This is a genomic window from Hohaiivirga grylli (assembly GCF_039655745.1).
Classification (GTDB): domain Bacteria; phylum Pseudomonadota; class Alphaproteobacteria; order Rhizobiales; family Beijerinckiaceae; genus Hohaiivirga; species Hohaiivirga grylli.
On the sequence record NZ_JBBYXI010000002.1, the window covers coordinates 459,091 to 574,433 of the forward strand.

Below are 115,343 nucleotides of genomic sequence, written 5' to 3' on the forward strand. Positions count from 1 at the left end.
CCGCAGAATTTTTTGAAGTTATCCCATCTGTCATACCAGCTATAAAGGATAATGCGATTACGCATGCCAAAATTGAGCTTGGTAAAAAACTGTTTTTTGAGCCACGTTTGTCAAAGAGTGGTTTTATCTCCTGTAACAGCTGCCATAACGTTGGCATGGGCGGTGGTGATAATCTGGAGACTTCTGTCGGGCATGGTTGGCAGACTGGCCCTCGTAATGCACCGACGGTTTTAAATGCGGTCTTCAATACAGCTCAGTTCTGGGATGGCCGTGCGGCTGATCTGAAAGAACAGGCAAAGGGCCCGATACAGGCTGGCGTTGAAATGGCCAGTACACCAGAGCGCGTTATTGCTACCCTGAAAAGCATGCCGCGTTATGTTGAAGATTTTAAAGTTGCCTTCCCGGGGGAAGAGGATCCTGTAACCTTTGATAATGTTGCCAAGGCAATTGAGGCCTTTGAAGCCACACTGGTGACACCTGCTGCCCGGTTTGACCAGTTCCTTGAAGGCAATGATAAAATTCTGACTACTGAAGAAAAACAAGGTCTTTCCCTGTTTATGGAAAAGGGATGTACGACCTGCCATAACGGGGTGAACTTTGGTGGTAATGGGTACTTCCCATTCGGTATGGTTGAGAAGCCTGATGCCAGTATTCTTCCAGAGAATGATCCAGGCCGTTACACTGTGACGAAGACAGAAGATGAAAAATATGTCTTCCGTGCATCTCCTTTGCGTAACGTTGCTCTGACAGCACCATACTTCCACAGTGGTAAGGTTTGGGAACTTGAAAGTGCCGTTCGTGTTATGGGTACGGCTCAGCTTGGTGTAACCCTTGAAGATAATGAGGTTAAGGCTATTACGGCATTCCTCAAGACTTTGACAGGTGAGCAGCCACGCATTGAATACCCGATCCTTCCAATCAGTACGGCAACAACACCAAAGCCGGAGCTGATGATTCCACCACCTCCGGCTCCTGAAAAGGCACCGGCTAAGAAGTAATTTCGTAAAGTCCAGAATATATTGGCCGCCCTTGTTAAGGGGCGGCCTTTATCATTTTGCAAATAAAGACATAAAGCTATCCGGGACAAAGTGCATTTTATCTGTTTGATGATTTGACATTTGAGCAGCGATAAAAGAGTAAACTCAGACGGTAAAACATGTTATCTGCCGTATCTTGAGTGAAGCATACGCAGCTGGCCTGCGCAGAGTAAGACACGAATGGCAAATCTAACTCCATTTTCTCATATTGGTGATGCTGGCGATCAGGGCTGGGTTGAGCGCTTCCTGTCATGGGTTGAGCGTGGGCATGGCTATGCCTGTGCCGCTTTGGTTGCCTTGTGTCTTATGTGCTTTCTGCCTGGTTTCTCTTCTCTGCAACCCATGGATCGTGACGAGCCGCGTTTTGCACAAGCGACGAAGCAGATGCTTGAGACCGGTGATCTTGTCGATATCCGTTTTCAGGATGAGGCACGCCACAAGAAACCAGTTGGTATTTACTGGATACAGGCATCTGTTGTTGCAGCTGCAGAGGCACTTGGTGTCCCTGAAGCCAAAACGACAATAGCACTCTATCGCCTTCCTTCGTTATTGGGGGCGATAGGTGGTGTACTGTTGAGCTATTGGGCTGCACTCGCTTTCTTAAGCAGGCGCGGAGCTTTTCTGGCGGCCTCCCTTGTTGCGGCTAGTATTATTCTGATGGTTGAATCAAAGCTGGCGAAGACTGATGCAACGCTGCTTGCCTGTTCCATGGCTGTTATGGGAGGCTTGGCAAGAGCCTATCTCGGGCAGGGAAGTGTTAAACTGCCTGTTCGAACCTGTGTTGTTTTCTGGCTCGGCATGGCGATTGGTATTCTTGTGAAGGGGCCAATGGTCGTGATGTTTGCAGGCCTTACATCCGTCTGCCTGATTTTTAAGGATCGCTCGGCATATTGGTTGCGCAGTCTCCGCTTCGGATGGGGGCTTCTGGCAACACTCATTATTGTTCTGCCCTGGTTTATCGCTATAGCCATCAAAAGCCACGGAGAGTTCTTTCAGGCTTCTGTTGGTCAGGATATGCTGGCTAAAGTTGCCAAAGGGCAGGAGGTTCATGGCGCTCCTCCCGGATTTTACATTATTGCTTTCTTTGCAACATTCTGGCCGGGTGCAATACTGGCGGCCATTGCCGTGCCTTTTGCGTGGACGAACAGACATATTCGTGAAGTTGCCTTCTGTCTGGCCTGGATTGTGCCCTCATGGATTATTTTTGAGGCTGTTCCAACCAAGCTGCCGCACTATGTTATGCCGCTGTATCCGGCTATTGCCATTGTTGTGATGCTTGCAGTCAGTGATAAGTTTATTGGCCCGAACAGGCCATTGGCGAGACTCGCTTCGTGGGTTGTCCCGCTTATTCCTCTGGTTCTGGCCGTAGGGCTTCTTTTTGCATCAATATCTTTCGATAAGACGATTGCCTATAGCGGTTTTGCGGTGACGTTATTTGCCGCCGCTATGGCTTTTGTGTCTCGAAACATCTTTGTTCAGGGGCGGGTTGTCGGGAGTATTCTGACATCACTTCTTGCATCTGTTCTTGTTGCTGTTGGTGTCTTTGGGTTTTTCCAGCATGACCTGCAGTCTCTCAAGATTTCGCCGCGACTGGCGGAGGCTGCAAAAGAGGCAAAATGTCCTACGCCTGTTATCGGTACACTCGGTTATCGTGAGCCTAGTCTGGTATTCCTCACGGGGACAGATCTGAATATGCTTGATGGTGCTCAGGATGCCGCAGACTTTATGAAGAAGGGTGGTTGTCGCGTTGTTTTCGTTGATAATCGCTACAATGAAGCCTTTCGTATGCTCACGGAAGAGCAGGGTATCAAGTTACGGAGACAGGTTCTTGTCTCCGGTTTCAACATCAATGGTGGGAAGAGAATAGATATATTCGTTTACGAAACCGCATATAACGAATAAGCAGATAATCTCCTCAGTAAGTTGCCGAGAATGAAAGCTACAAAAAAAGCTCCCAAAGGGACACCACGCGTCAGTGTTGTTGTTCCTGTAAAAAACGAAGAAGGTAATATTCGTACGCTTGTCGATGAAATCGTTCAGGCAGCAACGGATATTGGGCCATTTGAAGTTATCTATGTTGATGATGGCTCAACCGATACAACACCTTCTATTCTAACAGAGCTGAGTGAAAGCTATCCTTGGTTTCACTGGGTTAAACATAAAGAGAGTTGCGGGCAAAGTGCAGCTGTCCGGACAGGTGTGAGGCATGCAACAGCTCCTGTTGTAGTTACAATGGATGGGGACGGGCAGAATAACCCGGCTTATATCCCTGAAATGCTCTCTGTTCTTGAAGCTGGTGGAGATGCGATGGCCCTTGTTGCCGGGCAGCGTACCGGTCGTAAAGATGGTAAGTTCAAGAGCTTCCAGTCAAAAATTGCCAATCGTGTGCGTGGTGCCATCTTGAGAGATGGAACGCGTGACACAGGTTGTGGTCTGAAGATGTTCAAGCGCGATGTCTACCTCGCTTTGCCATATTTCGATGCTTTGCACCGTTTCATGCCTGCTCTCGTGAAGAGAGAAGGTTTTGGTATTGGTTATGTCGATGTTGTTGATAGAACGCGTTATACGGGTGTTTCCAATTACGGTCTATTTGACAGGCTCTGGGTTAGCATAATGGATCTGGCTGGTGTCTGGTGGCTTATTCGCCGCCGTCGTCGTGTGCCACAGGTCCAGAAAATGGATTGATGGTGTAATTTATGATCGCCAGTATTTTCAGTGATCTTGGTGGCTATCTGCATGCCGTGTTTATCGAGAATCTCGATATCGCAGTTATGATCGGCCTCATCGGTCAGGCTCTGTTTACCGCACGTTTTCTGGTGCAGTGGCTTGCCAGTGAGCGGGCAGGGAAAAGCGTTATCCCGATATCCTTCTGGTTCCTGTCTATTGGCGGTGGGCTGCTGCTTCTGGCTTATGCGCTGTACAAGAAAGACCCGGTCTTTATTCTCGGGCAATCATTAGGGACGTTTATCTACCTGCGAAACCTGATGTTCGTATTCAGGGAAAAGAAACAGAACAGCTAAATAAAAAAGCCCCGGAAATCCGGGGCTTTGTTTTATCTGCTGTGTTGCGCAAACCGCTTAAGACCAGCATCCAGATCACTCTTCAGATCATCAAGGCTTTCAAGACCCACCTGTATACGAAGCATTGGGCCTTCTGCCTGCCATGTCGTTGCCGTGCGATAGCTGCTGCAATCAAACGGAATGACCAGACTTTCAAAGCCACCCCATGAATAGCCCATGCCAAAGAGTTCGAGATTGTCGAGCATGGCAGCGACCCCTGATATAGGGCCGGGTTGTAGCTCTATGGCAAAGAGACCGGAAGATCCTTTAAAGTCTCTTTTCCAGATTGCATGACCGGGGTCGGATTCAAGGCCGGGATGAATAACACGGGCAACTTCAGGGCGCTTTTCAAGCCAGCGTGCCAGCTCCAATGCGCGTGCTCCTTGCTCTTTCAGGCGCAAAGGCATTGTTCTTAGCCCGCGCAGACCAAGGAAGACATCTTCCGGGCCGGCACAAAGAGCCATGGAATCCCATGTGTCGTGTAGGTCTTTCCAGCTACGTTCATTGGCTGAGACCATTCCCAGAAGGAGGTCAGATGCGCCGGAGAGGTATTTGGTGCCAGCCTCAATTGCAATATCGACACCATTGTCATGGGGTGGGAAGAACAGAGGGGTTGCCCAGGTGTTGTCCATCAGAACGGTTGCGCCATGGCGGTGAGCAATTTCTGCAATTGCCGGGATATCCTGCACTTCAAAGGTCTGGGAACCCGGAGCTTCCGTAAAGACCGCTGTTGTATTGGGCTTGAAAAGCTTTTCAATATCCTTACCGATCAATGGGTCATAATAGGTTGTTTCTACACCGAAACGCTTCAGGAACCCGTCACAATAATGACGTGTCGGACGATAGACCGAATCGGTAACCAAGAGATGATCACCGGCTTTGAGACAGGACATCAGAGCAACCGCAATAGCTGCAAGCCCGGATGGAACAAGAACAGTTCCTGCGGCATTACTCAGTTCAGTCCATGCAGATGTCAGGGAGTCAATGGTTGGTGTGCCATGTGTTCCATAGGTATATTTGGCTTTGCCATGAACCAGATCATCCATGGTTTTATAGAGTACCGTTGAGCCACGATAAATTGGCGTGTTTACGAAGCCATATTGATTGGAGGGCTCTCTGCCCGCATAGACGAGGCGGGTGCTGATATCAAACCGGGATTTATCTGACTGTGACATAATATAACCTTATAAGCTGCAATGCCGCTTATGATACGCGGCATTAAACTTGCATCGGGGTATAAATCCCGCAATGATATAGGGAATGCAACTTATTCCTGTTTAACAGGGAAAGAAAAGATCAAATGGCAGTTTTCATGCGCAAAATGACACTTGTTCTCATGTCGCTGGCTTTGTTGTCCGCTTGGGGAATACAAGAGGGTATTGCTGCCGAAGCCAAAGCATCAAATGTTCTTTCCCGTATTAAGAGAAATGGCTTCGTATCCTGTGGTGTGACCGGACAGTTACAAGGTTTCATGCAGAAGGGAAGTGATGGGGAATGGCGGGGCTTTGATATTGATTTCTGTCGTGCTGTTGCTGCTGCCATTTTTAATGACAGTACGAAAATCAAAATCAGGGAAATTGAAACGGGAGCTCGTGAGGCGGCATTAGAGAAGCGATTGATTGATATCTTGCTTGCCCGTATTTCTGCTTCCCTCTCCCGAGAAATGAAAGATGGAATGAATGTTGCAGCCATCACTTACTACGATGGGCAGGGCATTCTTGTTTCAAAAAAACTGGAAATTTCTTCTGCCAGCGAATTAGCCGATAAAACCATTTGCGTTCAAAAGGCGACCGTTAAAGCCGAGAATGTGACAGAGTTTTTTAAAAATCGGAAAATCTTCATCAAAACCATTGGTTTCTCATCAGGTAAAGAAACCTTTGAAGGCTATGGACGTGGTGAATGTGATGCCGTTTCTGCTGATATGGCAACATTATACTCATGGCGTGTGATGTCGCCGCATCCAGAGGAATATACCTTTTTACCTGATATTATATCCAAGGAGCCAATAGGGCCCGTTGTTCTTTCCAAGGACCGGGAATGGGGTAGGCTGCTTTACTGGGTTCACATGGCGATGCTTGATGCCGAAGAGCTTAACATCAATCAACGGAATGTTGATGACGAAAAAAACTCACCGGATGCTGCTGTGCAAAGATTACTTGGTGTTGAAGGTCATATTGGTCAGGATTTGGGCCTGACTTCAACATGGGCACACAGCGTGATCAAGCATGTTGGCAATTATGCTGAAGTCTTTGAAAGAAATCTTGGAGCAGACACACCGCTCAAGATTAAACGAGGTCAAAACTCCCTTTGGTCAGAGGGAGGGCTGCAATACGGCCTCCCTCTGCGGTAAGATTTATTTTGTTGCAGGCTCTATCGGGAGCTCGCTTCTGGAGCCCCATTCTGTCCATGAGCCATCATAGAGAGCTCGTGGCTCATGCTGGATTGTCTCCAGGGCCAGAGACACAATCGCTGCTGTAACGCCTGAACCGCAGGATGTGATGATAGGCGAATCCAAATTGATAGCAGCCTGATTGGCAAGTGTTTTGATTTCAGCCGGACTTTTAAGTTTGTTGAGTTTGCCATCCACTGTCAGCGCTGTTGCAGGGAGATTCTTTGAGCCGGGAATATGTCCGGAGCGTAAGCCCGGACGAGGTTCGGCCGCTTCTCCACGGAAGCGCTCTGGACTGCGGGCATCGACAATTTGCGCAATATTCTGGCTTATTGCCTGCTGAACCATATCGACGTCTGCAACACGGGTTTTACGGAAACGTGGCACGAATGTTTTGGGCTGACGCTGCGGGGCCTCGCCTTTCTCAAGGGGAAATCCTGCTTCTTTCCAGGCCGGTAATCCACCTTCAAGAATATAGACTGTGATGGCTCCAAATATTTGAAACATCCAGCGAACCCGTGGAGCGGCGAATAAACCGAGGCCGTCATAAACAACAATGGTGGAAACTTCACTGATTCCCAGCTGCCCCGCATAAGTTGCAAAATCTTCTGGTGATGGGAGCATGTGGGGAAGAGAGGAGCTTTTATCTTTTATGTCATCAATATCGACGCGAACAGCGCCAGGAATATGCCCTTCCAGATATTCTGCATTAGCATCACGTTCCATTGCCGGAAGGTACCAGGAGCCATCAACAACAACGAGTGAGGGATCATTCAGGCGTTGATGGAGCCATTGAGCAGAAACAAATGGGAAAGTCATAATTGCCTCTCAGTCCTTAATAACAGAGGCATCTTATTCATAACACGGTGTGATTGCCAGACAGATTCTTATTCATTTGGATCGCCGTACCAAAAGGCTCTTCATCCAGCTGTGACCACTGACAAGGATAATGCCGAAGAGCACAAGAACGGCGCCAATCAGGAAGTTTGTTTCCGTTTTTTCATTGAGGATGACAATTCCCAACACAACACCAAGCATTGGTGTCATGAATGACAGGACGCCAAGTCGGGATGCGAGGTAGGTTCGCAAGAGCCAGAACCATGCGAGAAAGCTTGCAAAGGAAACAATAATCGACTGATAAAGCAGGCTGGTCCAGACAATAGCCGTCATAGTGACATGATGCTGATCGGTTACGATCGCGCCAGCTAACAGAATGACAAAGCCGCTGATCAGCTGATAAAGCAGGGTTTGAGATGCAGGTATGGTCGCCAAACGCGTGCAGCGCACGACAATTGTTGTTGCTCCCCATGCCGCACCAGCCATAAGCCCAAGAATATCACCCAGAAGAATATTGGGAGCAGAAGCGGTTGCATTTTCTCCCTTGCCAGAGAAGGCAATGACAATACCGGCAAAGGCAATGAGCAGACCAATCCACTGTATTGGAAACAGGCGTTCTTCCGGAATCAGAATATGAAGGCCAATCGCAACAAAGGCAGGCGCCGTATATAAAAGAACAACCATATGTGAGGCATTGGTATAGCGCAGGCCTTCACCAACCAGAAAAAACTCAAGTGCGAAAAGGGCACCTGCAAAAAGACCCGCCAGCCACGGGCTTCCCTTAAAAGAGATTTTCTCTTTCGTAAAAAGCATAAACAGAACGACTAGGATTGCCGAGCAGCCCGAGCGTACTGCAATCTGCAGGGTGGGGGCCATATCTGGTGCTGCTGCTTTAATGAGAATTTGCTGAAGGCTCCATACTGCACAAAGCAGTAACATGAGGCCTGTTGCTTTTCCGTCGAGAGGCTTTCTTTCACCCACGTTGAATACTCTTTATGCTAAATGCCTACGTAATGTGGGAGCCATAATACCGGTGCCAATTAATAGATAGGATGAGGGCATCAATATTTTAGGTTGTCCGCTATTATTTTGAACGATTGTCCAAATACGGTTCTTTGTCCATGTACAAACGAAAAAGCCCCTGATTTTCATCAGGGGCTTTGTGAGTCCAGTTAGGACAATTGCTTATCAGCAAAGAAACTGGCTCCGCGAGTAGGACTCGAACCTACGACCGAGCGGTTAACAGCCGCTTGCTCTACCAACTGAGCTATCGCGGATCGTGTGACAGCGTATATCGGGGCTTCGTGAGATATGCAAGAGGGGGAAAACAAAAAAGTTTGGAAACTGACAGTTGCTCTCTGGATAAAGGCTTGCTATGAGCATGCACCGCACTTGTTGCGCAAGATGAGGCCTCGTGGCGGAGTGGCTACGCAGAGGACTGCAAATCCTTGTACGGGGGTTCGATTCCCTCCGAGGCCTCCAATTTTCCTAAAAATATTTTTAAGTACAACACCGTATCAGTTATACGGTGAATGAGATGTTTTAGTTTTTTAAAGGCCGGATATGGCTTACGACCAGATACTTTTCCTTCACAAGCTTGCAATTTATGGCTGGTTGCCGGCGATGACAGCTATTTTTGTCGTTATGGCTATTAAGGTTCTTAAAAAGCTTGTTGCCAGGAAGTCGATAAAAGAAGCGACAATATATACGCCGGGTATTCGTCATAGGATTGCCTTCCTGACCCTGATTTATATGCTTCCGGCAATTATAATTTATGTGGTTTTGCTGATTCCGGCTTTTTATATCAACCATCAGGCTAAGCAGTACGATTATTGCCTGCAGGTTGTTCGTGTAAATAAACTGAAGACGACGGATAGTCGAATATTACAGCAAAGGTGTTCCTCCTTTGACCTGAATGAGCTTATCCGCAATGCGGAAAATCCAGATTTCTCCACGGATGAATGAGGAAAAAAACGACTAAATGACATCTTTTAGGGTGCTTGCTTTTAGATATTTCGAGAACTATAAGATGTCGAGTTTCTAAGGCTGTAAGCCTTTAAAAGTATCTTTTATGGTGTTGCATTCCATCCAGATGTGAACGGTACTGATACCGTCCGAAAGGCAAACTCATGGTTGATTTCGAGCAAGCCCGCCTCAACATGATTAACAGCCAGATTCGCCCATGCGATGTGAAAGATCCTCTCGTTCTGCAGGCTATCCTTGGTGTCCCGCGTGAGCTTTATGTTGCTCCGGGTAAAGAGGCTTATGCCTATATTGATCAGAACGTACTGTTATCTGACGGTGCTGATAAGCGTTTCATGCTTCAGCCTATGGTTATCAGCCGTATGATTCAGGCTCTTGAAGTTGCCCCTGGGGATAAAGTTCTCGATGTCGCCTGTGGATATGGTTATTCCAGTGCGGTGATGGCGGGAATTGGCGCAGAGGTTGTAGCTCTCGAGGCCGATGAGGCTCTTGCTGAAGGTGCCCGTGAAAAACTCTCTTCGCATAAAAATGTTTCTGTTGTGACAGGAGATCTGGTCACTGGCGGTGCAAAATACGGCCCTTATGATGCCATCCTTGTTAACGGTGCAGTTGCCGAACTTCCTGAAGAACTCTTGAAGCAGCTCAAAGATGGTGGGCGTCTTGTTGCCATCCAGTCTGAAGGTGCCGTCTCTCGTGTTGTTTTACATACGCGCTCAGGTGATGCGTTCGGCAGGCTGGAAATAATTGATGCTTCTGCACCTATTTTGCAGGCTTTCCACAAGGATTCTGCTTTTGTCTTTTGACAAGAGTGGGGTGTAACCTTTTTGCTCCAGTACTCGTTTTTTGTTAATACGGGTCGGGTTTCTGTATTGAGATCGCATCTTGGATGTTTATCATCTTGGGTGGAATCCGATTCTCGTAATTTTGGGTCTAAGGCTTTGCTATCTTCGTTTCGTATGATGAGCATTGATTTACAGGTAGGTTAGCGTGAGAAAACAAGCAGATAAAAAATGGCGTTTACTCCTGGTTGGAGCAGTCAGTGCTGCCGCTTTCCTTGCCGGATATGGAATTTCTGGGGCTGAAACCATTAATGGGGCGCTGGTTAAGGCCTATCAGTCAAATCCAGATCTGAACGCCCAGCGTGCCGGTTTGCGCGCAACGGATGAAAACGTTGCCCGAGCCAAAGCAGGTTATCGCCCAAGCATTAATGCGACAGCATCCGTTGGCCGTTCATTCACAAATTATAAGAGACCTGGTCTCGATTCCTCGACTGATACTTATTTGTCAGGCCGAAGCATTGGTCTTGAGATTGACCAGACAATTTTTGATGGCTTTAAAACCTATAACTCAGTCAAGCAGGCTGAGTCACAGGTTCTGAGCACACGCGAGTCTCTTCGTAATGAAGAGCAGACAACATTGTTCAATGCTGCTCAGGCATATATGAACGTTCTGCGTGATACAGCCATCCTGAACCTCAATCGCAATAACGTTGAAGTTCTGCAGGAACAGCTCCGCCAGACGACAGACCGTTTCAATGTCGGTGAAGTTACACGTACAGACGTCGCGCAGGCAGAGGCCAGTCTGGCTGGTGCCCGTTCGCAGGTCAGTGCTGCTGAAGCAAACCTGTCTTCGAGCCTTGCCACTTACCGTCAGGTTATCGGTGAAGAACCAAGAAAACTGGCACCGGGACGTCCGCTTGATAAGCTTCTTCCAAAGAGATCAGATGCGGCTCTGAATATCGCTCTGCAGGAGCATCCAGCTATTGTTGCTGCTATGCATGCTGTTGATGCTTCCGAGCTTCAGGTTAAAGTTGCAGAAGCAGATTTCCTCCCGACACTTGGTGTTTCGGGAACTGTTCGTGACTACCGTAGCAACACTTATGTTGGTGATAAGGGGCTTAATGCTTCGATCGTTGCTCAGCTGAAGGTTCCGATCTATCAGGGTGGCGCAACATCCGCTTCGACGCGTCAGGCTAAGGAAACTGTTGGTCAGATTCGTCTGCAGGCAGATTCTATCCGCGATCAGGTTCGTGCTGCTGTAATTTCAGCATGGGGCCAGCTTGAAGCTGCCAAGGCACAGATCACCGCGTATCAGGCTCAGGTGAATGCAAACGAAGTTGCTCTGAACGGTGTCCGTGAAGAAGCGCGTGTTGGTCAGCGTACTACGCTTGATGTGCTGAACGCCCAGCAGACACTTCTGAATTCCCGCGTTCTGCTGATCACCGCTCAGCGTGACAGAATTGTTGCTTCATACGCTGTTGTTCAGGCTATGGGCCGTTTGACTGCACGTTATCTGGCCCTTGACGTTGCCCATTATGATCCATCGGTCCACTACGACCAGATCAAGGATTCATGGGGTGGCATCATGACGCCGGATGGCAAATAAAAGTAATTAGCTAAAAGCCCGGAACTGAAAAGTCCGGGTTTTTTGTTTGAAAACTAGGCGTGTACAGTAAGGCCTAAATCATGAAAGCCTGTTGCGTAATCAGGCGTTAATAGAATAATAACTATACGCCTCATTGTTTATGGGGCTATGTTTTGTGATGTCCCATCGGATAGCAGTAGTTTCAATGGCGAATAGCGCAGCAAGTAAAAAAACGGAAGAACAGTCGATGGAGGAGATACTCAACTCCATCCGTAAGATCATTGCTGATGATCAGAAGGCAATGTCGTCAACCGTTGAGCGTATAGAGAAGCCAGTTGTAAAGACAGAGACGGTTGTTCCGGTTGAAACATCAATCGAAGATGATATTCAGGCCCTTCGTGCTGCCCTTAATGCCATTAAGGGTGAGGTTGAGGGAATGCAGAGCGAGGCTGCTGAAGAGTTTATTGATTATACTGCTGATGAGTCTGCAGATAGTCACGTTATCTCTGAAGACGAGGGGCTTGTTTCAGAGCAGGTTGAGCAATCTGTGCGTCAGTCATTCTTCGAGCTTACAGAAACAGTACAGCAGTTTGATGTTGAAGCTGCTGCCCAGGACATGCTTCGGCCAATGCTGAAAGAGTGGCTTGATAATAATCTGTCAGGTCTGGTTGAGCGTCTCGTGCGAGAAGAAATTGAACGGCTATCTGGCCGTAAGTGATAAAATCTCGTTTTTATTGCTCATTTCAGCTTCCATCGCTGACAATCACTTGCTCAGACAGTGATGTTGGCTTATCCGTAAAAATACATTCTTACATCTGCGCTACAGGCGCTAACATTCGGTTTGATTATGGAAAAGACATTTGATCCAGCTGCTGTTGAAGCACGCATTGCCACCCGTTGGGACGAAGCAGAGGCTTTTAAAGCTGGGCGTAAGGATCGCGAGAATGCGCAGCCTTACTCTATTGTTATTCCACCTCCGAATGTGACTGGCTCACTGCATATGGGCCATGCCCTGAATGATACATTACAGGATATCTTATGCCGCTTTGAACGCATGCGCGGTAAGGATGTTCTTTGGCAGCCGGGCACTGACCATGCCGGTATTGCAACCCAGATGGTTGTTGAACGCCAGCTTGCCGCAGATAATATCCATCGTCGTGATCTGGGCCGTGAAGAATTCATCAAGCGCGTCTGGCAGTGGAAAGAAGAATCCGGCGGAACTATTATCAATCAGCTGAAACGCCTTGGCGCATCCTGTGACTGGTCCCGTGAACGCTTTACCATGGACGAGGGACTTTCGCGCGCCGTTCGTAAGGTCTTTGTTGATCTGCATAAACAGGGGCTGATCTATCGCGACAAGCGTCTGGTCAATTGGGATCCTAAATTCCAGACTGCTATTTCTGATCTTGAAGTCGAACAGATCGAGGTTAAAGGCAACCTCTGGCATATCCGCTATGAAATTGAAGGAATGCCGGGCCGTAGCGTCACTGTTGCAACAACCCGTCCGGAAACAATGCTGGGTGATACGGCTGTTGCTGTTCACCCAGATGATGAACGTTATGCGGATATTGTTGGCAAATTTGCGATTGTCCCATTGATTGGCCGTCGTATTCCAATTGTTGCTGACAGTTATTCTGATCCGGAAAAGGGTACAGGTGCGGTTAAGATCACTCCTGCTCATGACTTCAATGACTTTGAGGTTGGAAAGCGTCACAATCTGCCATTGATCAATATTTTCGATGTCTATGCCAATCTGGCACTGAACGATAATGAAGATTTCCTTGCTGGCCTGCAGGGCAGTGATCTCAATGCCATCCTGGCATTAAATGGTCAGGAGCGATTTGCTGCCCGTAAGCAGATTGTTGCCATGCTGGAAGAGCGTGAGATTCTGGTTGAGGTTGAGGCCCATACCCACGTTGTTCCGCACGGTGACCGTTCCGGTGTTGTTATTGAGCCATATCTGACAGACCAATGGTATCTGAATGTGAAGCCTTTGGCAGAACGTGCATTAGCTGCTGTTCGAAATGGCCAGATGAAGTTTATTCCTGAGAACTGGGAAAAAACATATTTCCAGTGGCTCGAAAACATTGAGCCATGGTGCATTTCGCGTCAGCTCTGGTGGGGACACCAGATTCCGGCATGGTATGACGAAGAAGGTAATGTCTTCGTTGAGGCCGATGAAGAAGCAGCCCTTGCTGCTGCGCGTAATCATCATGGTAAGGACGTTGCTCTGGTCCGTGATGAGGATGTTCTTGATACATGGTTCTCATCCGGTCTGTGGCCTTTCTCAACGCTGGGCTGGCCGGATGTAACGCCTGAGCTGAAACGGTTCTATCCTACAACAACGCTAGTAACCGGTTTCGATATTATCTTCTTCTGGGTTGCCCGTATGATGATGATGGGGCTGCATTTCATGGATGAAGTTCCGTTCCATACGGTTTACATCCACGCTCTTGTTCGTGATGAGAAGGGCGCTAAAATGTCGAAGTCGAAAGGCAACGTCATTGACCCGCTGTCCGTCATTGAAAAATATGGTGCTGATGCACTGCGCTTTACACTGTCGGCAATGGCGGCACAGGGCCGTGACATTAAACTGGCAATGTCGCGTGTTGAAGGTTACCGCAACTTTGCAACCAAGCTTTGGAACGCAGCCCGTTTTGCCGAAATGAATGGCTGTAAGCGGACTGAAGGTTTTGACCCGTCAACGGTCAAAGATGTTCTGAATAAATGGGCTATCAGTGAATGTGCCAATGCATGTTCGGATATTACGCAGGCTATTGAAGCTTACCGCTTTAATGATGCAGCGGGTGCTGCTTATAAGTTCGTCTGGAACGTATTCTGCGATTGGTACCTTGAGCTGGCAAAGCCTGTCTTCCAGGGTGAAGATGAAGTTGCAAAAGCTGAAACACGGGCTTCTGTTGCCTTTGTTCTCGATGAAATCTGCAAGCTGCTTCACCCATTTATGCCATTCATCACAGAAGAACTCTGGGCCATTAAAGGTGAAGAAGGGCCTGCTCGTGAAAGTGTGCTGGCGTTGGCTAAATGGCCGCAGCTGAATGCTCTGAAAGATGCTGCTGCCGAGGCTGAGATTGGCTGGGTTGTAGATCTAGTCTCTGAGATTCGGTCAGCCCGTGCTGAAACCAATGTTCCTGCCGGAGCACAGATTCCGCTTGTTCTTGTGAATGCAAGTGATGAGGTCCGTGTAAATGCAGAGAAATGGGGCGATATGATCCGTCGTCTTGCCCGTTTGTCTGATATCGGGTTTGCGGAGGCTGCTCCAAAGAGCTCAGTACAGCTACTTGTTCGTGGGCAGATTGCAGCACTTCCATTGGAAGGTGTTGTTGATATTGCGGCAGAACAGGCACGTCTCGCTAAGGAAATTGCCAAGCTGAATAGCGATATCGCCAAGATTGATGCCAAGCTGAGCAATAAGGACTTTTTGGCCAGAGCCCCTGAAGAGGTCGTTGAAGAGCAGCGCGAGCGCCGTGATGATGCAGCCTCCCGGAAGGTAAAAATGCAGGATGCTCTGTCACGTCTGGGTTAATCGGGACGTGATAGAGGTCTGCATTTGATGTGGATGATGAGGGTTGTATGTCACTTCATTTGATCAAGCTGTGTGTTGGCGTTGAATCCATACAGGATTTACGTGACTACATCGGTGCGAATGAAAGTCTCTATAAAAGTCGTGGAATGATCTACGAGCAAACGCATACGACCCGGATGTTTCCTAAGAAGGTTGATGAGCTGCTGGATGGCGGCTCCATGTACTGGGTTATCAAAGGGCAGCTGTGTTGTCGGCAGAAGCTCTTAAATCTCAAGCAGTTTACTGATTCTGAGGGCATTAATCGGTGCCGAATTTTCCTGGATCATGAGGTTATTGCTGTTGAGCCAAGGCCTTATAGACCATTTCAGGGATGGCGTTATCTTGATCCTAAAGATGCCCCTCGAGATATTGGCGAAGGGGCAAAGGGCATTGAGGAAATGCCAGAATCACTGCGCCGCGAGCTGTCCAGTCTCGGGTTATTATAAGAAAAAGCAATTAGTACAAAATGCCAATATGGCACGCTGGAACTGCTGAATCTCCGTTTGCATTTACATGTATATACAGACGGGGAGGCTTCCATGTTTATTGCTTCTGAAGGTTGGTGCTGCCGCTATGAAGTTCTGGCTCTTCGGGATGGATATCTCGTCCAGATGAGGGATGTCTCCACGGGAGAGCTTGAGGAAGATTACTCAACCCTGTTTCGGACTTTGCCAGTGGCTGTTGCCTATGCCGTCATGTCTGCCGCTTATGAACGTTTCGCTGAAATGGATTCGGAGGATGAAGAATTCTTCGAGCTTGAGGCAGAAATGGAGATGAGTGAGCAGAGCTTCCTTGAGCTCAGCAGCCGTCTCTGTGATGTCGGGATTCACCAGAGAGAAGGTGGGGAGGCCTCAGAAGATGAGGATAATGCGGAAGATAATATTCCGGTTCTATGCACTTACCACTGAAGTCCGATTGACCAGCAATGCTGTTTCCTTGATTAATCGGCGATTATCGCGCACAGGTATGAAATCTTGCATATCTAACCTGTGCTGGTCGGTCTGTTATGGGAAATCTGATATTCGTTGCCGCCATACTTGGTGCTTTATGGTGGGCCTCTAAAAGTGACAATAAAGTTCTGCGATATCTGTCATCCAAATATGGCAGCAGTATCCTTGGTATCTTATTGATTGCTGCTGCCGGTGTTCTTTTTGTTAAAGGGCAATGGTTTGTTGCAATTGTGTGTGTTGCTGCAGGGCTTTACTTCTTTGGCTGGCGGCTTCCCATTTTACAAAGATACCTCGGCCTTTCGGCTTCAGGCGATGTTTCTCGGTTTTCCTCGGAGCTGGTCACCCTTGAGCTTGATAATAAAACGGGCCGACTCGATGGATATATCAAGTCAGGAAGCCATAAGGGTAAAAGGTTGAGCCAACTAACAGAAAGCGTCATTCAGGGGATTCTGAATGACGCTGTTGGTCAGAGGGATATCAATAGCGCAGGGCTGTTAAAGGCGTATCTGGACAGCCGATCGGCCACGGGGCGTAAAAACACTCAGGGAGACAGCAACGCGGGGGCGGGAGGCAACAGCAGCACCCATACGGGCACGATAACGGAAAAGGAAGCCTACGATATCCTGGGGCTTAAGCCGGGGGCGAGTATCGACGAGATCAAAACTGCGTACCGGACGCTTCTGAAGAAGCTGCATCCCGATCATGGAGGGTCGACCTATTTGTCGGCCCGGATCAATGAAGCCAAGGATGTTTTGCTGAACCGTCATCGCTAATACTCCACGCGCGAATTCTGGTAAATTAAATGGCCTGGTCAGTTGATTGCAGAAGATGAACTTATCTTCTGCAACCGTAAGTCATCAGCCACGTGACGCGAAGCAGGCGAAACCATTCTGCTTCAATGTCTTACATGCATTTTGTGCGTCAGCCTGCTCGGTAAAGCCTGAGAAACGGGCACGATAGAGAATAGAACCGGAGGCATTGACCTTTTCAGTGAAAGGTGAAGCCTTTGCGAGGGCTTTACCGGTCTTTGTCTTGGCTTTGCTCAGCAGGTCCTTAGCCTTATCTTCGCTGTCAGATGCACCAAGCTGAATAACCCAGCCAGAAACCTTTACACGTGCTTCGGCCTTGGAGGCTGATCCACCGTTCTGGGCTAACATCTTTGTCAGCTCTGACTGCTGCTCAGGGGCTGGTGCGGCATAAGCATTAGCTGTTGCTGGAACGGCAGACTGGGCACCGGTCTTCCAGCGCATATTTGGCTTTGTTGAAGCCGTTGGAATGTCGGCAGATGTAGAGGCAGAGGCGACAACGGCTCGAACCTGCTTGTTTGCACGTGGTGCCGTGTTTGTTGCAACTATGCGCGGACGTGCTGGTGGAAGCGATGTTGACGCTGTTGTATCAACTGCATCTTCCTGAACGCTTGTCAGGTCAGCACTGGCAACTGTTGTTTTACGACGTGTTGTTGCAGCTTCTGCAACAACCGGTGTCTGACGAGCTCCGGCATAAGCGCGGCTGATACCGTTTGTAACCAGTGAGGCCATGATATTGTCGCGGGATGCAGAAGATTTGCCACCAAGTACAACAGCAACAACGTGCCGATCCGAGGTCTTGGCATTGGTCATCAGATTGAAGCCAGAAGCGCGAGTATAGCCTGTTTTAATACCGTCAACGCCATCAATGCGACCAAGAAGACGATTATGGTTGCCAATGACCTGATTGCCATACTCAAAGCTGCGGGTTTGGAAGTAACCGTAATAGCGTGGGAAACGATCCTGAATGGCACGGGCCAGAACTGTCAGGTCGCGAGCTGTGGTAATCTGACCTGGGTTCGGTAGGCCGGAAGCATTGCGGTATGTTGTACGGGACATGCCGAGTGCACGGGCCTTCTTTGTCATCATGTTTGCAAAGGCTGACTCTGAACCACCAAGGTTCTCAGCAATCACAACTGCAACGTCGTTAGCTGAACGGGTTACCAGTGCCTTGATGGAATCTTCGACACTAATCGTCTGGCCTGCTTTGACGCCGAGCTTGGAAGGGGGCTGTTTTGCTGCATTGGCAGAGACACGCAGGCGTGAGCTGAGGCTTAGGCTGCCACGATCAAGCTGCTCAAACAGCAGATACAATGTCATTACCTTGGTAATGGAGGCCGGATGACGCAATGCATCAGGATTGGTTGCATGGAGGATTTTACCAGTTTTAACATCCACAACCATATCAGCATAAGGAGGATTGTAACCTCCAGCCGATTTCGCTGCAGCTGAGCGGCGTTTGGCATCTGCTGGAGAAACCGCAATGCATAATGCCAGAACACCGCCGATGATTCCCGTCATAATCTGGCGTTTATTTCGTACGCAACCTTGAAACATAATATCGAGCCTTTTAAAGCTTCCCACAACAAGCAATCTGGCAACGAATAAGCTGTTGCCATAAAAGCACATATGTTCACAGTAGATGGTTGAGGTTACGGGTTCGTTAACAGAGGTGGTTAATTTGCTTGTTTCTGATCTGTTAAAGTCATATTTTATAAGGACTGCGTAAATTTTCTCCGAGCAGTAGTGGTAAGAATAAATATTTAAGAACGCAGGAATGCTTTAGGGGCAGGCTCTCACTAAGCGGGTGCAATGCGAGGCCTTAAGGTTATGTCGGGAGTACGTTGGGTGTTATGAGCAGGGGAATGAAACCGGAAGAACTTTCAGGTAGCCATTATCTCTCATCAGGTGATGAGGGAGGTGATGGTCATGACAATACTTCTCTCATGACAAAGATAAGGCCCAAATTGAAAAGACCAAGTCTTTACCGGGTTCTACTATTGAATGATGACTATACCCCGATGGAATTCGTTCAGTATATTCTGGAGCGTTTTTTTAACAAAAGCCCTGAAGATGCAACGCGAATAATGCTTACGGTTCATCACACTGGCGTGGGTGAGTGCGGTATCTATACATATGAGATTGCCGAGACGAAAGTGACGCAGGTGATGGACTTTTCACGTAAGAATAATCACCCCCTACAATGTGTTATGGAGAAGACCTGATGAGAGAGCCTTATCAGGTGGCTTTTCCCGCCCTAGATTATTTTGTGAAAGAGTAATCTAATAGCCTCCGAAGGGTTGTTCTGCTCCTTCAGCTATTGTCACCTCATACAGGGATAAAGTTCATGCCGAGTTTCTCACGCAGCCTAGAAAAAGCGCTCCATCGCGCTCTGGCCATTGCCGGGCAGCGGCGGCACGAGTATGCCACGTTGGAGCATCTGTTATTGTCTTTGATCGATGATACGGACGCAGCAGCTGTTATGCGCGCCTGTAATGTTGATCTCGACGTTCTGCGACGCAGCCTGACGGAGTATATCGATACAGAACTCATCAGTCTGATCACGGAAGTGCACCATGAAGCCAAGCCCACGGCAGGTTTTCAGCGTGTTATCCAGCGAGCCGTCATTCACGTCCAGTCATCGGGCCGTGAAGAGGTAACAGGTGCAAACGTTCTGGTTGCATTATTTGCTGAACGTGAAAGCCACGCGGCTTATTTCCTGCAGGAGCAGGATATGACCCGTTATGATGCGGTCAATTACATCAGTCATGGTATTGCGAAGCGCCCGGGCCTTTCCGATAACCGTCCGCCACGAGGTGTTGACGAAGAAGCTCCAGAGCTTGGCTCTGCCCATACCGACGAAGGCGAGGGTGGAGCTTCCAAGAAAAAGGATGCTTTGTCGTCTTATTGTGTGAACCTTAACCAGAAGGCTCGTGAAGGTAAGATTGATCCGCTTATTGGTCGTCAGCAGGAAGTTATGCGGACCATTCAGGTGCTTTGCCGCCGCCATAAGAATAACCCGCTTCTGGTTGGTGATCCGGGTGTTGGCAAAACCGCTATTGCTGAAGGTCTGGCCCGTAAGATTGTTCTCGGTGATGTCCCCGAAGTGCTGGCTGGCTCAACGGTGTTCGCTCTTGATATGGGCGTTCTGCTGGCTGGGACACGTTATCGTGGGGATTTTGAAGAGCGCCTGAAGCAGGTTGTGACTGAAATTGAGGCGCATCCGAATGCCATTCTGTTTATTGATGAAATCCATACAGTAATCGGAGCTGGTGCAACATCCGGCGGCTCTATGGATGCTTCAAACCTTCTCAAGCCTGCTCTTGCTCAGGGAACCCTGCGGTGTATCGGGTCGACGACCTATAAGGAATATCGCCAGTATTTCGAAAAGGATCGTGCTCTTGTTCGTCGCTTCCAGAAGATTGATGTCAATGAGCCGTCTGTTGCGGATACCATTGAAATTCTTAAAGGTCTGAAACCTTATTTCGAAGAGTTTCATAAGCTGCGCTTTACGAATGAAGCCGTGAAGGCTGCGGTTGAGCTTTCAGCGCGCTACATTACTGACAGAAAGCTGCCCGATAAGGCAATTGATGTCCTCGATGAAAGCGGTGCCTTCCAGATGCTGCAGCCGGAGGGTAAGCGTCGCAAGACAATTGGCGTTAAAGAGATTGAGGCAACAGTTGCATCAATCGCCCGCATTCCGCCCAAGAGTGTGTCGAAAGATGACAGTATCGTACTGTCCAATCTGCAGACAAGCCTGAAGCGGATTGTTTATGGTCAGGATCAGGCTATTGATGCCCTGAGCTCGGCTATTAAACTGGCCCGGGCAGGATTGCGTGATCAGGATAAGCCAATTGGTTCTTACCTGTTTGCGGGTCCAACGGGTGTCGGTAAGACAGAGGTTGCCAAGCAGTTGGCCAAGACTCTTGGCGTGGAACTGCTCCGCTTTGATATGTCTGAATATATGGAACGGCATACCGTAAGCCGCCTGATAGGTGCACCTCCCGGTTATGTCGGTTTTGATCAGGGTGGCCTGCTGACGGATGGCGTTGACCAGCATCCGCATTGTGTTCTGTTGCTTGACGAAATTGAAAAGGCCCACCCGGATCTTTTCAATATCCTGCTGCAGATCATGGATAATGGACGTCTGACAGATCATAACGGCAAGCAGATTGATTTCCGTAATGTCATTCTCATCATGACAACCAATGCTGGTGCTGCTGATCTTGTTCGCCCGGCATTTGGCTTCACACGACAGAAGCGTGAAGGTGATGATACGGAAGCAATCAATCGTTTATTCTCGCCAGAGTTCCGGAACCGTCTTGATGCCATCATTTCCTTCTCGCATCTGCAGAAGGAAGTTGTGGCTCAGGTTGTCGATAAATTCATTGCACAGCTTGAAATGCAGATGGCTGATCGTAATGCCATGATCGAACTCTCTGATGAGGCACGTAGCTGGCTTGTCGAGCATGGTTATGATGAAGCTATGGGTGCCCGTCCTATGGGACGCCTGATTCAGAGTGCCATTAAAACTCCTCTTGCTGAAGAGCTTCTGTTCGGTCGTCTCAAGAATGGTGGTATTGTTAAGGTCATCGTTGAAAAAGACGAAAACGGCCTTGCAAAGCTTGCATTCGAATATCCTGACGATGGCTCTGTTAGCCCAAAGACAAAGGGCAATGTTGAGGATAGCGGCAATAAAAGCGGAAAAAATAAATCTCGGGACTATACGAAAACATCTAAGGTCGTTAAGTCGAAGGGATCAGATGAGAAGGGTGATGGAGCTGGATCCGGACCCAAATTACCGGTGCGTGTATGACGAATCCTAAAGACGTATCTGGAGAGACCTCTCCAGATACGGAAATTAAGAAGACAAAGCCAGCTTCTGCTAAAGATGGGAAAGTAGAGGCGGGCACGCTTACGGCTGAAACCGGTAAGGCTTCAGGGCATTTTACGGCACAGCCAAACATGACATTTAATCAACAGGTCAGTCTGAATAGTGATGACGGTCAGGAAGCTGATTTGAGTGATCCTATGGCGCGCCTGAGTGAGATTGTTTCCCAGGTACAGGTTGAGCCAGAAAAAACATTGGATAGCACTGTTGCAGCACCTGAAGTTGTGGCTGGGGATAGAACAGCTGCGCCTGCGCCGCAGGTGGCCGAAAAGCCTGCAAAGAAGTCTTTCTGGGAAAAGCGGAAAGAAAAGAAACTGGCGAACAAGGCTTTGCAGGACAGCTTTAAGCATCGGACTGCCAAAGAAAAGCGCTGGCTGCGCCGCCGCCGGCGTGTCTGGTTTGAAGAGCTTTTAGGTTGGATTTTTGTACCGTTGATTCTTATCGGTATTTATTATGCTGCACTTGGGATTATTGCCCTTATGGGCACAACGCCAGAGGCGTTGATCAGTGGCTTTAAACTGATACTCAGCCACTTCTGATAAAAAGGGGAGCTAAGCTCCCCTTTATTTTTAAGTTCAGGCTTTTATTTCAAAGAGAGCCTCAACTTCAACCGCGGCATCAAGTGGAAGTTCTGCAACGCCAACGGTTGAGCGGGCGTGTTTACCCTGATCTCCAAACACCTCAACCATCAGGTCCGATGCGCCATTCATGACATAGGCGAGATCTGCAAATGCCGGGTCTGAATTGATGAAGCCACCGAGGCGAATGCATTGTGCAACGTTATCCAGGCTTCCGGCTGCTGCCTTCAGTTGTGCCAAGACATTTATTGCACAGTAACGGGCAGCCTCCTTGGCTTCTTCCTTGGAGACTGAAGCACCCACTTTACCGGTATGGGAGAGTTTTCCTGCGTTCAGGCACAGTTGTCCTGAAATAATGACCTGATTTCCGCTTCTGATAAAGCCAACATAATTGGCAACAGGGGCTGCAGGTGTTGGAAGGGTGATATTCAATTCTGCAAGGCGCTGTTCTATTTTAGACATGGAAATTCCCGTCAAACTATCTAGTTAAAGTAAAATGCTGCCTGCTGATAAAGCGGGCTTCATGAGTGTGAGGTATATTTGAAGTAACGAATGTTACAGACAATTGCCAGATTGCAAACTAAGTTAAAATGCTTAGTCTCAGGTTAAACATAGAGAGCCACCTCTGAGCGTCAAGCGAGGAATACATGCGTATCATTAGCCTAGTATCAGGGGTAAGTACTTCTGTCTGTTTCTTGTTCTTAACCAGTGCGTATGCGGCACCGACGGCTGTCGGCTCAGTGCCTTTTGCATCATACCGCGCTGTTTATGATCTTCGTATTGATGAGACCTCTGAGAATAAGGGGATTGAAGGCATCAATGGAAGACTGGTCTATGAGCAGACCGGTAATGCTTGTGAGGGCTTCGTGTTCAATGCCCGGCAGGTTGTAACGATTCAGACTGAGAATGGTCAGAGCACTATTGATTCATCGAACAGCTCTTTTGAGAGTGGTGATGGCAAGACGCTCAGGTTTAAAAATCAGAGCAAAGCCAATAATCGTATTATCGAAGAAACTGCAGGTGAGGCTATTATTGTCGATGGCAATGAGCTACAGGTTCGCCTGAGTAAACCTGAAAAAGAACAGATTCAGGAAAAAGGTGAGATTTCCCTTCCAACATCTTGGGAAAGAAAGCTTATCAGCTCTGCTCTCAACGGTGTAAAGCTTGTTTCATCAAAAATTTATGATGGCACAGATGATGGTAAGACCAGTTTTGAAACGTTTGCTATTATCGGCAAACGTATAGAACCGGGTGAGGGTGAGGTTGAAGAGGCTGCACGGGTGCCTGAGTTACAGAAACTTGCCCGCTGGCCGATTAAGACAACCTATTTTAAGCAGGATGCCGAGAGTGTCGGTGAGCGCGTGCCATCTTACGCCATATCTGCTGAAGTCTATGAAAACGGCATCAATCGCAATGTGATAATCAACTATAGCGATTTTTCAGTTAAAGCAGAATTGAAGGAACTGAAATTCCTGCCTGTTCAGAGTTGTAATCCTTAAATCAGGAACGCCTGAGGGAAATCCCTTTCTTGATGGCATTTGCTCCGAATTTTTGGCGTAGACTATCAATGGCACCTTCCATCTGGGCGGTTTTAATAACTGTTGTATCGGCCAGATCACCCTGATCAGCCTCTGTTGGGTCACATAGTTCTGTTGCTCCAACACCAATCAAACGATAGGCGCGAGGTTTTTCGCATTCCTTTTTAAGGATTTGACGCGCGACATCAAAAATACGGGCAGCAAGCTGTGTTGGTGGCAACCCAGATCGAACACGGCTGATTGTCTGGAACTTGTTGTCTTTGAGCTTCAATGTGACGCTGGTTGTTGCAAAACCTGCATGCTTCATGCGCTGTGAGACTTTTTCAGACAAGCGCCACAGGATGGTTTCCAGCTCTTCATATGAAGAAATATCAGTCTCGAAAGTTGTTTCATTGGAGATGCTTTTAACTTCATGGACTGGTTCTACGCGTCGTTTGTCTTCACCACGAGAGAGTGCCAGAAGACGCAGGACATCGTTACCAATGGCGCCGGCAAGTTTGTCGAGAGGGGCAAGCTGAATCTGTTTTATTTTTGTAATGCCAATTTTGGCCAGACGTTCCTGAGCGGCAGGGCCAACGCCATAAATAATGCCGACCGGCTTATCTGCCAGAAATGATACAGCTTCTTCCCGTGTAATAACCGAAAAGCCGCGAGGCTTCTCCAAATCCGAAGCAACTTTGGCAAGAAACTTGTTGTATGAGAGGCCAACAGAAACCGTGAGGTTGAGCTCATTCTCAATTCGTCTTGCAAGTTTGGCCAGTGTCAGGGCGGGGATACCATGGTGTAAGCGCTCGGTACCGGAGAGATCAAGAAAGGCCTCGTCAATGGAAAGTGGTTCCACAAGGGGTGTCAATTCCAGCATCATCTGGCGGATTTCCCGGCTGACAACTTTGTACTTGTCGATATTGGGCGGGACAACAACAGCTTCCGGGCAGAGCTGCCGAGCCTTGAACATCGGCATGGCAGAGCGGACACCGCGAATGCGCGCCAAATAACATGCTGTTGAGACGACACCTCTTTTTCCGCCACCAATAATGACGGGCTTGTTCATGATTTCCGGATTGTCTCTTTTTTCAATTGATGCGTAGAAAGCGTCGCAATCAATGTGAGCGATTGAGAGTGTTTCAAGACCCTGATGTTTAAGAAGGCGAGGAGAGCCGCAGTGAGAACAGCGTGTTTCTTCATCCGTCTTACAGACGGTCAGGCAATCCCGACAGAAGAAAGCAGAGGCTGTTGTCATTTCAGTTTATTCAAAGTGTTCCGGTGGAGAGAGACGTTGCTGTGCGGCAATAATGCTTTCCGGCTTTTCTCCAATTTCCGCCGCTATTGCGAGTAACAGTGGCTCGTCAGAAGCAATGTAGTCGTAAAGGGCAATCCAGAACTCTTTTCTTCTGGTTGCTTCCCGGATTGTATCTGCTCGTAAGCCTGTCATATCGATAAAACGCCCTAAACGCTCCGGGTCGATCGCAAGAGCATTTAAAATTTTGAGAGCAATATCATCAGGTTCGACCATAAAATCCTCTTTGGTAAACATTGCTTAGGCACGTTTGCGGTATTGTCTGTTGTTCTGCGTAAAATCGCTTACAATAGGATTGTAGCATAATACCAGATTAGCGCAGGCTTATGTGAGAGCTTGTTCTATGTTAAATTTTAAAAGTTCAGTTTGCGGAGCTAATGTATGAAAAAGACAGTTCTCATCGTTGAAGATAATGAGCTTAATATGAAGCTCTTCAACGACCTACTGCAAGCTCATGGGTATAATACCCTGCAAACTGCCCATGGTCTGGAGGCAATGGATCTGGCGCGTGAGCATAAGCCAGATCTGATCCTTATGGATATTCAGTTGCCGGAAGTCTCGGGGCTAGAGGTCACACGTTGGCTGAAGCAGGATGATGAACTTAAGTCTATCCCTGTGATTGCCGTTACAGCTTTTGCAATGAAGGGCGATGAGGAAAAAATCCGTGAAGGTGGCTGTGAAGCCTATCTTTCCAAGCCAATCTCAATTGCCAAGTTCCTCGAAACTGTAAAGACATATCTGGAAGCCAAAGACGTCTGAGATACGATATCTCGTAGGCAGCTGTCTTCCAGCACTGTTGATTCGCACAAGATATGCTTGTCTTTCCTGAATAACCGCCGTATTGTACAAGCTCTGGAGTATAACTCCTACGGTTTCGAATAGTCCCGGTTGCTCAGGTCCGCCGCATCTCCTGGGTATAAGGACTCGCTGGCTGGAAGTTACTATGCCTCCTCATAAGTGCTTCCAGCCAGACACTTTCTCTCCTCATTATATTTCTGATCATTTGTTCCTGTGAATGGCAGTTGGCTTTTCGCAAGGTGTAGCGCAATATGATGCGTGTTCTTGATTTTGAATGGTGGGGATTGTGACGCTTTCCAATAAAAATATTTCTATCCGCTTAGCTCATCGGGATGATCTTGAGGCGCTTGTTCACCTCTTTGCAGAAGATGAGTTTAACCAGAGTGATCGCTGGACAGAGGAAAGTGCTCCAGCTTATTACGCCGCTTTTGAAAAGGTGCAGGTTAGCGAGAACAGCAATCTCTACTCCGTTCTCATCGATGGTGAGATTGTTGGCACTTTCACGTTGGTATTCATTCCTGTTATTTTTGGTGGTGGTGCACATCGTGTTGTTCTTGAAGGTGTGCATGTTTCTCAACATCACCGCTCAGCCGGGATTGGGCGTATTATTTTGGAGTTCACTGAAAAGCACGCCAAAGAGCAGGGTGCAAAATCTGTTGCCCTGACATCAAAGAAAGTCAGAATACGGGCTCATGGTTTCTATGAGAAGAATGGCTATCTCAAGAGCCATGAAGGTTTTCGGAAGCAGCTCTGACCAATAAAAAACCCCGCTGAAAAGCGGGGTTTTGAATAACGTACCGAAATCTTACTTGATTTTGGTTTCTTTGAACTCAACGTGCTTCTTAGCAACTGGGTCGTACTTCTTGAAGCTCAGCTTTTCAGTCTGAGTACGGGAGTTCTTCTTTGTGACATAGAAATACCCGGTGTCAGCGGTGGAAGCGAGCTTCACTTTAATTGTTACGGCTTTAGCCATGGTCGGATCCTCATCAATGATTTCCCTTAGCTTTTAAGGCTTTCGGGAATATCAAAGCCGGGAAGACCCCGGCCATATAAAAACTGCCGGGAACACCCGACCGAAATTCTCTGAGCACTCAATGCCCAATTCTGGCGCAAACGTCAAGGGTTTCCGCAATAACTCCAGAAAAATTCTTCACAATCTGATCCTAAATCAGCTCCCGAACCGCTTTTCTGTGCTTCACATGATAGAACGGAATAGGCAGGAGCTCGGATAAACCGCCTGAAATGCGCTGTTTCAATTCCTGAAGAATGGTTTTTGTAATCATATAGGTGTCGAGGTCTTCTGCCTCTTTGAGTGGAACCCATACAAGCTCTGTCAGTTCCTCGTCAGGGCCAACGAAACCGCTGTGTTCTTCGGCTATGGCCTTGCGGTCAACGATGAAGAAGCGAGTATCAAATCTTTTCAGCAATCCTGGAGGGGTAATGGCTCTGGCAACGAATGAGAGTTGTTCAATGTCGGGGAAGACGCCAGCTTCCTCAAATTTCTTCCAGATGGAATCTGCCGGGGCATCCGGGGCACCGTAATCTTTGCTACCCAGCATAATGCCGGTTTCTTCATAGGTTTCACGAATGGCGGAAAGGGCGAGGGCGCGACATCTGTTGGAGGATGGCCGTGAGACACAAGTCTGCAATGCACGCTCTGTCCGGGATGATAAGGCACCCATAACAGGCATACGCCTGTCAGCTGGTTCAACACTGCCGCCGGGAAATACGAATTTACCGGGCATGAAGCGCTGATTGGGGCTTCTGCGCCCCATCAGCACCTTTGGTGAGCGGTTGCTCTTATCCAGAATAATCAGTGATGCAGAATCACGGGGGCTGATGCGCGGTGTATTTCCTGAAGGAGAATACTTCGCTTCTTTCGTCATGAAGTTGAGAAAGCTGTCAGTTGAAACACGCGCAGTTTTCTTTGTCACTGTTTCCTCCGTTTGCTTTTGGGTGGCTTATGGGCCTTCTTGTTTTTCTTGTTGTCTTTAACTTTCAGGCGTCTGCCTTTGATCTTCCCATTAAACTTGCCGTCTGAGAGAAGCTCAAACCGCAAGGCCCCTGCAATAGGTGCGGCTTCTACAAGTTTAACCTCAACAGCATCGCCCAGGCGGTAGGTTTCACCTGTGCGATCACCAATCAGGGCATGCTGCTTCTCATCATACCGATAATAATCAGCCCCAACCGTTGCTGCAGGAATGAAACCATCCGCACCCGTATCATCAAGCTTGACGAAAAGCCCGGACTTGGTAACCCCTGAAACCTGTCCACGGAAGGTTGCGCCAATCTTATCTGAAAGGAAATGGGCAATCAGTCTATCAATCGTTTCGCGCTCAGCTGTCATCGCGCGGCGCTCTGAAACAGAGATGCTTGCTGCAACTTCAGCCAGTTGCTCGCGTGTCTGCGAAGCTGGGACCCCGTCTTTACCAAGTTTCAGAGCTGAGATCAGGGCCCGGTGAACGGTCAAATCCGCATAACGGCGAATAGGTGAGGTGAAATGGGCGTAGCGGCGCAGGTTCAGCCCGAAGTGACCATAATTATCGACGGAGTATTCAGCCTGCGCCTGACTGCGCAGAACGACTTCGTTGATAAAGAGGCGATGTTCTGAGTTTGCCAAAGCACTCAGGATGCCATTGAACATGGAAGGTCTGATACCGCCCTGACGTGGCATTTTAAGACCAATGGAACCAAGTACGTCCGAAAGTGCCCGAAGCTTTTCAATCGAAGGCTCATCGTGAACACGGTAGATAACATCATACCGTTCCTTCTCAAGGCTTTCAGCCGCACAGACGTTAGCCAGAATCATAAATTCTTCGATAAGTTTATGGGCATCCAGACGTTCAGGTACAAAGACCCGGTCAATTGTCCCGTCCGGCTTTAGAATGAGTTTACGCTCCGGCAGGTCAAGATTAAGTGGTGAACGCTGATCGCGTGCCTTACAAGCGGCTCCATATGCAGCCCAGAGCGGTTTCAGAACATTATCAAGTAATGGGCCGGTTATATCATCCGGTTTGCCATCAATGGCCGCCTGAGCCTGCACATAGGAAAGCTTGGCGGCAGAGCTGATCATAACACGGTGAAAACTGTGGCTGCGTTTCTTGCCGTCCGCTCCGAGTATCATTCTGACAGCAAGGGCAGGGCGGGCCTCATTGGGGCGTAATGAGCACAGATCGTTTGAAATACGTTCTGGCAGCATTGGGACGACGCGATCGGGAAAGTAAACCGAGTTGCCACGCTTTAAAGCTTCACGGTCTAATGCTGTACCGGGCTTTACATAAGCGGCCACATCAGCAATCGCGACCGTTACAATATAACCGCCTGGATTATCGGGGGAAGGGTCTGCTTCTGCATAAACCGCGTCATCGTGATCTTTGGCATCTGGCGGGTCAATTGTGATGATTGGCATTTTGCGCCAGTCTTCACGGCCTGCCATGGTTACCTGTGTTGCTTCATCTGCCTCTGCAAGAACCTGATCCGGGAAAACATAAGGAATATCATGCGAATGGAGGGCAATCAGGCTGATAGCGCGCTCACTTTTGATTGTTCCGTGTTTTTCTTTGATTTTAGCCTGTTGTGCGCCAAAGCGCCCTGTCTTGCTAAGGGTGATGCTGACCAGATCGCCATCTTTCGCGCTTTCTGAGCCTTCTTCGACTTTGACCGTTAGCTCGCCTCCACGGGCTTTTTTATCCACTGGCACAAATCGTAACGTACCATCGGGATGCTCACGGATAATACCGAGTGTCTGTGCTTTGTTTTTGCCAATTGTTTTCACGAGACGGCCACCATAAACATTGGCACCTTCTTCTCGCAGCGGTTCTACGCGCAGGACGACCTGATCGCCGATGCCCGGCATACGTAAGCCAGGGCGGGGCTTTCGGGGAAGTGTGACGATAATCTTGGGAGGCGTTCCTTGCTCTTCAGTCCATTCGACTGGCTGTGCAATAAGCTCGCCGTCTTTGTCCCTGCCTGTAATTTCTGCGATGACAGTTGAGGTTAAACGCCCTTTTGCGTTCAGCTTTTTATGGCGTCTGTCGACAATACCTTGGTATTCCAGCTCTTTAAGCATCTGCTTAAGCCAGATTCGATCTCCCGCATGTATATTAAAAGCACGCGCAATCTCGCGCTTTCCGAGTTTGGCAGAGCCATTCTCTTTGATGAATGCAACAATTTCCTCTTTAGATGGCAAGGAGGCGTGTTTGGCTGGTGCTCTGCTGGTTTTTTTGATCACAAATATCTCGGGAAAGCTTGGGAGTAATAACCCCATATATCGTTATATTGCGTAAAAAGAAAAGGCCGGAGCTTTTGGCACCGGCCTTTTACTGATTTATCTGCTGGAATTAGCAGGAGTAATACATTGAGAACTCAACCGGATGCGGGGTGTGTTCGAAGCGGATGACTTCTTCCATCTTCAGTGCAATGAAGCTGTCGATGAATTCATCTGTGAACACGCCACCTGTCTTGAGGAAGCTACGATTTTTGTCGAGACAGACCAGAGCTTCGCGCAAGGATGCACAAACAGTTGGGATCTTTTTCAGTTCACGTGGCGGCAGATCATAAAGATCCTTGTCCATAGCTGAACCTGGGTCGATCTTGTTGAGAATGCCATCGAGACCAGCCATCGTCAGTGCAGCAAAGCAGAGATATGGGTTGGCTGTTGGATCAGGGAAGCGAATTTCAACGCGCTTGGCCTTTGGCGATGTTGTCCAAGGAATACGGCAGGAAGCAGAGCGGTTGCGGGCTGAATAGGCCAGCAGAACAGGTGCTTCAAAGCCCGGAACAAGGCGCTTGTAGGAGTTCGTTGATGGGTTCGTGAAGGCATTGATTGCCTTGGCATGCTTAATGATGCCGCCGATGTACCACAGGGCTTCCTGTGAAAGGTCGGCATATTTGTTGCCGGCGAAGACTGGCTTGCCGTCTTTCCAGATAGACTGGTGGACGTGCATGCCAGAACCGTTATCACCATAAACAGGCTTTGGCATAAAGGTTGCCGACTTGCCGTAGGACTGAGCGACATTGTGGATGCAGTACTTATAAATCTGCATGTGATCGCCCATGGTGACCATGGTGTCGAACTTCATACCAAGCTCGTGCTGGGCAGAAGCCACTTCATGGTGGTGCTTTTCGGTCGTGAGACCCATAGCAGCCATGGCAGCCAGCATTTCGGAACGCATATCCTGTCCTGAATCCAGAGGAGGAACCGGGAAGTAACCCTTCTTCATCGGGATGCGGTGGCCGAGGTTGCCGCCTTCATAAGCTGTGTCACCATTGGTTGGCAGTTCGGTGGCATCAAGCTTGAAGCCTGTGTTGTAAGGGTCTGACTGGAAGCGGACATCGTCAAATACGAAGAACTCTGCTTCCGGACCAATGAACATTGTGTCACCGATACCTGTCGACTTCAGGAAGGCTTCTGCCTTCTTGGCAATACCACGCGGATCGCGTGAGTATGGCTCACCTGTTGATGGCTCAAGGATGTCACAGACAATGGACATGGTTGGTGCGGCAAAGAATGGATCCATGATCGCAGTTGCCGGATCAGGCATCAGAACCATGTCGGATTCATTGATGGCTTTCCAGCCAGCAATAGAGGAACCATCGAACATGGTTCCATCAGCGAAAAGTTCCTCATCAACCATGTTGGAATCAAACGTAACGTGCTGCCACTTGCCCTGAGGGTCAGTAAAGCGGAAGTCAACAAACTTAACGTCATTCTCTTTGATATATGCAAGGACGTCCTTGGCAGTCTTCATTTTCAAAAGTCCTCTGTTGAGAAACTCCGGTTTTCGAAGCGGAGATGTAAAGGAGATGAGGAGGGAGGATCAGATGGCATCAGCGCCGGTTTCACCGGTTCTGATACGGATGACTTCTTCTACTGGGGAAATAAAAATTTTGCCGTCACCAATGCGGCCTGTCTGGGCTGCCTTGCGGATGGCTTCAATAGCTGGCTCTACCATGTCATCTGGCAGCACAAGCTCAATTTTTACCTTTGGAAGAAAATCGACAACATATTCGGCGCCCCGATAAAGCTCCGTGTGGCCTTTTTGTCGACCAAAGCCCTTGGCTTCAATAACTGTAATACCCTGTACGCCCGCTTCCTGAAGGGCTTCCTTCACCTCATCGAGCTTGAAGGGCTTGATAATGGCTTCGATTTTTTTCATGAGTAACCCTGTCCTGTTCAAAGTAATCTGCGAACCGGCAAGTAGGAGCGCATAAGTTGTGTTAACATCACGTATGACCGGATGGAACTGGCAAAAAGGCTCTTCTGCTGGTCGTTTAGGCATTGACTGCCTAAATATTGTGCATTTACGATTTGGCTTTGGCAATGCAGTCTTTCGGAGGTCATTATGAGTCTAGGCGAAAAGGCGAATAACGTCGCATTTTCCAGTATGCTCCTCAGTGTCGCATCTATGCGAAAGGCTGATGAATTAACGATTTCTTACGGGGCGCCCGGCATTGAATTAATGGAGCAGGCTGGGCGTGGTGTTGCCGAAAAAATTATGCAAATTTTTCCCACGCATACCAAAGTCTTAGTGGTGTGTGGTCCTGGGAATAATGGCGGTGATGGATTTATCGCAGCCAGAATCCTTCTTGAGAATAGCTATAACGTTATGGTTGCTCTTCTCGGTGTGGCCGATGACCTGAAAGGTGATGCGGCTGAGGCAGCAGAGCGTTGGGCTGAGCCCATGTTCTCGGTTGGTGAAATTAATCTTGAAGAGTTTGATGTTGTCATTGATGCGCTGTTTGGAGCTGGTCTCAATCGTCCATTGGATGGAGAAGCCTTAGATATTGTTGAACGTATCAATGCTGCCGGTAAGGTCATTGTATCTGTCGATATCCCAAGTGGTATTTCCGGTGATACGGGAGCAATTTCTGGTGAAGCTGTCCGGGCGACACATACGGTAACATTTGCCGCATATAAGCCGGGACACTTTCTCTATCCGGGGGCCGCTTATGTCGGGGAGCTCTCGGTTGTTGATATTGGTATCAGTCCCCAAACCATTGAACAGGTTCATGAAGGATTATTTGCCAACGGTCCCGGATTTTGGCAGGAGGCTCTGCCACAACTGGAGTATGGCAGTCATAAATATACGCGCGGGCATGCTCTTGTACTCTCTGGCGGTATAACGGCAACAGGTGCTGCAAGGCTGGCGGCGCGTGGGGCCTTGCGTATAGGGGCAGGGCTGGTGACAATTGCTGCTCCGCCCGTATCGGTGCCAATTCATGCCTCGCAGCTGACGGCAATCATGCTCCGCGAAATGGCAAGTGTTGATGATCTTAACGGAATTATTGCTGACAAGCGTTTTAATGCTGTCGTGCTCGGCCCAGCCTTAGGTGTCGGCAATGGGACGCAGGAGCTTGTTGCGGCAGTTGTCAAAGCCGGACGGCCAATAGTCCTTGATGCGGATGCCCTGACAAGCTTTGCCGGATCGCTGGATACACTTGCTCGCTTAACAGAGAAAACAGATACGGTTGTTACACCGCACGAAGGTGAGTTCTTTAGATTATTCAATAATGAAAATGAAATTCTTAAAGGGTTTTCTAAAATAGAACGGGCGAAATTTGCAGCCAATTATCTAAAGGCAACGGTTGTACTGAAAGGCGCTGATACGATTATTGCGGCCCCGGATGGCCGTGTCTGTATCAACACGAATGGCACACCACTATTGGCAACGGCTGGTACAGGTGATGTTTTGGCCGGGATGATTGGTGGACTGCTTGCGCAGGGAATGTCCTCATTCGAGGCTGCTTCTGCTGCTGTCTGGCTGCACGCGGAGGCCGCGCGCAACTTTGGGCCAGGACTTATTGCAGAGGATGTTCCGGAAATGCTGCCAACGGTTCTGCACAAATGGCACGTTTCCTGAAGAATTAAGGTACGGTTTTGTTAAAACTGTCGAAAACTAAAAGGAAAAAGGCTTATTTTGTGAATTATACAAAGGCCTGAAGGTTGCTTTCTCTGAATAGCTGGATTACAGGGACAACCAGTTGTAAGATAAAGAGTTGAAAGCATCTTGCTGTTTCACTTCTGATTGGTGATGTTCATCTTTCCGGAAAGAAAGGGCAGGATGGGGATAACTTTTTTAGTGCATCGGGCTTCTGTCGTGGTATAGACCCGGTTATCCCGTTTGGGAAAAGATCGTCTGAGTGAGCGGGCGTGGCGAAATTGGTAGACGCGCTGGATTTAGGTTCCAGTGACGAAAGTCATGGGGGTTCAAGTCCCTCCGCCCGCACCACGGCATTTTTGCCACTTGGGTATTCTGGGCCACCTCCTTGTCGCAAGACTAAGTTGATGGTTTGGCGCTGGAGTGTTCAGGTTCTTGTTATTCGAACGAATGAAAGCGGATTATTAAAATGCAGGTGACGGAAACACTGTCCCAGGGTTTGAAGCGTGAATACAAAGTTGTTCTCCCAGTCAAGGAACTGGAGACACGTCTTTCCAGCGAACTGGAAACTCTGAAAGGCCGCGTGCGTATTAATGGCTTCCGCCCAGGTAAGGTTCCGGCTGGTCACCTCCGTCGGCTTTATGGGCGTTCGGTCATGGCTGACGTTGTTCAGAACATGGTCAACGAAGCTAACCAGAAGATCGTTGGCGACAATAATCTGAAGCTGGCTCTTGAGCCACAGATCAAGTTCCCAGAAGATCAGGGTGAGATTGAAAAGGTTATGGATGCTAAGGCAGACCTTTCCTACACCGTTTCCCTTGAAGTTCTTCCGGTTTTTGAACTCGTTGACCTTAAAGGCACAAAGCTGAACCGTCAGGTTGCAGAAGTTGATGCTAAGGAAATCGACGAAACAATTTCCCGTATGTCCAAGCAGAACCGTACCTTCGAAACCAAGAAGGGTAAGGCTGCTGAGGGCGACCGCGTCATCATTGATTTCGTTGGTAAGCTCGACGGCGTAGAATTCGAAGGTGGCAAGGGTGAGGCCGTTCCGGTTGAACTCGGTTCCAATACCTTCATTCCAGGTTTTGAAGAACAGCTCGTTGGCGTTAAGGCTGATGATGAAAAGGTTCTGAAAGTTACATTCCCAGCTGAATATCAGGCTGCTCACCTTGCTGGCAAAGACGCCGAATTCGACGTCAAGGTCAAGGAAGTTCAGGCTGGTAAAGAAGGCAAGGCCGATGATGAAATGGCTAAAGCTTTCGGCATGGAATCCCTTGATAAGCTCAAGGACGCGATTCGTGAGACAATTCAGCGCGATTACGATGCCCAGTCCCGCCGTAAGGTGAAGAAAGAGCTTCTTGACGTTCTGGATAGCAAGTATTCGTTCGATCTGCCTCCAACACTGGTTGATCAGGAATTTGCAGGCGTCTGGGCTCAGGTTGAAGCTGATCTGAAGGCCGCTAACCGCACATTCGCTGATGAAGGTACGACAGAGGAAGAAGCTCGCGCTGAATACCGTCGTATTTCCGAACGTCGCGTACGTCTTGGACTGGTTCTCGCCAAGATGGGCGAAGATGCCAATGTCCAGATCGCTGACGATGAAGTCACGCAGGCTCTGGTTGAGCGTGCTCGCCAGTTCCCTGGTCAGGAACGTGCCGTCTGGGATTACTATACAAAGAATCCACAGGCTATGGCTGAAATCCGTGCGCCTCTGTTTGAAGAAAAGGTTGTTGATCTTCTTCTTGAGCAGGCCAAGATCACAGACCAGAAGGTCTCTCGTGATGAGCTCTTTGCTGATGAAGAGCAGGACGACAAGCCAAAGGCAAAGGCTTCTAAAGCCAAGAAGGCTGACGATAAGCCTAAGGCTGAAGCCAAGAAAGAGGCTAAGCCTGCTGCTGAAAAGGCACCTGCAAAGAAAGCCAAGGTTACTAAAGCCAAGGAATAAAATTCTTGTCCCGTTGGCGGGCGCAAGATTGCAGTCTAAAATAAAGTTGTTTCTGATTCGGCCGGGTATGTTACCCGGCCGAATCTTTGTAGGAGAAAGATATGAGAGATCCAGTCGCTACTTATAATGCGCTTGTTCCGTACGTTATTGAGCAGTCATCGCGCGGAGAGCGGCAGTTCGATATCTATTCCCGTCTCCTGAGAGAGCGCATCATCTTTCTGACAGGTCAGGTTGATGATTACTCCGCTTCGTTGATTGTCGCCCAGCTTCTGTTTCTTGAAGCCGATAATCCAAAGAAAGAAATCTCATTTTATATCAACTCTCCGGGTGGCGTCGTAACCTCTGGTATGTCGATCTACGATACGATGCAGTTCATTCGGTGTCCGGTATCGACACTGTGTGTTGGTCAGGCCGTTTCCATGGGCTCACTACTTTTGACTGCAGGTGAGGCTGGTATGCGCTTCTCCCTGCCAAACTCACGCATCATGGTTCATCAGCCTTCTGGTGGCTTCCAGGGGCAGGTAACAGACATCATGATTCATGCGCGCGAAAGTGAAGCATTGAAGAGACGTCTGAATGAGATTTATGTGAAGCATACCGGGCAGGAGCTTTCCAAGGTTGAAGAGGCGCTTGATCGCGATAACTTCATGTCCCCGGAAGCTGCTAAGGATTTTGGCCTGATCGACCAGGTCATTGAAAAACGTCCTGAAACTAAGGAATAAAAGAAATCTTGCCATAGAACTGCCATGAGCCTGTATTATTAACGGCTCATGGCGTGTAAAATGACTTAAATCGCATTGCTTGAACGTAATTTTAATAATTACAGGCTTTTTTAGTTCTGCTTCATGAATTTTGAAGTATGGGCATTTTGCCCATCGATAATAATGTGTAGTAAAAAGTGGCTTGCGTCTTTAAAAAGCTGATTCCACAATACAAGGCTAAATCTGTCAGAAGTCATGAATGTATGGTTCATATTGTGAAGCAGTTCATGGGTTTTAATAGTTTTTCGGAGAGAAGATATGACCAAGGCTGGCAATAACGAAACAAAGAGCACTCTGTATTGCTCTTTTTGTGGCAAGAGCCAGCATGAGGTTCGTAAGCTGATTGCCGGCCCAACAGTGTTCATCTGTGATGAATGCGTTGAGCTGTGTATGGATATTATCCGCGAAGAAACCAAGTCTTCTCTTGTTAAGTCCGATGAAGGTGTGCCGACACCTAAGGAAATTCGTGGCGTCCTCGATGATTATGTCATTGGTCAGGATACTGCGAAGAAGGTTCTTTCTGTCGCTGTTCACAACCACTATAAGCGGTTGGCTCATGCTTCCAAGAATAGTGACGTTGAACTCTCCAAATCGAATATTCTGCTGATTGGGCCAACAGGTTCGGGTAAAACGCTGCTGGCGCAGACGCTTGCGCGCATTCTCGATGTTCCCTTTACAATGGCTGATGCCACAACTCTGACAGAGGCCGGTTACGTCGGTGAAGATGTCGAGAATATCATTCTGAAGCTTCTTCAGGCTTCCGATTACAATGTCGAACGCGCACAGCGTGGCATTGTATATATCGACGAAATCGACAAGATTTCCCGCAAATCAGATAATCCATCCATTACACGCGATGTTTCTGGTGAAGGTGTCCAGCAGGCATTGCTGAAGATCATGGAAGGAACGGTTGCTTCTGTTCCGCCTCAGGGTGGTCGTAAGCATCCTCAGCAGGAATTCCTGCAGGTTGATACAACCAATATCCTCTTTATCTGTGGTGGTGCGTTTGCTGGTCTTGAGCGCATTATCTCCCAAAGGGGGCAGGGTACATCTATCGGCTTTAATGCATCTGTTCAGGCTCCCGATGATCGCCGCACCGGTGAGATTTTCCGCGAAGTTGAGCCAGAAGATTTGCTGAAGTTCGGTTTGATCCCCGAGTTCGTTGGTCGTCTGCCAGTATTGGCAACCCTTGAAGATTTGGACGAGGCTGCTCTTGTCACAATCCTCAAGGAGCCTAAGAACGCTCTGGTTAAACAGTATCAGCGCCTGTTCGAAATGGAAAAGGTCGATCTGACATTCCAGGATGAAGCGCTCAGCATGATTGCCCGTAAGGCCATTGAACGCCGTACAGGTGCCCGCGGTCTGCGCTCCATTATGGAAGGCATCCTTCTGGAAACAATGTATGATCTTCCAGGCCTTGATTCTGTCGAGCAGGTTGTCATTGGTCCCGAGGTCGTTGAAGGAAAGGCTAAGCCCCTTTTCATTCATGGCGATCGGAAAGATGACAGTTCCTCCGCAACAGCTTAATAACTGCAAGCAGATATTTGCTTATTTTTATAGTGATTTGCGATTGTCTGCTCTTCGCGTATATTGCTGCGCTTGAAATTCAGAATATGAAGCGCCACTTAGTATGATGCGTAGCTATGTATGCTCATCTCAAGAGGTGCGAACTACGTACCGGAGGCAATTCCTCAGCCTTGACCTGTTGTGAATGTGAGCCGCCGGTAGTCAGCCCATAAGTCTGCTTTTGCTAAAGGGAGTTATTGGGCGGTGTGGAAAGGAATGTCTTTATGACACAAAACAAGTCTCGCAAGCCGGTCGTTCCAGGCACATCGGGGACTTATGCCGTTTTGCCTTTGCGCGATATCGTTGTGTTTCCGCATATGATTGTGCCGCTTTTCGTTGGTCGTGAAAAATCCATTCGCGCCCTTGAAGAGGTCGTGCGCAACGAGCAGCATATTCTGCTGGCAACACAGATAAATGCTGGAGATGATGATCCAGAGGTCGATGCTATCTATAAAGTTGGCACCCTTGCATCTGTTCTTCAGCTATTGAAACTTCCAGATGGCACTGTAAAGGTTCTGGTTGAAGGCGCAGGACGTGCCAAGGTCAAAGCCTATTCACAGGTCAATGATTTCTATTCTGCAGAAGCAGAAGTTCTCACAGATGATCTGGGTGACCAGATTGAAGCTGAAGCTCTTGCACGTTCGGTCGTTTCCGAATTTGAAAATTACGTCAAGCTGAACAAGAAGGTCTCTCCGGAGGTGGTTTCTGCCGTCGGACAGATTACTGATGCATCAAAGCTTGCCGATACGATTGCCTCCCATCTTGCTGTAAAGATCAGCGAGAAACAGGAAGTTCTTGAAACTCCAACGGTCGTTCAGCGCCTTGAGAAAGTTCTGGGGCTGATGGAGAGCGAGATTTCTGTTCTTCAGGTGGAAAAGCGTATTCGTACCCGTGTCAAACGCCAGATGGAAAAGACACAGCGCGAGTACTATCTGAATGAGCAGATGAAAGCGATCCAGAAAGAACTCGGCGACGAGGATGGTCGGGATGAGCTTGCAGAGCTCGAAGAGAAGATCAACAAGACCAAGCTTTCCAAGGAAGCCAAGGAAAAGGCACATGCGGAGCTGAAGAAGCTGCGCCAGATGTCTCCTATGTCAGCTGAGGCAACAGTTGTTCGCAACTACCTCGACTGGCTGCTTGGTATTCCATGGGGACGGCGTACAAAGGTTAAGAAGGACCTGAACATTGCTCAGGAAGTTCTTGATGCCGATCACTATGGTCTTGAGAAGGTTAAGGAACGCATTGTCGAATACCTTGCTGTGCAACAGCGTGCCAATAAGGTGACAGGTGCCATTCTTTGCCTCGTTGGCCCTCCCGGTGTTGGTAAGACATCACTTGGCAAGTCCATAGCCCGTGCAACAGGCCGTGAGTTTGTTCGTATGGCTTTGGGTGGTGTGCGTGATGAAGCTGAGATTCGCGGACATCGCAGAACCTATATCGGTTCTATGCCAGGCAAGATCATCCAGTCCATGCGTAAGGCCAAGGTCAACAATCCGTTGATTCTGCTTGATGAGATTGACAAGCTCGGAATGGATTTCCGTGGTGATCCATCTGCGGCCTTGCTTGAAGTGCTTGATCCGGAACAGAACCACACATTCAGTGATCACTACCTTGAGGTAGATTATGATCTGTCGAATGTGATGTTTGTGACCACAGCCAACACATTGAATATTCCTCCGGCTCTTCTTGACCGTATGGAAGTCATTCGTCTGGCTGGTTACACGGAAGAGGAAAAGGTTGAGATTTCCCGACAGCATCTGATTCCAGAGGCTGAAAAGAAACATGGCCTTGCTCATAATGAGTGGAACATCACTGAAGATGGTCTGCTTGAGCTGGTGCGCCGTTATACTCGTGAGGCTGGTGTTCGTAATCTTGAACGCGAAATCTCCAACCTGATGCGTAAGGCGGTCAAGGAAATCCTGATTTCCAAGGTCAAGAGTGTAACGGTTACTGCCAAGAATATCGCCGATTACCTCGGCCCACCGAAATATCGTTTTGGTGAAGCAGAGACAAAGGATTCGGTTGGTATTGTTACAGGCCTTGCATGGACTGAGGTTGGTGGTGAGCTGCTGACCATCGAAGGTATTGCTCTTCCGGGTAAGGGCAGGCTGACGGTGACAGGTAACCTGCGCGACGTGATGAAAGAATCGATCACGGCCGCAGCAACCTATGTTCGCTCGCGTGCCACAACTCTTGGGCTTGAACCTCCGGTGTTTGAACGTAAGGATATCCACGTTCACGTTCCAGAAGGTGCAACCCCGAAAGATGGCCCATCAGCCGGTATCGGTATGGCAACGGTTATCACATCCATCATGACAGGCATTCCGGTTCACCGTGATGTTGCCATGACAGGTGAGGTGACTTTGCGTGGCCGCGTTCTGCCAATCGGTGGTCTGAAGGAAAAACTTCTGGCTGCTCTGCGTGGCGGTATCAAGCGGGTTATCATTCCGGAAGAGAATGTGAAGGATCTTGCTGACATGCCTGCCACCATTAAAAATGGTCTGGAGATCATCCCTGTGTCCACCATGGATCAGGTTCTCCAGCACGCACTTGTGCGCATGCCAGAGCCGATTGAATGGGATGAAAGAGCCGATTCGGCCAAATCTCCACCGCCCGGAGCGGAGGAAGATACGAGTGGTTTGATTGCTCACTAATCTCTGAAAAAGGTAGAAAAAAACCGGATTCTTTTGGAATTCGGTTTTTTTTTATGGAAATTGGGTGGAAATGGCCTTTTTCCTGTATTTCAGGGCTTGCGCGTTTAAAATCTTTGCTTCACACGGGATATCCGAAACGACGGCAAATTATGTAGTTGCACGCCGTCGTCATAACGGAGGACTATACTATGAATAAAGGCGAATTGATTAGCGCCGTTGCAGAAAAGGCCGGACTCTCAAAGGGTCAGACCGGTGAAGTTGTTGATGCTGCTCTCGCAGTTATCACAGAAGCTCTGAAGAAGGGCGATGAAGTTAAGCTCGTTGGTTTCGGTACTTTCGTTGTAACGAAGCGTGCAGCTGGTGAAGCCCGCAACCCCCGCACAGGTGAAAAGGTTAAGGTTCCTGCCTCCAAGACACCTAAGTTCCGTGCTGGCGCTGGCCTCAAGGACGCAGTTAACGGAAAGTAATTTCTGTTTTATGCAAAAAAGAGGGTCGATACCGCTTGCGTTATCGATCTTCTTTTTCTAAGAGAGTGTGTGGCTGTTTTCGAGATTCGTGAAAACAGAAAGTATGGGCGATTAGCTCAGTTGGTAGAGCATCTCGTTTACACCGAGAGGGTCGGCAGTTCGAGCCTGTCATCGCCCACCATACTTCCAAATAAGAACAATAAAAAAGCATAGGTACTCAAGAGCTTTGCGGTACCATTTGGTTGTCGGTTTCATTCGGTACTTTTTGCGAAAAGTAATGCAGACCGGTTAACACTCATAAATTTCCTCATAATCAGCAAATTATATGATTACTCAGAAGTCTGCCGGGCTTGAGTAATGTTTTCTTTTCTAACTCAACTTAAAAACAGTAAGGCTTAGGTCGCTTGATACTGTGTATCCGGTTGAGACTATCTCTGTATCAGCCTTTGTTGAGCTGATGCTACACTGTGATGTTGAATGAGCTGCTGTGGTAAGGGGCGGTATCAACACAATGCCCAAACTTAAGAAAAGACTATTATTAATTATACGTCTGCTTTCTCAATGCCTGACGGTTATCTTTAGGTGAGAGAAGAGTAGGAAGACTGTCTTTATATAAATGACACAACATTTAGGCTTGTTAAGAAAAGGTTAATATTGCTATTTTGCAATTATGTAATTTGTCTAATTATTTATTTAATGCAAATTTTAAATTATTTTATGTGAAATCAGTTTTAATGTTAAATGGAATCGTTGTATTAATAATATGAAGTTAAAGGCGATCCAGTGTAAGGCGTAATAATATTAATAGGATCCCTTGTTTCTTTTTTTAGATATGATGTCTGCAAGGGAGTGAAATAGCCTTCTCTCTAATACGGTTTTTATTGCCTATTGGTAAGAAGAGAATCTTCTAAGAAATCCAAACTACCACTGTTTCAAACATATTCGTTAACCTGCGTTCAAAAACCAAAGTTGCATCGTCAGCATTGGTAACGCTGGCTCTTGGAAATTGAACGTTGATTCAATTTAACTTGCTTTGGCGAGAACGATGACGGCTGCGCATATGACTGAAAATCAAACAATGAAACGTCTTGGGGCGTTGGTTTAAATACAATTTGTAAGGATGTATAAGATGCGGGGCGAACTGAAAAAGTCTAAATGGCTGCGAGGCAGTGCTCAATACTTGTTTTATGGGGTCTCAGTCCTCTCTCTACTGGTCATGTCATCAGAGAAGTCATTCGCATTGAATGAGTGCGGCGTTGTGGCCGCTGGTGGTACTGTTATATGCGATGGAACGCGTAATTCTAATAATCCTAACGGTGCCGTTTATAACACCAATATTACGATCATCGTTGATGGAACAACGACACCTGTAAATTATACGACCGGCCCTTCCACTGCGGGAACTATATCGCTATCTGGTACAAATAGTATTGCATATGATATGCGCATTGAAACAATTGGGGATGTAACAATTTCCGGGGTCAGCAGAGGGTTGTTCATAACCACCACGGATACTGATTTTACCTTGGGTGGAAACCGGGAAATTATTATTGGTTCTGGCACCTCAATCAATGTGGGTAGCAATGGTCAGGAACTTCGTGCAGCCCACATTACATCAGCTACAACAGATTTAGTTTATATTGAGAACAATGGGTCAGTTCGCGCCATTGGTAATGCAACTAATGGTGTTATTGGGATTGTTGCAAATAATAGGGGAACCTTTTCAGAAACCACAATCTCGCGGATAGTAAATAATGGTAGTGTTGTTATTCAACAGAACGCAAATTACACCGCATATGCTGTTGGTGTAAGTGCAACGGCTGGTTTGGCCGAATTCACGAATAGCGTTACAGGGACGATAATTGCGTCTGGCGTTGGCCCGTTGGTTCGCGGCGTTTATGTTTCAGGTAGTTCGGAACACGCTGTTATGCGCGCCTTAAATGAAGGCTATATCGAAACGACGGGTACTTTAGCTAATACTGCGGCTCTTACTGGTGATGCTGCTATGTGGGTTGGGCAGACATATACAGGCTCATCAACCAAAAGTGTAACTGTTGAGAATACTGCAACAGGAACGATTATTGCCAATGGTCCACATGTGGACGGTATTGCAGCATATACAAGTGGTTCAGGTCCGGTGACTGTAACCAATGCCGGAACTGTAATGGCGACAGGCTTAGATGCTGATGGAATTAAGGCTTATTCAATTTTTGGGTCTGTCTTAATAAATATTACAGGTGGAACCGTTACTGGTGGAAGCGGGACGGGAAGTGGTATTCGTGTCAGAAGCCATACATCTAGAAATACAGAGATTAATATTGGGGCTGGAGCCACAGTCACTGCTGCATCAGGTATCGCGATCTTCAACGGAATTAATGGTCTTAGTGGCAACATTGAAGTCAATAATGCCGGGACCATAACGGGTAATCTTCTTCTTGGCGATAATGGCAGAGCAACTGTTGTAAACCAGTCAATTATTACCGGTATTGTTGATCTTGGAGCTGGCAACAATACGCTCACCAATGAAGCTGGTTCAACCATTACCGGTAATATTGTATCGGCGACGGGTTACAATATAATCAGAAATTCGGGTGTGATTGACGGAGATATCGCGCTTGGTTCCGGTAATAACAATACGACGTTGTATGCGGGATCATCAGTCATCAATGTGAGTGGCACGACTGGTGTCAATAACGTGACCGTTATGGGTGATGCGCTCTTTACGTTTCTTGATGGTGGCATTGGTGGTGGTGCTGATACGCTGAGCTTCGATGGTGCAACCCATACCCTTTCGTCAGCAAGCGATGTAGATCACTTTGAGGTGATGAATCTGGTGAACGGGTCGGTCATTACAACATCTGATCTGATCAAGATGACTGATACGGCAGGTGGTGTTGGTGCGATATCTATTGATGCGACTTCGACATTGGCAATTCAGTCCCCATCTGGGTATGAGCTCAACCATGCCCTGTCCGGTACAGGTGTGATCTCTGCACAGATGAATGCGGGTACGGATGCCTTTAACTTTGGCTCAGGTGCAGGTTCTGCCTTTGCGGGTACGCTACAGATGGGGCAGGGCACCTTTGCGCTTTCGGGGCTCAACACGACAGCGCTGACCAACGCAACGCTTCAGGTAGATGTCAATTCAGTTACTACTGTGGGAACAGGTAATCAGGTGATCGGTGGCCTGACTTTTAATGGCGGCACAATGATATTCGATGCAACTGCTCCTGCGCAGATTATTGCAACGAGCTATATCACAGCGGGCAAGCTTGATATTTCCGGTACCGGCACGGTTCAGGTTAATCTGCCGGATGATATCGACAATAGCCAGCCATTGCCAAGCAACACCTTACCGTTGTTGCAGCACGATGATATTACAGCAATGACCAAGCTGGTCAGTTCTGCGAATGTAAATGGTACCGGTGGGGCGCTGGCTCTTGTTGACCAGAGTGGCGTGGTCATTTCCAATGCTCAGATTCTTGATATTGACCAGAATGGCGTAAAAGTTGCCGAAGGGACTTATGATTATCGCCTGCTGAGCGCCTCAGATGGCTTAACTCAGGATGGTCTTTATATTGGTTATGGCCTTAAGCTGGTTAACCTGATTGGTACAGGGAACGATGCACTGGTTCTTGTTCCGGCCATTGGGGCAACAGGTCTTGCTGCTGACCTTTCTGCCCAGTTAACAGGTTCCGGCGATCTTGCCATTGCTGCTGGTGCGGGGCAGACGGTTTCACTGTCGAATACGCTGAACGACTATTCAGGTATTACAACAGTACAGACCGGGACATTGGCAATGGCTGTCGATAATGCTCTAGGCCTTACTTCAATCCTGAATGTCTCTGCCAATGCCGGTTTTGACAGTGCAGGCTATTCCCAGACTGTTGGCGCGCTTAATACCGGTATTGGAGCGAGTGCCGTTATTGCCTCGGGTTCGACCTTCACAATCAGTGATCAGCAGCGTGCAGCAGGTAATACGGAAGGCGGTCTGATCGAAAGCGGTACTCTGTCCGGTGGTGGTACCGTTGTGATCGATTCGTCAATTGTTTCGGTGAATGGTGCTCAGGCAGGCTATACGGGACAAGTTGAGGTTGAAGGTGGCTCTGAGTTGAAACTCAATGCTGCTGATGCCTTTAATTCAGCGCAGGGGATTGAGCTCGCTGCTGCCGAAGATACACTGATCTTCGGTGACCTATCTGGTACCAATGCAACATGGACAGCTATTCCGAACGGTACAGCGGCAGTTAATCTCTCTGGGGCTGGTCGCGTCGAACTGCGTGACGGATCTGATGTTACCCTTTCAGGTGACAGTACAGCTTTTACAGGTCAGTTTGATATTGCGGCTGGCACCGCATTGCGCGCAACCGAAGCAAAGAATCTCGGGACGGCCTCCATTCTGGCCGAAGGGACTTTCAATGCCATTGCCGATACAGACTGGCAGCTTGGTAATGCTGTGACAGGCACGGGAACCGTCCTTAAAACTGGTACGGGATCACTGACGGTTGATCAGGCGCTTTCTGGCTTTACCGGATTAACCAGTATTGAAGAGGGGACGCTGGTCGTTGGTTATTCCACAATGTCCACTGCTTTCGTTGGTGGCAACGTTAGTGTCGCTTCAGGAGGAACTCTGGCTGGTAACGGCACTATTGACGGGGATGTCATAAATACGGGCACAATTAGTGCTCTAAACGCTCTCCCGACTTACAGTACTGCTCCGGCTTCAAACTTCACCATCAATGGCGTATTGACCAACTCCGGTACTGTTCAGCTTGGCGGTTCAGCTATTGGCAATACGATTACAGTTGGTGGTCTTGTTGGGCAGGGTGGTAACTTTGTATTACATACAGCGCTGGCGAATGACAGTTCGGCAACCGACCAGATCATCATAGATGGTGGTACTGTTACTGGTTCGAACTTCGTGTCTATCGTTAATCAGGGTGGTCTGGGTGCCCAGACGACTGGTGACGGTATTCAGGTTGTCGTGGCACAAAACGGTGCAACGACAGCAGCAGGTTCGTTTACGCTATCGAGCCGTGTTGCAGCAGGTGCTTATGAGTACAGCTTGCTTCGTGGTGGACTGGATGGTTCAGGTGAGGGCTGGTATCTGCGTACGCCTCCGATCATAACTCCAGAGACGCCATCCATACCGCTGCCAAGTTCAACGGATGGCCTGCGCCCCGAAGTTCCGACCAACGCAGCGATTGCTCCACTGGCTTCTGAATTTGGTTATGCGATGCTTGGAACACTCCATGAGCGTAGTACAGGTGCCTTTATAAGCTCTGGCCCTGTTTTCGAGGAGCGTAAAGTCAAATGTAAAGATGCGTCCCAGAACTACCGTTGTGTCGTTCGGGTTCCAGTACAGGGCCTCACTGACAGCCAGCGCTTTGTTACCGCCGGATGGGCAAGAATATTTGCTGATAAAGGTGAGAAGAGCCGCAACAACTTCGTTCGTTCTGGTGCTGATTATGGTTATACCCTTGGTGGTGTTCAGGTTGGCCTTGACGTTTATGCCAATGAACAGGCTGACGGTACGCTGGATAAGGCTGGCGTATATGTCGGTTACGGTCAGGTCTCGGGTAAGGTGCGTGATGTGAGTGACGTAAAGGCAGGTTCTGTTGATCTTGATGCAACTTCCGTCGGGGCCTACTGGACACACTATGCGGCCTCTGGCTGGTATACAGACGCCGTTGTTCAGGGAACCTGGTATTCAGCCGAAACCCGGTCGGTAAGGGGTGAACAGACCAAGCCAGATGGCTTCGGCTTTATGGCCTCGATCGAAGGAGGCTATAGCTTCAAGCCTACTTCTGACTGGGTAGTTGAACCGCAGGCACAGCTCATCTACCAGAATGTCACCTTCAACGATACGAATGATAACTACGGTATATTCCACTTCCAGAATAGTGACAGTCTTCGTGGTCGTCTCGGTGTCCGGGTTGCCCATAACTGGAATATGGGTAGCGATACCGATCAGCGCCTGGTTACAGCCTGGATGAGAGCCAATGTCTGGCATGAGTTCAAGGGTGATTACAAAACAATGGTTACTACCCTGCAGGGTTCTTCGCCTTACCAGACGACAACTGCGCTTGGCGGTACATGGGGTGAAATAGGGGCAGGCGGTAGTGCACAGGTGACAGATAGTATCAATCTGTTCATGACAGGTGCCTATCAGCACTCTCTGGATAACAAGGGCCGTCAGAGCTGGAATGGTCGTCTTGGTGTCAACATGAAGTGGTGAGCCACGGAAACTCTGAAAATTAAATGACGCGCTTTAGTCTAGCACGTCGTAGATTGTGATAGTCTGGAAACTGATTTTGTAAAAGGTGGGTTTCAAGTTTTGCAGGAAGTCGGGGGGCTTTCTCCGGCTTCCTGCATTTTGTAATATCCCAATAAAGTATGACCTGATTCACATGATGTAATCTGATTAGGTCAGAGGTATATATTCAAGATAAGGAGTACTTTGTACGACTGTATTCTGGGTAAAATGTATCATTTTGCATATGAAGGTGTTTTATTTTTTGAGAATGGCTTGACATTAATGCGTTGGCCCCGTAAATCGCCGCATCGCCTTCTTGTAAAGGCTGCTACGCGGATGTAGCTCAGTTGGTTAGAGTGCTGGCCTGTCACGCCAGAGGTCGCGGGTTCGAGCCCCGTCATCCGCGCCACTTCCCTTTAAAATTAAATATATACTTTCCAAGGGTTGTTGGCGCTATTCCGCGCTCGCGGTAACGTTCGTTTTTATCCTATTTACTATTTTTTCTTGAATAATTGTCGAGGTGGCTTGCAAGTCAGCGCTGCTTGGTCTATCCAAGCGCATCGAACGGTGCTTGCCACGGGTAAGTATCTGTTTCACGCGGATGTAGCTCAGTTGGTTAGAGTGCTGGCCTGTCACGCCAGAGGTCGCGGGTTCGAGCCCCGTCATCCGCGCCACTTTTTTCATCAGAGATTTATATGTTTGCTGTCAGGCTTGAGCCTTCTCAGGCCTTTTTGGTTTTCGGTTCTAATTCTCTGTTTTCATACATCTTTTAGGATAATAATACTAAAGTAGAATAGTATGTTTTTCCTGTTTTCTCCTGAGACCTTCTAGTTCTTCTTTATAAAAAATAAAAATTACCCCCTGTGCGCACTTGTCACAGGCCAGCTGGTGGGTTAATCCATCACCACAAGTGTTGTCCTGCTACCTTTACGGAAATGTTGGGTTTGGATGACGCCTTTTCGGAGGTCCCACTCCATAGCTTGGACAGGGTGCTGCAATGACTGACCTTCTAAGTGCATATCAACCGCTGGTAATCTTTATCGGCGTTTCGTTAGTAATCAGTATTGGGTTGCTTGTTGCGCCATTTCTGACGGCTGTTTCAAATCCGGACCCGGCTAAGCTCTCGGCTTACGAGTGTGGTTTTAACGCCTTCGATGACGCACGTATGAAGTTTGATGTGCGATTTTATCTCGTCGCTATCCTTTTTATTATCTTCGATCTTGAAGTTGCCTTCCTGTTTCCATGGGCCATCACATTTGGAGCACTTGGCTGGTTTGGCTTTATATCGATGATGGTATTCCTTGGGGTACTGACAATCGGGTTCGTCTATGAATGGAAGAAGGGAGCCTTAGAATGGGATTAATCGACCCTTCCAAAGGGCAGCTTGCAACAGCATCTGTTCCAACCGCTGCAAACCAGACCGATCCCTTCTTTGCATCTGTCAGCAACGAGCTGGCAGATAAAGGCTTTATTGTTGCCAATCTTGACGAGCTGGTGAAATGGGCCCGTAATGGCTCCCTGATGTGGATGAGCTTTGGTCTTGCCTGCTGCGCGGTGGAAATGATGCAGGTTTCCATGCCGCGCTATGACGTTGAGCGTTTTGGTTTTGCGCCGCGTGGTTCGCCCCGTCAGTCTGACGTTATGATTGTCGCCGGAACTCTGACAAACAAAATGGCTCCGGCCCTTCGTCGTGTTTACGACCAGATGCCAGAGCCCCGTTATGTTATTTCCATGGGTTCCTGTGCCAATGGTGGTGGTTACTACCATTATTCCTATTCGGTTGTTCGCGGATGTGACCGTATTGTGCCGGTTGATGTTTATGTCCCTGGCTGCCCTCCAACTGCGGAGGCATTGCTTTACGGAGTTCTGCTCTTGCAGAAGAAAATCCGCCGTACTGGCAACATCGAACGCTGATCAGGTGCTTCATGGATAATTCTCTAAAAGCAACTGATACCGCAGCAGCCCTTAATGAGCTCGGCAAACATATTGCTGATTCTCTTGGGGCTAAGATTGTTGGCTTTAATGTTGCCGTAGGTGAGCTGACGGTTTCTGCCGAAGCTGCTGAGATCATCAATGTTTTGACATTTCTGCGCGATGATGAGCATTGCAAGTTTGTCTGCCTCATTGATCTGTGTGGCGTTGACTATCCAAATCGTGAAAAGCGGTTTGATGTTGTCTACCATCTGCTGTCACCGGCTTTAAACCAGCGTGTTCGCGTTAAAATTCAGTCGGACGAGAATACCCCGGTACCGTCCATCGTTGCGTTTACGCCTGCCGCTGACTGGTTTGAGCGTGAAGCTTATGACATGTATGGCATTGTGTTTGACGGCCATCCGGATTTGCGTCGCCTGCTGACAGACTACGGTTTTGAAGGCTTTCCGCTGCGCAAGGACTTCCCGCTTACGGGCTATGTCGAAGTTCGTTATGACGAAGCACAGGCACGTGTTATTTATGAGCCTGTAAAGCTGCCACAGGAATTTAGAAACTTTGATGCCATGTCACCATGGGAAGGCACAGACTACGTGCTGCCCGGTGATGAAAAGGCTCAGGGTTAAGAGCGGAGAGGGGTAGCCAATGGCCGAACATAATATCCGCAATTTCTCGATCAATTTTGGTCCGCAGCACCCTGCCGCGCACGGTGTGTTGCGTCTGGTTGTTGAGCTTGAAGGCGAAGTCGTTCGCCGCTGTGATCCGCATATCGGTCTTCTGCATCGCGGCACAGAGAAGCTGATCGAGCATAAGACTTATTTGCAGGCAACGCCATACTTTGACCGTCTGGACTATGTGGCTCCGATGAATCAGGAGCATGCATTCTGTCTGGCCGTTGAAAAGCTGCTGGGTGTTAAAGTTCCGCGTCGTGCTCAGCTCATTCGTGTGCTGTACAGCGAAATCGGACGTATCCTGAACCACCTTTTGAATATTACGACACAGGCCATGGACGTTGGTGCATTGACGCCACCTGTCTGGGGCTTCGAAGAACGTGAGAAGCTGCTTATTTTCTGTGAGCGTGCCTCTGGTGCGCGCTTCCATGCCAATTATTTCCGTCCGGGCGGTGTTCATCAGGATATTCCTCCAGAGCTGATCGACGATATCGAGAAGTTCTGCGATCCATTCCTGAAGTTCGTTGATGACCTTGATGCTCTGGTTATGGACAACCGCATCTTCAAACAGCGTAACGTTGATATTGGTGTCATCACCATTGAAGATTGCTGGGCACGTGGTTTCTCTGGCCCCATGGTTCGTTCAACGGGTGTTGCATGGGATTTACGTAAGTCTCAGCCATATGAATGTTACGAAGAAATGGATTTTGACATTCCTGTCGGTTCCCACGGCGACAACTATGATCGTCAGGTGATCCGTATGGAAGAGATGCGTCAGTCCGTTTACCTAATGAAGCAGTGTATCCAGAAGCTTCGTGCTCCTGATGGCAAAGGGCCGGTTAAAGCCGTTGATGGCAAAATCAGTCTTCCATCACGCACAGAGATGAAACGTTCCATGGAAGCCCTGATCCAGCATTTCAAGCTGTTCTCAGAAGGTATCCACGTTCCCGCAGGTGAGGTCTATGCCGCTATTGAAGCTCCTAAGGGGGAGTTCGGCGTCTATCTGGTCTCTGATGGTGGAAATAAGCCTTATCGCTGTAAAATCCGTGCGCCAGGATATCCTCATCTTCAGGCAATGGACTTTTTGGCGAAGAACCATCTGTTGAGCGATATTCCATCGCTTATTGGTTCTATTGACGTTGTGTTTGGCGAGATTGATCGCTGAGTAGAAAACAGGATCGTGCGCGCAATCTGCGCAATACCGATCGGGAGTGAAATGCATGGCAGGTCGTCGGTTTGCCCCTAAAGAGCTTCAGCCGGAAAGTTTTGCTTTCTCGTCTGAAAATGAAGCTTGGGCTCGCGAGCAGATCCAGAAATATCCGGAAGGCCGTCAGGCTTCGGCTATCATTTCCCTATTGTGGCGTGCGCAGAAGCAGGCTGGTGGCTGGTTACCGCAAAAGGCGATTGAGCATGTCGCTGATATGCTTGACATGGCTCACATCCGTGCCGCTGAAGTTGCAACATTCTATACGATGTTCAATCTTGAACCGGTTGGTAAGCATTTCGTACAGCTTTGTGGCACAACACCTTGCCAGCTTCGTGGCGCCAATGAACTCAAGAAAGTTCTGCAAAAGCGTGTTGGCGATGAGCGTCATGTAAATGACGACAGCATTTCCTGGCTCGAAGTTGAGTGCCTTGGTGCCTGCTGTAATGCGCCGATGGTTCAGATCAATGATGATTACTTTGAAGATCTGACACCAGAAACCCTTGAAAAACTGCTCGATGATCTGGCTGCAGGCACGCCGGTTACGCCGGGGCCTCAGAGTGATCGTAAAGCTTCTGAACCCCATAATGCCGTGAAGACCTTGCAGGATGCATCGCTTTATGATGGTTCGCGTCTTGGTTCATGGCGTAAGCGCTTTGAAGAAGAGGCTGTGCATACAATTGATGCTGCCGCCGATAAGCCGAAATCCTGAGGAGGTTTGACAGATGCTTCAGGATAAAGATCGCATTTTCACAAATCTTTACGGACTGCAGCCTTGCGACCTTAAGGGCGCAATGAAGCGTGGTGCATGGGATGGAACGAAGTTCATTCTTGAGCAGGGACGTGACTGGATCATCGATGAGATGAAGAAATCAGGTCTTCGCGGTCGCGGTGGTGCTGGATTCTCGACAGGTTTGAAGTGGTCTTTCATGCCAAAGCAGTCTGATGGACGTCCGCATTATCTGGTCGTCAACGCTGACGAATCAGAGCCGGGCACATGTAAGGATCGCGAAATCCTGCGCCATGATCCGCATCTTCTGGTGGAAGGCTGCATGATTGCATCCTTCGCTATGGGCGCCCATGCTGCTTACATCTATGTTCGCGGTGAATATATTGCTGAGCGGATTGCTCTGCAGAAAGCCGTTGATGAGGCTTACGAAGCCAAGTTGATTGGTAAGGATAATATTCACGGCTATCCGTTTGATCTTTATGTTCACCATGGTGCCGGAGCTTATATCTGCGGTGAAGAAACCGCGATGCTTGAGAGCCTTGAAGGCAAAAAGGGAATGCCGCGCATGAAGCCGCCATTCCCGGCCAATATGGGGCTCTATGGTTGCCCAACGACGGTCAACAATGTTGAGTCGATTGCAGTTGCCGGTACAATCCTGCGTCGGGGTGCCAGCTGGTTCTCCAGCCTTGGTCGCCCCAATAACGCTGGTACTAAACTCTTCTGTGTTTCTGGCCATGTTAACAAGCCATGTAACGTTGAAGAGGAAATGGGTGTTACATTCCGCGAGCTGATCGATACACACTGTGGTGGTGTCCGTGGCGGATGGGATAATCTCTTGGCCGTTATTCCCGGCGGTGTTTCTGTGCCTGTTGTCCCGGCTGATCAGATTATTGATGCGCCAATGGATTTCGATACATTGCGGGGTCTTGGTTCTGGACTTGGAACTGCGGCGGTTATCGTGATGGATAAATCAACGGATATTATCCGCGCCATTGCCCGTATTTCTCACTTCTACAAACACGAAAGCTGTGGTCAGTGCACGCCTTGCCGTGAAGGCACGGGCTGGATGTGGCGCGTGATGGAACGTATGGCGATCGGTCGGGCTCACAAGGGTGAGATCGATATGTTATTTGAGGTTACAAAGCAGGTTGAAGGGCGTACAATCTGTGCGCTTGGTGATGCTGCGGCATGGCCTATTCAGGGCTTGATCCGGCACTTTCGTCCGGAAATCGAGAAGCGAATTGATGATTATGCTGCTAACCCGCATGCGGAGCCTGTGCTCCATGCGGCAAAGTAAGCGTTGGATACCAGAGGGCACGATCAGATGACCAAAATCATTGTCGATGGTATCGAGGTTGACGTTCCTGCTGATTACACGCTGATGCAGGCGTGTGAGGCAGCTGGTGCGGAAATTCCACGTTTCTGCTACCACGAGCGTCTTTCGATTGCAGGCAACTGCCGGATGTGCCTTGTTGAAATCAAGGGCGCTCCAAAGCCAGTCTCGTCCTGTTCATGGGGTGTCAGTGACTGTCGTCCGGGCCCGAACGGTGAGCCGCCTGAAATTTCTACAAAATCCGCAACCGTCAAGAAGGCCCGGGAAGGGGTGATGGAGTTCATTCTCATCAATCACCCACTCGACTGCCCGATTTGTGATCAGGCTGGCCAGTGTGATCTTCAGGATCAGGCAATGGCTTATGGCGCTGATCGTTCGCGGTTTAAGGAAGATAAACGCGCGATTCCCGATAAATACATTGGCCCGCTGGTCAAAACCTCAATGAATCGCTGCATTCAGTGCACGCGCTGTGTTCGTTTTTGTGCTGAGGTTGCTGGCGTTCCAGAAATAGGTGCCCTGTGGCGTGGTGAAGATACCGAGATCACAACCTATCTCGAACAGGCCATGACGTCGGAGCTTCAAGCCAATGTTGCTGATCTTTGCCCGGTTGGTGCTCTGACCCATCGTCCAAGCGCTTTCAACTTCCGCCCTTGGGAGCTCACACACACAGATTCAGTTGATGTGATGGATGCTGTTGGCTCAGCAATCCGCGTTGACACCCGTGGTCGTGATGTTATGCGCATACTGCCGCGTCTCAACGAAGACATCAATGAGGAGTGGATTTCTGACAAGACCCGGCACATTGTCGATGGTCTGCATGCACAGCGCCTTGATCGGCCTTATGTGCGTGATAATGGCAAGCTTCGTCCGGCAACTTGGGCAGAGGCCTTTGAACGTATTGCTGCTAAGGTCAAATCTTCCAAGAAGATTGGTGCGATTGTTGGTGATCTCGCAGCCGTTGAAGAAATCTACGCCCTGAAGCTTCTGATGCAGGCACTTGGTAGCAAGAATATCGACAGCCGTCAGAACGGAACAGTCCTTCATTCCAAGTTTGGCCGCGCATCTTATACTTTCAACAGCACGATTGCCGGTATTGAAGAAGCTGATGCGATCCTGATCATTGGTTCCAATCCTCGGGTTGAAGCCTCACTGGTCAACGTCCGTATTCGCAAGCATTGGCGCAATACCGAGCTGCCTATCGCTGTTATCGGTGAAAAAGCTGATCTGACATATGATTATGCTTACCTCGGCGCTGGTGCTGAGACACTGGCTGATCTGGTTTCTGGCAAGGGTGATTTCGCCAAGGTTCTGAAAGATGCCAAGAAGCCTCTGATCATTATCGGGCAGGGTGCTTTGACCCGTGCTGATGGTCTGGCGGTTTATGGCCTTGCAGCACAGCTTGCTCAGGATGTCGGTGTTATCTCTGATGACTGGAACGGTTTTGCTGTTCTGCATACGACGGCATCACAGGTTGGTGCACTTGATGTCGGGTTTGTTCCTGAAGATGGTGCTTTGACAGCTGCCGAAATGGCAAAAGCTGGTTTTGTTGATGTGCTTTATAATCTTGGTGCTGATGAGCTTGATATCGAAGACGATACTTTCGTTATTTATCAGGGCTCTCACGGTGACCGTGGTGCACATCGTGCAGATGTTATTCTGCCAGGTGCAACCTATACGGAAAAATCCGGCACATATGTAAATACCGAAGGACGTGTTCAGATGGCCTTCCGGGCCAACTTCCCACCGGGTGATGCCCGCGAGGATTGGGCTATTATTCGCGCATTGTCTGATGTTCTTGGTCAGAAACTGCCATTTGACAGCCTTGAGGCTCTTCGCCGTCATCTTTATGCAGCCCATCCGCATATGGCAGCGATTGATAGCGTATCGCAGGGTGATCTAATTTCTGCTCTCAAGGCTATCGTCAAAGAGGCCGGCAAGGGTACAGTTTCGAAAGAGGCTTTCCTGTCACCTGTTGCCAATTTCTATTTCACCAACCCGATTGCACGTGCATCAGAAGTGATGGCGGAATGTTCCGCAGTACGCAGCAATCAGTTGCAAGCCGCAGAATAAGGGGGTGGAGATGTCCTGGATCGATACTCTCATACAGATTGCAATTGTTATAGGTCAGAGCCTTCTCCTGATTGTCGCTCTGCTTCTATTCATTGCTTATATTCTGTATTCTGACCGCAAAATCTGGGCTGCTGTCCAGTTGCGTCGCGGCCCGAACGTTGTTGGCCCTTGGGGCTTGTTGCAGTCTTTTGCGGATTTGCTGAAGTTTGTTCTGAAAGAGCCGGTTATTCCGTCTTCCTCAAACAAGGTTCTGTTTCTGCTGGCACCGTTGATCACCTGTCTGCTGTCGCTTGCGACATGGGCAGTGATTCCGCTGAATGCCAATTGGGTGATTGCTGATATCAACGTTGGTGTTCTTTATGTTTTGGCGATTTCATCCCTGAGCATTTACGGAATCATCATCGGAGGTTGGGCTTCAAACTCCAAGTATCCATTTCTCTCTGCTTTGCGTAGTGCTGCGCAGATGGTGTCTTACGAAGTCTCAATCGGCTTTGTTGTTGTCACCGTTTTGATGTGCGCCGGTACGCTCAATCTGTCCAAGATTGTTGAAGCGCAGGATAGTGCATGGGGTATGCTTGGCTGGTACTGGCTGCCATTGCTGCCGATGTTCGTGATCTTCTTCATTTCCGGTTTGGCTGAAACAAACCGTCCTCCATTTGATCTGGCTGAAGCAGAATCCGAACTCGTTGCCGGTTATCAGGTTGAATACGGTTCAACACCTTATCTTCTCTTCATGCTGGGTGAATATGTTGCCATCATGGTTCAGTGTGCCATGGGTGCACTATTGTTCCTTGGCGGCTGGCTGTCGCCAATTCCATTCGCCCCATTCACATGGGTTCCGGGTGTGATCTGGTTTGTCCTCAAGGTGTGCTTCCTGTTCTTCCTTGTGGCTATGGCTAAGGCAATTGTTCCGCGTTACCGCTATGACCAGTTGATGCGTCTTGGATGGAAGGTCTTCCTGCCAATTTCACTCTTTATGGTGGTTGCTGTGGCATTCGTCCTGAAATTAACCGGTATGGCGCCGGGTGCTTGAGGAGAGATGAAGTTATGAAACTCGACCAAGCTGCAAAATCCATATTCCTGAAGGAATTTATCGGCGCCTTCTTCTTGACGATGCGCTATTTCTTCAAGCCAAAACCAACGGTCAACTATCCGTTTGAAAAAGGCTATTTGAGCCCGCGTTTTCGTGGTGAGCATGCGCTGCGCCGCTATCCCAATGGCGAAGAACGCTGCATTGCCTGTAAGCTTTGTGAGGCAATCTGCCCGGCTCAGGCTATTACAATTGAAGCGGGCCCCCGTGGCAACGACGGTACCCGTCGTACGACCCGTTACGATATCGATATGACAAAATGCATCTACTGCGGTTTATGTCAGGAAGCCTGTCCAGTTGAAGCAATTGTTGAAGGGCCAAACTTTGAGTTCGCGACGGAAACCCGTGAAGAGCTTTTCTATAACAAGGAAAAACTGCTTGAGAACGGTGCCCGTTGGGAGCGTGAAATCGCCCGTAACATTATTAAAGACGCTCCTTATCGCTAAGGGCAAAACGGCCGGACATTAGTCTGTCCATTGAACAGTTGATCGGGTCAGGGGAACTTGCCCGGTTATCGCAGAACAGGGGCAATCGGGTTGGTCCGGTTGGCAATAGAAGGGGCCGCGCAATGCGGCTTGAGCTGAGCATATGACGGTTACTGCCGCCTTCTTTTATTTATTCTCGTGTGTCGCAGTGGCATCTGCTGCCGTTGTTGTCACCGCCCGTAATCCGGTGCACTCGGTGCTTTTTCTGATATTGGCTTTCGTCAATGCTGCGGGTTTGTTCATCCTGTTGGGTGCCGAATTTTTGGCAATGCTCTTGGTTATTGTCTATGTCGGCGCTGTTGCGGTGCTGTTCCTCTTCGTCGTGATGATGCTGGACGTCGACTTCCAAGAATTGCGCAAGGGCTCTAAAAAGTATGTTCCGATTGGAATGCTGATCGGTGTCATCTTCCTTGTTGAGCTCATTTTGGTTGTGAGTGCATGGGTTATTGACCCGGCAACAGTGACCGGTGTTGCAACGACGAAAGCAGCTGTAAGCGGTTTGACGAATACCGAAGCGCTCGGCCATGTGCTCTACACTGATTATGTTTATTTCTTTGAAGCTGCGAGCTTGATCCTGCTGATCGCCATGATTGGCGCCATTATGCTGACGCACCGCGAACGTGAGAACGTTAAGCGTCAGAATATTTCCGAGCAGGTCGCCCGTGATCAATCAACCGTCAAATTGCGGAAAGTTCCTTTCCGTGAAGGCGTTTAAGGGGGCAAAAATGATAGGATTGGTTCATTATCTCATCGTTGCTGCCATTCTGTTTACCATTGGCGTCTTCGGTATCTTTCTCAATCGTAAGAATGTAATCGTCATTTTGATGTCGGTTGAGCTCATTCTTCTGGCCGTGAATATCAACTTCATAGCTTTCTCCTCATTCCTGAATGACATTGTCGGGCAGGTTTTTGCTTTGTTTATCCTGACTGTTGCGGCTGCTGAGGCTGCAATCGGTCTGGCTATTCTTGTGACGTTCTTCCGTAACCGCGGGTCGGTTGCCGTTGAAGACGCCAGCACGATGAAAGGCTGAGGGGGCTTAAAATGGGTAATGCGATGTATTACGCTATCGTTTTCCTGCCACTGCTTGGCTTCCTGACCGCCGGGATACTCGGACGCTGGATTGGTGCTCGAGGCAGTGAGCTGGTTACGACATCCCTGATGGCTGTTGTTGCCGTACTGTCCTGGATTGCATTCTTCGATGTTGCTCTGGGAATCGGTGGTGCAAAGGTGCCTGTTGCGCTCTGGATCCAGTCCGGTGATCTGGTCGCAAACTGGATGCTCCGTATTGATACGCTGACAGCTGTCATGCTGGTTGTGGTCAATACCGTCTCGGCATTGGTGCACCTGTATTCAATCGGCTACATGCATGAAGATCCGCATCGTCCGCGTTTCTTTGCCTATCTGTCGCTCTTCACATTCGCAATGCTGACGCTGGTGACAGCAGACAATCTGTTGCAGATGTTCTTCGGCTGGGAAGGCGTTGGTCTGGCATCTTATCTGCTGATCGGCTTCTGGTTCCAGAAAGATTCGGCAAATGCTGCTGCGATGAAAGCCTTTATCGTCAACCGTGTTGGTGACTTTGGCTTCCTGCTCGGCATCTTCCTTGTTTTCGTTCTCTTCGGTTCCATTACCTTCGACCAGATTTTCCCGAATGTTCAGGCTCATACGAGTGAAACATTCCGGTTTATCGGCTTTGAGTGGAACGCAATTACGCTTGCATGTCTGCTGCTTTTCCTTGGCGCTATGGGTAAATCTGCCCAGTTCCTGCTGCATACATGGCTGCCAGATGCGATGGAAGGCCCGACACCAGTGTCTGCGCTGATCCACGCCGCGACAATGGTCACCGCCGGTGTCTTCATGGTTGCACGCTTCTCACCTCTGTTTGAGGCTGCTCCTGATGCACTGGTTGTTGTCACTATTGTTGGCGCGATCACAGCATTCTTTGCAGCGACCGTTGGTCTCGTTCAGAACGATATCAAACGCGTCATTGCCTATTCCACCTGTTCGCAGCTCGGATATATGTTTGTTGCGCTTGGGGTTGGTGCTTATGGGGCAGGGGTATTCCACCTGTTCACACACGCTTTCTTCAAGGCGCTGCTGTTCCTTGGAGCCGGTTCTGTCATTCATGCTATGCACCATGAGCAGGACATGCGCCATATGGGGGCTCTGCGCCGCTATATTCCGTTTACAACTGTGATGATGGCCATTGGTACACTGGCTCTGACAGGCTTCCCATATACGGCAGGCTATTATTCCAAGGATGCAATTATTGAAGCTGCTTACGCTTCAACGCGCTTTGGCTCTGGTCTGGCATTCACGGCAACTGTTGTTGCTGCGCTGATGACTTCCTTCTACTCATGGCGTCTTTTCTTCATGACCTTTGAAGGAATGGCACGCTGGGGCAATCATGATCATGGCCATGATGGCCATCATGGTCACGGTGATCACAAGCCGCATGAAAGTCCGTTTGTCATGCTGTTCCCGCTGATCATTCTGGCATTCGGTGCTCTTGCTGCAGGTTACGTTTTCAAAGATTACTTCATTGGCCACGATTATGAGGGCTTCTGGAAGGGCGCGCTTTACACAGCTGCTGACAACAAAATCCTTGAAGACATGCATCATGTCCCGGCTTGGGTTGCCTATTCACCATTTGTCATGATGGTCCTTGGCTTCCTGATTGCTCTGGTCATGTACATCGTCAATACGTCACTGCCAGCAAAGATCGCCAATGCAGTGCCTGCACTTTACCGCTTCCTGCTCAACAAGTGGTACTTCGATGAGCTGTACGACATTCTGTTCGTTCGTACGGCCCAGCGACTGGGTCGCTTCTTCTGGAAGTTCGGTGATGGTGCCGTGATTGATGGTCTTGGTCCGAATGGTATTGCAGCCCGTGTACTTGATGTAACGCGTGGTGTTGTTCGTCTGCAGAGCGGGTATGTTTATCACTATGCCTTTGCCATGCTGATTGGTGTTGCTGCTTTTGTTAGCTGGTATCTTGCAGGGGGTGCGCTCTGATGTTTGGTTTTGGCCTTCTCTCCGCTCTTGTCCTGCTGCCGGTTGTTGGCGCTTTTCTGATCCTCATGCTTAGTGGGGAAGAGAAGGGTGTTCGCAACAACGCACGTATGATTGCTCTTGTGACAACATTGGTGACCTTCGTTGTCTCTCTGGTGGCATGGGGTAAATTTGATACGTCAACGGCTGCCTTCAGTATGGTTGAAGTTCATCCCTGGCTGTCTGATACGATTGTTTTCAAGCTGGGCGTTGACGGTTTTTCCATGCCGTTCGTTCTGCTCACAACATTCCTGATGCCGTTCTGCATTCTTGCGTCATGGCGTTCAATCGAGAACCGTGTTCGCGAATACATGATTGCCTTCCTGATTCTGGAAGCAACAATGATTGGTGTGTTCGTTGCGCTTGATCTGGTTCTCTTCTACCTGTTCTTTGAAGCTGGCCTGATCCCAATGTTCCTGATCATCGGTATCTGGGGCGGCAAGCGTCGTATCTATGCAAGCTTCAAGTTCTTCCTGTATACCTTGCTTGGCTCGGTTCTGATGCTGCTGGCAGTTCTTGCTATGTACTGGCAGACAGGAACAACCGATATCGAAGCCTTACTTCAGTATAAATTTGGTTCTTCGTTGCAGACATGGCTATGGCTTGCCTTCTTTGCATCTTTCGCTGTGAAGATGCCTATGTGGCCGGTTCATACATGGCTGCCAGATGCGCACGTTGAAGCGCCAACCGCTGGTTCGGTTATTCTGGCCGGTATTCTGCTGAAAATGGGTGGTTACGGTTTCATCCGTTTCTCACTGCCGATGTTCCCGGAAGCTTCCCACTTCTTTACACCAATGGTGTTTACACTCTCCGTGATCGCGATTGTGTATACCTCTCTGGTTGCCTTGATGCAGGAAGATATCAAGAAGCTGATTGCCTATTCGTCCGTTGCTCACATGGGCTTCGTGACAATGGGGCTGTTCTCTATGACCGCACAGGGTGTGCAGGGAGCGATGTTCCAGATGATCTCACATGGTCTGGTCTCGGGTGCGCTGTTCCTTTGCGTTGGTGTTATCTATGACCGGATGCATACTCGTGAGATTGCGGCCTATGGTGGCTTGGCTAACAGAATGCCGCTATATGCTGTTGTGTTTATGGTTTTCACAATGGCAAACGTTGGCCTGCCAGGCACATCCGGATTCGTCGGTGAATTTCTGAGCCTGACAGGTGCATTCCGCTCCAGCCCGTGGGTTGCGCTGTTTGCGACAACGGGTGTCATTCTGTCGGCCGGTTATGCTTTGTGGCTCTACCGCCGGGTCATGTACGGACCGCTTGAAAAGCCAGAACTTGCCGGGATCAAAGATCTCTCCAAGAGAGAAATCATCATCATGGCACCTCTGTTTGTTCTGGTGATCTATTATGGCTTCCAGCCAGAACCAATTCTGTCCAGCTTCTCGGCTTCAACCGATGCGCTGATTTCCAATTACAATGCCGCTCTTGCTACGGTGAAGACGGCTGTGGCCGCTGCCTATTGAGGTTCCGATGAATTCGCAATTTGTCCTTCCTGATTTTGCACCAGCCCTGCCGGAGATCATTCTTGCAGCTGCTGCGCTGATACTTGTTCTGGTTGGTGTTTTTGCCAAACAGCGACCATTCAGCATTGTTTGCGGCGGTGCCATTCTGGCATTGTTTGTGGCACTTGTGCTTGTCGTTATGGCGCCTGATGCACGGGTTGAAACATTTGGCGGTGCTTTTGTGAACGATGCCTTTGCTCGCTTCATGAAGGCTCTGAGCCTGATAGGTTCAATCGCAGCTCTCGTCATGTCAGGTGACTACTTACGCCGCAATAACATTGCCATTTTCGAGTTCCCGCTGCTGGTTCTGCTGGCAACAACCGGTATGTTAATGGTGATTTCAGCCAACAATCTGATTGCCCTTTATATCGGGCTTGAGTTGTTCAGCTTATCATCATACGTGATTGCCGCCTTACATCGCGATAATCTGCGCTCATCAGAAGCTGGTCTGAAATATTTCGTACTTGGTGCTCTTTCATCCGGTATGCTGCTGTATGGCGCATCTTTGATCTATGGTTTCACAGGTTCCATCAGCTTCCCGGTTATCGCAAAGGCTGTTGCCGTTGAAGGTGCAACAGGGCCAGGCATTGGTATTATCGTTGGTATGGTGTTCATGGCTGCTGGTCTTGCGTTCAAGATTTCGGCTGTTCCGTTCCATATGTGGACACCAGACGTCTATGAAGGCTCACCAACACCGGTCACGGCTTTCTTTGCAACGGCACCTAAAATGGCTGCCATGGCTATGGCTGTGCGCGTGTTTATTAGCGCATTCCCGGCGATTACATCACAATGGCAGCAGATCATTGTCTTCATGTCGATTTTGTCGATGGTTCTTGGTGCTTTTGCTGCAATCGGTCAGAAGAACATCAAGCGTCTGATGGCTTATTCTTCAATTGCCAATATCGGTTTTGCGCTTGTTGGTCTTTCTGCCGGTACGGTTGAAGGTGTTAATGGCGTTATCGTTTATATGGCAATCTATCTGGCTATGACGGTTGGTTCTTTTGCCTGCATTCTGTCCATGCGTCGTGATGGCGTGAATGTTGAGACGATTGATGATCTCGCAGGGAGTGGCAAGACTAATCCGATGATGGCTTTCTGCCTTGCCATGTTCATGTTCTCCATGGCCGGTATTCCGCCGCTTGCAGGGTTCTTTGCCAAATTCTTTGTCTTCTCTGCTGCTATTAAAGCCAATATGCTGACACTTGCTATCATTGGTGTGCTGAGCAGTGTTGTAGGTGCTTATTATTATCTTCGTATCGTCAAGGTTATGTACTTTGATGAGCCGAAGGGCGCTTTCGATAAAATGGATATGGGTGTCAAAGGCGCTCTTGCTGTTTCTTTCGTGGTTGTCTTCTTCTTTGCGCTTTGGCCATCCCTGTTGCTTGATGCAGCAGCAAGTGCGGCTCACGCTCTGTTTTGAGATATGAAAGCGATACGGGCATGAGTGACGTTATCCTGCCCGTATCCCTTCGAGAGAAGGGATACCGCCTTGTCTGGCAGGCGGAGACTGGTTCAACCAATGAAGATGCCATGCAGGCTGCCAGAGAGGGCGCAGAAACGCCTTGTTGGTACGTTGCTCGCCAGCAGCAAGCCGGGCGAGGCCGACACGGCAGACAGTGGCTATCGCCTGCCGGAAATCTTTACGCCAGTCTTCTTTTAAAAAATCCGTGCTCCATGGTTGAGGCGCCACAACTCGGTTTTGTAACCGGTATTGCCCTTTACGATGCGCTTAAAACTCTGACAGGGGCCCAGGTTCCTGATCTTGCGCTTAAGTGGCCAAATGATGTGCTGTTCAATGGGCAGAAGCTTGTTGGTCTTCTCCTCGAGTCTCAATGCATGGGAGATCAGGTTCATATTGTTATTGGTTGCGGAATCAATGTTTCTCATCGGCCTGACAATCCGCAATATCCTGTGGCAATGCTTCATGATCTGAACCCAGATTTATCTTTGTCAGACGTATTTTCAGCTTTCAGCTTATCATTCGATCATGTCCTGTCTGTTTGGCAGGAAACACGTGGCTTATCTGCAATAGAACGTTTCCATCCCATCCGTGAACTATGGCTGGAGCGCGCAGGCGGAATTGGAAAATCAGCCAGCGTCAATCTTCCCAATGGTAAAATCAACGGTAGTTTTATAGGAATAGATGCTCTTGGCCGGTTGGAATTGGACACAGGGAACGGAATAAAGTTGATAGATGCCGGTGATCTGTTCTTTCCAAAGGCATAGGGTTGAATATTACCCTTTAATGTTAGAGGGTACTCGTATTTGAATAATACCGTAGTTTTGCAAGAAGCTAAGGCTGACAGGAAAAGATATTACGATGACGCGTGGTAAAGACGAACTGGTATTCCTACCCCTAGGTGGGCTTGGAGAGATTGGCATGAACGCCGCTCTCTATGGGTTCGGTCCTCCACGTCAGAAAAAATGGATACTCATTGATTGTGGTATGGGCTTTGGCAGCGAAGAAAGTCTGCCGGGGATTGATGTTGTTTATCCGGATTTGAAGTTCATTGAGGCGCAGCGTGAAAACCTCCTTGGCGTTATTATTACGCACGCTCACGAAGATCATATTGGTGCTATTGCAGACCTATGGTCAAACCTTAAGGTGCCCGTTTACGCAACACCATTTGCTTGCGGTCTGCTCGAAACCCGTAAGCTGTCAGAGCCAGGTGCGCCCAAGGTTGAGCTTAGGGTTGTAAAGCCGGGGCAGAGGTTTGATGTTGGCCCATTTAATATCGAATATATCCCGGTTTCTCACTCGATCCCCGAAGCAAATGCATTGGCGCTGCGTACACCGCATGGTCTTGTTGTCCACACAGGTGACTGGAAGCTGGATGCCGCGCCTTATGAGGGCGCTATCACATCACCGGAAACTTTCTCCAAATTGGGAGATGAGGGGGTTCTGGCGCTTGTATGTGACTCAACCAATGTTCTGCGAGATGGGCAGAGCCCAACAGAAACAGAAGTTGCTGAAAGCCTTGCAAAGCTGATTGCTGCCTCACCACACCGGGTTGCGGTAACGACATTCGCATCCAATGTTGCGCGTATCAAAGCTGTTGCAGATGCTGCCAAGAAATGTGGCCGTAAGCTGGTTGTTGTTGGCCGGGCGATTGATCGTGTGATGATGGTGGCTGAAGAGTGCGGCTATCTGCAGGGTGTTGATGAATATGTTTCGGGTGATTCATTCGAGAAAATCCCGCGTGACAAGGTTGTTGCCCTGTTGACAGGCTCACAGGGTGAGCCAAGGGCCGCTATGGCGCGTATCGCGGATAAAACGCACCCTGATGTACGCTTTGCATCCGGTGACCGGGTAATCTTCTCTGCACGTGCTATTCCCGGTAATGAGCGCGCGATTGGCAAGATCATTAATGCTCTCGTCCGTGATGGCGTTGAGGTCATCACGGATGGGCAGCAACTCGTTCATGTTTCAGGTCACCCCAGACGTGGTGAGCTGGAACGCATGTATGGCTGGACACGGCCACAGATTGCCGTGCCGGCTCATGGCGAAGATCTTCACCTTGAAGAGCATGCCAAGATGGCTAAGGGCTTGGGCGTTCCTGAAGTTGCCTCTATCCGTAATGGACAGATGCTCCGTTTGGCTCCGGGTCCGGCAGAAGTTATTGATGAAGTTGGGGCCGGACGTATCTTCAAGGATGGTCAGTTACTGACGGATGGAAGTGACAGGGCCATTGCTGAGCGCCGTAAGCTTTCTTTCGCTGGCATTGTATCAATTGGTATAGCCATTGATGGGCGCGGTGATCTCGCTGGTGACCCAATCATTGAAACAATGGGGCTACCTGTTGAAACGCGTAATGGCCATACCCTTGAAGGTGTTATTGAACGTGCTGTTGATAATGTGTTTTCCGGCCTGCCAAAACCAAGACGTCGTGATCCGGAAACGGTTGAGGACGCTGTGAAGCGCGGTGTTCGGGCTGCGGTGAATGGCGTTTGGGGTAAAAAGCCTGCCTGCCATGTTATGGTGGTTGAGGTTTAAGCGCTCTTCGCCTTAAAGATAATATCCTGAGATGGCAAAACAAAGCATCCTGTTCCCGGAAAATCATAAAGGGGAAACGGATGATCGGTCGTCTCAATCATGTTGCTATTGCTGTTCCTGATCTGAAAGCTGCTGCGGCAACTTACAGAGATGCTTTAGGGGCTAAGGTATCCGCTCCGCAGGAGTTGCCAGAACATGGTGTGACGGTGTGTTTCGTCAATCTCCCCAATACCAAGATTGAACTGCTTGAGCCTTTGGGTAAAGCTTCACCTGTTGCCAAGTTTATGCAGGATAATGCCTCTGGTGGCATTCATCATGTCTGTTATGAGGTTGATGATATTATCGCGGCTCGTGATCGTCTTTTGGCGCAAGGCGCACGTATCATTGGTGATGGTACGCCAAAGATTGGAGCACACGGCCTGCCAGTCTTGTTTTTACATCCTAAAGACTTTTGCGGAACTTTGGTTGAGCTTGAACAACGCTCCGCTTAGAATAAGTTCTGGACACAGCAGTAGCTGTGGCAAGACAGAGCAGGGTGAATGCAGCTTATCAGTAAAATTTCAGCGAACCTATGGTTGGCGGCTGGTGTCGTTGGCTCCTTAACGGTTGCGGCTATTGTGTTTGCTGTTTGGGTTTGCAGAATGCATCTGTTGGGAGCTGTCGCATTTTACTTCGTTGTCTGGTGGATCACACTGTTTATCGCACTGCCGATTGGAATACGGTCACAGATTGAAACAGGAGGCACCGTTACGGGCACCGAACCGGGGGCTCCAAATGTTCCGCAGATTCGCGAACGGGCTGTTTTAACAACTTTGTTGGCTGATGTTATCTTTATGGCAGCAGCCATAATTCTGCCCTTTGCGGGCTTATGAGTATCTTGCAAACAGGACTCAGCACAAGTTTCACTAAAGATTCTGTAAATGCCGTTGTGTCTTTCGCAAAGACAGTTTAGGCGTTTTATGAATGTTTAATAGCTCTTTACGCCAGAAGGCCAGTCATGCGCTTAAGTCGTTATTTTCTTCCTATTCTCCGTGATACCCCTAAAGAAGCCGAAATCGTTTCGCATCGCCTGATGCTGCGGGCCGGGCTGATCCGCCAGCAATCTGCGGGTCTTTATTCGTGGTTGCCGATGGGGCTTCGCGTATTGAATAAAATCAATGCGATTATTCGTGAAGAGCAGAACCGTGCGGGCGCCATTGAGCTACTGATGCCAACAATCCAGTCTGCTGATCTGTGGCGCGAATCTGGCCGTTATGATGCCTATGGCAAGGAAATGCTGCGCATTACCGATCGTCATGAGCGTGAAATGCTCTATGGGCCAACCAATGAGGAAATGATTACGGATATCTTCCGTAGCTATGTCAAATCCTACAAAGATTTGCCGCTGAACCTCTATCACATTCAGTGGAAGTTCCGCGATGAGGTCCGCCCACGCTTTGGTACGATGCGGTCTCGTGAGTTTCTGATGAAGGATGCTTATTCCTTCGATCTGGATCAGGCATCTGCAACTCATTCCTATAACAAGATGTTTGTTGCTTATCTGCGCACCTTTGCCCGCATTGGTCTGAAATCCATTCCAATGCGCGCGGATACAGGCCCGATTGGTGGTAACCTGAGCCACGAGTTCATCATTCTTGCCAACACAGGTGAGAGCGAAGTGTTCTGTCACAAGAACTACCTTGATTTCGATATTCCAGCCGCTGACACAGATTTCGATGATGTTGATGGTTTGCAGAAGACGGTCGACAAGTGGACATCTCTCTACGCTGCAACTTCTGAGATGCATGATGAGAAAGCTTATGCAGAGGTCCCGGCTGGTGATGCTGTCTCTGCCCGTGGCATTGAAGTTGGCCATATCTTCTATTTCGGTACCAAGTACTCAGAAGCTATGGGTGCCAAGGTTATGGGCCCGGATGGGCAGGAACGCCCGGTTCACATGGGCTCCTATGGTATCGGCCCAAGCCGTCTGACTGCTGCAATCATCGAAGCCAGCCATGATGAAAACGGCATTATCTGGCCAGATGCTGTGGCACCGTTTGATGTTGCTCTGCTTAACCTGAAGGTTGGGGATGGGGCTTCTGATGAAGCTTGTGCCAAGATTTATAAGGCTCTGACAGCTGCTGGACGCGATGTCCTTTATGATGATCGTGACGAGCGCCCGGGTGCCAAGTTCGCAACAGCTGATCTGGTTGGTATTCCATGGCAGGTTGTTGTTGGTCCGAAAGGTCTTGCAGAAGGCAAGATTGAACTGAAGCGTCGTAGCACAGGCGAAAAGCATGAGCTTTCCGTGGATGCTTTAATCGACAGACTGACAGTCGACGCCTAAGGCTTCTTGATGAGCAACGAAGAACAGATACAGCCAACAAAGCCTTTTGCCGCTTTTGAGTGGATGCTTGCTGGACGCTATTTAAGAACGCGTCGCAGGGAAGGCTTTGTATCGGTTATTGCGCTGTTCTCATTTTTGGGAATCATGCTTGGAGTGGCCGTATTGATTACGGTTATTTCTCTACTGAATGGTTTTCGTCATGATCTTCAGGATCGCTTGCTTGGAAACAGCGGCAACATCTTTCTGTCGGCGATGGATTCTCCGTTGAAGGATTACGTCGAAGTTTCTGATAAAATTGGTAAAATATCCGGTGTTCAACTGGTTTTGCCAATGGTTGAAGGGCAGGCGTCCGTATCATCGCCCTATGGTTATGGCGGCGCCATGATCCGCGGTGTTCGTGGTTCTGATATCCTGAAAATCAAATCTGTCGCTGATACGCTGCAGAGCGGAACACTTGAGAATTTTGAAAACTCTGGTGGTGTCGCAATTGGTGCACGCCTTGCCCATAATCTAGCCCTTCAGGTTGGTGACCAGATTACCCTTATGACCCCAAAGGGAGCAGCGACGCCGTTTGGCACAGCGCCGCGCATTAAGGGCTATCAGGTTGTTGCTATCTTTGAACTCGGCTTAGCAGATCTCGATGCCTCAAGTGTCTATATGCCGATACAGGAAGCACAGAGCTTCTTTGATCGGGATAATGATGTTTCAATCATTAATGTGTTTCTGGATGATGCTGATAAGACAGAAGCCACTATTCGTCAGATAGATGAAGTTGCAGGGCGTCCCTTGCTTGTCAATGACTGGCGTCAGCGTTACCGGACATTCTTTGGAGCTTTACAGGTTCAGCGTAAGCTGGCCTTTATCGTTGTCGGTCTCGTGGTTCTTGTTGCAGCACTGAATATCATTTCCGGCATGATCATGCTGGTGAAGGATAAATCTTCCGATATTGCTATCTTGCGCACAATGGGTGCAACGCGGGGGGCGATCATGCGCGTCTTCCTGATGACAGGTGCATCAATTGGGGTCGCCGGAACCATTGCAGGCTCCATCCTTGGGTTGTTGATAGCTTTTAATGCTGAAGCTATTCAAGGGTTTATCGAGCGCTTGACAAATACCAATCTCTTTCCGCCGGAAGTTTATCTGCTTGATCATCTGTCATCACGCGTTGTTGCTGGTGATGTCTTGCTGGTTGTTCTGATGGCTCTGACACTGTCGCTACTTGCAACGCTTTATCCTTCTTGGCAGGCCGCGCGTCTCGATCCGGTTCAGGCCTTGAGATATGGGTGATGGCATGAATCAGACCAGACCAACACCAAGTCTCTATCTCCAAAAGGTCGGCCGGCGTTATCCGCAGGCTGATGGTTTTCTTGAGATTCTGAATGAGGCTGATCTGGCAATCTGGCCGGGAGAGCTTGTTGCGCTTGTTGCCCCATCCGGTACAGGTAAGTCGACACTTCTGCATGTCGCAGGTCTGCTTGAAAAGCCGGATGATGGCGAGGTCTATGTTGGCGGGGCAGCAACATCCCAGATGGATGATGTTGGGCGTACCAAGTTGCGTCGGGAAGAGATTGGCTTCGTCTACCAGTTCCACCATCTCCTGCCTGAGCTTTCGGCTCTCGAAAATGTCATGATGCCTCAGCTGATCAGAGGATATAAGAAATCGATTGCAGAAGACCGGGCCGGGCAGGTGTTAAAGTTCTTGGGGCTTGGTGGTCGCCTAACGCACCGACCTGCTGAGCTTTCTGGTGGTGAGCAGCAGCGTGTGGCTATTGCCCGTGCTGTTGCCAATGCGCCGCGCCTTCTGCTGGCGGATGAGCCGACAGGTAATCTGGACCCGCATACATCCGGCCATGTCTTCCAGATGTTAATGGCGATTGTTCGTGCGTCACGTTTGGCTGCATTGATTGCAACCCATAATATGGACCTTGCTGCCAAGATGGATCGTCGCGTGACCATACGGGATGGTAAGATTGTTCAGCTTCCATAAGGTTTAACGTTAAAGAGTGCAGGAGGGATCAATGTCTATTTCTTCTATTACGCCACGTGATAAGGAAATTCCGCAGAGCGCTCGTGAAGCCTTTGATGCCAGAGAATTAGCCTGCACCATTATTCGCACATATCGCTCTGCCGCATTAGCTACGCTTGATCCATCCGGTTACCCTTATTCGTCAGTGACAGATGTTGTTTCTGATCAAGATGGTTCCCTTGTTTTCCTGATGGCTGGTGTTGCCTTGCATACCCGTAATATCAAGGCTGATAATCGGATTTCCGTTATTCTTGCCAATCTGGGGCAGGGTGATGCTCTTTCCAAGGAAAGACTAACCCTTGTTGGGCGTTGTGAGCTGGTTGATGAGCAGGATATTGAGAGGCTGTCATTCCGATTCCTGCAAAGGCATCCTAAAGAGAAAGCATATCTGGGTTTACCAGATGCTCGTCTCTACCGTCTGAATGTTGAGTCGGTTCAGCTAAGTGCTGGACCTGGACGTAATGCGTCTGATGTAACGGCTGAAGAACTGAAAACAGACATATCCGGTGCAGAGCAGCTGCTTACTGATGAGCCGAAGATACTGGCAGACATAAATGCTTCACCTGAACGATTAAGTGCATTAGCAAAATCACAAGGTTTATCTGAAGGCCGCTGGAAAGTGACAGGAATTGATCCGGAAGGTATCGATCTCACACTTGTTGATCAGACTATCCGCATCTGGTTTAAGGCTCGAGTTACAAATCAGGAAGCACTGATGATCGCTCTTGATGAAGCTGTTCTTGAAATTTAGTCCACAGCTATCACTTTGATTTAAAATTAGAAATCCGTTTATTAATCATAGTTTTGAAGTGCCTCTTTTAGGCTGTTGACGAAAGAACAAAACATAAACATCATAGAACGTATCAAGAACAAAGGAGAAGGTTATGATCCGTTCTGTTATTGAAACAACCGCCGAAATTACATCGCTTGCCGTATTCGCCGGCATGGTCGCAATCTGGGCTGTTATTCTTCCGGCTGTATTTTAGTCACGGGATTCTCAACCGCCTCGCTTGCACTTTTTGTCGTCCTTAGCGATGAAGGGGTAGGAGGTTGGTAATGACGCAGATTTTGACCGAAGCGGGATTCGTGCATTTGCACGTCCATTCTTCATATTCGCTTCTCGAGGGTGCGTTATCAATTGCCACCTTAAGCAAACTTGCAGCCACAGACAGGCAGGCTGCACTTGCATTGACTGATACCAATAACCTGTTCGGTGCTTTAGAGTTTTCGGAAAAACTCAACGGAACAGGTATTCAGCCGATAGCTGGGCTTCAGCTAACGGTTATGTTTGAAAAGCCAGATCCGACATCACGCATTCAGACGCCCGTTTGTTCAAACATTGTCCTGCTCGCACAAAGCGAAAAGGGCTATGAGAACCTGATGAACCTTGCCAGCCGTGCTTACTTTGATGTTGAGCTTGGTGCGGCTCCGATGGTGGATGCTGCTGTTCTCAAAGAAGTCTCTGGGGATCTGATTGCGTTAACGGGTGGTTTTTCCGGGCCAATTGATTCCGCTCTGCGCGATAACTCAAATGCCGCTTTAGCCTCATCCCGTCTTGCCGTTCTTAAAGAAGCTTATGGTGACAGGCTGTATGTGGAAATACAGCGCCATGCACTGGATGCTGAACGCCGCATTGAAGCAGACCTTATCCGTCTTGCAGATGAAAACGGTTTGCCGATTGTTGCAACAAACGAACCTTTCTTTGCCAAGACGGATGATTATGAGGCCCATGATGCGCTCTTAGCGATCGCTGAAGGGCGCATGGTGTCTGAAGAAGATCGGCGTCGCGTTTCCAGTCAGCATAATTTTAAAACACGTGCAGAAATGCTGGAGCTGTTTCGGGATCTCCCCGATGCCTGTCAGGCAACGGTCGAGATTGCGATGCGATGCGCGTATCGGGTTTCAACACGAAGCCCGATTCTGCCAAGCTTCCACCGTGAGCCGAACACGACGTTCGATGAAGGTGAAGAGATTCGTACGCAGGCTGAAGCTGGGCTGCGTCGACGTCTTGATGCTCATGGCCCAGCAGAAGGGTTGACGGAGCAAGACTATTACGATCGCCTTGAGTACGAATTGTCCGTTATCACCCGTATGAAATATTCGGGTTACTTCCTGATCGTTTCTGACTTTATCAAGTGGTCCAAGGATCACAATATCCCTGTTGGACCGGGTCGTGGTTCTGGTGCGGGCTCACTTGTTGCTTATGCGCTGACGATTACCGATCTTGATCCTCTACGGTTCAGTTTGCTGTTCGAACGCTTCTTGAACCCTGAACGCGTATCAATGCCTGACTTTGATATCGACTTCTGCGTTGAGGGTCGTGAACGGGTTATTGAGTACGTACAGAAGCGTTATGGCGAAGATCAGGTTGCCCAGATCATCACTTTCGGTACCTTGCTGGCCCGTGGGGTTATACGGGATGTCGGCCGTGTTCTGGAAATGCCTTACGGGCAGGTTGATAAGCTGACAAAGCTTATTCCTCAGAACCCAGCAAATCCTGTAACCCTAAAGCAGGCTATTGAGGATGAACCAAAAATTCGAACAGCAATGGAAGAAGAACCCGTTGTTGCGCGAATGCTGGCTATTGCCCAGAAGCTTGAAGGCTTGCACCGACACGCATCAACCCATGCTGCGGGGGTGGTGATTGGTGACAGGCCGTTGCAGGAACTGGTTGCTCTCTACCGAGACCCAAAAACCGGTATGCGGGTGACGCAGTTCAATATGAAGTGGGTTGAGCAGGCTGGTCTGGTCAAGTTCGACTTTCTGGGGCTTAAAACGCTTACTGTTCTGCGTCGCGCTGTTGAGCTTGTGGCCCAGCGTGGCATAACCATCGATCTTTCTGCCATCCCGCTGGATGACAAAAAGACTTACGAGCAGCTACAGAAGGGCGAAACTGTTGGCGTATTCCAGGTTGAAAGTGCGGGCATGCGTAAAGCTCTCACTGAGATGGAGGCCGACCGTATCGAAGATTTGATCGCCCTTGTGGCGCTCTATCGTCCGGGCCCGATGGCCAACATCCCGGTTTATTGCTCTCGGAAACTCGGTAAGGATGAAAACAATAAGAGTAAGTGGTACTTACATGAAAAACTTGAACCATTACTAAAGGAAACTTTTGGCATCATCGTTTATCAGGAACAGGTGATGCAGGTGGCTCAGGTACTTGCTGGTTACTCACTTGGAGATGCTGATCTCTTACGCCGTGCTATGGGTAAAAAGATCAAGGCTGAAATGGATGCCCAGCGCGGCCGGTTTGTTTCAGGCTCTGTTGAACGCGGTATTGCCGAGAGCAAGGCTAACGAGATTTTTGATCTGCTGGCTGAATTTGCGAACTACGGCTTTAACAAAAGTCACGCGGCCGCTTATGCGCTCGTCTCTTACCAGACGGCCTATATGAAGGCGAATTATCCGGTTGAGTTTCTGGCAGCTTCCATGACGATGGATTTGGACAACACTGATAAGTTGTCAGAGTTTCGCCGTGAAGCGCAGCGTCTTGGTATTACAGTAGTTGCACCGTCTATCAATAAGTCTGGCGCATTGTTTGAAGTGCGTGATGGTGCCATCTATTATGCTTTGGCTGCGGTTAAGGGGGTTGGCCTGCACGCAATTGAGACATTGGTTGAGGCGAGGGGTGATAAGCCTTTCAAAAGTTTGCAAGACCTTGCTGCGCGCATGAACCCTAAGCACGTCAATAAACGCATTCTTGAAAACCTGATTGCTGTTGGCGCGCTTGATGAGCTGGAGCCGGATCGGGCCAAGGCGACGGCGACCATTGAGGCTATGCTCAATCTCGCTTCCAAGGCTGTGCAGGATGAGAATGCAGGCATTCAGGATATGTTTGGCGGTGTGGCGTCATCGGATGTGGATTTACGTATTCCTCATTATGAGCCATGGCCAGCATCTGTCCGGTTGCAGAAAGAATATGATGCTGCAGGGTTCTTCCTGTCTGGGCATCCGCTTGATGAATATGGCGCCTTGCTGACCAAGCTTCGTGTCAGTACCTGGGCGGAATTTTGTAAAAAGGTCAGGGCTGGGGCTGATGGCGGTCTGGTGGCTGCAACGGTTCTTGATCGCTCAGAGCGTCGGACGAAGACTGGCAATAAAATGGGTATTGTCAATTTCTCTGATCAAAGCGGCCATTTCGAAGCCGTCATGTTCTCTGAGGAGCTGGTTCTTTATCGGGAGCTGCTCGAGCCGGGTGCGATTGTTACGCTCAATTTAAAGGGTACGGCAGAAGGCGATGAGGTTCGGGCGCGTATTCGTGAAGCCTCTTCACTTGATGATGCTGTGGCGCGTTATCAAAAGGGGATGCGCATTTTTGTTCGTGACGAAGTTCCTCTTGAGAGCATCAAGCAGCGATTACAGGTTCGTGGCAGAGGCGATGTGATGCTTGTTGTGATTCTTGATAACGGGGCACATGAAGTTGAGATAAAACTTCCCGGAAAGTATCAGGCGACGCCACAGGTTGCCGGTGCCTTGCGCGCTGTGCCTGGAATTGTTCAGGTTGAAATTATTGACTGATTTTTGAGCTGGGCGGGGATGTACTCCAATAAAATTGTTGCGAAAATTGCTACAATTTGTGCGTTCTCTCTTGTCATCTTGCCTGTTTTCCCTTATAGGCAGCCCCATCACACACGCGGAAACACGCCAGAACTCTGGCTAAAGCCGGTGGTTAGCATGGTGCTAACTCACTTGTTCCGCGGAGGTATAACCGGAGAATATACACATGGCTCTTCCTGAGTTCACCATGCGTCAGCTGCTGGAAGCAGGCGCCCACTTTGGTCACCAGGCTCACCGTTGGAACCCTAAGATGTCTGAGTACATCTTTGGTACACGCAACAACATTCACATTATTGATCTGGCTCAGTCCGTCCCGATGCTGCATCGCGCCCTTCAGGCTGTGAGCGATACAGTTTCCCGTGGTGGTCGTGTGCTTTTCGTTGGTACGAAGCGTCAGGCTCAGGAAGCTGTTGCAGAATCTGCAAAGCGTTCCGCTCAGTACTATGTGAACTCCCGCTGGCTCGGCGGCATGCTGACCAACTGGAAAACAATTTCTGCTTCAATCCTGCGTCTGCGCAAGGTTGATGAAATCATCGAAGGCGGCGGCGTTGGTCTGACCAAGAAAGAACGCCTGATGCTCAACCGCGAAAAGGAAAAGCTTGATCGCGCTCTTGGCGGTATCAAGGATATGGGCGGTACGCCTGATATGCTTTTCGTTATCGATACCAACAAAGAACAGCTTGCTATTAAAGAAGCAGAGCGTCTGGGTATTCCGGTTGTTGCCATCATCGATACAAACTGTGATCCAGACGGCATCACATATCCAATTCCTGCTAACGATGACGCTGGTCGTGCTATCGCTCTCTACTGCGACCTGATTGCACGCGCTGCTCTTGATGGCATCTCCCGTGGTCAGGGTGATCTCGGCGTTGATCTCGGTGCTTCCGAAGAGCCAATGGCTGAAGAGCTCCCAGCTGCAGAATCAACAGACGGTTTCGAGCGTCTTGCTGCTCCTCGTGGTGCTCCAGATGACCTGTCAAAGCTGACAGGCGTTGGTCCAGAACTGGAAAAGAAGCTCAATGACGCTGGTCTCTTCCATTACTGGCAGTTTGCTTCGCTGCAGCCTGCAGATGTTGCCAAGCTCGACGCTGAGTTGAAGCTGAATGGTCGCATCGAGCGTGATGGCTGGATCGACCAGGCACGGGCCATGATTGACGCAGCCTGATATTTCTTGGCTGGCAACAGCCTTTAGAGATATTATCTGGCACCTGATTTCAGCCCGGCGTTTCACACGACGCCGGGTTGCTGTTATCATAAACGACTGAAATTCAAGATATCCGGAAGGAACAGCTACTATGGCTAACATTACAGCCGCTCTCGTCAAGGAACTGCGCGAAAAGACCGGCGCAGGCATGATGGACTGCAAAAACGCTCTGAACGAAACCAATGGTGATATTGAAGCTGCTATCGACTGGCTGCGTACCAAAGGTCTTGCCAAGGCTGCCAAGAAAGCTGGCCGCGTTGCTGCTGAAGGTCTTGTTGCTGTTGAGTCTTCCGGTCATACAGCTGCCGTCCTCGAAGTTAACTCTGAAACAGACTTCGTTGCCCGTAACGAGCAGTTCCAGGCTTTCGTTCGCGAAACTGCCAAGATTGCTCTCAATGGCAATGACACAATGGAAAAGCTGGCTTCTGCCAATTTCCCGGGTGAAGCGACAACTGTTTCTGAAAAGCTGCAGAACCTTATTGCTACAATCGGCGAGAACATGACACTCCGCCGCGTTGATACACTGAAGGTCAATAAGGGCTTTATTGCCAGCTACACACACAACACCATTTCTGAAGGTCTTGGTAAGATCGGTGTTGCTGTTGCTCTGGAATCTGAGGGTGATGTTGAAGTTCTCTCAACAATCGGCCGTCAGATTGCTATGCACATTGCTGCGACAAGCCCACTGGCTCTGGATGCATCCGGTATTGATGCTGCTACAATCGAACGTGAAAAGGCTGTTCTTGCAGAAAAGAACGCTGGTAAGCCTGCAAACATCATGGAAAAGATCATCGAGAATGGTCTGAAGTCCTTCTTCAAGGAAGTTACACTTGTTGAACAGGCTTTCGTTCATGATCCTTCCAAGACAGTTGCTCAGATTCTGAAAGAAACTGAAGGCAAGGCTGGTGCTCCAATCGTCCTGAAAGGCTACATCCGTTATGCGCTCGGTGAGGGCATTGAAAAGGAAGAGGCTCTGGACTTTGCGGCGGAAGTTGCCGCAGCAGCAGGCACAAAGGCCTGATTTAAATTGAACGGCGGCGAAACAGCCGCCGTTTTCTTATGTGAGACAATCAAAAGATAAGCCTGTAAAATGTTTCCGTGGGGTCATATAATATCCGGAAACTGGTTGAGGACAGAAAGAGGATCATCATGGCAAAAAGATTTCGGCGTGTTCTGGTAAAACTCTCCGGTGAAGCCTTGGCCGCACATGATGGTTATTGGTTCGATCCAAAAATTCTGGCTGGTTTTGCCCATGATATCGTTAGTGCAACTGCGAAGGGTTATGAAATCGCTATCGTAATTGGTGGTGGTAATATTATCCGAGGTGCACGTATGAGCGCTGCTGGCTGGATTGACCGTGCAACAGCTGATGCCATGGGCATGCTGGGAACGGTTATGAATTCCCTTGCTATCGAGAATGCGATCAACGCAGCTGGTGTTTCAGCCCGTACGATGTCAGCTGTGTCCATGCCGACAATCTGTGAGACTTATGCGCGTCAGCCAGCCCTGCGCTATATTGAGAAGGGCCAGACAATTGTTCTGGCTGGTGGAACGGGCAATCCGTTCTTTACGACAGATACATCTGCGGTCCTGCGTGCTGCAGAATTACGTTGTGATGCAGTTCTAAAAGCAACGCAGGTTGATGGTGTCTATTCGGCAGATCCGAAGAAAGACCCTTCTGCCATACGTTTTGAACAGTTAACTCACGATGAGGCAATTGCGCAGGATTTGAAGGTGATGGATACCGCAGCCTTCGCTTTAGCTAGGGAAAACAAGCTTCCTATTATCGTTGGCAGTGTGCACTTTCCAAGTTCCATTACAGCTATTCTTGAAGGAACAGCTCCTTCAACAGTAGTTGTCCCTTGATGTGAGCTCGCTGGTAACGTAAGCCTTTTTAACAATTTCAAAGCTCAGGACGAAACGATGACTGCCACATTCGACATCAGTGACATCAAACGCCGTATGCAGGGCGCATTTAATTCTTTCAAGCACGATCTCAGCAGCCTTCGCACGGGACGCGCTTCTCCTGCAATTCTAGATCCGATTCAGGTTGATGCTTATGGCTCAATGACACCTCTTTCCCAGCTGGGAACGGTTTCTGTGCCAGAGCCACGCCTGCTGTCTATTCAGGTATGGGATCGTGGACTGGTTCAGGCTATTGAAAAAGCCATTTCCATTTCTGACCTTGGATTAAATCCGCAGACAGAAGGGCAGACAATTCGCCTTCGCATTCCAGAGATGACAGAACAGCGACGTAAGGAGCTGGTTAAGGTCGCTCATAAGTATGCTGAAGATGCGCGTGTTGCTGTTCGCCACGTCCGTCGTGATGGAATGGATACCATCAAGAAGCTCGAAAAAGACGGCTCAATCAGTGAAGACGACGCAAAGCGTGAAGGTGATCAGGTTCAGAAGGCAACAGATGCTGCCATTGCTGAAATCGATGCTCAGCTCGTAGTCAAAGAAAAGGAAATCATGCAGGTCTAATTGATCTGCATGTTCCGGATAATACCGAATGACCCAGTCCGCCGATACGCATGCGCAGGTTTCAATTCCGTCTAAGGAAGACGGAAGCATGCCTTCGCATGTTGCCATCATCTGTGATGGTAATGGGCGCTGGGCTAAACAACGCGGTTTGCCACGGTTGGAAGGGCACCGCCGCGGAATGGAAGCTCTTCGCAAAACCATTCAGGCCGCAAGCGAACTCGGTATTCCGTATCTTTCTATCTTCGCATTTTCATCAGAAAACTGGAGACGTCCCGTTCAGGAGGTCTCCGATCTGATGGGCCTCCTCAGGCTATTTGTTCGTCGTGATCTTAATGATCTGCATAAACGCAACGTACGCGTGAAAATCATTGGTGAGCGAGTAGGGCTCGAGTCCGAGATTTTATCAGATCTCATCAAAACTGAAGAGCTGACAAAAGATAACACAGGCCTGACTTTGCTGATTGCCTTTAATTATGGAGGTCGTCAGGAGCTGGTTGCTGCAACGCAGGCAATTGCTCAGGATGTTGTAGCAGGTAAGCTTAAGGTTGAAGATATTAATTTGGCAGATATAGAGCAACGTCTCTATACTGCTGGCATTCCAGACCCAGATATTGTTATCCGGACGTCAGGAGAACAAAGAATTTCAAATTTCCTGACCTGGCAAACAGTCTACTCTGAGTTTCTGTTCCTGCCAGTTTTCTGGCCTGATTTTGACGGGGAGGCTCTTAATGTGGCGATCGAAGAATATGGCCGCAGAGAGCGGCGCTTCGGCGGGTTATAAACGTTGCGCCTCAGCCCTATGACAAATCCAATGCAGCCAACAAACCTGAAATCTGAAAGAAAGCCATCTGAGCTCGCTACGCGCGTTGTCTCCGCGATAATGATGATTATTGCAGCTCTTGGGACGGCTTATATTGGCGGTGAAATATTTGCCTTGTTCTGGGCAATAGCTGCTGTTGCTGTTTTCTGGGAATGGACAAAGATGTCCGGCGTTGGTTTCATTTTTCCTGCCCGGATATGTTTTGGCGTGGGTGCCATAGCTGTCGCCGCTCTGTCTGTCGTGCCACATCTTGCCCATGGAAATGGCTGGTTCGCTTTGCTTGTGTCCGTCGTTCTAGGGATATTTGTTACTCTTTCCGGTTGTACGGTACGGGATCGTTTCTGGATTGGGGGCGGTGTGCTCTATGCGGCTGTGATTGCGTTCTTCCCGCCATTTCTTCGGGAAATGCCGTTTTCGGGTCTCTCAAATATCCTATGGGTCTTTGCTGTCGTTTGGGCGACGGATATTGCAGCCTATTTTGTCGGGCGTGCCTGTGGCGGGCCAAAGCTATGGCCCAGTGTCAGTCCAAACAAGACATGGTCTGGTTTTTGTGGTGGCTTAATCGCGGGTACATTATCAGGCGTTGCAATTGTTTTTATCCTGCAGGGCGGAAATGTTCGCCTTTCCTGGGTTCTTGTTGCCGTTTTCTCTGCTATCGCCTCCATTCTGTCTCAGGGGGGGGATTTGGCAGAATCCTCTTTAAAACGCCACTTTGGTGTGAAAGATTCCAGTGCGCTTATTCCTGGACATGGAGGCGCCATGGACCGTCTCGATGGTTTCTGGGCTGCTGTCTTCTTTCTGGGGATGTGCCTTATTCTCACTCACATGGTTCATAATTGGGCAGCGTAATGCGGAAAATTACAATCCTTGGCGCAACCGGGTCGATTGGCCGTTCCACTGTTGATGTTGTCTCAGAACATCCGGATAAATTTGAAGTTGAAGCCGTTGTCGGTGGTAGCAATGTTGAGACGCTCGCTGAAACAGCAAAACGTGTCAAAGCGCGTTGCGCTGTGGTCGCTGATGCGACGAAGCTTGCCGATTTAAAAGAAGCGCTTTCAGATACGGATATTGACTGTGGTGCAGGTGAGAAGGCTGTTCTTGAGGCTGTCGACCGCCCCGCAGATGTTATTCTTGCGGCCATTGCAGGTACCGCAGGATTGGCTCCAACCTATGCTTCCTTAAAAAAAGGGCGTCGCATTGCTCTTGCAAATAAGGAAAGCCTTGTATGTGCCGGCCAGTCTTTTATGAAAGCTGCTGCTGCCATTGGAGCAGAGGTCTTTGCCGTTGATTCTGAACATAATGCTTTGCAACAGGCTTTGATGGCTGGGCAAAGTCAGGATGTAACAATTGCAACAATTACGGCATCTGGCGGTCCATTCCGGACATGGTCCCGTGAAGATATTGCCGCAGCTCCGGCTGAGGTGGCGTCTCGTCATCCGGTTTGGGCTATGGGAGCCAAGATTCTTATTGATTCTGCAACACTAATGAATAAGGGGCTGGAGCTCATTGAGGCTAGCCATTTGTTTGATCTCAGGGCAGATCAGTTGGATGTTGTTGTACATCCCGACGCAATTGTTCATGCAATTGCGCAATGGCGGGATGGGGCTGTGACTGCTGGTCTGGCAGCTCCAGATATGCGTATTCCGATAGCTAATGCTCTTGGTTTTGAACGCAGGCTAAAGATGCCTTATCCGGTGCTGGATTTTGTCAAGATTTCCCGGTTGAACTTTGAGGCTCCAGACGAAGAACGCTTCCCTTGCCTTAAGCTGGCAAAAGCCGTTCTGAGGGCCGGTGGGCCGTTACCGGCTGCGATGAATGCCGCGAATGAGGTTGCGGTTGCAGCCTATATGGGTGGGCAGATAAAGTTCTATGATATCTACACGCTTGTTGCAGCAGTCTGCTCTGTTTATGCTGGTGAAGGTGTTCGTGCTCCGGCAAGTGTAGAAGATGCCTTGGCTATTCATAATGATGCCACGAAGATGGCTCAGGAGCATCTTGAGCTAATATTGGCAAAACACTGAAGAGTTTTGAACTCTTCATTTCAAATGCCTGAAAAATCTTAACCCGATACGGAAAGTGAACCGAGCAATATGATGGATACCCTCAGTTTAATTCTTATGAAGTTGGGTGGCCTCTTTGCCTTTTCAACATTGTTCTATCTGGCAGCATTTATCGCCGTTTTATCCGTCATAGTGTTCGTTCACGAATATGGTCACTTCATTGTAGGCCGCTGGTGTGGTGTCGGGGTTGATGAGTTTTCAATTGGTTTTGGCCGTGAAATCCTCGGCTGGACAGATAAACATGGCACACGCTGGAAAATAAGCTGGCTGCCTCTGGGGGGGTATGTTCGCTTTGTTGGAGATGGTAATGCGGCCAGCGCTCCCGATAGTGATGCCGGTGCCAGGCTTTCTCCGGAGATGAAAGCGATCAGTCTGCATGCGCAGGCTGCGTGGAAGCGGGCGTTAATTGTGGCTGCGGGGCCTGTTGCCAATTTTATTTTCGCAATTGCCATTTATAGCGTCTTTTTTGCCGCTTCAGGTAAGGTTGAAGTTGAGCCACGTATTGATATGGTCGTAGAAGGCGGACGGGCTGAAGAGGCCGGCTTTAAGGCCGGTGACCTCATTCTCTCTATTAATGGCTCAAAAATAACTGACTTTTCTCAGGTTACGCAGAGCGTTGTCATTAATGCTGAAGAGCCCATGCACTTTAAAGTAGAGCGTGATGGTGCAGTCGTTGATATCACTGCTGTACCAGCTCTGAAGAAAATCAAGTCTCTGATTGGTTTTGTTGATGGTGGTCAGCTTGGGTTCCAGGTGGATACCCGGATTGATGGCCGTCTACGATTCATCAAGCTTGGTGTTTTGGATGCAATTGTAGAAGGCGGAAAAACCACCTGGTCTATTATTGATCAGTCAGTATCCACAGTTGGAAAGCTAATTACGGGAAAAATTTCATTAACGCAGCTCTCCGGACCAGTTGGAATCGCGCAAATGACAGGAAAAGTAGCCGAAAGAGGGCTTCTTGACCTGATAGGATTCGCAGCTTTTCTGTCAGTTTCTATTGGAATGGTTAATTTATTGCCAATACCGGTTCTGGATGGTGGACATTTGCTCTTTTGTATTATTGAGATGATCACCCGAAAGCCTTTAAATGAAAGGGTTCAGGAGTTCGCGTTCAGGGTTGGGTTGCTGTTGATTTTAGCGGTTTTTGTATTCGCGACAGGGGCCGATTTGATGCGAAATTTTACACAATAAGTGCAGATTTGACGTGTCTGACATGCAACGCTTGTGAAGAATCCATAGGGTAGAGACCTCTAGATGATTTGCATATTGTCAGAAAATCTGTAGAAACATGGTGAGCTATTCTATCCGGGTAGTCTTTTCTATCTGGTCTGTGGTGTAATGACCATGGGAACGCAACACAAAAATGGGCTTCGATAATGTCGATGACTAAAATTCGCCGGCGTAACTCGGCTAAAACTGCTGTCGCTGCTGTTGGTGTGGCTGTCGCCACCATGGCTATGGTTGGCTCTTCTGCCGCCCTGGCTCAGCAGGACGATACGGGAGCACGGCGCGCACGTGCTGATGCTGTTCGTGGCGGTATGACAGTTAACCGCGTTGTGGTTGAGGGAAGTAAGAAGGTCGAAAAAACGGCTCTTCTTAATGAGCTGCAGGCTCGCCCTTTTGCACGTGTCACGAATGCAACTCTCGCAGCTGACGTAGAGCGGATTAAAAACATCTACAATCGCGTAGGTCGTGGATATGCTGATGTCAGCTATCGTGTTGTCGATCTGCCAAATGGCCGTTACGACGTTGTCTTCACCGTTACAGAAGGTGATAAGACAGGCGTTAAGGCGATCAACTTTGTTGGTAATACAAATTATTCATCAAGCCGCCTGCGTAGTCTGATGACGACAACGGAAATGAACTTCCTGAGCTTCTTTAAGAACTCAGACGTTTATGATCCGGATCGTCTGGCATCTGATCAGGAGCTGATCCGTCGCTTCTATCTTAAGAACGGTTATGCTGATTTCCAGATCACATCGGCTGAGGCTTACTTTGATGAGGCTCAGGGTGGTTACATTGTGACCATCACTGTTGACGAGGGTCCGCAGTATCGCGTTGGTAACGTGAATGTTGAATCCCGTATGTCTGGTTTGGATGTTTCCAGTGTTGAAGGTGGTGTTTCCACGTCAACAGGTGATGTCTACAATGCTGACGCTGTTGAGAAATCTGTTCAGGCTATGACCAATACTGCTGCAAAGCAGGGTAATGCGTTTGCTCAGGTTCGCCCGGTCGGTCAGCGTAATCCAGAAACACATACCGTCGATATCGGTTATGTCGTTGAAGAAGGTCCTCGTGTTTATATCGAGCGTATCAATATTCGCGGCAATACACGTACACGTGACTATGTCATTCGTCGTGAATTCGATCTTGGTGAAGGTGATGCTTACAATAAGGTCCTGATGGATCGTGCAGAGCGTCGTCTGAACAACCTTGGTTACTTCAAGAAGGTTCGTGTTACCAACGAGCCGGGCTCTGGTCCTGACCGTGTGATCGTCAACGTTGATGTTGAAGATCAGCCAACAGGTTCGTTCTCTGTTTCAGGTGGTTACTCCACTTCTGACGGCTTCATCGGTGAAGTTGCAGTTACAGAGACCAACTTCCTCGGTCGTGGTCAGTATGTCCGTGTTGCCGGTTCTATGGGTCAGCGCTCCAAGGGTATCGACTTCTCATTCACCGAACCATATTTCCTTGGCTATCGTATGGCAGCAGGTTTCGATCTGTTCTCCAAATATTCTGACGAAACCAAGTACGCACGTTATACAAACCGTATGACAGGTGGTCAGATTCGTTTGGGTCTGCCGATTACGGAAGAAGTTGCTGTTACATTCCGTTATTCGCTCTACCAGCAGGAAATGAAGATTCCTAACACGCTGAGCGAGCCATATAACGATTGTACAAATCCGATTTACGGTACAACAGTCCTAAATTCTGACGGTTCGCCAAATGCTTACTACTGTCAGAATAACGGTGAAGCTTCTCTGGCAATTAAGGAAGCTGTCGGTAAGACGCTGACCTCGCTTGCTGGTGTTACACTGACATACAACACACTGGATAACACACGTGATCCACGTAATGGTCTGTATGTTGAAGTGAAGCCTGAAGTCGCTGGTCTTGGTGGTGACTCCAAGTTCTTCCGCGTCACTGGTGATGCCCGTTACTACCGTGAACTGACAGACGATATCGTCGGTATGGTTCGCCTGCAGGGTGGTCACATCCGCGCCTTCGGTGGTAAGGATCTGCGTATCGTAGATAACTTCTTCTTAGGCCCAACACTGGTTCGTGGTTTTGCTCCATCCGGTATTGGTCCGCGTGATATCTCGACGCTTGACTCCGAAGCTAACGCCGTTGGTGGTACAACCTACTTCGGTGGTTCGCTTGAAGCACAGTTCCCAATTCCGTTCCTGCCACGTGAGCTTGGCCTGAAGGGTGCGGTCTTTGCTGATGCCGGTACATTGTTCAACTATGAGGGCAAGACCTACTTCCCGAATAGTTCGTACAACACACTGCTCGAAGGTTATAGCCCAGGTAGCATGTGCTCATACGGAAACACTGGTACAGCACAGAACTGTATCAAGGTGCGTGATAAGAACGTTATTCGTTCCTCGATCGGTGCCTCGATCCTCTGGAATTCACCACTTGGCCCAATTCGCTTCGACTATGCCTATGCCTTGTCAAAGGATGATGGTGTCAAGGTTGATGGTGTCCGCTACGGTGGTGATAAGACGCAGGCCTTCCGGTTCTCCGGTGGTACACGCTTCTAATAATCTACTTTCTAATAGGGCGCTGTTTTCAAACAGCGCCCTTAAAGTGTAAAAATGGTTGAGCCAAACTTTTTCCCACGCGGGGGTGAACTCACGCTTCGCCAGGTGGCGACGTTAGCTCAAGTTGATTTGCCGGATGGCATTGACCCCGAAAAAATTATAGCGAATGCAGGCCCTTTGGAGACAGCGGGTCCTGATGATGTCGCTTACATGAACAATCCTGGCTATGTTGATATTCTTGCGAATACAAAAGCCGGTGTTTGTATTGTTTCTCCCCGATTTTCAGCGCGGGTACCTCAGACAACGATAGCGATCGTTACTCCTGATCCGTATCGTGTCTATGCAAGTATTCTTGCATATATGTATCCAACAGCCGTACGCCCCAGCTCCGTATTTGATGCGACCGGCATTTCCCCGGGATCTTTCGTGCATCCGACAGCGCGTCTTGAACAGGGTGTGATTGTTGATCCGGGTGCTGTTATTGGTCCCCATGCAGAAGTCGGTGCGGGAACCGTTATTGGTGCCCATAGCGTTATTGGTGCTCATGTTCGTATTGGCCGTGACTGTTCAATTGGTGCTCAGGTTTCAATCCTGAATGCATTTGTTGGCAATCGTGTCGTTATTTTACCGGGTGCACGTATCGGACAAGATGGTTTTGGCTTTGCAATGGGTCGAAACGGTCATCTGAAAGTACCTCAGATTGGCCGTGTCATCATTCAGGATGATGTCGATATTGGTGCCAATACAACGATTGATCGTGGTGCAAGCCGGGATACCGTTATTGGAGAGGGCACAAAGATTGATAATCTTGTGCAGATTGGACATAACGTATCCATTGGTCGCCATTGTGTGATTGTTGCTCAGGTCGGTATTGCAGGTTCGTCGACACTGGACGATTTTGTTGTTATCGGCGGGCAGGGCGGTGTCAGTGGACATCGTCACATTGGTGCTGGTGCGATGATTGCTGGTGGCAGCCATGCGGCTGATGATATACCTGCTGGTGAAAAGTGGGGTGGAACCCCTGCTAAGCCAATGAAAGCATGGATCCGAGAGCTTCGGGAATTGAAGAAATTAGCTGCAAGCCACGCTGTATCCAGTAAAACAACGTCACAGAGTGATGAAGAGTAATAATTCTATTAGCAAGTGGAAAATTCTATGACGGATTCGCCAAAAAAGCTTGAATCTATTGATATTGTAAAGATTCTGGATCTTTTACCTCACCGCTATCCATTTTTGTTGGTCGACAAGATTATTGATATTGATGGTGATGAATCCTGCATTGGCATCAAAAACGTTACCTATAATGAGCCACAGTTCACGGGCCACTTTCCGGCAACACCTATTTTCCCAGGGGTTCTGCTGATTGAGGCAATGGCACAGACGGCTGGTGCAATTTGTGTGTTTTCAAAGCTTTCAGATGCTGAACGACCAAAGCATGTTTACTTTATGACTATTGATAAAGTGAAGTTTAGAAAGCCAGTTGTTCCTGGTGATGTCGTTGAATTCCACATGACCAAAATCAATCACCGTCGGAATATGTGGTGGTATCGCGGAGAGGCCAAAGTTAACGGTGTTCTCGTTTGCGAAGCTGAACTTAGCGCGATGGTTGGCAATTGAATGAGTAATATTGAAATTCATCCCAGCTCTGTTGTTGAGGCTGGCGCTAAAATTGCTGATGGCGTCAAGATTGGCCCCTTCTGCGTTGTTAGTGCCCAGGCTGAACTTGGCGAAGGATGTGAACTCATCAGCCATGTTGTTGTTGCCGGTCGTACCAGCATAGGGGCACGCACAAAGGTTTATCCTTTTGCTTCGCTTGGACATCCGCCTCAGGATGTGAAATATGCGGGAGAAGAAAGCACATTAGTTATCGGCAGTGATTGCACAATCCGTGAAGGCGTAACCATGAATCCGGGTACTGCTCACGGACGCATGACAACAACAGTCGGAAATCATTGTCTTTTCCTTGCGAACTCTCACGTTGCACATGATTGTGAGATTGGTAATCACGTCATCTTCTCTAATAATGTGATGCCAGCTGGGCACTGCTATATTGGCGATTACGTGATTGTTGGTGGTGGGGCTGGTATCCATCAGTTTGCACGCATTGGCGCCCATGCCTTCATTGGTGGTATGTCAGCTATTGAAAATGATGTTATTCCGTATGGTATGGCTATGGGTAACCGTGCCTATCTTGCCGGGTTGAATATCATTGGTCTCAAGCGTCGTGGATTTTCCCGTGAGGAGATTCATGAATTGCGTCATGCCTATCGCTTGCTTTTTGCCAATGAAGGCACTCTGTCTGAGCGTGTTGATGATGTTTCTGCAGCTTTTTCCAATCAAAAAATCGTTGCTGAAATTCTTGAATTCATTCGCACCAGTAAGGATCGCTCAATCCTGACACCTCGTGATTCAGGTGGCGCTTCGGCATAATGATAAAGCAAACAGACGCACCAATTGTCATTTTGGCAGGAGCAGGGCTCTTGCCAGCAACATTGGCTCAGAGAATGCGTTCTGATGGGCAGCCGTTCAAGATGCTCGCTTTCCGTGGATTTGCAGACAAGGCAACAACGCTGCAGGCTGATCAGGTTCGAGATTTGCTGGATGTTCGCGGTATTTTGGCCTGTCTTAAGGAGTGGACCCCCTCAGGTGTTGTGATGGCCGGGGCTGTCCATCGGCCGCGCCCATCCGCACTACTTGGTTCTTTCTCCCTTCTTCTCAATATGAATGAGTTGAAAGAGATTGTTATACGTGGAGATGACCACTTGCTGAAAGGTGCCATTGCACTTTTGGAAGATAATGGCTTTCCGGTATTAGGAGCTCATGAAATTGCTCCAGAAATTATGAGCAGTGAGGGTGTTTTTACGAACCGTCAGCCTTCTGACGAAGAGATGCATTCCATTGCCAGTGGCCTTCAGCTTTTGAATACAATTGCAAAGTTTGATATTGGCCAAGGGCTTGTTATTGTAAATCAACACGTTCTGGCTATTGAAGGGCCAGAGGGGACAGATAAAATGATCCGTCGTGTTGGTTCATTGCAGAAGAAGAGGCTCTTTGCACGTACTGCACCGGCAATCCCCAATAGCGTTTTTATCAAGACTGCCAAAGTCCAGCAGGATCTCCGGATTGATATGCCAACGATTGGCCCACGTACAATTATAGAGGCATACAAAGCCGGAATTCGTGGGGTAGCAATTGGTGCTGCAAAAACGCTGATTGTCGATAAAGAGAAAACAATTGAAGAGGCCAATCGCAGGAATATGTTCCTGATTGGCGTACCTGTTGACTGAGACTGGCTTAAAATGACCAATTCCCCAAAGCAGACCCGTCGTATCTTTATCGTTGCCGGTGAAGAATCTGGAGATCAGCTGGGTGGAAAACTTATGCGGGCCCTGAAAGCGCAAAGTCCAGTCCAGATTGAATTCCAGGGTGTTGGTGGTCAGAAGATGATCGCAGAAGGCATCAAGAGCCTTTTTCCTCTTGAAGATATTGCTGTCATGGGATTTGGCGCTGTCGTAGCACGGTTACGGCTTATTCTTGCACGTATCAAGCAAACGGCAGAGGCGGTTATTGCTGACAACCCTGATGTGCTGGTCATTATTGATAGCCCTGATTTCACGCATCGGGTTGCCAAACGGGTTCGACAAAAAGCGCCGCATATTCCAATCGTGGATTACGTTAGTCCATCTGTCTGGGCTTGGCGGCCGGGGCGCGCCAAAAAGATGCGCGCTTATGTTGATCATGTTATGGCTATCCTGCCATTCGAGCCTGCTGCTCATAAACGTCTGGATGGTCCGCCATGCAGTTATGTTGGGCACCCGTTAATCGAGCGTATCAGTGAGTTCAGGCCAAAGGACAATGAACGGAAGCCAATAGATCATGGGCGGAAACAGCTCATTGTTTTGCCTGGTAGCAGACGTTCAGAGGTCTCTCGTCTTATGGAACCCTTTGGGGAAGCTGTTGCGTTGCTGGATGCAGAAAACCCCGGAGGCTTTGATGTCATTATTCCGGCTGTTGCGCATCACGCTAGGGAAATTGAGGAGCGTTCCAAGAACTGGCGGGTGCAGCCTAAGCTCGTATTTGGAGAAGAAGCTAAGCTCGCAGCTTTTAGGGGCGCCCATGCGGCACTGGCGGCCTCTGGAACGGTAACACTGGAGCTTGCTCTCTCAAAAGTGCCCATGGTTGTTGGCTATAAGGTTTCAAAGTTTGAAGAGCAGCTTCGTTTTCTCGTTAAAGTCGAGTCGATTGTGCTGGCAAACCTTGTCTTGCAAAATAAGACCGTACCTGAGTTTATTCAGCAGGACTGTACACCAGAGAAGCTTTCTGCAGCCCTGAGGCCGCTTCTTTCAGATACGCCTGAGCGTCAGCAGCAACTGGCACAGTTCGACAGGTTGGATGATCTGATGGGAATTGGTGGGGAAGCGCCAAGTGAACGTGCCGCAAGGATTGTTTTAGAGACAGCCAGATAAATTAAAAGGGGCCTGAATGGCCCCTTTATTATTGGATTATCCACGCTGGGATAATGTACGGTAATCCCGCTGAGGGGAACCTGTATAAAGCTGGCGCGGACGGCCAATCTTCTGGTGTGGATCCTCAATCATTTCCATCCACTGAGCAATCCAGCCGACGGTACGGGCCAGCGCAAACAGAACAGTAAACATGGATGTCGGAAAGCCCATGGCACGCAATGTAATACCGGAATAGAAGTCGATATTCGGATACAGCTTCTTCTCAATGAAGTATTCATCCTGAAGAGCAATACGTTCCAGTTCCTTGGCAACTTCGAAGATCGGATCATCGGTATCACCGATTTCAGCGAGAACTTCATGAGTTGTTTTCTGCATGATGCGGGCACGTGGATCATAGTTTTTATAAACACGGTGACCAAAGCCCATCAGGCGGAACGGATCATCTTTATCTTTAGCGCGCTTGATAAACTCCGGAATACGATCTGGTGTTCCGATTTCTTCAAGCATCTTGAGAGCTGCTTCGTTTGCGCCGCCATGAGCAGGGCCCCACAGGCAGGCAATACCAGCCGCAATACATGCGAATGGATTTGCACCAGAAGAGCCGGCAAGGCGTACTGTTGAAGTCGATGCATTCTGTTCATGATCAGCGTGCAGGATGAAAATCTTGTCGAGCGCGCGGGCCAGAACCGGATTCACCTGATATTCTTCACATGGAACGGCAAAGCACATGCGCAGGAAGTTTGCTGCATAGCTGAGGCTATTCTGCGGATAAACGAATGGCTGACCGACAGAGTACTTATATGCCATAGCCGCGATTGTTGGCAGCTTGGAGATCATACGCATCGAAGCAATCATCCGCTGCTGCGGATCAGAGATGTCAATCGAGTCGTGATAGAAGGCCGAGAGAGCACCAACGACAGCAACCATGATAGACATTGGGTGTGCGTCGCGGCGGAAGCCCTGAAAGAAGCGGTGCATCTGGTCATTGACCATCGTGTGTTTCGTAACACGCATGTCAAAGTCAGCTTTTTCAGCGGCTGTAGGAAGCTCTCCATAAAGCAGGAGATAGCATGTTTCCAAAAAGTCACCTTGCTCTGCAAGCTGTTCAATTGGATAGCCGCGATACAACAAGATACCCTTATCGCCATCGATGTAAGTGATCTTGGATTCGCAACTTGCTGTAGATGTGAAGCCAGGGTCATACGTAAAGTGACCGGATTGACCGTACAGCTTAGAAATATCGACGACGCTTGGGCCGATGGTTCCTTCAAAAACAGGAAGCTCGAATTGCTGACCATCAATGGTGAGGGTGCTGGATTTTTTTGCCATGAATTTACCCACCTTTCGTGATGTTTACCGGACCAAATACAACAACAATACATAGCTTAACATGCTAATGCGCTATTCGGTCGCAGGTACGTAATATATGTCGGTACTCCATCCTCTCGGTCGTATCAAGCACGCCTAAAGAACAATGCGATAATTGTGGAATATCAGTCTGATATTCCACAATCTGCCAAACGAGCGAGGATTTCTTTCTTTCCAAGGATTGCCATGACCTCAAACAGTCCTGGGGAGGTTGAACGCCCCGTTACTGCGGCACGAAGTGGCTGGGCAACCTGGCCTAATTTGGCTTCGATGTCGTGTGCGTGCGCACGTATGACAGCCTCTATATTTTCGGTATTCCAGTCAGAAACCGCTTCCAGCTTTGAAATGATGCCAGAAAGACGATCAGAGCCATCTTCGAGCAGCTTGGCTGCCTTTTCATCAAAATTCAATGGGCGTGAAGCATAAAGATAATAAGCATTATCAATCAGCTCAATCAGAGTTTTTGCGCGTTCTTTCAACCCTGCCATTGAGGCAAGAAACAAAGCTTTCAGCTCATTATTTAGCTGGCTTGGTGCTCCACGCTCAGAGCCAACCTCCGGAAGGATGATTTCAATAGCTTTAAGCAGCTGTGCATCATCTGTCTGGCGCATATAATGGCCATTAAGGTTTTCAAGCTTGGCAAAGTCAAAGCGTGCAGGGGAGCGACCAATCTGCTCAAGATTGAATGCTGCAATCATTTCTTCCGTTGAGAATATCTCCTGATCACCATGGCTCCAGCCGAGGCGAACAAGATAGTTTCTCAATGCATCCGGCAGATAGCCCATGCTGCGGTAGGCATCGACACCAAGGGCACCATGGCGTTTGGAGAGTTTTGCTCCATCTGCACCGTGAATCAATGGAATATGGGCCCATTCAGGAACATCCCACCCCATTGCATTATAGATATGTGTCTGTCGAGCTGCATTGGTGAGGTGATCATCACCACGAATGACATGTGTAACATTCATATCATGATCGTCCACAACGACAGCCAGCATATATGTTGGTGTGCCGTCAGAACGCAGCAGTACAAGGTCATCAAGATCTTTGTTCTGCCATGTAACGCGCCCTTGGACGTGATCATTTACAATGGTTTCGCCTTCAACGGGGGCTTTTAGGCGAATGACAGGCTTTACACCTTCTGGAGCTTCTGAAGGGTCTTTATCTCTCCAGCGGCCATCATAACGAAGCGGGCGGCCTTCTTTACGGGCAAGCTCACGCATTTCCTCAAGTTCCTGAGGTGTTGCGTAACAGTAATAGGCCTTGCCATCCGCAAGAAGCTGTTCTGCCACTTCACGGTGACGGGCAGCGCGGCTGAACTGATAAACGACATCCTCATCCCAGCTGAGACCAAGCCAGCTCAAGCCATCTATAATGGCCTGAATGGCTTCATCCGTTGAGCGCTCCCTATCTGTATCTTCGATACGAAGCAGCATTTTTCCGCCAAAGCGTTTGGCAAAGAGCCAGTTGAACAATGCTGTCCGTGCTCCTCCGATGTGGAGGAAGCCTGTAGGAGACGGGGCAAAGCGCGTAACAATCGGTTTGGTCATTTTGAGTAATATCTATTGCCGATAGAGGAAGGGAAACTGGGCATATAATATCTGCCTTACTGTCGTCTACCATGAGGTGGGGACAACGTTAAGCGAAAAGCTGCATTTACACGTATGAAACTATTGGATGCCCATATCCTCTTTTCAATTTCATTGAACGCAGTCCGAAATGGATGGCGGGAATGTCTGGTGCGGGAAAATGAGGATTACAGGATTCTTTGCTGGCTGGTTATCAGCTTTGGCGGCGGTATTGTTCTGTTCTTCCAGCTATCAGAACCGATACCCTTGAAGGTGGCCGCCTTTGTCTCGACCATTGCTTTTATTGGTGCTGGGATATTTTTTCGGAAACGCTTTTTCTTCATTTTATTAATGCTAATGGGGTTCTTTGCAGGTGGTGTGACGAGTTCTGCCTTGCGAATGGAACGCATAAAAACTCCTGTTCTTGAAAGAATATTGATTGGACAGCTGAAAGGATTGGTTGAAAGTGTTGAGATACGTAACGAGCGGCGCCCGCAGCTAACCGTACGTGTTTTAGAGTTTTCCGGATTAAAACCTTCGGAAATACCTGTGAAGGTGCGTGTTACATTACGGCCCAGTTCTATTTTGCAGGCCGGTGATTATATTGACGCTCAGGTAAGGCTATTGCCTCTTCCTCAGCCTGTGAGGCCATCAGGATATGATTTTGCGCGCGATGCCTATTTCAAAGGTATTGGTGCTGTTGGCTCTGTTCTTGGGCAGGTTTCATTGCTTGATAACAGTGCGCAATACACTTTGGAATCGGGTTTTATGTTTTCCATTGATAGGCTGCGAAACAGGATCGCCAAACAGATTTATGAATCCGTTGGTGAGCCAGGAGGTGGTATTGCCGCGGCTTTGGTGACAGGAAAACGTGGTTACATCACTGAAGAAACCAATCAGGCCCTTAGGGCCGCCGGCATCTACCATATTGTTGCGATTTCCGGGCTTCATATGGTGATTGCTGCAGGCTTGTTTTTCTGGTCCGTTCGTTATGCTTTATCGCTGTTTCCCGCTATTGCTTTAAGATGGCAGACCAAGAAAATTGCAGCCGTTGCGGCTATGTTTGGGGCCGTTACTTACTGTGTATTTTCCGGAGCCAGCGTTGCAACCATTCGTGCCCTTGTCATGACGATGGTGATGTTGGGAGCAATTGTTGCCGGGCGGCATGCTATCAGTCTGCGTAATCTATCACTTGCAGCATTACTGATTTTGCTTTTTTCACCTGAGGCCTTGCTTGGGCCGGGATTCCAGATGTCATTTGCAGCCGCTGCAGCTTTGATATCTCTTGCCCCTTACGCGTCTAGGTTATCTCTCAAGATGACGAATAGTGGAAGCTTTAAAAGGGTTCTTGTAAAAACTCTGAACTGGCTCATTGCCCTTTGTTTGACAAGTCTCGCTGCCGGGCTGGCGACAGCGCCGTTTGCGGTTTATCACTTTCATACGGCAATGCCATTTGGGCTTATCGGAAATATCCTTGCTCTGCCGCTGGTATCTCTCATTATTATGCCATTAGGTGTCATCGGGGTGCTTTGTTACCCCCTTGGGCTTGATGAGCCCGTCTGGTGGGCTGTTGGCATTGCAACAGGGCAGGTTGTGAAAGCTGCCCAATGGGTTGAGACCTTTGGCGGTTCTGTTCAGTACTTCTCGGCTTTGCAGCCGATGGTGCTGCTATTATCAGCCATTGCCCTGATTTGGCTGACGCATTTCCGGTCTCATCTGCGCTGGGGCTTTATTGCTCCGATGGGAGTTGCCATTGTTTCTACGGTACTATTTTCAAAAGAATATGTTGCATTTGTTGACAGAGATGGGAGAGCCGTAGCTGTCAGGTCAGAAAACGGGGCATTGGTTTTCGTTGGCCGTATCAATAGTTTTCTTGCAGAGCAATGGTTGCGTGCGGATGGGGACGGGCGATCTTATGCTGAGGTGAAACCGGTTAAAAATGCTGGTTGTGATGCGCTTGGTTGTGCGCATGAAGGTATTGTTTCGGTGGCGATTGTTCATAAATCAGCAGCTTTTGAGGAGGATTGCCGGCGGGCTGATATCATTGTTGCCACAACCCGCGTGCCCATTACGTGTCAGGCGCCTGTTATTATTGATAAAAGAGCATTGCAGGTAAAAGGGGCAGCAGCTGTTTTACGAAATAGTCAAAACCAGCTTATTGTTGAACATGCCAGAGTCGAAAATGCCCGGTGGCCATGGCAGCGTGGTTTATGAAAAAGGCCCGTTTTAAACGGGCCTTGGTGAGTAAACTCAGTAACGACGGAGTAGGCTGACCAAACGTCCCTGTATTTTTACCCGGTCTGGGCCCAGAACACGTGTCTCATAGGCAGGATTGGCAGCCTCAAGAGCAATTGAGGAGCCCTTACGACGTAGCCTTTTAAGAGTTGCTTCCTCATCGTCAATCAGTGCAACAATAATATCACCTGTATTGGCTGTGTCCTGACGGCGAAGGATAACGAGATCGCCATCGAAGATACCGGCCTCAATCATCGAGTCGCCGTGCACTTCCAGTGCAAAGTGTTCACCTTTTGAAGAAAGAAATTCTGGTGAAACAGTAACAGAGTGACTGTGATCCTGAATGGCCGAAATCGGAACACCGGCTGCAATACGGCCGATAACCGGAATTGAGATGTTGTCGTTATCTGTCTGAGGCAGGGTAGGCTTGCTGATTGGCGCAGCGATACGCTCTGCTGTCAGGCCACCTTCAACAACTGTTGGTTTGAATTTTGGGCGGGAGGCCGCACCTTCAGGCATCTTGATAACTTCAAGAGCGCGTGCCCGGTTGGGGAGACGGCGAATGAAGCCTCTTTCTTCCAGAGCGGTGATGAGTCGGTGAATACCGGACTTTGACTTGAGATCCAGCGCTTCCTTCATTTCTTCAAATGAGGGCGGAACGCCAGCTTCCATCAGTCGTTCATTGATAAAACAGAGCAGGTCGTGTTGTTTACGTGTCAGCATCGCCAATACCTTGGGCCAAAAGAAGTATCACATTCTGCATATCAGAAACAAATAGAGAACACAAGGAATGTTCTTGCTGTGTTCTACACAGCAGAAATCTCTTCAGGCTCAGGTAAGGCGGGAATATAAAAAATGGGAGCAGGTTATCCCGCTCCCATCAAGTTGAGGCATTTTTAAATATTGAGATGCGTTACTTACGGGCACCGAGGATATCAACGGTTACCCGACGATCTGGAGCCAGACACTCTTTAAGCTCAGCGGAAGGAATGTCTCCATTGCAGCTCGTTGTAATAGGCTTGGTTGCGCCAGCCGTTGCTGTCAAGATCGGGGCACGAACACCGCGCTGAATGAGATAGTGGCGCACTGTATTGGCACGGGCCTTACCAAGACGCATGTTGTAATCCCCATTGCCAAGACGATCTGTATGGCCTGTGAGATTAATGGCATCGATTGTAGCGTAGCCGGTGGTCAGCTTGTGAGCGAGCTCATCAAGGGTTCTGCGACCTTCTGGAAGCAGATCAGACATTGAAGAGCGGTCAAATGCAAACAGAGCATCAGCAGAAAGTGTGATCTGTTCAGGTTGTGCCGGGTCACACCATTTGTTCTGAACGGTTCCAACATTGCTACAGGCAGCCAGAAATACAGGCAGAGAGAGAGCAAACGTAATTGCGATAGTTTTCTTCATGATTTTTCTCACTGGATATTATGTGAAAGGGAATGAGAGTGGCGCTTAGCGCCACTCAATCTTCAATCCGAGATTGCCGCGATATTCTTCACGCTTTGCATCCGAGAACGAACGCGCATACGAAACATCCGTGAAGACATAGGCGCTGTCATTGATAGGTAGCTGGAAGCCGGCTCCCACTTCGCCCCATGTATGATTATACCGCTCGCTCACTACATCGCGTCCAAGAGCAACGTCACTTGTGCCCTGGAAGTCATGCCAGATATTTCCCTTCAGGAAGAAGGTTTTGGTGCGCTGGTATTCTGTTGGCGCACTATAGGCGAGGCGGAAGCCTACACGACCACGCCAGCCATCGGCATCCTTCTGGTTCACATTGCGATAACCATCATAGAAGTTATCAAGCGAGAGGCGCTGGTAGATAATTTGGGCCTGTGGCTCAACGTACCAGTTTTCCGTAATCTTGAATGGTGCGCCAACTTCTGCAGAGAGTGTCAGGCCATAACCATTCTGGGACTTCTTGTCGCCACCACTGCGTGGTTTGTATGTATTGTTGAAGTAGTTGAACTGCCCAACAACATCCAGATAAGCGCCCTTAGCCCCGACTTTCGTCAGATAAAAGCCAACACCACCTGCTTCAACACTACCATTGCCGGTATGCTTGTCGCCGACAACCATGCCGCTGACAGAGCGATATTTGTCATAGAACTTCAGATCATCGACACGGGCATAGGTTCCCATGACACCGAAGACAGTCTTCGCGCCCTGATTGTCTGAATCATAGTGTGTGTAAAGGTCGTGGCCTGCCTGCAGAATGAAGGTATTTCCTTCATAGCTGAGACGTTTTTCACCTTCATTTTCAGTATGTTTGGCAATTAGACGGCCCCATGCCTGAGACTTGACCATTGCTGAGCAGCTGTATCCGCATTTATCCCATGCTGTGACCAGTGGCTCGCCGGTGCGCTCATGGTAAGTACCGAGGATATCGTAGCCGAGTTCCATATTAACACGTGGCATCTGCACATAGGCAGAGGTTGCCTGCGAGTAAATTGGAATAGGCGTTGGCGTTGGGGGCGGTGTAACAGGTGGTGGGCTGCCCGGATCAACTGGAGTGACGACAGGCGGATATGGGTTGGATGCCTGAAGAACAAAGACATAGTCGTTGCCGCGCTTAACCAGTTGTGCTTCACCTGCATTGGTTGTCTGGGCACTGCCGGTAAAGACAGCCGGTGCGTTTTCATGATCTGTCAGAACCGTGATAACCGGCTTTGTCAGCTTTTCATAACTGCCCGGTGCAACAATATCTGCGACAGAGATATCGCCGATAATGTCATTTGGCAGTCGAACAATCGTCTGGCCTGTTGCAGTTCCCTGAATGAGCAGGTGATCTGTTTCAGAAAGGGACGAGACCACATTGCCTGTGATGACAGGATTCGGGTCATTGTTCCAATGAGTAGATACAAGCAACACAGAGTTTGCCGCACCAATGTAGTCACCGGTGATTCCCAGCTTGTTGGTTGCTGTATCCGTGAAATTCCGAAGATCAATCGTCCCTTCGTTGTTGACCAGATCAGCATTCATGATTGTCGACAGAATGTGGGTCTTAGACAGGGTTGAACCCATTCCAATGTTGACTGTTTCAATCGCAACCCCTGCGCCCTGGCTGACATCGCCAACCATGTTCATTCTGGCACCATCAGCAATATCGACAGTCTTCCAGTTCAGAAGCTGAGAGAATGTCTCACCTGCAATACCTGTTGGTGTTGCTGTGCCTTCACTGTAGGCATTCATCAGGAAGTCGCCCAGGTCAGCACTTAAAGTCAGCTTTGTTGTGCCGCCGACACCACCGTCAATCTTCTGCATGTCAGAACCGACGCTATCGGTTTTACCGTGAAGGTACACGGTATTATCACCTGCGCCTGTCAGCAGAATGCTTCCGACAACATGACCAGCAGAATCAATATCTACGCTTCCATTATCCTGTTTGAGGATGGCGATATTGTTGGTATTCGCCAGAACTTCAGCAATTTGCGCAATTTTCATTGTGCCTTGACCATCAAGAACAACGGCAGCAGCATTTGCTTGAAGTGTTGTTGTCGACATTGAGGTAACACCGGATAGCGTTACGTCGAAGGTTCCGTTGGCTGAAGACACAGACAGGGCGCTGGAATTCTCGCCTGCCGCTAATGTGTAGCCTGCTCCAGAGTTTTGTACGTAAACAACATTGCCATTATCGGCTTTGAGGGAAAATGCGGTGGCGTCGTTACCTGCTGAAGATACACCACCAGACTGGGTTGCCGTGATATTCCCTGCACCACCTGCAATGGCATTAACACCATAAGATGAATTACCAGCAGAACGGATCTGTGCCGTACCGGCCACATACAGGTTAATATTACCGCCAGTCGTTCCGACCTTCAGGGCATCAGAGTTTGTCCCCTGAGAACTGATAGTGCCTTCTACCCGAGTATCAGCAAGGCCTGTCGTAGTCTGAAGATTAGCTGCAATAGCATTGCTGCCACTGGTCTGTACTGTACCGCTGGAGACCTGCTCAAAGAGGATCGAGTTTCCGTTAAGCTGCATGCCACCGGAACCTGTACCTGTTGTTGATACCGATGCAGTCTGCCCCTGTTTGAATTCAATAGCACCACCGGTGTTCAGGATAATACCGACAGCGTTATCTCCCTTGGTGGAAACCTTTGTGTTTGTTGCCTGAGATAAGCTGATTTTACCATTGCCGGAAGAGACGGCATTGATACCGGCAGAGTCATTGCCCTCAGTGGAAATGGTGCTACCTGAAAGTCCCTGCAGCTGCATTATGGAAATTGCACCATTGGTGCTGCGTGCTTTCAAAGCATCAGAGTTTGCACCAAGTGATTTAATATCACCTTCCAGCTTGGCATCAAGTGCCCCCGTTGTTGCCTGGAAATTTGCTGCAACAGAGTTGATACCTGCCGACTGAACCAGACTACCGCCACCTTGCATAAAGGTGATAGCCGCAGCGTTGGCCTGAACGGCTCCTGAATTTGAACCCGTTGTTGTGACAGAGCCTGAGTTCTGTACGTATTCAACATTGCCGCCCGTATTCAGGAGAACGCCAACTGCATTATTTCCGATTGTGGAGACAGTGCTACCGTCAGCCTGTTGGAAGGTGATTTTGCCTGCTCCCGAGGAGGTTGCATTGATGCCGACAGAGCCATCACCCTCTGTCGCGATAACGCTCGCAGTACCATTCGTAATCTGTCTGAGAGTGATGGTGCCTGTAGCCGAAGCCCGAAGAGCATCAGAAGTTGCTCCGGTCGTCTTAATGGTTCCAGAGCTAATCGCACTTATGAGGCCGTTCGACGCTTTAATATCTGCTGCAATTGCGTTTGCACCCGATGACTGGATCACGCTGCCGCTATCCTGAGTAAAGGTAATAGTTGATGCATTAACCTGTACGGCACCAGCATCATCTCCTGTTGTGGTGATGGATGCATTCTGGGCCTGAGCAAAGGTTGATGCACCAGCTGTACTCAGCAGTACGCCTGTCGAGTTGTTACCTGTTGTCGTAATTGAGCCCGTGTTTCGCTGAACAAAATCAATCTGACTGCCGGCTGTTGAGACAGCATTGACACCAAGTGAGGTGAGGCCGGTTGTTGATACCTTTCCACCGACATCCTGTATCAGGGTAATATTGCCAGATGTACTGGTTGCCTTGATTGCATCTGATGTGTCGCCAGACGTTTTAATCTGGCCTTGATGCAGAATGCCAAGGGCACCAGCTGCAACCTGAAGATTAAGGGCAGAGGAATTTACACCTGCTGTCTCAATAATGCTGTTATTGGCAAGCTGGTTGAAGGTCAGGGTTGCTGCGCCATTGGCAACAGCCTTGAGAGCAATCGAGGTATCACCTGTTGTTGCGATACGGCCGCCATCATACTGCAATACAGTAATGTCCGCTGATGTGCTGGCAATATCTGCTGCATTTGAAGTGTCGCCCGATGAGGTCAGAACACCTGCCTGGCTGAAGGTAATAATGCCACTGTCACTGCGCATGAGAACAGAGTTTGAGTTATCACCACTAGATGTGATTGTTGTACCGGCAGCTTGTAAGAAGTCTGCTTTAATCGCATTGGCTGCCGTTATCTTAACGGACTGAGAGTTTACACCAGCTGTTGAAATACTGCCTGCACCCAGCACAACACGTGCAAAATCAGTACCTTGCAGAATATAATTGCCGTTTTTGAAATCTGTTACAGTTGGTGAAGCTGCGCCTGTTCCGAGCAGTGCCTGCCCCTGAGTGACATCAATACCAACAGAGCTGTCGGTTTTCATATCAATTGTTACAGCACCATTGGTCGCGAGCAGGGCATTTTCATGGGCAATTTTAATGCCTGTCAGGTTGTTGTTCGCACTGACATTCTGATTCAACCCTTCAGAGCTGACATTCAGAGCTCCGCCGACCCAAAGTGCACCATCTGCAACATCAATGCCCAAGCCGTTGCTGGCATTTGCAATCTTGATATTAACATTGCCATCAACCTTGGCCTCACCTTCATTCAGGAGAATACCGGTAACGTAATTTAATGTATCTTTAGCGCCGGTTGCATTGTTGTCGTAATAATTGACGTATTCATGAGCACCAATATTCATATTGATGTCGCCAGCAACATAAGCGCGGCCACGGAGCCTCTCAATCAGAACGTCATTATATTTTAGATCTTCAGCTGTAACGGCCAGACTATTAGCGTTCCCCTGTGTTACGCTACCGTTTGCGAAGGCATTGTGATTATAATCACCGCCAACAAACAGCAGCCCACCTCTGACACGTGTGCCATTAAGGATATTATTATTAGCCGTTCCGGCACCATTGCCCTGAACGACGTTCATATCGCCCTTAATGTCCATGAGGCCATACAGACGGATGACATCTTGCCAGTCTGCCTCGGTTAGAAAGGTTGCGTTGCCATCAACGATGATTTGCCCATTATAGTAGATTTCGGTGTTTGCCCCACCCCCACTTGCGGTTCTTTTTTCAGAAACAAGATCTTCGGAAACGTGTAAAGTGGCTGTTCCAAGAATGCTGCCGCTACTCGTGATGGCACCATCAGTACCAATAACTATGGTTCGGGAGTTTTGACTGTTTTTAACTTCAGAATATGTTCCGTGAATGATTGTCAGATTAACCGCATTGACCGTTGTATTATAATCATCTGTGGATTTTTCATGCCAGTGGCCAATAGCTAGGGTATGGCCACCCTGATCATTGTAAAGATAGGTATTCTGCCCCTGAAAATTAATAACGGCGCCATCAACGACGTTGATCATGGCTCTATGGAACGTTGGGCCAGCAATAAACAGTGCGTTGTCGAGAACATTCAGTGTTGTATGGTCGACTGCAACATTGCGATAGACACCTGAGTTTGTTGTATCTGATGCACCACCAAGGCTGCCGCTGCTTGGGATATATTGGTAATTTCGGCCACTTCCAGATGCGAGTGGGTTATTGGCTTCATAGGCCTGAAAAGAACCGCCGCTTAATGTGTAGACAGATTTATTATAATCGCTGCCGGGAGTGTAATCATAAATCGTTGAACCAGCTGCTGGGACTTCGCTTGGACGTAAGGAGCTTAGATCAAGGATATAATCCTGAAAATGTGCGGCAACTTCTTCTTTATATGCAGGTGAACAGGTTGAGAGATTAACGCACCCGTATTTTTGAAAAACATAAGTATTGTATGTGCCGCCAGAGTCGTCACCGGCATTCACGTGATATGTTGAATTATAAATATCTTTTCTGAAATCACTTAATGCGGCATCAATGTTTGTATCTGTTTTACGGCTCTGAGTATAAGATGGGCGATTGTTGCCCACGCCGAATTCTGCCGCATGGGGTGCCGCAAAAGGAGCAAATGAAAGTGCCGTGGCGATTAATAGAGCCTGCTTTCTGGCACTTAGAATACGCTTCAGCTGTTTGGATCTTACCGCAGATTCTGTACGCTTTATTCCAAATTCTGAATAAATCATATTGCCCCAATCCTTCATAATGTTTCGCTCGTTCAACGTTGCGTAAAATTTAGTTTCTCTAATCCGCTATGATGATTTCAGGCGTATTTTTGCGAAGGCCCGTCTGTTCATCACACGTTTTGATGTCTTCGTATGAAGGCATCATTTCAGTGAATTCTTTTAGTCAGATTTTTGCATTCTATACTTTTGTTTTTTTAATAAATAAATGATTTTTTGGGGTATTTATTGTCTAAAGATTGTTTTATATTTCGATATTATTTTATTGTTATTTATTCAAATTTATTATTTGTTTATTGAAATCTCTGTTGAGAACTTTTAATTTATTTTAATGTATTTTTTTTACTGAAATTTTCTATGAAATATTATGCATCGAATAAATATTGTTTTTATTTGGATGGTCTTCATGCTCTTTGCTCTGACTGGAGCAAAAAACATAATTTCAAAAAATAACCGACTGGTTGTTTTGAGGGCGACATAATCACGCTTGGTCTTTTGTAGGGTTTGGAATATATTCAGCCGGTCACAAAAGAGCGCTGTTATATATAAAATTCAGTGCTTTATCTATTTTTAGGCTCTGGTTGGAGTTTGGATATGTCAGGTACAAGAACTGAAGTTGATTTACTGGGTAGCCGAGAAGTTCCGGCTGAGGCTTACTACGGTATCCATACTCTTCGAGCGATTGAGAATTTTAATATCTCGCCAAATACAATCAATGATTGTCCTGAGTTTATCCGTTCCATGGTCAAGGTGAAGAAAGCTGCCGCTTTAACCAATATGACACTGGGCGCTATTCCTGAAGATGTCGGGCAGGCTATTCTAAAAGCCTGTGATGAAATTCTGGAAAAAGGAGCATGTATGGATCAGTTCCCGGTTGATGTCTTTCAGGGTGGTGCGGGAACATCTGTCAACATGAATACCAATGAAGTGATTGCCAATCTGGCTCTGGAGCTGACAGGCCATCGCAAAGGGGAGTACAAGTTTGTAAACCCCAATGATCACGTCAATGAATCACAGTCTACTAATGATGCATATCCAACAGGGTTTAGAATTTCAGTTTACAGCTTAATGCTCGACCTTGTTGAAGCTATGAAGTTTCTTGATGGAGGCTTTAAAGACAAGGCTGCGGAGTTTAAGAATGTTCTGAAAATGGGCCGTACCCAGCTTCAGGATGCTGTGCCTATGTCTTTAGGGCAGGAATTCAACGCATTTTCAACGCTCATCAAAGAAGAAATAAATAACCTGCATAATGTGATGGAATTGTTGCTGGAGGTTAATCTGGGCGCAACAGCCATTGGAACACGCGTTAATACGCCAGATGGTTATCAGGAGCTTGCAGTTGAAAATCTGAGTAAGGTTACAGGATATAATTGTAAGCCTTCAGAAGACTTGATTGAAGCAACATCTGACTGTGGTGCCTATGTGATGATACATAGTGCATTAAAGCGTTTGGCCGTTAAACTTTCCAAGATATCTAATGATTTGCGTCTGCTTTCATCCGGGCCTCGCGCTGGATTGAATGAGATTAATCTGCCTCAGCTTCAGGCTGGAAGCTCAATCATGCCGGCAAAGGTTAATCCTGTTCTGCCAGAAGTGGTTAATCAGGTTTGTTTCAAGGTCATGGGTAACGACACAACCGTGACCTTCGCAGCGGAGGCAGGACAGCTTCAGCTCAATGTAATGGAGCCTGTGATTGCTCAGGCTATGTTTGAGTCTATTTCTTTGCTGACAAATGCCTGTCGTAATCTGCGTGAGAAATGCATCAACGGTATCACAGCCAATGTCGAAATCTGCCATAACTACGTTATGAACTCGATTGGTATTGTTACTTATCTCAACCCGATTATTGGCCATCATGAGGGTGATATTGTTGGTAAGATTTGTGCGCAGACGGGCAAAAGCGTCAAGGAAGTTGTCCTGGAGCGCGGGCTGATGACCGAGGAAGAGATTGACGAAGTCTTCTCCATTGAGAACCTCCTCAATCCTCATCGGGCAAAACGTAAATAATAGATGCAGGTATATAAAAGAAAACTCCCGGAAGTTCCGGGAGTTTTTTACGTCCTTATGGCTGCGCAGACAGAAGGCGATTGGAAATCCTGTCTGCTAATGCATCATAATCACCATCAAAGTGGTGGCCGCCCTCAGTCATTATCCGTTCTGCCTTGTCAAATTCAGGGAAGGTGCAGGCCGTTTTATCTTCTTCAGTTTCTTCCTTGCCATAGAAGCATTGAGTTTGCTGCATCGGCATCTTTTCAAGATAGGGCTTAACAGCTTCCGCGGTATCAGAAGTTGATCCTAAATAACCTTCAACCGAGACTTCGAAATCTGTATTCGGCGCGACGCCTAATAAGGAGATGAGCTTAACCTGCTTGCGGGTTGGCTTACTGATTAAGGGCCATGCGAAGGGGATGACATTTGCCCCAAATGAGTAACCGGCAAGCCCATATTTGTCAGTCTGGAACTGCTTGCCGTATTCTGTAAACAGCAGCTCAATATCGGCAGCAATGGTTGCAGGTTCCTTGCGAGACCAGAAGTACCGTAGTGAATCGACGCCCACAACAGCGATACCTTTACTGGCAAGTTTATCGCCAATTTTCTTGTCGATGTCACGCCAGCCCCCGTCGCCTGAGAGGATAATAACCAAAGCTTTGGTTGGACCTTGTGGTGGGATGATAGAGACGGGGAGGCTCTGTACGCCATTCTCTTCCTGTCTCTGCAATTCCTGCGCGGTATCAATAACAGCTTTGTCTGTTGCTTCTCCAGCACTGGCTGTAATTGAAATGGCTTTGTCTATCGCGTTTGTGAAATTGTCAGCCTTCGCCTGCTCCTGAGCCGTCACAATAACATACCAGGGCGATGGCAGCTCTTTGTCGTCCTTCAGTTTGGTACTCAGTTGATATTCTGTTATGTTATCCTGTCCTCTGACAGGTTCGGTCAAAGCGCCTTCACAATAAGGTCGGTCAGTCTTGAGCCTATCAGAAAAACCTACGCTGATACCGCCTGCAAGTGTGTTTTTCGGGGCTTGCGCAATAACGGCATAGGCAAAGGGGGCTGCTTCTCCCAAACCAACGATGCTCGGAAAGAAGTACTTCTTGAGGCTCATATTGCGCTGCACGGCCTCTGCGGCGTCTTTCAGATCGTCCGAGAGATAATGGCAATCAACATCCGCAAGCCGTGATGCGCGCTCTAAGCGCAAAGCATCAAAATCCAGCGTCACAGCAATGAGATTCTGCTCTGCAAATTCTTTTGCCAAAGCTGTCTGGTCTTTAGCTTTAGCCTTATCTGCCGCAATAATAACAAGGCCTTCCGGCTCAGCCTCTGGTTCATAGACCTTCACTATACCCATTGTGGGGGTATCAAGGTTGAAGGTTGCAATGGTTGGAGCAGGGGTAAAGTAATCAATGATTTTACCACCTTTAAAGACCAGCATAACGGCAACCAGAGCAGCCATTATCAGAATAAGAAACATGATGCTGAATTTGATCAGGCGCTTACTTAAAGACATGGATTATTTCTTCCAGAGAGTTCTAGAAACACCGCCTGATATCAGCGCAGTTACATCAATGAGAATTTGTGGCAACATCCATCCTCCGGGATAGGCCAGATAGCGGGGCTCCCATTGGGGTTTGAACTTGCTCTTATAGCGTCTCAAGCCTGAGAACCCGTAGAAACGTTCGCTATTCTTGGCAACAAAAGAGGCAATCTTGTGCCATGACGGGGCAAGCCGATGCGGCGAAAGCCCAGACAATGGGGCCATGCCGAGATTAAACCAGTGCAGTCCGTGCTCTTTGCCGTAAAGGATGATCTGCAGGAAAAGCAGATCCATAACCCCGGGCTCATCTGGCAGATGACGCATCAGGTCAACTGTCAGCTCTTTTCTTGGAATACTCTGCCATAGATTGGCAAAGGCAATTATTTTATCTTCTCTTTTGATGATGGCTGTATCGAAGTTGAGGATATAGTCATCATCCCAGAAACCCGTTGAGAATCCCTTTTCCGCAGCACCGCGTTTCGAGAGCCAAATGTCTGAAACTTCCCGTAGCTGGTCACGAATTTCGAGCACACGGTTGGCCGGGACAATCTCAAATATCAGATTGGTTTTCTGCATCCGGTTAAGGGCAAAGCGCCAGTCCTTGCCCGATTTGCCTTCAATTGAAAACTTGGAGATGTCAACACGTGCTTCTTCACCAAGTTTTACAAGAGAGAAGCCACCATCAAGATAAAGCGGAATATGCTCGGTTGAGACCTGATAGAACACTGGCCAGCCGGCATGTTTGTCGGCTTCATCCATGAAGGTCCACATCAGCTCCGTGATACGTTCTTTCGGACCGACAGGGTCACCCATGACAATCCAGCTTTTGCCTTGTACGCGGTACATTAGGAAGGCATCGCCCTCAGGATGGAAAAGGAACCGTTTGTCACCCAGAAGGGCAAGATTGGCATCGGCTCTATTCGCATGGGCCAGAATGCTTTTTAACTGCTCATAGGGAATAGTTTCTTCCGGACCTTTTCTGGTCGGACGGCGGCCGATGAGTACATAAAATACAGCAGCGGCACAAACGATAAAGATTGCAGCTGTTGAGCGCAGAAAGCGTGAGACATCATCATGCCATGTAAAATCCCACCACAGCTGTTTTTGATAGGCGATATCTGTATAGGCCAGAAAACCGAGCCATGTTGAACCTGCAATAAATAGAAGAATAAGTGCAATCATTCCCTTTGAAGGCGGAGCAGATAGCAGGGCGCCCTTTCGGTAAAATGCATCTCTGAAGGAGAGCAGAAGTACCAGAATGATCGTCAGAATAGTGGCTTCTTCCCAGTCAAGGCCTTTCAGTAAGGAAACAACGATCCCGGCAATCAAAACGAATACGGTGAAAAACCATGCTGTTTCCAGCCGCTTAATTAGCCCATGTGACAGAACAAGGAGTGCAACGCCCGAGACTGAACCTATCAGGTGCGAGACCTCTGAGAATGGCAAAGGAACAAAATGGGTGAGGATCGCAATGCGTGAGTTGTAACTGGGGACAGCCCCTGAAACCAGAAGTACAACACCGCCAAGAAAAGTCAGAACACCAACGATTGGTGGAATAAACGGAAAGAGTGCACGCCTGAAACTGCGCAAACCACGTCCAATTTTATTATCGGCTGTCACAACCTCGTAAAGTGCGAATAAACCGACAGCGCAAATAAACGGGATGAGTGTATAGGCAATACGCCACATCAACAGGGCAGAGATGGTCTTTTCTGCTGGCACATGTGGCAGGGCGAGAAGAACAATGGCTTCAAACGCACCAAGCCCGGCAGGCAGGTGGCTGACGATGGCAAGAATGATTGCTGCGGAGAATATGGCCGCAAATGCCATGAAAGAAATATTGGCCTCAGGTGGCAGAAAAATCCATAAAGCTGCTGCGGCTGCACCGACGTCAATAAACCCAAGAATGATCTGCACAATAACTGTTCTGGCATTGGGTAAGGGGAGTGTTGCAACTCCCCGACCCAGATATCTTTCGCCTGAGCCACACCAGCCGACAAAACCGGCTAGGGCGAGTAGAAGGGTAACGCCAATACCCTTGTTTACCTCCAGAGACAGATGGTTCAGATCTGACATCATGCGTGGGTAGAAAACCAGAGCCGTGCCTAAAACAACAAACATTCCCATCCAGAGGGTCAGGTTTGCAATAATCGTGAGTTTGGCGACGGTGGAGAGGTTTAAGCCTGCTTTCCCATAAATACGCCAACGGACAGCGCCTGCTGTTACGAGTGGAAAACCAAGTGTCTGACCAACGGCATAACTACAGAATGAGCCAATTGCGATGCTTGAAGCACGAACAGGACGATTGGAAACAGTATGGATTGCGCAGGCGTCATAGCCCATTAAGGCCAGATAGCTGATTCCAGAGAAAAGAACGGCCGCAGCAAAAATCTTATGAGGTGTTTTCTCAATGGAATGAAGAATTTCTCTCGGATTGATGTCCGTCAGCAGATGTACAAGAAGCGCAATAATGATTGCCAGAACGATAATTGTGAATATCCGCGGGGCCCAACGTATGACAGTTATCCGTAATTTTGATGGTGGCTTGGCGTGTTCTGTCAGGTCTTCCGCTACATCTGACGGCCCGCTGGAGAGATAATCATCTGGGAATGGAAGCTCTGAAGCTTCTGATGCGGACTTATGGGACAATCTAGGTATGCCCTTTAACTTAAAAAATATCAGGAGGAAGTATTATAAAAATTATGAGATATCTAGGTGATATTACATCTGATTGTAGGTGCCTGATATCGAATTTTGTCCTTCTTCATAAAATTTATGGCTTTGCTTCTCGAGGGCCTTAAGTGGCATAATATCTAGTAGAATATATTTTTATTGGAAGTGCATACGTCTCTAGTTCTTTTGTATATGTAGGCGCCAAGGCTTCTTCAGACGTTAACTGACACACACAACGGCTTCAGCGTACTGGCTACTCTGATTACTGATATAAAACAAACATGGAAAGGAACGTCCCATGATTTCTCTTAAGAATAGCTCTTTGCTGAAAGACCAATGTCTTGTTGGAGGGCAGTGGGTTGGTGCCGCTTCTGGTAATACCATTGAGGTTCGTAATCCGGCTGATGGGTCTCTGGTTGGAGAGGTCCCCAGTATGTCCAGGGAAGAGACAGAACGAGCCATCAAAGCTGCGGGTGAATCATTTCCCTCTTGGAGCAAGCTGGCACCTAAGGAACGTTCTGCCATTCTGCGTCGCTGGAATGATCTGATAATTGAGAACGCTGATGACCTAGCTGTTCTGATGACAGCAGAGCAGGGAAAGCCTCTGGCGGAAGCCAAAGGTGAGGTTGTTTATGCCGCCTCATTTATCGAATGGTTTGCCGAAGAGGGTAAAAGAACCTATGGCGATGTCATTCCCTCACCACAGACAGATAAGAGATTTATTGTCATTAAGCAGCCGGTTGGTATCTGCGCAGCTATTACACCATGGAATTTTCCTGCTGCGATGATTACGCGTAAGGCCGGTCCGGCTCTTGCAGCAGGGTGCGTCATGATTGTGAAACCTGCTGGAGCAACACCTTTAACGGCTCTGGCTTTGGCAGAGCTTGCGGTGCAGGCTGGTATCCCTAAAGGCGTTTTTCAGGTTCTGACCGGAAGCTCAAAGGAAATAGGTGGAGCCCTGACAGAATCGCCAGACGTCCGTAAGTTGTCCTTTACCGGCTCAAATGAAGTGGGGCGGCTTCTTATGGCTCAGTCTGCACCAACCATAAAGCGTCTTTCACTTGAGCTTGGCGGTAATGCTCCCTTCCTTGTTTTTGATGACGCTGATTTGGAGGCCGCCGTTGATGGTGCCATTGCTTCTAAATATCGTAATGCAGGGCAAACGTGTGTTTGTGCCAACAGACTATTGGTTCAAGATGGTATCTATGATGCTTTTGCCAATAGATTAGCTCAAAAGATTGCTGAACTGCGTGTTGGTGCAGGTAGTCAGGAAGGCGTTTCTATTGGTCCTTTGATTGATAATGATGCCTTGGAGAAGGTTGAAGAGCTTGTTGGTGATGCAACAGAAAAAGGCGCCAAAATTCTTCTTGGTGGTAAGCGGCATGCTTTAGGCGGTCAGTTTTATGAGCCAACCATTCTGACAGAAGTAACGACTACGATGCGCGTTGCCAAAGAAGAAATATTCGGCCCGGTTGCACCGTTATTTCGGTTCAAGACCGAGCAGGAAGCAATCGCAATGGCTAATGATACCGAATATGGCCTCGCATCTTACTTCTATACGAAGGATTCTGCTCGTGTATGGCGGGTTATGGAAGCTCTTGAGTACGGCATGGTTGGCCATAATACAGGCCTCATTTCAAATGAGGTGGCCCCATTCGGGGGTATCAAACAATCAGGTCTTGGTCGTGAAGGATCAAAATATGGTATCGACGAATATCTGGAAATGAAATTCATGTCGACGACTGTTTAATCTTGAAGTAATTTATAAAAAATCCCCCTGAATTATTTGAATAACAGGGGGATTTTTATATTCAGCTGTGTAGTGCCTGCCAGGGTGAGGGTGGCAGGTTTCCTGAAACCAGACTGACCTCAAAGATATCTTCAATACGCTGCTGGGTCAGAACTTCAGAGGGCAGGCCACTGCAAATAACCTTGCCATGTGACAGGGCAATGATCCTGTCAGCAATATCAGCGGATAACTGTAGGTCGTGCAGTACGGCAATGACTGTAAGCCCTTTTTCAGTAAGCTTCTTTGTCTCATTCAGGAGCTGGAGCTGATGTTTTAAATCCAGACTGGCAATGGGTTCATCCAGAAATAATATCTGCTTTGTTTCTAGAGATTGGCCAGCGCCAAGTTGGGCCAGAACGCGCGCAAAGTGAACGCGTTGTTTTTCTCCCCCTGAAAGCGTTTGATAAACACGATCTTTCAGGTGAGAGATATCAGCCTGCTCAAGGCTGTAACTGGCAATCTGGCGACGTTTCTCTTTACTTAGGTTTTTACCAATTCCTGCAACACCAAGTGAGACAACTTCACTAACAGAGAAAGGGAAGATGATTTGTGATGCCTGAGGCATAACAGCCCGCATGCAGGCAAGGCGCCATGGGGCAATGGTATGAATATTATGCCCATTAAGTACAACCGAGCCGTGTGTTGGTCTCAGTTCACCACAAAGCAAACGTGTCAGGGTGGATTTGCCAGCACCATTTGGGCCGATGATTGTTGTCAGCTCACCTTCATTAAAAGCAATATTGATATCATCAATCAGCTTTTTTCTATGCAGAACATAGCTGAGATTCTGTGCTTCAAGAATTATCATTGGAGCATACTTCTCTGTTTGCCAAGCAGGAGCCACATAAAGAATGGCGCACCGATTAAGGCGGTCAGAATGCCAATAGGAAGTTCAGCTGGTGCAACAATTGTTCGGGCAATAGAATCTGCACAAACAAGAAGTGCGGCACCAGCAATTGCTGAAGCAGGAAGAAGCAGTCTGTGATCTGCTCCAAAGGCAATCCGAAGAATATGAGGAACAACAATTCCAACAAAACCGATGAGCCCACAGGCGGCAACGGCAGCGCCTACTGCAATGGCGACACAGAGAATAGTAAAGACCTTTATTCTTTGAACGGGAATACCAAGATGGAATGCTTCCGCTTCTCCTAAAGAAAGGGCGTTGAGGCCACGTGCCAGAAGAGGCACCATAATGAGAATAGGCAAAATAAAAGGGGCAACTGCGGCAACCTTAATCCATGAAGCGCCGCTGATGGAGCCCATTGTCCAGAAGGTAATATCCCTGAGCTGTCGATCATCACTGATGTAAGACAGCAAACCAAGACAGGCCCCAGCCAGTGCCGAAAAAGCAATACCTGCCAGTAGCATTGTGACAACTGAAAGCTGTCCGTGTTTGATGGATACGGCGGATAGCAGCAACACAGCGAGTAATGCGCCTATGAAAGCAGCAACCGGCAGGGCAAAAAAGGGCAGAGGCCCTATAAAGGATGCCAGTAACGTATCACCAATAACAATGATAAAGGCTGCGGCAAGAGAAGCCCCAGCAGAAACGCCAATAATACCGGGGTCGGCGAGAGGATTTCGGAATAACCCTTGCATTAATGCCCCTGAAACAGAAAGAGCTGCACCACAAAGCAAAGCCATAAGAATACGTGGCAGTCTGATCTGGAGAATAACAAGACTGTTACCTTGCAGATCACTTTGTCCTAGCAGGCCTTCATAGAGAACGTAAAAAACCTGTGAGGGCGGTATGCTCATTGCGCCAATTCCTAATGACAGAATGCTCAGGAACAATGTGAAAATAGTCAGACTTGCCAAAATAACAGGACACCTTAACGCCCCCATAAAATGTGAGCGTCCAGATCTCTCGTATGTTGTCGAGAGTGTTTGGCTCATTGTTTGAGCTCCTGTGGTCCTGTATTTTCTGAATGAATAAGTTTTAATAATGCGAGTGCTGCAACGGGAGTGCGTGGGCCATAGCTCATAAGGTAGGGAGCATCGACTGTAATCAGGGCTTTGGATTTGGCCGCTGGGGTTGAAGCAAAAGCTGGAAGAGCAAACAGGTCATCCGGAATGCTGCCAGGTCCATGGCCTTTGCTCATAACCAGAATAACTTCTGGTGCCGCAGCAATAATGCCTTCTTCTGATATTGGCTTCCAACCTGTGACTGAAGCACCAACGTTTCTTGCTCCAATAAAGGAAAGTATATGGTCGATATTCGTATCTTTTCCGCCAATCATAATACGACCATTGCTGGCAGAAAGTATAAATAAGACACGCTTACCTAACGGGTGTTTTTTCTTTTCTTCGGTAACCTTTGCAAGATTAGCCTCGACCTCTTTGACCAGTGCAGAGCCCTTATCCTGTTCATCCGTTGCTTTTGCAATGGTTTCAATGCGGTCTCTAATATCTTTTTCAGGGTTAAGCCCTTCTGGAACACGGACAAACTTAACGCCTGCCTGCTGAATAAGTGAAATAGCATCTGCGGGGCCAGCGATTGCATCTGCCAGAATAATCTTGGGTTCAAGGGAAAGAATACCTTCTGCACTCAGCGTCCGGACATAACCAACGTTTTTCTTCGTTGCCAATGCCTCTTTGGGGTAAACACTTGTGGTATCAACGGCGACAATATTCTTACCGAGATCCAGACTATAAAGAATCTCCGTGACACCAGCCCCCAGACTGATTATGCCTTCTTTCTCAGTTTCTGCCTTTGTTGGAATACCCGAGGCAAACAGAATGCATATCGCTGTAAATGCCTTTGGAATAAAGGTTCTCAATAACATTGGATATTCCTTTACTTGGTGAGAATGAGCTTGTCGTTTGCTGTAATGCGAAGTTTGTAGCTTTCTCCTCTGTGGAGAATGGCAATCTCGCGATCCCCATTGAAAAGTGTGTTCACATCAATTTCACGAATATTTTTTTTGCCCCCCAAATTGCCGCTTTTTGAGGGGGCAGGGGGAGCCTTTGAAAGAGGCTCTTCACTAGAATTCGCTGGCTCACTCATAGCCTTAACTCCCTTTTTTTAATTTTAATTTTTCTAAACTGCGTATTTTAGAAAATTTCAAAAACATTCGTAGTTTAGAATTAAGTAAAACTAGAGATGTTTATTTCTGTTGACGTTAGTATTTCAATTTAATACGAGATGCAAACTGCTTTTTTGAGTATGCAGTTCGCCAGCCAGCGAATAGCGATAATGCTATACTTTGATAAAGGTTCCCCTCTTCTTTGGTATAACTAGGGAACCAATCAAGGTGCGAGCCAGCCAATAGATCACGAATTAATAAGGCTGGAGCGCCCATTATGCGTATGTTCAAGCGTGGAATGATCCATGCATCTGTTTCTTTATCTGCAATCGTTGCTGTTTCTGGTAGTGTGTGGGCTCAGGATGCAGCGCAGAAACCTCGTTCTGCAATGGATGAAATAACAGTTACGGCGGATCGTACTGAAAGTACTATTTACGATACGCCATCTACGGTTACGATCATCAATGATCAGAAAATTGATCGTGATAATATCAATACAATGGGCGAGCTGGTTCGTGATGAACCGGGTGTTTCAGTTGGTAATCAGCCAGGTCGCAGTGGTGCATCAAGCTATACGATCCGTGGTATCGGCGATAATCGTGTTCGTATTCAGATTGATGATATCAAGATTGCCGATTATCCGGGCAGTAACAAAGGTTCGGGCACATATACCCGTAACTTTATTGATTTTGATGCCCTGAAACAGGTTGAAATTATACGTGGCCCGTCTTCTGCTCTTTATGGCAGTGATGCCATTGGCGGTGTTGTATCCTACATCACGAAGGATCCGGGTGACTTTCTGACAAAGGACAAGAACTGGTTTGCTTCGGGTAAACTTGGTTATGACAGTTCTGATTTAAGTAAAACACAGACGATTACTGGTGCTGCCAGGATGGGCGACTGGGAAACAATGGTGATTTATACGCACCGTCGTGGTCATGAGTTGCGCCCAAATACAGATGAACAGCCAAATTCCCAGCGTTATGAGGTCAATAACGTGTTGGGTAAGCTCGTCTATAATGGTGGTGAACTTGGGCGCTTTCGTCTGACAGGTGAGTATACTTACAGAACAACCGGCACCAATCTGATTACAGAGCAGACAACGACAGGCGGTACGCGTGGTATGCCTTACACACGCGTCTTCGATTCTTATGGCGATGATACCATGAGCCGTCCGCGTATCAGTCTTGACTGGACTAAAACACTTGATTGGGCAATTGCCGATACCGTCAAGATAAACGGTTACTGGACTGAAGTTCGTCGTGATGATTCAACGATTCAGTATCGTGGTTCCAGCACAGGTCGAGCTCCGTCTGTTCCAACCGTCGTCAGAGATTCAGATAACGGCTATCATCAGGATATTCGTGGGGCTGATATCCAATTCACGGCAGATCGTGAGCTTTGGGGATGGCAGCACTCAATCACCTATGGTGGCTCCTTCGATGTGACAACGAGTTCGCGGCCACGTGATCGTTATGAGCTCAATGTTCTGACTGGCAGAACCACCAAGACTGTTGCTGGTGAAACCTATCCGAACAAGAACTGGCCGGATACACGCACAACACAAGGTGGTATCTATATTCAGGATATCATTCAGTACGGAAAACTGCGTCTCATCCCGGCTCTGCGTTATGATTATTATCATCTTGAGCCACATCCGGATGCTGCCTTTGCCAATTCAAACAGCAGAGATTTTGTTGTTGAATCGCAAACACATCATGCGTTCAGTCCAAAATTTGGCGTTACATATGATTTGCTAGACTGGCTGCGTGTCTATGGTCAGTATTCCCACGGTTTCCGTGCGCCACCTTATGATAACGCCAACTTCGGCTTTACCAATTCGGTATCCCGCTATGAAATTCTGCCAAACGGTAATCTGAAGCCGGAAACCAGTAATGGGTTTGAAATTGGCTTTAAAGGCAAGTTTGATAATGGTTCAAGCTTCCAGCTGAACGGTTTCTATAATCTGTACGACAACTTCATTGATACCGTAACGGTTGGGACATCATCGTCTGGCCTGACCCAGTTCCAGTATCAGAACCTCTCCAAGGTTCGCATCTGGGGTATTGAGGCTAAAGGTGACTGGCACCTGACAGAAGAATGGTCGGTGTTCGGCAGTCTGGCCTATGCCCATGGTGAAGATGAAGATACCAAGAAGGCCATCGATTCCGTTGATCCATTCTCATTCACAGCTGGTGTTCGTTATAAGAATGTTGCTGGCTGGGGTGGTGAAGTTCGGGCACGTGGTGCTGCTCGCAAGAGCCGTGTGAGCGATGACGGTTATTACAGACCCGGTGGCTATGCCGTCATGGATGCCTCG

The 115,343-nt window shown here is 48.6% G+C and carries 89 protein-coding genes, 6 tRNA genes and 1 pseudogene (2 of these 96 only partly in view); 72 read left to right on the forward strand and 24 right to left on the reverse strand.

Going from position 1 to position 115,343, the window contains the following annotated elements:
* The 4 genes from WJT86_RS06515 to WJT86_RS06530 form a co-directional block, all read left to right on the forward strand.
* Positions 1-998: the 3' portion of a cytochrome-c peroxidase gene (locus WJT86_RS06515; protein ID WP_346336720.1), read on the forward strand. The gene continues 97 nt to the left of window position 1, outside the view; 998 of the gene's 1,095 nt are visible here — the last part of the coding sequence; its start codon lies off the left edge, out of view; its stop codon occupies positions 996-998.
* Between the two features lie 219 nt (positions 999-1,217).
* Positions 1,218-2,939, forward strand: a complete 1,722-nt coding sequence (locus WJT86_RS06520; protein ID WP_346336721.1) for an ArnT family glycosyltransferase — start codon at positions 1,218-1,220, stop codon at positions 2,937-2,939.
* 30 nt (positions 2,940-2,969) lie between these two features.
* Positions 2,970-3,722, forward strand: a complete 753-nt coding sequence (locus tag WJT86_RS06525) for a glycosyltransferase family 2 protein (RefSeq protein ID WP_346336722.1) — start codon at positions 2,970-2,972, stop codon at positions 3,720-3,722.
* Between the two features lie 11 nt (positions 3,723-3,733).
* Positions 3,734-4,057: a lipid-A-disaccharide synthase N-terminal domain-containing protein gene (locus WJT86_RS06530; RefSeq protein WP_346336723.1), complete on the forward strand. Its 324-nt coding sequence runs from the start codon at positions 3,734-3,736 to the stop codon at positions 4,055-4,057.
* Positions 4,058-4,089: 32 nt separating this feature from the next.
* Here WJT86_RS06530 and metC read toward each other — a convergent pair whose 3' ends face one another.
* Entirely contained in the window at positions 4,090-5,271 is a 1,182-nt protein-coding gene (gene metC / locus WJT86_RS06535) for a cystathionine beta-lyase (RefSeq protein ID WP_346336724.1), read from the reverse strand.
* A gap of 137 nt (positions 5,272-5,408) precedes the next feature.
* On the opposite strand from metC, the gene WJT86_RS06540 reads away from it, so the two are divergent.
* Positions 5,409-6,446 carry a transporter substrate-binding domain-containing protein gene (locus tag WJT86_RS06540; RefSeq protein WP_346336725.1) on the forward strand — a complete coding sequence of 346 codons (1,038 nt, stop codon included), beginning with the start codon at positions 5,409-5,411 and terminating at the stop codon, positions 6,444-6,446.
* A 3-nt stretch (positions 6,447-6,449) separates the two neighbouring features.
* Here the strand turns inward: WJT86_RS06540 and sseA are convergent, their stop codons facing one another.
* The 3 genes from sseA to WJT86_RS06555 form a co-directional block, all read right to left on the reverse strand.
* A complete protein-coding gene (gene sseA / locus WJT86_RS06545) occupies positions 6,450-7,304 on the reverse strand; it encodes a 3-mercaptopyruvate sulfurtransferase (RefSeq protein ID WP_407066916.1) in 855 nt (284 codons plus the stop codon).
* 72 nt (positions 7,305-7,376) lie between these two features.
* Positions 7,377-8,303: a DMT family transporter gene (locus WJT86_RS06550; RefSeq protein ID WP_346336726.1), complete on the reverse strand. Its 927-nt coding sequence runs from the start codon at positions 8,301-8,303 to the stop codon at positions 7,377-7,379.
* A 220-nt stretch (positions 8,304-8,523) separates the two neighbouring features.
* Positions 8,524-8,599 (reverse strand) — tRNA-Asn (locus WJT86_RS06555).
* A gap of 131 nt (positions 8,600-8,730) precedes the next feature.
* Here WJT86_RS06555 and WJT86_RS06560 point away from each other — a divergent pair.
* The 9 genes from WJT86_RS06560 (at position 8,731) to WJT86_RS06600 (ending at position 16,975) form a co-directional block, all read left to right on the forward strand.
* Positions 8,731-8,804 (forward strand) — tRNA-Cys (locus WJT86_RS06560).
* Between the two features lie 81 nt (positions 8,805-8,885).
* Positions 8,886-9,287, forward strand: coding sequence for a hypothetical protein (locus tag WJT86_RS06565; RefSeq protein ID WP_346336728.1), 402 nt, complete (start codon positions 8,886-8,888; stop codon positions 9,285-9,287).
* Positions 9,288-9,451: 164 nt separating this feature from the next.
* Entirely contained in the window at positions 9,452-10,108 is a 657-nt protein-coding gene (locus WJT86_RS06570) for a protein-L-isoaspartate O-methyltransferase family protein (protein WP_346336729.1), read from the forward strand.
* Positions 10,109-10,292: 184 nt separating this feature from the next.
* Positions 10,293-11,690: a TolC family outer membrane protein gene (locus WJT86_RS06575; protein WP_346336731.1), complete on the forward strand. Its 1,398-nt coding sequence runs from the start codon at positions 10,293-10,295 to the stop codon at positions 11,688-11,690.
* A 184-nt stretch (positions 11,691-11,874) separates the two neighbouring features.
* Entirely contained in the window at positions 11,875-12,387 is a 513-nt protein-coding gene (locus WJT86_RS06580; protein WP_346336733.1) for a DUF2497 domain-containing protein, read from the forward strand.
* A 126-nt stretch (positions 12,388-12,513) separates the two neighbouring features.
* A complete protein-coding gene (locus WJT86_RS06585) occupies positions 12,514-15,213 on the forward strand; it encodes a valine--tRNA ligase (RefSeq protein ID WP_346337060.1) in 2,700 nt (899 codons plus the stop codon).
* Positions 15,214-15,260: 47 nt separating this feature from the next.
* Positions 15,261-15,698 (forward strand): DUF1489 family protein, encoded by a 438-nt coding sequence (locus tag WJT86_RS06590; RefSeq protein WP_346336734.1) that lies wholly within the window; start codon positions 15,261-15,263, stop codon positions 15,696-15,698.
* 93 nt (positions 15,699-15,791) lie between these two features.
* Positions 15,792-16,160, forward strand: a complete 369-nt coding sequence (locus WJT86_RS06595; protein ID WP_346336735.1) for a hypothetical protein — start codon at positions 15,792-15,794, stop codon at positions 16,158-16,160.
* A gap of 98 nt (positions 16,161-16,258) precedes the next feature.
* Positions 16,259-16,975, forward strand: a complete 717-nt coding sequence (locus WJT86_RS06600) for a J domain-containing protein (protein WP_346336737.1) — start codon at positions 16,259-16,261, stop codon at positions 16,973-16,975.
* 84 nt (positions 16,976-17,059) lie between these two features.
* On the opposite strand, the gene WJT86_RS06605 is transcribed toward WJT86_RS06600, so the two are convergent.
* A complete protein-coding gene (locus WJT86_RS06605; protein WP_346337061.1) occupies positions 17,060-18,529 on the reverse strand; it encodes a D-alanyl-D-alanine carboxypeptidase in 1,470 nt (489 codons plus the stop codon).
* Positions 18,530-18,873: 344 nt separating this feature from the next.
* Here WJT86_RS06605 and clpS point away from each other — a divergent pair, with 344 nt between their 5' ends.
* The 3 genes from clpS (at position 18,874) to WJT86_RS06620 (ending at position 22,438) form a co-directional block, all read left to right on the forward strand.
* Positions 18,874-19,233, forward strand: a complete 360-nt coding sequence (gene clpS / locus WJT86_RS06610; RefSeq protein ID WP_346336739.1) for an ATP-dependent Clp protease adapter ClpS — start codon at positions 18,874-18,876, stop codon at positions 19,231-19,233.
* A gap of 122 nt (positions 19,234-19,355) precedes the next feature.
* The gene (gene clpA, locus WJT86_RS06615; RefSeq protein WP_346336741.1) at positions 19,356-21,824 is read left to right on the forward strand and encodes an ATP-dependent Clp protease ATP-binding subunit ClpA; all 2,469 of its coding nucleotides are present in this window, start codon (positions 19,356-19,358) and stop codon (positions 21,822-21,824) included.
* A complete protein-coding gene (locus WJT86_RS06620) occupies positions 21,821-22,438 on the forward strand; it encodes a hypothetical protein (RefSeq protein WP_346336742.1) in 618 nt (205 codons plus the stop codon). Before clpA ends, WJT86_RS06620 begins: the two co-directional genes overlap by 4 nt.
* A 36-nt stretch (positions 22,439-22,474) precedes the next feature.
* Here the strand turns inward: WJT86_RS06620 and WJT86_RS06625 are convergent, their stop codons facing one another.
* Complete coding sequence (locus WJT86_RS06625; protein WP_346336743.1) at positions 22,475-22,939, reverse strand: RidA family protein; 465 nt, start codon at positions 22,937-22,939, stop codon at positions 22,475-22,477.
* Between the two features lie 278 nt (positions 22,940-23,217).
* Here WJT86_RS06625 and WJT86_RS06630 point away from each other — a divergent pair, with 278 nt between their 5' ends.
* Positions 23,218-23,976 (forward strand): EipB family protein, encoded by a 759-nt coding sequence (locus WJT86_RS06630; RefSeq protein ID WP_346336744.1) that lies wholly within the window; start codon positions 23,218-23,220, stop codon positions 23,974-23,976.
* Between the two features lies 1 nt (position 23,977).
* On the opposite strand, the gene WJT86_RS06635 is transcribed toward WJT86_RS06630, so the two are convergent.
* Positions 23,978-25,255, reverse strand: coding sequence for a DNA polymerase IV (locus WJT86_RS06635; protein WP_346336745.1), 1,278 nt, complete (start codon positions 25,253-25,255; stop codon positions 23,978-23,980).
* Positions 25,256-25,261: 6 nt separating this feature from the next.
* Entirely contained in the window at positions 25,262-25,528 is a 267-nt protein-coding gene (locus tag WJT86_RS06640) for a DUF3572 domain-containing protein (RefSeq protein ID WP_346336747.1), read from the reverse strand.
* A 165-nt stretch (positions 25,529-25,693) separates the two neighbouring features.
* Here WJT86_RS06640 and WJT86_RS06645 point away from each other — a divergent pair, with 165 nt between their 5' ends.
* Both WJT86_RS06645 and WJT86_RS06650 read left to right on the forward strand, forming a co-directional pair.
* The gene (locus WJT86_RS06645) at positions 25,694-26,071 is read left to right on the forward strand and encodes a response regulator (protein ID WP_346336749.1); all 378 of its coding nucleotides are present in this window, start codon (positions 25,694-25,696) and stop codon (positions 26,069-26,071) included.
* Positions 26,072-26,396: 325 nt separating this feature from the next.
* Positions 26,397-26,864, forward strand: coding sequence for a GNAT family N-acetyltransferase (locus WJT86_RS06650; protein WP_346336751.1), 468 nt, complete (start codon positions 26,397-26,399; stop codon positions 26,862-26,864).
* 51 nt (positions 26,865-26,915) lie between these two features.
* On the opposite strand, the gene rpmG is transcribed toward WJT86_RS06650, so the two are convergent.
* From rpmG to WJT86_RS06675, 5 genes are all read right to left on the reverse strand, one after another.
* Positions 26,916-27,083 carry a 50S ribosomal protein L33 gene (gene rpmG, locus WJT86_RS06655; protein WP_346336753.1) on the reverse strand — a complete coding sequence of 56 codons (168 nt, stop codon included), beginning with the start codon at positions 27,081-27,083 and terminating at the stop codon, positions 26,916-26,918.
* Between the two features lie 190 nt (positions 27,084-27,273).
* The gene (locus WJT86_RS06660) at positions 27,274-28,044 is read right to left on the reverse strand and encodes an NUDIX hydrolase (protein ID WP_346336754.1); all 771 of its coding nucleotides are present in this window, start codon (positions 28,042-28,044) and stop codon (positions 27,274-27,276) included.
* Positions 28,041-30,377 (reverse strand): ribonuclease R, encoded by a 2,337-nt coding sequence (gene rnr / locus WJT86_RS06665; protein WP_407066917.1) that lies wholly within the window; start codon positions 30,375-30,377, stop codon positions 28,041-28,043. Before rnr ends, WJT86_RS06660 begins: the two co-directional genes overlap by 4 nt.
* Positions 30,378-30,450: 73 nt before the next feature.
* Entirely contained in the window at positions 30,451-31,860 is a 1,410-nt protein-coding gene (gene glnA / locus WJT86_RS06670) for a type I glutamate--ammonia ligase (protein WP_346336756.1), read from the reverse strand.
* Positions 31,861-31,929: 69 nt separating this feature from the next.
* A complete protein-coding gene (locus WJT86_RS06675; protein WP_346337062.1) occupies positions 31,930-32,268 on the reverse strand; it encodes a P-II family nitrogen regulator in 339 nt (112 codons plus the stop codon).
* Between the two features lie 186 nt (positions 32,269-32,454).
* Here WJT86_RS06675 and WJT86_RS06680 point away from each other — a divergent pair, with 186 nt between their 5' ends.
* The 48 genes and pseudogenes from WJT86_RS06680 (at position 32,455) to lpxB (ending at position 89,421) form a co-directional block, all read left to right on the forward strand.
* Positions 32,455-33,972 (forward strand): NAD(P)H-hydrate dehydratase, encoded by a 1,518-nt coding sequence (locus WJT86_RS06680; protein WP_346336757.1) that lies wholly within the window; start codon positions 32,455-32,457, stop codon positions 33,970-33,972.
* 284 nt (positions 33,973-34,256) lie between these two features.
* Positions 34,257-34,341 (forward strand) — tRNA-Leu (locus WJT86_RS06685).
* Positions 34,342-34,459: 118 nt separating this feature from the next.
* Complete coding sequence (tig, locus tag WJT86_RS06690) at positions 34,460-35,935, forward strand: trigger factor (protein ID WP_346336758.1); 1,476 nt, start codon at positions 34,460-34,462, stop codon at positions 35,933-35,935.
* A gap of 101 nt (positions 35,936-36,036) precedes the next feature.
* Positions 36,037-36,657, forward strand: coding sequence for an ATP-dependent Clp protease proteolytic subunit (locus WJT86_RS06695; protein WP_346336759.1), 621 nt, complete (start codon positions 36,037-36,039; stop codon positions 36,655-36,657).
* A gap of 297 nt (positions 36,658-36,954) precedes the next feature.
* Positions 36,955-38,223, forward strand: coding sequence for an ATP-dependent Clp protease ATP-binding subunit ClpX (gene clpX, locus WJT86_RS06700; RefSeq protein WP_346336760.1), 1,269 nt, complete (start codon positions 36,955-36,957; stop codon positions 38,221-38,223).
* 263 nt (positions 38,224-38,486) lie between these two features.
* A complete protein-coding gene (gene lon / locus WJT86_RS06705) occupies positions 38,487-40,916 on the forward strand; it encodes an endopeptidase La (protein ID WP_346336761.1) in 2,430 nt (809 codons plus the stop codon).
* Positions 40,917-41,086: 170 nt separating this feature from the next.
* Positions 41,087-41,383 carry an HU family DNA-binding protein gene (locus tag WJT86_RS06710; RefSeq protein ID WP_346337063.1) on the forward strand — a complete coding sequence of 99 codons (297 nt, stop codon included), beginning with the start codon at positions 41,087-41,089 and terminating at the stop codon, positions 41,381-41,383.
* Positions 41,384-41,488: 105 nt separating this feature from the next.
* Positions 41,489-41,564 (forward strand) — tRNA-Val (locus WJT86_RS06715).
* Between the two features lie 1,035 nt (positions 41,565-42,599).
* Positions 42,600-47,621 (forward strand): autotransporter outer membrane beta-barrel domain-containing protein, encoded by a 5,022-nt coding sequence (locus WJT86_RS06720; RefSeq protein WP_346336763.1) that lies wholly within the window; start codon positions 42,600-42,602, stop codon positions 47,619-47,621.
* 350 nt (positions 47,622-47,971) lie between these two features.
* Positions 47,972-48,048 (forward strand) — tRNA-Asp (locus tag WJT86_RS06725).
* A gap of 188 nt (positions 48,049-48,236) precedes the next feature.
* Positions 48,237-48,313: transfer RNA gene (locus WJT86_RS06730), tRNA-Asp, on the forward strand.
* A 323-nt stretch (positions 48,314-48,636) separates the two neighbouring features.
* Entirely contained in the window at positions 48,637-49,002 is a 366-nt protein-coding gene (locus tag WJT86_RS06735; RefSeq protein WP_346336764.1) for an NADH-quinone oxidoreductase subunit A, read from the forward strand.
* On the forward strand, positions 48,993-49,553 hold the full coding sequence (locus WJT86_RS06740) for a NuoB/complex I 20 kDa subunit family protein (RefSeq protein WP_346336765.1): 561 nt from the start codon (positions 48,993-48,995) through the stop codon (positions 49,551-49,553). The genes WJT86_RS06735 and WJT86_RS06740 overlap by 10 nt, the downstream gene beginning before the upstream one ends.
* Before the next feature lie 11 nt (positions 49,554-49,564).
* Positions 49,565-50,194: an NADH-quinone oxidoreductase subunit C gene (locus WJT86_RS06745; protein ID WP_346336767.1), complete on the forward strand. Its 630-nt coding sequence runs from the start codon at positions 49,565-49,567 to the stop codon at positions 50,192-50,194.
* Positions 50,195-50,213: 19 nt separating this feature from the next.
* The gene (locus WJT86_RS06750) at positions 50,214-51,404 is read left to right on the forward strand and encodes an NADH-quinone oxidoreductase subunit D (RefSeq protein ID WP_346336768.1); all 1,191 of its coding nucleotides are present in this window, start codon (positions 50,214-50,216) and stop codon (positions 51,402-51,404) included.
* Positions 51,405-51,459: 55 nt separating this feature from the next.
* Positions 51,460-52,137 (forward strand): annotated as a pseudogene (gene nuoE / locus WJT86_RS06755) (NADH-quinone oxidoreductase subunit NuoE); the annotation flags it as partial.
* Positions 52,138-52,168: 31 nt separating this feature from the next.
* A complete protein-coding gene (gene nuoF / locus WJT86_RS06760; RefSeq protein WP_346336769.1) occupies positions 52,169-53,470 on the forward strand; it encodes an NADH-quinone oxidoreductase subunit NuoF in 1,302 nt (433 codons plus the stop codon).
* A gap of 27 nt (positions 53,471-53,497) precedes the next feature.
* Positions 53,498-55,576, forward strand: coding sequence for an NADH-quinone oxidoreductase subunit NuoG (gene nuoG, locus WJT86_RS06765; RefSeq protein WP_346336770.1), 2,079 nt, complete (start codon positions 53,498-53,500; stop codon positions 55,574-55,576).
* A gap of 10 nt (positions 55,577-55,586) precedes the next feature.
* Entirely contained in the window at positions 55,587-56,609 is a 1,023-nt protein-coding gene (gene nuoH / locus WJT86_RS06770; RefSeq protein WP_346336771.1) for an NADH-quinone oxidoreductase subunit NuoH, read from the forward strand.
* 14 nt (positions 56,610-56,623) lie between these two features.
* Positions 56,624-57,112 carry an NADH-quinone oxidoreductase subunit NuoI gene (nuoI, locus tag WJT86_RS06775; protein WP_346336773.1) on the forward strand — a complete coding sequence of 163 codons (489 nt, stop codon included), beginning with the start codon at positions 56,624-56,626 and terminating at the stop codon, positions 57,110-57,112.
* Positions 57,113-57,254: 142 nt separating this feature from the next.
* Positions 57,255-57,866 (forward strand): NADH-quinone oxidoreductase subunit J, encoded by a 612-nt coding sequence (locus WJT86_RS06780; RefSeq protein ID WP_346336774.1) that lies wholly within the window; start codon positions 57,255-57,257, stop codon positions 57,864-57,866.
* A 10-nt stretch (positions 57,867-57,876) separates the two neighbouring features.
* The gene (gene nuoK / locus WJT86_RS06785) at positions 57,877-58,182 is read left to right on the forward strand and encodes an NADH-quinone oxidoreductase subunit NuoK (RefSeq protein WP_346336776.1); all 306 of its coding nucleotides are present in this window, start codon (positions 57,877-57,879) and stop codon (positions 58,180-58,182) included.
* A gap of 23 nt (positions 58,183-58,205) precedes the next feature.
* Positions 58,206-60,167: an NADH-quinone oxidoreductase subunit L gene (gene nuoL, locus WJT86_RS06790; protein ID WP_346337064.1), complete on the forward strand. Its 1,962-nt coding sequence runs from the start codon at positions 58,206-58,208 to the stop codon at positions 60,165-60,167.
* Positions 60,167-61,678 carry an NADH-quinone oxidoreductase subunit M gene (locus WJT86_RS06795; RefSeq protein ID WP_346336778.1) on the forward strand — a complete coding sequence of 504 codons (1,512 nt, stop codon included), beginning with the start codon at positions 60,167-60,169 and terminating at the stop codon, positions 61,676-61,678. The genes nuoL and WJT86_RS06795 overlap by 1 nt, the downstream gene beginning before the upstream one ends.
* Before the next feature lie 7 nt (positions 61,679-61,685).
* Positions 61,686-63,137, forward strand: coding sequence for an NADH-quinone oxidoreductase subunit NuoN (nuoN, locus tag WJT86_RS06800; protein WP_346336779.1), 1,452 nt, complete (start codon positions 61,686-61,688; stop codon positions 63,135-63,137).
* A gap of 20 nt (positions 63,138-63,157) precedes the next feature.
* The gene (locus WJT86_RS06805; protein WP_346336780.1) at positions 63,158-63,943 is read left to right on the forward strand and encodes a biotin--[acetyl-CoA-carboxylase] ligase; all 786 of its coding nucleotides are present in this window, start codon (positions 63,158-63,160) and stop codon (positions 63,941-63,943) included.
* A gap of 94 nt (positions 63,944-64,037) precedes the next feature.
* Entirely contained in the window at positions 64,038-65,711 is a 1,674-nt protein-coding gene (locus WJT86_RS06810; protein ID WP_346336781.1) for a ribonuclease J, read from the forward strand.
* 80 nt (positions 65,712-65,791) lie between these two features.
* Positions 65,792-66,202, forward strand: coding sequence for a methylmalonyl-CoA epimerase (gene mce, locus WJT86_RS06815; protein WP_346336783.1), 411 nt, complete (start codon positions 65,792-65,794; stop codon positions 66,200-66,202).
* 48 nt (positions 66,203-66,250) lie between these two features.
* Positions 66,251-66,583, forward strand: a complete 333-nt coding sequence (locus tag WJT86_RS06820) for a DUF1467 family protein (RefSeq protein WP_346336785.1) — start codon at positions 66,251-66,253, stop codon at positions 66,581-66,583.
* A 125-nt stretch (positions 66,584-66,708) separates the two neighbouring features.
* Positions 66,709-68,037: a proline--tRNA ligase gene (gene proS / locus WJT86_RS06825; RefSeq protein ID WP_346336786.1), complete on the forward strand. Its 1,329-nt coding sequence runs from the start codon at positions 66,709-66,711 to the stop codon at positions 68,035-68,037.
* A 9-nt stretch (positions 68,038-68,046) separates the two neighbouring features.
* On the forward strand, positions 68,047-69,324 hold the full coding sequence (locus tag WJT86_RS06830; RefSeq protein WP_346336787.1) for a lipoprotein-releasing ABC transporter permease subunit: 1,278 nt from the start codon (positions 68,047-68,049) through the stop codon (positions 69,322-69,324).
* A gap of 4 nt (positions 69,325-69,328) precedes the next feature.
* Positions 69,329-70,024, forward strand: a complete 696-nt coding sequence (locus WJT86_RS06835; RefSeq protein WP_346336789.1) for an ABC transporter ATP-binding protein — start codon at positions 69,329-69,331, stop codon at positions 70,022-70,024.
* A 31-nt stretch (positions 70,025-70,055) separates the two neighbouring features.
* The gene (locus tag WJT86_RS06840; RefSeq protein WP_346336791.1) at positions 70,056-70,814 is read left to right on the forward strand and encodes a HugZ family pyridoxamine 5'-phosphate oxidase; all 759 of its coding nucleotides are present in this window, start codon (positions 70,056-70,058) and stop codon (positions 70,812-70,814) included.
* Between the two features lie 305 nt (positions 70,815-71,119).
* A complete protein-coding gene (gene dnaE / locus WJT86_RS06845; protein WP_346336792.1) occupies positions 71,120-74,581 on the forward strand; it encodes a DNA polymerase III subunit alpha in 3,462 nt (1,153 codons plus the stop codon).
* A gap of 205 nt (positions 74,582-74,786) precedes the next feature.
* Positions 74,787-75,785 carry a 30S ribosomal protein S2 gene (locus tag WJT86_RS06850; RefSeq protein WP_346336794.1) on the forward strand — a complete coding sequence of 333 codons (999 nt, stop codon included), beginning with the start codon at positions 74,787-74,789 and terminating at the stop codon, positions 75,783-75,785.
* A 130-nt stretch (positions 75,786-75,915) separates the two neighbouring features.
* Positions 75,916-76,845, forward strand: coding sequence for a translation elongation factor Ts (tsf, locus tag WJT86_RS06855; RefSeq protein ID WP_346336796.1), 930 nt, complete (start codon positions 75,916-75,918; stop codon positions 76,843-76,845).
* Positions 76,846-76,973: 128 nt separating this feature from the next.
* Complete coding sequence (gene pyrH, locus WJT86_RS06860) at positions 76,974-77,690, forward strand: UMP kinase (protein ID WP_346336798.1); 717 nt, start codon at positions 76,974-76,976, stop codon at positions 77,688-77,690.
* A 57-nt stretch (positions 77,691-77,747) separates the two neighbouring features.
* Positions 77,748-78,308 (forward strand): ribosome recycling factor, encoded by a 561-nt coding sequence (gene frr, locus WJT86_RS06865; RefSeq protein WP_346336799.1) that lies wholly within the window; start codon positions 77,748-77,750, stop codon positions 78,306-78,308.
* Between the two features lie 64 nt (positions 78,309-78,372).
* Positions 78,373-79,089, forward strand: coding sequence for an isoprenyl transferase (locus WJT86_RS06870; protein ID WP_407066929.1), 717 nt, complete (start codon positions 78,373-78,375; stop codon positions 79,087-79,089).
* Between the two features lie 18 nt (positions 79,090-79,107).
* Positions 79,108-79,977: a phosphatidate cytidylyltransferase gene (locus WJT86_RS06875; protein ID WP_346336801.1), complete on the forward strand. Its 870-nt coding sequence runs from the start codon at positions 79,108-79,110 to the stop codon at positions 79,975-79,977.
* Positions 79,977-81,149 carry a 1-deoxy-D-xylulose-5-phosphate reductoisomerase gene (dxr, locus tag WJT86_RS06880; RefSeq protein ID WP_346336802.1) on the forward strand — a complete coding sequence of 391 codons (1,173 nt, stop codon included), beginning with the start codon at positions 79,977-79,979 and terminating at the stop codon, positions 81,147-81,149. The genes WJT86_RS06875 and dxr overlap by 1 nt, the downstream gene beginning before the upstream one ends.
* A 69-nt stretch (positions 81,150-81,218) precedes the next feature.
* Positions 81,219-82,382, forward strand: a complete 1,164-nt coding sequence (gene rseP, locus WJT86_RS06885) for an RIP metalloprotease RseP (protein ID WP_346336803.1) — start codon at positions 81,219-81,221, stop codon at positions 82,380-82,382.
* A gap of 182 nt (positions 82,383-82,564) precedes the next feature.
* Entirely contained in the window at positions 82,565-84,955 is a 2,391-nt protein-coding gene (gene bamA / locus WJT86_RS06890) for an outer membrane protein assembly factor BamA (RefSeq protein ID WP_407066930.1), read from the forward strand.
* Between the two features lie 54 nt (positions 84,956-85,009).
* Positions 85,010-86,083 carry a UDP-3-O-(3-hydroxymyristoyl)glucosamine N-acyltransferase gene (gene lpxD / locus WJT86_RS06895; protein ID WP_346336805.1) on the forward strand — a complete coding sequence of 358 codons (1,074 nt, stop codon included), beginning with the start codon at positions 85,010-85,012 and terminating at the stop codon, positions 86,081-86,083.
* Between the two features lie 27 nt (positions 86,084-86,110).
* Positions 86,111-86,572 carry a 3-hydroxyacyl-ACP dehydratase FabZ gene (gene fabZ, locus WJT86_RS06900; protein ID WP_346336807.1) on the forward strand — a complete coding sequence of 154 codons (462 nt, stop codon included), beginning with the start codon at positions 86,111-86,113 and terminating at the stop codon, positions 86,570-86,572.
* Positions 86,573-87,385 (forward strand): acyl-ACP--UDP-N-acetylglucosamine O-acyltransferase, encoded by an 813-nt coding sequence (gene lpxA / locus WJT86_RS06905; RefSeq protein WP_346336808.1) that lies wholly within the window; start codon positions 86,573-86,575, stop codon positions 87,383-87,385. It abuts the gene before it with no gap.
* Positions 87,385-88,242, forward strand: a complete 858-nt coding sequence (locus tag WJT86_RS06910) for an LpxI family protein (RefSeq protein ID WP_346336809.1) — start codon at positions 87,385-87,387, stop codon at positions 88,240-88,242. Before lpxA ends, WJT86_RS06910 begins: the two co-directional genes overlap by 1 nt.
* 12 nt (positions 88,243-88,254) lie before the next feature.
* Positions 88,255-89,421 carry a lipid-A-disaccharide synthase gene (gene lpxB / locus WJT86_RS06915; protein ID WP_346336811.1) on the forward strand — a complete coding sequence of 389 codons (1,167 nt, stop codon included), beginning with the start codon at positions 88,255-88,257 and terminating at the stop codon, positions 89,419-89,421.
* 36 nt (positions 89,422-89,457) lie between these two features.
* Here the strand turns inward: lpxB and gltA are convergent, their stop codons facing one another.
* Complete coding sequence (gene gltA / locus WJT86_RS06920; RefSeq protein WP_346336812.1) at positions 89,458-90,750, reverse strand: citrate synthase; 1,293 nt, start codon at positions 90,748-90,750, stop codon at positions 89,458-89,460.
* A gap of 164 nt (positions 90,751-90,914) precedes the next feature.
* Positions 90,915-92,339, reverse strand: coding sequence for a glutamate--tRNA ligase (gene gltX, locus WJT86_RS06925; RefSeq protein ID WP_346336813.1), 1,425 nt, complete (start codon positions 92,337-92,339; stop codon positions 90,915-90,917).
* 189 nt (positions 92,340-92,528) lie between these two features.
* Between gltX and WJT86_RS06930 the strand changes: the two genes are divergently transcribed.
* Positions 92,529-94,571, forward strand: coding sequence for a ComEC/Rec2 family competence protein (locus tag WJT86_RS06930; RefSeq protein WP_346336815.1), 2,043 nt, complete (start codon positions 92,529-92,531; stop codon positions 94,569-94,571).
* Between the two features lie 36 nt (positions 94,572-94,607).
* On the opposite strand, the gene lexA is transcribed toward WJT86_RS06930, so the two are convergent.
* From lexA to WJT86_RS06945, 3 genes are all read right to left on the reverse strand, one after another.
* Complete coding sequence (gene lexA / locus WJT86_RS06935) at positions 94,608-95,315, reverse strand: transcriptional repressor LexA (protein ID WP_346336817.1); 708 nt, start codon at positions 95,313-95,315, stop codon at positions 94,608-94,610.
* Between the two features lie 190 nt (positions 95,316-95,505).
* A complete protein-coding gene (locus WJT86_RS06940; RefSeq protein ID WP_346336818.1) occupies positions 95,506-96,000 on the reverse strand; it encodes an OmpA family protein in 495 nt (164 codons plus the stop codon).
* Between the two features lie 45 nt (positions 96,001-96,045).
* Positions 96,046-102,006: an autotransporter outer membrane beta-barrel domain-containing protein gene (locus WJT86_RS06945; RefSeq protein ID WP_346336819.1), complete on the reverse strand. Its 5,961-nt coding sequence runs from the start codon at positions 102,004-102,006 to the stop codon at positions 96,046-96,048.
* A gap of 591 nt (positions 102,007-102,597) precedes the next feature.
* On the opposite strand from WJT86_RS06945, the gene aspA reads away from it, so the two are divergent.
* Positions 102,598-104,010, forward strand: coding sequence for an aspartate ammonia-lyase (gene aspA, locus WJT86_RS06950; RefSeq protein WP_346336820.1), 1,413 nt, complete (start codon positions 102,598-102,600; stop codon positions 104,008-104,010).
* A 55-nt stretch (positions 104,011-104,065) separates the two neighbouring features.
* On the opposite strand, the gene WJT86_RS06955 is transcribed toward aspA, so the two are convergent.
* Both WJT86_RS06955 and mprF read right to left on the reverse strand, forming a co-directional pair.
* Complete coding sequence (locus WJT86_RS06955; RefSeq protein ID WP_346336821.1) at positions 104,066-105,508, reverse strand: virulence factor family protein; 1,443 nt, start codon at positions 105,506-105,508, stop codon at positions 104,066-104,068.
* Positions 105,509-105,511: 3 nt separating this feature from the next.
* On the reverse strand, positions 105,512-108,184 hold the full coding sequence (gene mprF / locus WJT86_RS06960; protein WP_346336822.1) for a bifunctional lysylphosphatidylglycerol flippase/synthetase MprF: 2,673 nt from the start codon (positions 108,182-108,184) through the stop codon (positions 105,512-105,514).
* Between the two features lie 322 nt (positions 108,185-108,506).
* On the opposite strand from mprF, the gene WJT86_RS06965 reads away from it, so the two are divergent.
* The gene (locus tag WJT86_RS06965; RefSeq protein ID WP_346336823.1) at positions 108,507-109,958 is read left to right on the forward strand and encodes an NAD-dependent succinate-semialdehyde dehydrogenase; all 1,452 of its coding nucleotides are present in this window, start codon (positions 108,507-108,509) and stop codon (positions 109,956-109,958) included.
* 61 nt (positions 109,959-110,019) lie between these two features.
* Here WJT86_RS06965 and WJT86_RS06970 read toward each other — a convergent pair whose 3' ends face one another.
* The 4 genes from WJT86_RS06970 to hemP are packed head-to-tail and all read right to left on the reverse strand — an operon-like array spanning position 110,020 to position 113,004.
* Entirely contained in the window at positions 110,020-110,805 is a 786-nt protein-coding gene (locus WJT86_RS06970) for a heme ABC transporter ATP-binding protein (protein ID WP_346336824.1), read from the reverse strand.
* Positions 110,802-111,893 carry a FecCD family ABC transporter permease gene (locus WJT86_RS06975; protein WP_346336825.1) on the reverse strand — a complete coding sequence of 364 codons (1,092 nt, stop codon included), beginning with the start codon at positions 111,891-111,893 and terminating at the stop codon, positions 110,802-110,804. The genes WJT86_RS06970 and WJT86_RS06975 overlap by 4 nt, the downstream gene beginning before the upstream one ends.
* On the reverse strand, positions 111,890-112,783 hold the full coding sequence (locus tag WJT86_RS06980) for a heme/hemin ABC transporter substrate-binding protein (protein WP_346336826.1): 894 nt from the start codon (positions 112,781-112,783) through the stop codon (positions 111,890-111,892). Before WJT86_RS06980 ends, WJT86_RS06975 begins: the two co-directional genes overlap by 4 nt.
* An 11-nt stretch (positions 112,784-112,794) precedes the next feature.
* A complete protein-coding gene (gene hemP / locus WJT86_RS06985; RefSeq protein WP_346336827.1) occupies positions 112,795-113,004 on the reverse strand; it encodes a hemin uptake protein HemP in 210 nt (69 codons plus the stop codon).
* 296 nt (positions 113,005-113,300) lie between these two features.
* Between hemP and WJT86_RS06990 the strand changes: the two genes are divergently transcribed.
* On the forward strand, positions 113,301-115,343 hold the 5' portion of the coding sequence (locus WJT86_RS06990) for a TonB-dependent hemoglobin/transferrin/lactoferrin family receptor (RefSeq protein ID WP_346336828.1). The gene runs 174 nt beyond the window's last position; 2,043 of the gene's 2,217 nt are visible here — the first part of the coding sequence; it begins with the start codon at positions 113,301-113,303; the stop codon falls past the right edge of the window.

Excerpts from the sequence above, each read along its gene's own strand:
- WJT86_RS06850 (WP_346336794.1), top strand. The coding sequence starts at position 74,787 with ATGGCTCTTCCTGAGTTCACCATGCGTCAGCTGCTGGAAGCAGGCGCC.
- WJT86_RS06530 (WP_346336723.1), top strand. The coding sequence starts at position 3,734 with ATGATCGCCAGTATTTTCAGTGATCTTGGTGGCTATCTGCATGCCGTG.
- hemP (WP_346336827.1), bottom strand. The coding sequence starts at position 113,004 with ATGAGTGAGCCAGCGAATTCTAGTGAAGAGCCTCTTTCAAAGGCTCCC.
- WJT86_RS06720 (WP_346336763.1), top strand. The coding sequence starts at position 42,600 with ATGTCATCAGAGAAGTCATTCGCATTGAATGAGTGCGGCGTTGTGGCC.
- WJT86_RS06625 (WP_346336743.1), bottom strand. The coding sequence starts at position 22,939 with ATGTCTAAAATAGAACAGCGCCTTGCAGAATTGAATATCACCCTTCCA.
- rpmG (WP_346336753.1), bottom strand. The coding sequence starts at position 27,083 with ATGGCTAAAGCCGTAACAATTAAAGTGAAGCTCGCTTCCACCGCTGAC.
- WJT86_RS06980 (WP_346336826.1), bottom strand. The coding sequence starts at position 112,783 with ATGTTATTGAGAACCTTTATTCCAAAGGCATTTACAGCGATATGCATT.
- clpX (WP_346336760.1), top strand. The coding sequence starts at position 36,955 with ATGACCAAGGCTGGCAATAACGAAACAAAGAGCACTCTGTATTGCTCT.
- WJT86_RS06520 (WP_346336721.1), top strand. The coding sequence starts at position 1,218 with ATGGCAAATCTAACTCCATTTTCTCATATTGGTGATGCTGGCGATCAG.
- nuoF (WP_346336769.1), top strand. The coding sequence starts at position 52,169 with ATGCTTCAGGATAAAGATCGCATTTTCACAAATCTTTACGGACTGCAG.
- WJT86_RS06565 (WP_346336728.1), top strand. The coding sequence starts at position 8,886 with ATGGCTTACGACCAGATACTTTTCCTTCACAAGCTTGCAATTTATGGC.
- WJT86_RS06680 (WP_346336757.1), top strand. The coding sequence starts at position 32,455 with ATGAGTCTAGGCGAAAAGGCGAATAACGTCGCATTTTCCAGTATGCTC.
- nuoL (WP_346337064.1), top strand. The coding sequence starts at position 58,206 with ATGTATTACGCTATCGTTTTCCTGCCACTGCTTGGCTTCCTGACCGCC.
- proS (WP_346336786.1), top strand. The coding sequence starts at position 66,709 with ATGCGCTTAAGTCGTTATTTTCTTCCTATTCTCCGTGATACCCCTAAA.
- WJT86_RS06940 (WP_346336818.1), bottom strand. The coding sequence starts at position 96,000 with ATGAAGAAAACTATCGCAATTACGTTTGCTCTCTCTCTGCCTGTATTT.
- clpA (WP_346336741.1), top strand. The coding sequence starts at position 19,356 with ATGCCGAGTTTCTCACGCAGCCTAGAAAAAGCGCTCCATCGCGCTCTG.
- nuoH (WP_346336771.1), top strand. The coding sequence starts at position 55,587 with ATGTCCTGGATCGATACTCTCATACAGATTGCAATTGTTATAGGTCAG.
- WJT86_RS06540 (WP_346336725.1), top strand. The coding sequence starts at position 5,409 with ATGCGCAAAATGACACTTGTTCTCATGTCGCTGGCTTTGTTGTCCGCT.
- WJT86_RS06675 (WP_346337062.1), bottom strand. The coding sequence starts at position 32,268 with ATGAAAAAAATCGAAGCCATTATCAAGCCCTTCAAGCTCGATGAGGTG.
- clpS (WP_346336739.1), top strand. The coding sequence starts at position 18,874 with ATGAAACCGGAAGAACTTTCAGGTAGCCATTATCTCTCATCAGGTGAT.
- WJT86_RS06810 (WP_346336781.1), top strand. The coding sequence starts at position 64,038 with ATGACGCGTGGTAAAGACGAACTGGTATTCCTACCCCTAGGTGGGCTT.
- lon (WP_346336761.1), top strand. The coding sequence starts at position 38,487 with ATGACACAAAACAAGTCTCGCAAGCCGGTCGTTCCAGGCACATCGGGG.
- lpxB (WP_346336811.1), top strand. The coding sequence starts at position 88,255 with ATGACCAATTCCCCAAAGCAGACCCGTCGTATCTTTATCGTTGCCGGT.
- WJT86_RS06830 (WP_346336787.1), top strand. The coding sequence starts at position 68,047 with ATGAGCAACGAAGAACAGATACAGCCAACAAAGCCTTTTGCCGCTTTT.
- WJT86_RS06640 (WP_346336747.1), bottom strand. The coding sequence starts at position 25,528 with ATGGTCGAACCTGATGATATTGCTCTCAAAATTTTAAATGCTCTTGCG.
- mce (WP_346336783.1), top strand. The coding sequence starts at position 65,792 with ATGATCGGTCGTCTCAATCATGTTGCTATTGCTGTTCCTGATCTGAAA.
- frr (WP_346336799.1), top strand. The coding sequence starts at position 77,748 with ATGACTGCCACATTCGACATCAGTGACATCAAACGCCGTATGCAGGGC.
- nuoK (WP_346336776.1), top strand. The coding sequence starts at position 57,877 with ATGATAGGATTGGTTCATTATCTCATCGTTGCTGCCATTCTGTTTACC.
- metC (WP_346336724.1), bottom strand. The coding sequence starts at position 5,271 with ATGTCACAGTCAGATAAATCCCGGTTTGATATCAGCACCCGCCTCGTC.
- WJT86_RS06620 (WP_346336742.1), top strand. The coding sequence starts at position 21,821 with ATGACGAATCCTAAAGACGTATCTGGAGAGACCTCTCCAGATACGGAA.
- WJT86_RS06750 (WP_346336768.1), top strand. The coding sequence starts at position 50,214 with ATGGCCGAACATAATATCCGCAATTTCTCGATCAATTTTGGTCCGCAG.
- lpxA (WP_346336808.1), top strand. The coding sequence starts at position 86,573 with ATGAGTAATATTGAAATTCATCCCAGCTCTGTTGTTGAGGCTGGCGCT.
- rseP (WP_346336803.1), top strand. The coding sequence starts at position 81,219 with ATGATGGATACCCTCAGTTTAATTCTTATGAAGTTGGGTGGCCTCTTT.
- gltX (WP_346336813.1), bottom strand. The coding sequence starts at position 92,339 with ATGACCAAACCGATTGTTACGCGCTTTGCCCCGTCTCCTACAGGCTTC.
- nuoN (WP_346336779.1), top strand. The coding sequence starts at position 61,686 with ATGAATTCGCAATTTGTCCTTCCTGATTTTGCACCAGCCCTGCCGGAG.
- WJT86_RS06840 (WP_346336791.1), top strand. The coding sequence starts at position 70,056 with ATGTCTATTTCTTCTATTACGCCACGTGATAAGGAAATTCCGCAGAGC.
- WJT86_RS06735 (WP_346336764.1), top strand. The coding sequence starts at position 48,637 with ATGACTGACCTTCTAAGTGCATATCAACCGCTGGTAATCTTTATCGGC.
- dnaE (WP_346336792.1), top strand. The coding sequence starts at position 71,120 with ATGACGCAGATTTTGACCGAAGCGGGATTCGTGCATTTGCACGTCCAT.
- aspA (WP_346336820.1), top strand. The coding sequence starts at position 102,598 with ATGTCAGGTACAAGAACTGAAGTTGATTTACTGGGTAGCCGAGAAGTT.
- WJT86_RS06780 (WP_346336774.1), top strand. The coding sequence starts at position 57,255 with ATGACGGTTACTGCCGCCTTCTTTTATTTATTCTCGTGTGTCGCAGTG.
- nuoG (WP_346336770.1), top strand. The coding sequence starts at position 53,498 with ATGACCAAAATCATTGTCGATGGTATCGAGGTTGACGTTCCTGCTGAT.
- WJT86_RS06820 (WP_346336785.1), top strand. The coding sequence starts at position 66,251 with ATGCAGCTTATCAGTAAAATTTCAGCGAACCTATGGTTGGCGGCTGGT.
- sseA (WP_407066916.1), bottom strand. The coding sequence starts at position 7,304 with ATGACTTTCCCATTTGTTTCTGCTCAATGGCTCCATCAACGCCTGAAT.
- WJT86_RS06910 (WP_346336809.1), top strand. The coding sequence starts at position 87,385 with ATGATAAAGCAAACAGACGCACCAATTGTCATTTTGGCAGGAGCAGGG.
- lpxD (WP_346336805.1), top strand. The coding sequence starts at position 85,010 with ATGGTTGAGCCAAACTTTTTCCCACGCGGGGGTGAACTCACGCTTCGC.
- tig (WP_346336758.1), top strand. The coding sequence starts at position 34,460 with ATGCAGGTGACGGAAACACTGTCCCAGGGTTTGAAGCGTGAATACAAA.
- WJT86_RS06805 (WP_346336780.1), top strand. The coding sequence starts at position 63,158 with ATGAGTGACGTTATCCTGCCCGTATCCCTTCGAGAGAAGGGATACCGC.
- tsf (WP_346336796.1), top strand. The coding sequence starts at position 75,916 with ATGGCTAACATTACAGCCGCTCTCGTCAAGGAACTGCGCGAAAAGACC.
- WJT86_RS06945 (WP_346336819.1), bottom strand. The coding sequence starts at position 102,006 with ATGATTTATTCAGAATTTGGAATAAAGCGTACAGAATCTGCGGTAAGA.
- WJT86_RS06595 (WP_346336735.1), top strand. The coding sequence starts at position 15,792 with ATGTTTATTGCTTCTGAAGGTTGGTGCTGCCGCTATGAAGTTCTGGCT.
- WJT86_RS06525 (WP_346336722.1), top strand. The coding sequence starts at position 2,970 with ATGAAAGCTACAAAAAAAGCTCCCAAAGGGACACCACGCGTCAGTGTT.
- WJT86_RS06955 (WP_346336821.1), bottom strand. The coding sequence starts at position 105,508 with ATGTCTTTAAGTAAGCGCCTGATCAAATTCAGCATCATGTTTCTTATT.
- WJT86_RS06835 (WP_346336789.1), top strand. The coding sequence starts at position 69,329 with ATGAATCAGACCAGACCAACACCAAGTCTCTATCTCCAAAAGGTCGGC.
- gltA (WP_346336812.1), bottom strand. The coding sequence starts at position 90,750 with ATGGCAAAAAAATCCAGCACCCTCACCATTGATGGTCAGCAATTCGAG.
- fabZ (WP_346336807.1), top strand. The coding sequence starts at position 86,111 with ATGACGGATTCGCCAAAAAAGCTTGAATCTATTGATATTGTAAAGATT.
- WJT86_RS06745 (WP_346336767.1), top strand. The coding sequence starts at position 49,565 with ATGGATAATTCTCTAAAAGCAACTGATACCGCAGCAGCCCTTAATGAG.
- WJT86_RS06605 (WP_346337061.1), bottom strand. The coding sequence starts at position 18,529 with ATGACGGGAATCATCGGCGGTGTTCTGGCATTATGCATTGCGGTTTCT.
- lexA (WP_346336817.1), bottom strand. The coding sequence starts at position 95,315 with ATGCTGACACGTAAACAACACGACCTGCTCTGTTTTATCAATGAACGA.
- WJT86_RS06580 (WP_346336733.1), top strand. The coding sequence starts at position 11,875 with ATGGCGAATAGCGCAGCAAGTAAAAAAACGGAAGAACAGTCGATGGAG.
- dxr (WP_346336802.1), top strand. The coding sequence starts at position 79,977 with ATGCGGAAAATTACAATCCTTGGCGCAACCGGGTCGATTGGCCGTTCC.
- nuoI (WP_346336773.1), top strand. The coding sequence starts at position 56,624 with ATGAAACTCGACCAAGCTGCAAAATCCATATTCCTGAAGGAATTTATC.
- WJT86_RS06600 (WP_346336737.1), top strand. The coding sequence starts at position 16,259 with ATGGGAAATCTGATATTCGTTGCCGCCATACTTGGTGCTTTATGGTGG.
- WJT86_RS06570 (WP_346336729.1), top strand. The coding sequence starts at position 9,452 with ATGGTTGATTTCGAGCAAGCCCGCCTCAACATGATTAACAGCCAGATT.
- WJT86_RS06740 (WP_346336765.1), top strand. The coding sequence starts at position 48,993 with ATGGGATTAATCGACCCTTCCAAAGGGCAGCTTGCAACAGCATCTGTT.
- WJT86_RS06635 (WP_346336745.1), bottom strand. The coding sequence starts at position 25,255 with ATGACAACAGCCTCTGCTTTCTTCTGTCGGGATTGCCTGACCGTCTGT.
- WJT86_RS06645 (WP_346336749.1), top strand. The coding sequence starts at position 25,694 with ATGAAAAAGACAGTTCTCATCGTTGAAGATAATGAGCTTAATATGAAG.
- pyrH (WP_346336798.1), top strand. The coding sequence starts at position 76,974 with ATGGCAAAAAGATTTCGGCGTGTTCTGGTAAAACTCTCCGGTGAAGCC.
- rnr (WP_407066917.1), bottom strand. The coding sequence starts at position 30,377 with ATGGGGTTATTACTCCCAAGCTTTCCCGAGATATTTGTGATCAAAAAA.
- WJT86_RS06965 (WP_346336823.1), top strand. The coding sequence starts at position 108,507 with ATGATTTCTCTTAAGAATAGCTCTTTGCTGAAAGACCAATGTCTTGTT.
- WJT86_RS06795 (WP_346336778.1), top strand. The coding sequence starts at position 60,167 with ATGTTTGGTTTTGGCCTTCTCTCCGCTCTTGTCCTGCTGCCGGTTGTT.
- WJT86_RS06695 (WP_346336759.1), top strand. The coding sequence starts at position 36,037 with ATGAGAGATCCAGTCGCTACTTATAATGCGCTTGTTCCGTACGTTATT.
- WJT86_RS06590 (WP_346336734.1), top strand. The coding sequence starts at position 15,261 with ATGTCACTTCATTTGATCAAGCTGTGTGTTGGCGTTGAATCCATACAG.
- WJT86_RS06970 (WP_346336824.1), bottom strand. The coding sequence starts at position 110,805 with ATGATAATTCTTGAAGCACAGAATCTCAGCTATGTTCTGCATAGAAAA.
- WJT86_RS06875 (WP_346336801.1), top strand. The coding sequence starts at position 79,108 with ATGACAAATCCAATGCAGCCAACAAACCTGAAATCTGAAAGAAAGCCA.
- WJT86_RS06975 (WP_346336825.1), bottom strand. The coding sequence starts at position 111,893 with ATGAGCCAAACACTCTCGACAACATACGAGAGATCTGGACGCTCACAT.
- glnA (WP_346336756.1), bottom strand. The coding sequence starts at position 31,860 with ATGAAGACTGCCAAGGACGTCCTTGCATATATCAAAGAGAATGACGTT.